General features: G+C 37.0%; 85 protein-coding genes (2 of these 85 cut by a window edge). 50 read left to right on the top strand and 35 right to left on the bottom strand.

All coding sequences use genetic code 11. From position 1 onward, the window contains the following. The 9 genes from P164_RS11840 to P164_RS11800 all read left to right on the top strand — a co-directional run. Positions 1–1,187, top strand: partial view of an efflux RND transporter periplasmic adaptor subunit gene (locus P164_RS11840; protein ID WP_013073617.1) — the 3' portion only. The gene continues 598 nt to the left of window position 1, outside the view; only the last 1,187 of its 1,785 coding nucleotides appear in the window; the start codon falls outside the window, past its left edge; the stop codon is at positions 1,185–1,187. A 253-nt stretch (positions 1,188–1,440) separates the two neighbouring features. Then, positions 1,441–2,007, top strand: coding sequence for a helix-turn-helix domain-containing protein (locus P164_RS11835; protein WP_028376589.1), 567 nt, complete (start codon positions 1,441–1,443; stop codon positions 2,005–2,007). A 143-nt stretch (positions 2,008–2,150) separates the two neighbouring features. Beyond that, a complete protein-coding gene (locus P164_RS11830; RefSeq protein WP_028376588.1) occupies positions 2,151–2,471 on the top strand; it encodes a four-helix bundle copper-binding protein in 321 nt (106 codons plus the stop codon). 246 nt (positions 2,472–2,717) lie between these two features. Beyond that, a complete protein-coding gene (locus P164_RS11825) occupies positions 2,718–4,976 on the top strand; it encodes a heavy metal translocating P-type ATPase (RefSeq protein WP_028376587.1) in 2,259 nt (752 codons plus the stop codon). Between the two features lie 23 nt (positions 4,977–4,999). Beyond that, entirely contained in the window at positions 5,000–5,212 is a 213-nt protein-coding gene (locus tag P164_RS11820) for a heavy-metal-associated domain-containing protein (protein WP_028376586.1), read from the top strand. Positions 5,213–5,226: 14 nt separating this feature from the next. After that, positions 5,227–6,006 carry a zinc-dependent peptidase gene (locus P164_RS11815; RefSeq protein ID WP_028376585.1) on the top strand — a complete coding sequence of 260 codons (780 nt, stop codon included), beginning with the start codon at positions 5,227–5,229 and terminating at the stop codon, positions 6,004–6,006. 239 nt (positions 6,007–6,245) lie between these two features. Beyond that, positions 6,246–6,620, top strand: coding sequence for a hypothetical protein (locus tag P164_RS11810; RefSeq protein WP_028376584.1), 375 nt, complete (start codon positions 6,246–6,248; stop codon positions 6,618–6,620). Positions 6,621–6,715: 95 nt separating this feature from the next. Then, a complete protein-coding gene (locus tag P164_RS11805; protein WP_028376583.1) occupies positions 6,716–7,609 on the top strand; it encodes a DUF3347 domain-containing protein in 894 nt (297 codons plus the stop codon). 32 nt (positions 7,610–7,641) lie between these two features. Then, positions 7,642–9,942: a multicopper oxidase domain-containing protein gene (locus P164_RS11800; RefSeq protein ID WP_028376582.1), complete on the top strand. Its 2,301-nt coding sequence runs from the start codon at positions 7,642–7,644 to the stop codon at positions 9,940–9,942. Positions 9,943–10,079: 137 nt separating this feature from the next. Here P164_RS11800 and P164_RS11795 read toward each other — a convergent pair whose 3' ends face one another. From P164_RS11795 to P164_RS11760, 7 genes are all read right to left on the bottom strand, one after another. Beyond that, the gene (locus tag P164_RS11795) at positions 10,080–11,294 is read right to left on the bottom strand and encodes a site-specific integrase (protein ID WP_028376581.1); all 1,215 of its coding nucleotides are present in this window, start codon (positions 11,292–11,294) and stop codon (positions 10,080–10,082) included. Positions 11,295–11,644: 350 nt separating this feature from the next. Continuing rightward, positions 11,645–12,907: a hypothetical protein gene (locus P164_RS11785; protein WP_028376580.1), complete on the bottom strand. Its 1,263-nt coding sequence runs from the start codon at positions 12,905–12,907 to the stop codon at positions 11,645–11,647. A gap of 12 nt (positions 12,908–12,919) precedes the next feature. Then, entirely contained in the window at positions 12,920–14,854 is a 1,935-nt protein-coding gene (locus tag P164_RS11780) for a zinc dependent phospholipase C family protein (protein WP_028376579.1), read from the bottom strand. A gap of 214 nt (positions 14,855–15,068) precedes the next feature. After that, positions 15,069–17,450, bottom strand: a complete 2,382-nt coding sequence (locus P164_RS11775) for a DUF2309 domain-containing protein (protein ID WP_028376578.1) — start codon at positions 17,448–17,450, stop codon at positions 15,069–15,071. Beyond that, positions 17,447–18,934: a proton-conducting transporter membrane subunit gene (locus P164_RS11770; RefSeq protein WP_028376577.1), complete on the bottom strand. Its 1,488-nt coding sequence runs from the start codon at positions 18,932–18,934 to the stop codon at positions 17,447–17,449. Before P164_RS11770 ends, P164_RS11775 begins: the two co-directional genes overlap by 4 nt. Before the next feature lie 83 nt (positions 18,935–19,017). Then, a complete protein-coding gene (locus P164_RS11765) occupies positions 19,018–19,221 on the bottom strand; it encodes a hypothetical protein (protein ID WP_028376576.1) in 204 nt (67 codons plus the stop codon). A gap of 73 nt (positions 19,222–19,294) precedes the next feature. Then, complete coding sequence (locus tag P164_RS11760; RefSeq protein ID WP_028376575.1) at positions 19,295–19,603, bottom strand: hypothetical protein; 309 nt, start codon at positions 19,601–19,603, stop codon at positions 19,295–19,297. Positions 19,604–19,716: 113 nt separating this feature from the next. On the opposite strand from P164_RS11760, the gene P164_RS11755 reads away from it, so the two are divergent. Then, positions 19,717–20,649, top strand: coding sequence for a LysR family transcriptional regulator (locus P164_RS11755; RefSeq protein ID WP_028376574.1), 933 nt, complete (start codon positions 19,717–19,719; stop codon positions 20,647–20,649). 50 nt (positions 20,650–20,699) lie between these two features. Here the strand turns inward: P164_RS11755 and P164_RS11750 are convergent, their stop codons facing one another. After that, complete coding sequence (locus P164_RS11750) at positions 20,700–21,722, bottom strand: aldo/keto reductase (protein WP_028376573.1); 1,023 nt, start codon at positions 21,720–21,722, stop codon at positions 20,700–20,702. A gap of 210 nt (positions 21,723–21,932) precedes the next feature. Here P164_RS11750 and P164_RS11745 point away from each other — a divergent pair, with 210 nt between their 5' ends. Further along, a complete protein-coding gene (locus tag P164_RS11745; protein WP_028376572.1) occupies positions 21,933–22,658 on the top strand; it encodes a hypothetical protein in 726 nt (241 codons plus the stop codon). Here the strand turns inward: P164_RS11745 and P164_RS11740 are convergent. The 4 genes from P164_RS11740 to P164_RS11725 all read right to left on the bottom strand — a co-directional run bounded on the left by P164_RS11740 (position 22,655) and on the right by P164_RS11725 (position 26,666). Beyond that, on the bottom strand, positions 22,655–23,542 hold the full coding sequence (locus P164_RS11740) for a dienelactone hydrolase family protein (RefSeq protein ID WP_028376571.1): 888 nt from the start codon (positions 23,540–23,542) through the stop codon (positions 22,655–22,657). The two genes, P164_RS11745 and P164_RS11740, sit on opposite strands and share 4 nt — an antisense overlap. Before the next feature lie 41 nt (positions 23,543–23,583). After that, positions 23,584–24,765, bottom strand: coding sequence for a hypothetical protein (locus P164_RS11735; protein WP_028376570.1), 1,182 nt, complete (start codon positions 24,763–24,765; stop codon positions 23,584–23,586). A 111-nt stretch (positions 24,766–24,876) separates the two neighbouring features. Further along, complete coding sequence (locus tag P164_RS11730; protein WP_028376569.1) at positions 24,877–25,584, bottom strand: LytR/AlgR family response regulator transcription factor; 708 nt, start codon at positions 25,582–25,584, stop codon at positions 24,877–24,879. Beyond that, entirely contained in the window at positions 25,581–26,666 is a 1,086-nt protein-coding gene (locus P164_RS11725; protein ID WP_028376568.1) for a sensor histidine kinase, read from the bottom strand. Before P164_RS11725 ends, P164_RS11730 begins: the two co-directional genes overlap by 4 nt. Before the next feature lie 140 nt (positions 26,667–26,806). Between P164_RS11725 and P164_RS11720 the strand changes: the two genes are divergently transcribed. The 17 genes from P164_RS11720 to P164_RS11640 all read left to right on the top strand — a co-directional run bounded on the left by P164_RS11720 (position 26,807) and on the right by P164_RS11640 (position 53,315). Beyond that, complete coding sequence (locus tag P164_RS11720) at positions 26,807–29,062, top strand: GH92 family glycosyl hydrolase (RefSeq protein ID WP_028376567.1); 2,256 nt, start codon at positions 26,807–26,809, stop codon at positions 29,060–29,062. Positions 29,063–29,064: 2 nt separating this feature from the next. Beyond that, complete coding sequence (locus P164_RS11715; protein WP_028376566.1) at positions 29,065–30,936, top strand: sodium:solute symporter family protein; 1,872 nt, start codon at positions 29,065–29,067, stop codon at positions 30,934–30,936. A gap of 55 nt (positions 30,937–30,991) precedes the next feature. Continuing rightward, the gene (locus P164_RS11710) at positions 30,992–31,963 is read left to right on the top strand and encodes a glycoside hydrolase family 130 protein (RefSeq protein ID WP_028376565.1); all 972 of its coding nucleotides are present in this window, start codon (positions 30,992–30,994) and stop codon (positions 31,961–31,963) included. A 3-nt stretch (positions 31,964–31,966) separates the two neighbouring features. After that, complete coding sequence (locus P164_RS11705; protein WP_035899793.1) at positions 31,967–33,025, top strand: carbohydrate-binding family 9-like protein; 1,059 nt, start codon at positions 31,967–31,969, stop codon at positions 33,023–33,025. A 7-nt stretch (positions 33,026–33,032) separates the two neighbouring features. Beyond that, positions 33,033–34,142 carry a putative glycoside hydrolase gene (locus P164_RS11700; RefSeq protein WP_028376563.1) on the top strand — a complete coding sequence of 370 codons (1,110 nt, stop codon included), beginning with the start codon at positions 33,033–33,035 and terminating at the stop codon, positions 34,140–34,142. Between the two features lie 123 nt (positions 34,143–34,265). After that, positions 34,266–36,584 (top strand): family 20 glycosylhydrolase, encoded by a 2,319-nt coding sequence (locus tag P164_RS11695; protein ID WP_028376562.1) that lies wholly within the window; start codon positions 34,266–34,268, stop codon positions 36,582–36,584. Between the two features lie 16 nt (positions 36,585–36,600). Beyond that, on the top strand, positions 36,601–38,835 hold the full coding sequence (locus tag P164_RS11690) for a GH92 family glycosyl hydrolase (protein WP_035899791.1): 2,235 nt from the start codon (positions 36,601–36,603) through the stop codon (positions 38,833–38,835). 211 nt (positions 38,836–39,046) lie between these two features. Continuing rightward, the gene (gene nagB / locus P164_RS11685) at positions 39,047–40,978 is read left to right on the top strand and encodes a glucosamine-6-phosphate deaminase (protein ID WP_028376560.1); all 1,932 of its coding nucleotides are present in this window, start codon (positions 39,047–39,049) and stop codon (positions 40,976–40,978) included. A 71-nt stretch (positions 40,979–41,049) separates the two neighbouring features. After that, positions 41,050–42,870, top strand: coding sequence for a sodium:solute symporter family protein (locus tag P164_RS11680; RefSeq protein WP_028376173.1), 1,821 nt, complete (start codon positions 41,050–41,052; stop codon positions 42,868–42,870). Positions 42,871–43,029: 159 nt separating this feature from the next. After that, on the top strand, positions 43,030–43,560 hold the full coding sequence (locus tag P164_RS11675) for a hypothetical protein (protein ID WP_028376559.1): 531 nt from the start codon (positions 43,030–43,032) through the stop codon (positions 43,558–43,560). A 154-nt stretch (positions 43,561–43,714) separates the two neighbouring features. Further along, positions 43,715–44,116, top strand: a complete 402-nt coding sequence (locus P164_RS11670; RefSeq protein WP_028376558.1) for a hypothetical protein — start codon at positions 43,715–43,717, stop codon at positions 44,114–44,116. Positions 44,117–44,344: 228 nt separating this feature from the next. Continuing rightward, positions 44,345–46,756 carry a glycoside hydrolase family 3 N-terminal domain-containing protein gene (locus P164_RS11665; RefSeq protein WP_028376557.1) on the top strand — a complete coding sequence of 804 codons (2,412 nt, stop codon included), beginning with the start codon at positions 44,345–44,347 and terminating at the stop codon, positions 46,754–46,756. A 6-nt stretch (positions 46,757–46,762) separates the two neighbouring features. Continuing rightward, positions 46,763–48,211 (top strand): alpha-L-fucosidase, encoded by a 1,449-nt coding sequence (locus P164_RS11660; protein ID WP_035899789.1) that lies wholly within the window; start codon positions 46,763–46,765, stop codon positions 48,209–48,211. A gap of 5 nt (positions 48,212–48,216) precedes the next feature. After that, positions 48,217–49,671 (top strand): alpha-L-fucosidase, encoded by a 1,455-nt coding sequence (locus P164_RS11655; RefSeq protein ID WP_028376556.1) that lies wholly within the window; start codon positions 48,217–48,219, stop codon positions 49,669–49,671. A 44-nt stretch (positions 49,672–49,715) separates the two neighbouring features. Then, entirely contained in the window at positions 49,716–51,593 is a 1,878-nt protein-coding gene (locus P164_RS11650; RefSeq protein ID WP_051621341.1) for a beta-N-acetylhexosaminidase, read from the top strand. Between the two features lie 19 nt (positions 51,594–51,612). Then, positions 51,613–52,248: a copper homeostasis protein CutC gene (locus tag P164_RS11645; RefSeq protein WP_028376555.1), complete on the top strand. Its 636-nt coding sequence runs from the start codon at positions 51,613–51,615 to the stop codon at positions 52,246–52,248. A gap of 17 nt (positions 52,249–52,265) precedes the next feature. Next, complete coding sequence (locus P164_RS11640) at positions 52,266–53,315, top strand: sialidase family protein (protein WP_035899787.1); 1,050 nt, start codon at positions 52,266–52,268, stop codon at positions 53,313–53,315. Here the strand turns inward: P164_RS11640 and P164_RS11635 are convergent. Continuing rightward, on the bottom strand, positions 53,312–54,091 hold the full coding sequence (locus P164_RS11635; RefSeq protein WP_234405859.1) for a DeoR/GlpR family DNA-binding transcription regulator: 780 nt from the start codon (positions 54,089–54,091) through the stop codon (positions 53,312–53,314). The two genes, P164_RS11640 and P164_RS11635, sit on opposite strands and share 4 nt — an antisense overlap. A gap of 172 nt (positions 54,092–54,263) precedes the next feature. Here P164_RS11635 and P164_RS11630 point away from each other — a divergent pair, with 172 nt between their 5' ends. The 3 genes from P164_RS11630 to P164_RS11620 all read left to right on the top strand — a co-directional run bounded on the left by P164_RS11630 (position 54,264) and on the right by P164_RS11620 (position 58,167). After that, positions 54,264–55,859, top strand: coding sequence for a glycerol-3-phosphate dehydrogenase/oxidase (locus tag P164_RS11630; RefSeq protein WP_028376552.1), 1,596 nt, complete (start codon positions 54,264–54,266; stop codon positions 55,857–55,859). 67 nt (positions 55,860–55,926) lie between these two features. Continuing rightward, complete coding sequence (gene glpK / locus P164_RS11625) at positions 55,927–57,420, top strand: glycerol kinase GlpK (RefSeq protein WP_028376551.1); 1,494 nt, start codon at positions 55,927–55,929, stop codon at positions 57,418–57,420. A gap of 12 nt (positions 57,421–57,432) precedes the next feature. Beyond that, positions 57,433–58,167 (top strand): MIP/aquaporin family protein, encoded by a 735-nt coding sequence (locus tag P164_RS11620; RefSeq protein ID WP_028376550.1) that lies wholly within the window; start codon positions 57,433–57,435, stop codon positions 58,165–58,167. Between the two features lie 81 nt (positions 58,168–58,248). Here the strand turns inward: P164_RS11620 and P164_RS11615 are convergent, their stop codons facing one another. Further along, positions 58,249–58,935, bottom strand: coding sequence for a potassium channel family protein (locus P164_RS11615; RefSeq protein WP_028376549.1), 687 nt, complete (start codon positions 58,933–58,935; stop codon positions 58,249–58,251). A 13-nt stretch (positions 58,936–58,948) separates the two neighbouring features. Next, the gene (locus P164_RS11610; protein ID WP_051621340.1) at positions 58,949–60,718 is read right to left on the bottom strand and encodes a TrkH family potassium uptake protein; all 1,770 of its coding nucleotides are present in this window, start codon (positions 60,716–60,718) and stop codon (positions 58,949–58,951) included. Positions 60,719–60,915: 197 nt separating this feature from the next. On the opposite strand from P164_RS11610, the gene P164_RS11605 reads away from it, so the two are divergent. After that, positions 60,916–62,340 carry a pyridoxal phosphate-dependent decarboxylase family protein gene (locus P164_RS11605; RefSeq protein ID WP_028376547.1) on the top strand — a complete coding sequence of 475 codons (1,425 nt, stop codon included), beginning with the start codon at positions 60,916–60,918 and terminating at the stop codon, positions 62,338–62,340. Here the strand turns inward: P164_RS11605 and P164_RS11600 are convergent, their stop codons facing one another. From P164_RS11600 to P164_RS11590, 3 genes are read right to left on the bottom strand one after another with little or no spacing between them, the layout of a single operon-like run. After that, positions 62,341–63,234, bottom strand: coding sequence for a carbohydrate kinase family protein (locus tag P164_RS11600; RefSeq protein WP_028376546.1), 894 nt, complete (start codon positions 63,232–63,234; stop codon positions 62,341–62,343). Position 63,235: 1 nt separating this feature from the next. After that, complete coding sequence (locus tag P164_RS11595) at positions 63,236–64,573, bottom strand: sugar porter family MFS transporter (protein ID WP_028376545.1); 1,338 nt, start codon at positions 64,571–64,573, stop codon at positions 63,236–63,238. 29 nt (positions 64,574–64,602) lie between these two features. Next, positions 64,603–66,144: a glycoside hydrolase family 32 protein gene (locus P164_RS11590; RefSeq protein ID WP_234405858.1), complete on the bottom strand. Its 1,542-nt coding sequence runs from the start codon at positions 66,142–66,144 to the stop codon at positions 64,603–64,605. A gap of 157 nt (positions 66,145–66,301) precedes the next feature. Here P164_RS11590 and P164_RS11585 point away from each other — a divergent pair, with 157 nt between their 5' ends. The 5 genes from P164_RS11585 to P164_RS11565 all read left to right on the top strand — a co-directional run bounded on the left by P164_RS11585 (position 66,302) and on the right by P164_RS11565 (position 71,508). Beyond that, positions 66,302–67,345 (top strand): LacI family DNA-binding transcriptional regulator, encoded by a 1,044-nt coding sequence (locus P164_RS11585; protein ID WP_028376543.1) that lies wholly within the window; start codon positions 66,302–66,304, stop codon positions 67,343–67,345. Positions 67,346–67,350: 5 nt separating this feature from the next. Beyond that, complete coding sequence (gene pgmB / locus P164_RS11580) at positions 67,351–68,007, top strand: beta-phosphoglucomutase (RefSeq protein WP_028376542.1); 657 nt, start codon at positions 67,351–67,353, stop codon at positions 68,005–68,007. A 4-nt stretch (positions 68,008–68,011) separates the two neighbouring features. Next, on the top strand, positions 68,012–70,318 hold the full coding sequence (locus tag P164_RS11575; RefSeq protein ID WP_028376541.1) for a glycoside hydrolase family 65 protein: 2,307 nt from the start codon (positions 68,012–68,014) through the stop codon (positions 70,316–70,318). 82 nt (positions 70,319–70,400) lie between these two features. Further along, entirely contained in the window at positions 70,401–70,859 is a 459-nt protein-coding gene (locus P164_RS11570) for a hypothetical protein (protein ID WP_028376540.1), read from the top strand. A gap of 28 nt (positions 70,860–70,887) precedes the next feature. Next, positions 70,888–71,508, top strand: a complete 621-nt coding sequence (locus P164_RS11565; RefSeq protein WP_028376539.1) for a MarC family protein — start codon at positions 70,888–70,890, stop codon at positions 71,506–71,508. Positions 71,509–71,536: 28 nt separating this feature from the next. Here P164_RS11565 and P164_RS11560 read toward each other — a convergent pair whose 3' ends face one another. From P164_RS11560 to P164_RS11530, 7 genes are all read right to left on the bottom strand, one after another. Beyond that, positions 71,537–72,439 carry a GyrI-like domain-containing protein gene (locus P164_RS11560; RefSeq protein WP_028376538.1) on the bottom strand — a complete coding sequence of 301 codons (903 nt, stop codon included), beginning with the start codon at positions 72,437–72,439 and terminating at the stop codon, positions 71,537–71,539. A gap of 3 nt (positions 72,440–72,442) precedes the next feature. Continuing rightward, complete coding sequence (locus P164_RS11555) at positions 72,443–73,792, bottom strand: vanadium-dependent haloperoxidase (protein WP_028376537.1); 1,350 nt, start codon at positions 73,790–73,792, stop codon at positions 72,443–72,445. 9 nt (positions 73,793–73,801) lie between these two features. Next, a complete protein-coding gene (locus tag P164_RS11550; protein WP_028376536.1) occupies positions 73,802–77,053 on the bottom strand; it encodes a VCBS repeat-containing protein in 3,252 nt (1,083 codons plus the stop codon). Beyond that, positions 77,046–80,396 (bottom strand): VCBS repeat-containing protein, encoded by a 3,351-nt coding sequence (locus tag P164_RS11545; RefSeq protein ID WP_028376535.1) that lies wholly within the window; start codon positions 80,394–80,396, stop codon positions 77,046–77,048. The genes P164_RS11550 and P164_RS11545 overlap by 8 nt, the downstream gene beginning before the upstream one ends. Then, on the bottom strand, positions 80,397–83,696 hold the full coding sequence (locus tag P164_RS11540; protein ID WP_028376534.1) for a VCBS repeat-containing protein: 3,300 nt from the start codon (positions 83,694–83,696) through the stop codon (positions 80,397–80,399). Between the two features lie 96 nt (positions 83,697–83,792). Next, positions 83,793–85,439 (bottom strand): RagB/SusD family nutrient uptake outer membrane protein, encoded by a 1,647-nt coding sequence (locus P164_RS11535; protein WP_028376533.1) that lies wholly within the window; start codon positions 85,437–85,439, stop codon positions 83,793–83,795. A 12-nt stretch (positions 85,440–85,451) separates the two neighbouring features. Further along, complete coding sequence (locus P164_RS11530) at positions 85,452–88,583, bottom strand: SusC/RagA family TonB-linked outer membrane protein (RefSeq protein ID WP_028376532.1); 3,132 nt, start codon at positions 88,581–88,583, stop codon at positions 85,452–85,454. A 474-nt stretch (positions 88,584–89,057) separates the two neighbouring features. On the opposite strand from P164_RS11530, the gene P164_RS11525 reads away from it, so the two are divergent. Continuing rightward, complete coding sequence (locus P164_RS11525) at positions 89,058–90,314, top strand: NAD(P)/FAD-dependent oxidoreductase (protein WP_028376531.1); 1,257 nt, start codon at positions 89,058–89,060, stop codon at positions 90,312–90,314. On the opposite strand, the gene P164_RS11520 is transcribed toward P164_RS11525, so the two are convergent. Then, positions 90,311–90,787: a TspO/MBR family protein gene (locus tag P164_RS11520; protein ID WP_028376530.1), complete on the bottom strand. Its 477-nt coding sequence runs from the start codon at positions 90,785–90,787 to the stop codon at positions 90,311–90,313. The genes P164_RS11525 and P164_RS11520 overlap by 4 nt on opposite strands. Positions 90,788–90,892: 105 nt before the next feature. Here P164_RS11520 and P164_RS11515 point away from each other — a divergent pair, with 105 nt between their 5' ends. From P164_RS11515 to P164_RS11505, 3 genes are read left to right on the top strand one after another with little or no spacing between them, the layout of a single operon-like run. Beyond that, positions 90,893–91,975: a diphosphomevalonate/mevalonate 3,5-bisphosphate decarboxylase family protein gene (locus P164_RS11515; RefSeq protein ID WP_028376529.1), complete on the top strand. Its 1,083-nt coding sequence runs from the start codon at positions 90,893–90,895 to the stop codon at positions 91,973–91,975. Positions 91,976–92,004: 29 nt separating this feature from the next. Then, entirely contained in the window at positions 92,005–92,943 is a 939-nt protein-coding gene (locus P164_RS11510) for a mevalonate kinase (RefSeq protein ID WP_028376528.1), read from the top strand. Positions 92,944–92,967: 24 nt separating this feature from the next. Then, complete coding sequence (locus P164_RS11505) at positions 92,968–93,879, top strand: geranylgeranylglycerol-phosphate geranylgeranyltransferase (protein WP_028376527.1); 912 nt, start codon at positions 92,968–92,970, stop codon at positions 93,877–93,879. A 59-nt stretch (positions 93,880–93,938) separates the two neighbouring features. Here P164_RS11505 and P164_RS11500 read toward each other — a convergent pair whose 3' ends face one another. Beyond that, complete coding sequence (locus P164_RS11500; RefSeq protein ID WP_028376526.1) at positions 93,939–94,274, bottom strand: hypothetical protein; 336 nt, start codon at positions 94,272–94,274, stop codon at positions 93,939–93,941. Positions 94,275–94,647: 373 nt separating this feature from the next. Between P164_RS11500 and P164_RS11495 the strand changes: the two genes are divergently transcribed. The 7 genes from P164_RS11495 to P164_RS11465 all read left to right on the top strand — a co-directional run bounded on the left by P164_RS11495 (position 94,648) and on the right by P164_RS11465 (position 102,131). Next, on the top strand, positions 94,648–95,544 hold the full coding sequence (locus P164_RS11495; RefSeq protein ID WP_028376525.1) for a pseudouridine synthase: 897 nt from the start codon (positions 94,648–94,650) through the stop codon (positions 95,542–95,544). Positions 95,545–95,712: 168 nt separating this feature from the next. After that, positions 95,713–97,113, top strand: coding sequence for an arginine decarboxylase (locus P164_RS11490; RefSeq protein ID WP_028376524.1), 1,401 nt, complete (start codon positions 95,713–95,715; stop codon positions 97,111–97,113). After that, positions 97,100–98,044, top strand: coding sequence for an agmatinase (speB, locus tag P164_RS11485; RefSeq protein WP_028376523.1), 945 nt, complete (start codon positions 97,100–97,102; stop codon positions 98,042–98,044). Before P164_RS11490 ends, speB begins: the two co-directional genes overlap by 14 nt. Continuing rightward, positions 98,034–99,008: a deoxyhypusine synthase family protein gene (locus P164_RS11480; RefSeq protein ID WP_028376522.1), complete on the top strand. Its 975-nt coding sequence runs from the start codon at positions 98,034–98,036 to the stop codon at positions 99,006–99,008. Before speB ends, P164_RS11480 begins: the two co-directional genes overlap by 11 nt. Positions 99,009–99,155: 147 nt before the next feature. Continuing rightward, on the top strand, positions 99,156–99,875 hold the full coding sequence (locus P164_RS11475; RefSeq protein WP_028376521.1) for a glycosyltransferase: 720 nt from the start codon (positions 99,156–99,158) through the stop codon (positions 99,873–99,875). After that, positions 99,868–100,497 (top strand): lipid-A-disaccharide synthase N-terminal domain-containing protein, encoded by a 630-nt coding sequence (locus P164_RS11470; RefSeq protein WP_028376520.1) that lies wholly within the window; start codon positions 99,868–99,870, stop codon positions 100,495–100,497. The genes P164_RS11475 and P164_RS11470 overlap by 8 nt, the downstream gene beginning before the upstream one ends. Further along, positions 100,494–102,131, top strand: a complete 1,638-nt coding sequence (locus P164_RS11465) for an ArnT family glycosyltransferase (protein ID WP_028376519.1) — start codon at positions 100,494–100,496, stop codon at positions 102,129–102,131. Before P164_RS11470 ends, P164_RS11465 begins: the two co-directional genes overlap by 4 nt. Before the next feature lies 1 nt (position 102,132). Here P164_RS11465 and P164_RS11460 read toward each other — a convergent pair whose 3' ends face one another. From P164_RS11460 to P164_RS11435, 6 genes are all read right to left on the bottom strand, one after another. Continuing rightward, the gene (locus P164_RS11460; protein ID WP_028376518.1) at positions 102,133–103,050 is read right to left on the bottom strand and encodes a PorP/SprF family type IX secretion system membrane protein; all 918 of its coding nucleotides are present in this window, start codon (positions 103,048–103,050) and stop codon (positions 102,133–102,135) included. 3 nt (positions 103,051–103,053) lie between these two features. After that, positions 103,054–107,628, bottom strand: a complete 4,575-nt coding sequence (locus P164_RS11455; protein WP_028376517.1) for a gliding motility-associated C-terminal domain-containing protein — start codon at positions 107,626–107,628, stop codon at positions 103,054–103,056. A gap of 59 nt (positions 107,629–107,687) precedes the next feature. Then, on the bottom strand, positions 107,688–109,091 hold the full coding sequence (locus P164_RS11450; RefSeq protein WP_028376516.1) for a mannosyltransferase: 1,404 nt from the start codon (positions 109,089–109,091) through the stop codon (positions 107,688–107,690). Between the two features lie 167 nt (positions 109,092–109,258). Next, complete coding sequence (locus P164_RS11445) at positions 109,259–110,731, bottom strand: cellulose synthase family protein (RefSeq protein ID WP_028376515.1); 1,473 nt, start codon at positions 110,729–110,731, stop codon at positions 109,259–109,261. Then, a complete protein-coding gene (locus P164_RS11440) occupies positions 110,731–111,423 on the bottom strand; it encodes a glycosyltransferase family 2 protein (protein WP_028376514.1) in 693 nt (230 codons plus the stop codon). The genes P164_RS11445 and P164_RS11440 overlap by 1 nt, the downstream gene beginning before the upstream one ends. Further along, the gene (locus tag P164_RS11435) at positions 111,423–111,893 is read right to left on the bottom strand and encodes a toxin-antitoxin system YwqK family antitoxin (protein WP_035899780.1); all 471 of its coding nucleotides are present in this window, start codon (positions 111,891–111,893) and stop codon (positions 111,423–111,425) included. The genes P164_RS11440 and P164_RS11435 overlap by 1 nt, the downstream gene beginning before the upstream one ends. Positions 111,894–112,045: 152 nt before the next feature. Between P164_RS11435 and P164_RS11430 the strand changes: the two genes are divergently transcribed. Then, complete coding sequence (locus tag P164_RS11430; RefSeq protein WP_028376512.1) at positions 112,046–112,927, top strand: hypothetical protein; 882 nt, start codon at positions 112,046–112,048, stop codon at positions 112,925–112,927. A gap of 25 nt (positions 112,928–112,952) precedes the next feature. After that, the gene (locus P164_RS11425; protein ID WP_028376511.1) at positions 112,953–113,951 is read left to right on the top strand and encodes a fasciclin domain-containing protein; all 999 of its coding nucleotides are present in this window, start codon (positions 112,953–112,955) and stop codon (positions 113,949–113,951) included. Positions 113,952–114,307: 356 nt separating this feature from the next. Here the strand turns inward: P164_RS11425 and P164_RS11420 are convergent, their stop codons facing one another. Next, positions 114,308–114,520 carry a PLDc N-terminal domain-containing protein gene (locus P164_RS11420; RefSeq protein WP_028376510.1) on the bottom strand — a complete coding sequence of 71 codons (213 nt, stop codon included), beginning with the start codon at positions 114,518–114,520 and terminating at the stop codon, positions 114,308–114,310. Positions 114,521–114,566: 46 nt separating this feature from the next. Beyond that, positions 114,567–115,343 carry the final stretch of a 4Fe-4S binding protein gene (locus P164_RS11415; RefSeq protein ID WP_028376509.1) on the bottom strand. 813 nt of this gene lie beyond the right edge of the window, so only the last 777 of its 1,590 coding nucleotides appear in the window; its start codon lies off the right edge, out of view; the stop codon is at positions 114,567–114,569.

Raw genomic sequence — 115,343 nt, 5'->3', positions numbered from 1 at the left:
TTTCTGAAAGCCAAATAGACCAAATAGAAAGTTCTGGCAAGGTGCGGGAAAATTTTCCGATTTATGCAACTGTTTCAGGCACCGTTTCCCAAAAAATGGCAGAAGAAGGCGACTATGTAAAACAAGGCCAGCCCATTGTTAAAGTAAGTGATTTGGGTACTGTTTGGGCAATGTTTGACGCCTACGAAAGACAAATCTCGCAACTGAAGGAAGGTCAAAAGGTAACCATCACTAGTAACGCTTATCCCAATAAAGAATTTGAAGCATCAGTTTCATTTATCGACCCTACTTTGAATACAAAGTCCAGAACTGTTTCAGTGCGCGCCACATTGAACAATAAGGAAAATCTATTAAAACCAGGAATGTTCGTAACCGCAAAAGTGGCAATGACAAAAGGCAATACTATGGAAATTGCGATAAGCATACCTGCAACGGCAGTAATGTGGACAGGCGAGCGCTCATTGGTGTACGTAAAGACCAATCCCAATGAACCCGTTTTTGAAATGCAAGAAGTGACTTTGGGAACGAAAAATGGTGAGAACTATACCATTATCGAAGGGCTTTCTAACGGCGATGAAGTGGTAACCAACGGAACATTTACCGTAGATGCCGCTGCACAGTTACAAGGAAAAAAATCTATGATGAATGCATCAGGTGGTAAAACAATGACAGGTCACGAAGGGCATTTGGGAATGGAAAATTTAAACAACACAGTTGATGCCGCCAAGCGTATGGATGTAGCTTCCAAATTCCAAGAGCAGCTCAAAACAGTTTTTGATGATTATATTATGCTTAAAACAGCATTGACAAACGACCAAAGTGAAAAAGCAAAAACGGCCGCACAGACCTTACAGAAAAGTTTAACACAAGTTGACCTTGCTTTGCTAAAGGATAAAAATGCGAATAACCACTGGGCGCAACTTGAAAAAGAATTGAAGGCTTCCTCAAATGAAATTGCCCAGACATCCGATATTAAAACCCAGAGAAATCATTTTATCAGTCTTTCAGCACACCTCATAAATGCAATGAAAGCGTTTGGCATCAACCAAGAAATTTACATAGATTTTTGTCCAATGGCAAATAATAATGAAGGCGCATATTGGTTGAGCACGGAAAAAGAAATACAAAATCCCTACTACGGACAAGCAATGCTAAACTGTGGTGAAGTAACAGAAACCGTACAATAGTTTAAAACTATACTTAATTGGGTAGTTTAAATTAGTCATCTTGATTTTTTGAAGGAGAACGAGGATGAGTGAGAGTAGAAGAAATAGAAGAAAAAATGACAGAAAGAAACATCAGCCTAAAAGTGATATTCCAAAAAAAGATAAAATTATAGCTTTAGTTGTGATAGTATTGATTTTTGTAGTTGCTGCAACAGCTGCCGTTTATTATTCTCTATACAAATCTGGATTAACATTATTTTGAAACAAGTACTATATGAATGAGACTATCCATATTAAAAATATGGTCTGCCCAAGATGTATCTCAGCAGTTTCCAATATTTTGGAACAACTTAAAATACTGTATGTTTCTATAAAATTGGGGGAGGTTAAATTAGTTTCATCGTTAAGTCCCAACACAAAAAATAGTCTTTCCAAAGCGCTTCAAAATTCAGGTTTTAGTTTGATTGACGACCGTAAAAGTCAACTTATTGAACAAATGAAAACATTGGTTGTAGATAAAATCCATCATTCTTCCGAGGAGCTCGATTTCAAATGGGCAGATATTGTTACAGGCGAACTTCACTTGGACTACAAATATTTAAGTTCACTTTTTTCGTCGGTAGAAAGTATTACGTTCGAGCAGTACATCATAAACCAGAAAATTGAACGTGTTAAAGAACTTATAGTTTACGATGAATTAACCTTGAGTGAAATAGCATTTAAACTTCATTATAGTAGTGTTGCATACTTAAGCAATCAATTTAAAAAGGTTACAGGAATGACACCTACACAGTTTAAAAAAAGCACAAATCAGAATCGTAAATATTTGGATAAAATATGATGTTAAATTCTGTTAATCCGAAAATTTTACAAATCATTCGGCATATTTTATAACAAAAAACGATATTACATACATTAAATTGTCTTTAGTAATATCCGCTATAGTAGTGGACTATTTTTAACAATTTAAATTCTAATATATTTATGAAAAATTCAAAATTAATCGAAGCTTTAAACAATTGTGTAGCACATTGTAATTACTGTGCAGATGCTTGTCTTGGCGAAGAAAACGTCAAGATGATGGTAGATTGTATAAGAACTGATAGGGCTTGTGCTGCAATCTGTAGTGCAACAGCAAATTTGCTTGCGTCAAATTATAAAGATGTTAGAGGTATGGTAGAACAATGCCGTGATATCTGTAAAAAATGCGCTGATGTATGTGCCAAGCACGACCACAAACACTGTCAAGAATGTGCAGATGCCTGTAGAAAATGTGAGGAAGCTTGTAACGAATATTTAAAATAATACAACTTATCTCAATTCATTATAGTGAGGTGCAACAACCTCAAATTCCGAAAGGCTACAACTCACATTGTAGTCTTTTGTTTTATAAAAAATCGGGTATAAGTTATCTTGTTTGTATCGGAAACTTGGGAAAATTACATATTGGTGACCCTTAACAAGCAAATTCTACAATTCATTCAGCATATAACGTAATATATTAAAAACTTTAAATCCTAAAATTTGTGATGTATTAAGATGAATACGATTATGGAGACAATCAACATATTTGAAACCAAAGAAAAGAAGCAAAAACAGGGAATAAAAGAATCATTTCCTGTTACGGGAATGACCTGCGCATCGTGTGCAGCGAGCGTTGAATCTGTTTTAAAACACACAGAAGGAGTGTTTGATGCCAGCGTCAATTTCGCTAATAGTTCTGTTCTTGTGGAATACGACAAAGCGTTGAGTCCTAATCAACTTCAAAATGCACTTCGCGAGGTCGGTTATGATATTATTATAGATACAGAAAATCCTTCGGAAGTACAACAAGAACTTCAGCAAAAACATTATCAGGACATAAAAAGCCGTACTATCTGGTCGGCTATACTTACGCTACCCATTTTTGTATTAGGAATGTTCTATATGCAATGGGAACCAGGTAAGTGGATTTCTTTGGTGTTAACTTTTCCAATTCTTTTTTGGTTCGGTCGTAGCTTTTTCATCAATGCTTTCAAGCAAGCCAAACACGGTAAAGCAAATATGGATACCTTGGTAGCTTTGAGCACAGGAATCGCTTTTATCTTTAGTGTATTCAATACCTTTTTTCCAGAATCTTGGTTGAGTCGTGGTATTGAACCTCACGTTTATTATGAAGCGGCTACGGTAATTATAACCTTTATTTCCTTGGGGAAACTATTGGAAGAAAAGGCAAAATCCAATACGTCTTCAGCCATCAAAAAATTAATGGGTCTTCAGCCTAAAACCCTTAAAATCATTGAGAATGGAGAAGAAAAGGAAATTCCTATTTCATCCGTGCAAGTTGGCCAGACCATTTTGGTGCGTCCCGGAGAAAAGATTCCTGTGGATGGAGAAGTTTCCAAGGGAAGCTCGTATGTAGATGAAAGTATGATTACGGGAGAACCTGTTCCAGTAGAAAAATCAACTGATGAAAAAGTATTTGCAGGCACGGTAAATCAAAAAGGGAGCTTTCAATTTACTGCCGAAAAAGTAGGTGGAGAAACCTTACTATCACAAATCATTAAAATGGTTCAGGAAGCTCAAGGAAGCAAGGCGCCGGTTCAAAAGCTGGTTGATAAGATTGCCGGAATATTTGTTCCTGTCGTATTAGTCATTTCTATCATTACATTCATTGTCTGGATGTCAGTTGGTGGCGATAACGCATTTTCACAAGCCTTGTTGACCTCTGTAGCCGTGTTGGTTATCGCTTGTCCTTGCGCATTGGGCTTGGCAACACCTACCGCAATTATGGTGGGAATTGGTAAAGGCGCAGAAAATAATATTTTGATAAAGGATGCCGAAAGTTTAGAACTCGGTTATAAAGTGAATGCTATTATCCTTGATAAAACGGGTACAATTACCGAAGGAAAACCCTTAGTAACTGATATAATTTGGAAGAATAACCTTGAAAATCAAAATGAATACAAGCAAATTCTTTTGGCTATAGAAGCACAATCGGAACATCCTTTGGCGGAAGCAGTAGTCAACCATTTAAAAAATGAAAAGGTTGAACAAGCTGAAATTGCTTCTTTTGAAAGTATTACAGGAAAAGGTGTAAAGGCGCAATCAGAGAATGGTTCAAAATATTATGTGGGTAACCATAAACTAATGGTCGAAAAGAATATTGAAATTGAATCTTCTTTAATGCAAACAGCAGAAAGTCTCGAAGAGCAGGCTAAAACGGTCATATTCTTTGGTAATGAAAAACAAGTGCTGGCGATACTCGCCATTGCAGACAAGATTAAGGAAACTTCAGAAAAGGCCATAGTAACGCTTCAGGAAAGAGGTATTGAGGTTTGTATGCTTACAGGAGATAATAATAAAACCGCATCTGCTGTCGCAAAACAAGTCGGAATAACAAATTACCAAGGCGAAGTAATGCCTTCGGACAAGGCAGCTTTTGTTGAAAAATTGCAGGCGGACGGAAAGATAGTCGCAATGGTTGGCGATGGTATTAATGATTCCCAGGCTTTGGCGCAAGCCAATGTGAGTATTGCAATGGGAAAAGGTTCAGATATAGCGATGGACGTAGCAAAAATGACCTTGATAACATCAGATTTACGATCCATCCCAAAAGCGCTGGAATTATCAAAAAGAACGGTGTTGGGCATACGTCAGAATCTATTTTGGGCATTCATTTATAATCTCATTGGTATTCCAATTGCAGCAGGCGTTTTGTATCCCGTAAATGGGTTCTTATTAGACCCAATGATAGCAGGAATGGCAATGGCTTTCAGTAGCGTGTCTGTAGTTCTAAATAGTTTAAGGCTTAAAGGAGTAAAACTTTAATATTAATTATAAATTCAAATGCAATGAAAACTTTAAAATTTAAAACAAATATCAATTGTGGTGGTTGTGTATCAAAAGTGACCCCTTTTTTAAACAAGCAAGAAGGTGTCGAAAGTTGGGAAGTGGATACCGCTAATCCTGATAAAATTTTAACCATAGAAAGCGATGGTGCTTCAGAAGAAGATGTAAAGGCTACCTTGCAAAAGGTAGGCTTTAAAGCGGAACCTGTAGATTAATACCTCGCTATAATATGGTTTATATTTTAATTTTGGTTGTGATTCTTCTGTTTGCTATTCATTTTTATCGAAAAGAGAAACGGCATAGCGTAAAGCCATTTCCAGAGCATTGGCACAAATTATTAATGGAGAATGTTCTTTATTATAAAAATCTTTCAAAAGGCAGGCAACTTGTTTTTCAACAAAAAATGATGCAGTTTTTAAGTGAGGTTTATATAGATGGCGTGCAGTTTGAATTGGAAGAATTAGACAAAATTTTAATTGCAGCAAGTGCGGTAATTCCTGTTTTCGGCTTTAAAGAATGGCATTACACTAATTTAAGTGGAATCCTCTTATACCCAGATAATTTTAATGAAGATATGCAATTTAGCAGTAAGGATAACTCGCGCAATATTGGTGGGATAGTCGGGAACGGACGTTTTGAGAAACAAATGATTTTATCTAAAAAAGCATTGTATCACGGTTTTAGAAACACAACAGATAAAAGCAATACAGGCATACACGAATTTGTACACCTTATTGATAAGCTGGATGATAGAACAGATGGCGTTCCAGAGCGATTATTAGAACATCAATATGCAATACCTTGGCTGAATTTAATTCATAAGGAAATAGAAGCCATAAACGACAACCATTCTGATATCAGAAAATATGGTGGTACAAACCAAGCAGAATTCTTTGCAGTAGCTTCAGAATATTTCTTCGAGCGCCCAGATTTGCTCAAAAAGAAACATCCAGAACTTTATAAAATGTTAGTTAAATGCTTCCATCAAAAATTAGCGGATGTGAAATAGATGGATTTCAACGACTGGAATTATGAAATGGAAAGAACTGATTTTTGGTTTTTGAAAGCTTTTTCCCTAACTGTATTCAAATTTTTAAATCATTAATTTATAGCTGTAAATAGCTGTATTTAAATGATATAAGAATCAATCAAAATAGAACTCATAAATAAAACTTAAATTTGAGCCATCAAAAAAGCAATCTGTATTATTGATTGCATTTTTCATTACATTTGCTCGATTATTCAAGAATGGGAAAGAAGATTCAAATAGCGATTATGATAATTACCCTGGGCATATTTTTAGTGCCCACGAGTGTATTTGCGCATATTGACCTTACCCATCAATCTGCAAAAAGCTGTTGTTCAGATAACGCGGAACATTCCAATAGCGATTGTTGTAAAAATCATAAAAATAAGGACAAAGAAGAAAAAGATTGCGATGGCACTTGCGGTAATCTTGCCTGTCACTGTCCATCTACTACACCATTACCAATAAATTTCTCTGCAACAGCGGACGAGATAAACCCTATTAGTGTTGACACCTTCAAAAACCTTTGGAACTACGCAAAACAACAATCTAAACCTGGCTATTTCCAGATTTGGTCACCCCCTCAATTAAGCTAGTACGAATAACTCGATAGCCATAGCTATGTCAAATTGAAAACAAATCTCTTGTTTTCAATATTCAACTTTATCAAACAAATTAAATCTTTTTACAAATGAAATCAATGTTTAACATATTGATAGTGCTTTCGGTAGTACTATCAGCCACTTCGGGCTTCGCCCAAATAAAAAATCCTAAAACAGAAACCGTAAAAATTCTCGGTAACTGCGATACGTGCAAAACGTCCATAGAAAAAGCAGGAAACCTTAAAAACGTCGCCATAGTGAACTGGAACAAAGACAGCAAAATGGCAGAAATAACCTTCGATTCCAAAAAAACAAATCGAGATGAAATATTAAAACGCATCGCGTTGGCAGGTTATGACAACGACGAATATTTAGCGCCAGATGCTGCGTATGCACAACTTGCGAAATGTTGTAAATACGAAAGGCAAAAAAAAGAGCCAGTAATGGCTATGGACCACACTGAAATGAACCCGCCTGCCGGACGGGAGGGAATGGATATGAATTTGCCATCTAATGAAAAACATACAGATATGGCTATGTCTGAAATGAAGGAAACAAATACGTTGGACGCATTGTTCACCAGTTATTTTGCCGTAAAAGATGCCTTGGTTAAAACCAATGCCACAACTGCAGCAGCGAATGCATCGGAATTGTTAATCGCATTGAAGGCCTTAAAAATAGAATCGTTAAAAGTAGAAGAGCAAACCGCTGTAACCAAGGTAATGCCATCTTTAGTGAATGCCGCAAAAAGCATTTCAACCAACAAGGATATTGGCAAGCAACGGGAAACGTTCAAAGTACTTTCAAAAAGTATGCACGATATCATTTCGTTTTACGAAACTAAAGAGACCCTCTATTACCAATACTGCCCAATGCAGGATGCCAACTGGTTGAGTAAGGACAGCACTATTAAGAATCCCTATTACGGGTCCCAGATGTTAAGCTGTGGCTCTGTTGTGGAAACCATCAAAAACAAAAATTGAAGTTCATTAAAAATCTAATTTTTGACATCAAAATGAAAAAAATAATCATCTTGCTTATGTTTCTTGGAACGCTTTCCATAGAGGCACAAAATATAGTTCGCTACGACCTGTTCGTTCGCGATACCATTGTCAATTTTACAGGTAAAGAAAAGCGTGCCATTGCCGTAAATGGACAGATACCAATGCCAACGCTCACGTTTACGGAAGGCGACATTGCCGAAATTTATGTACACAATGAGTTGGATGAAGAAACGGCCCTTCACTGGCACGGTCTGTTTTTGCCCAATAAGGAAGATGGTGTTCCCTATCTGACCCAAATGCCGATTCCGCCGCACACAGTCCATAAATACACCTTCCCCATCATACAGCACGGAACCCATTGGTACCATAGCCATTTTGGGCTACAGGAACAGATAGGGATGTACGGCTCTATGATTTTGAATAAAAGACCAGATGACAAGACCTTCAGAAAAGGCATTGACGATTTGCCCACCATTCCCATAGTATTGAGCGAATGGACAGATTTGAAACCCGAAAACGTACACAGAATGCTCCACAATGCATCCGATTGGTTTGCTATAAAAAAGGGCACTACCCAAAGTTATACAGAAGCCATAAAAACAGGACATTTTAAAACCAAGCTTCACAACGAGTGGAAGCGTATGAATGCTATGGATGTAAGCGACGTTTATTATGAGAAATTTTTCATCAATGGCAAGAGCGAAAATGATGACACTTCCATAAAAGGCTTGAAAGCTGGAGATAAGGTGCGCTTGCGAATTTCAAACGGAGGTGCTTCCAGCTATTTTTGGCTTACGTATGCCGGTGGAAAAATAACCGTGACCGCCAATGACGGCAACGATGTGGAGCCTGTGGAGGTAGATAGAATGCTCATTGCGGTTTCTGAAACGTATGATGTGGTAGTTACGATTCCTGCAGATAATACGGCCTTTGAATTTTTGGCAACCCCAGAAGACCGCACAAAATCAGCTTCTATCTATTTGGGCGAAGGCATCAAACAGCTCACATCGCCACTGCCCAAATTGAAATACTTTGAAGGTATGGAAATGATGAACGGAATGATGAAAATGAATGGCGACCTCGACCAAATGGGGATGAGTATGAGTATGCAGCAAATGGATATGAACGTGGTAATGTATCCAGAAATAACTGGTCCTACTGATAACGGAAAGGGCAAGAAAATGGAAATTGGAGGCGAAGAGCCTGCTGGTCGTAAAATGGACGAAATGGATGGAATGAAAGAAATGGATGGTATGAAGATGAACGAAGATATGTACAAAAGCAATGAACTTTCAGACATTACGACACTCAACTACGCTATGCTAAAGTCCCCTACTGCAACTACACTTCCAGATGATGCACCAGTAAAAGAACTTCATTTTACCCTAACGGGAAATATGAACCGTTACGTTTGGAGCTTGGATAATAAAGTGATTTCAGAAAGCGATAAAATCCTGATTAGAAAGGGCGAAAAAGTAAGGATTACACTGTACAACAATTCGATGATGCGCCACCCAATGCACTTACACGGTCACGATTTCAGATTGCTTAATGGTCAAGACGAGTATGCACCTCTAAAAAATGTGGTGGATATTATGCCTATGGAAACCGATGTCATCGAGTTTGAGGCAAATGTAGAAGGAGATTGGTTTTTTCACTGCCACATCCTGTACCATATGATGAGCGGTATGGGCAGGGTTTTTAGTTATGAAAACCAAGAACCCAATCCATTGATTCCCAATCCAGACCTTGCATTGAGAAAACTAAAAGGCGACGATAGGAATTTTCATTTTATGGCAGAAAACGATTTTGCCACCAATGGAAATGATGGACAACTGATGGCCCAAAGTACACGATGGAGTTTTGGCACCGAATGGCGTTTGGGATATACTGATATGGAAGGTTATGAAACAGAAACCCATATAGGACGGTATATTGGAAAAATGCAATGGTTGATGCCATTTGTAGGTTTTGACTGGCGCTATAGAAAATTGGGACATAATGAGGTTGAGGAAAACCTCTTTGGTCAAAAAAACACAAAAGATAAGCGTGCATTAGTTAGTGTAGGGGTCAACTATACCCTGCCAATGTTGGTGATGGCACAGGCGGAAATATTTACAGATGGAAATGTAAGACTACAGTTTGAGCGAAACGATATTCCTGTCACAGCAAGGTTGCGTATGAATCTTATGTGGAATACAGACAAGGAGTATATGGGAGGATTGCGATATATTGCAACCCGAAATTTAGGAATTACAGCGCATTATGATAGCGATATGGGTTTTGGAGCAGGACTTAATTTAAATTATTAATCGAAAATGAACGAGGATTAAATTTATAGAAAATACAGACGTCAATTATAAAATATTTGATGTGCCTGTTTTGCCGTAGATTCATTCTCTGACACATCCTTGTAAATATGATATTTGAAAATCACCGAAGACTCTAATTAGAAGTTTACAACACTATCTAATGCATCATCAGCTTCTCTATGTATAAAGTTAGATTGATAGTTTAAGGTGGTTTTCAAATCACTATGGCGATACAATTTTTGAAGCATTAAAGGATGTATTGCATCCCCAGCAATATTCCCAAAGCTATGACGTGCTATGTGCATTGTTATATGCTTATTGATTTTAGCCTTTTTAGAAATTGATTTTAGATTGTCATTAAACCTCTTTGTAGCAGTTTTTCTCTTGTTATATAAATCTTTCGCATTTTCAGGGTCTGCCTTTTTCAATTCAGGGAAAACAAAATCATCATCACTTCTTTTATCGTCTCTATATTGGTCCAAAATCTTCAATACTTTTTCAGGGATTTTTAATGATAGAAGCTTTGCGTTTTTATGCATTCTATAATGCAATCTGTTATCATAAATATCCGACCATCTTGTTCGCAAAACATCAGAAACCCGCATACCAGCAAAATTGAAACTAAAAAGCCAGACATTTCTAGTATGCATTTCAGAAGGTTTGAGATTTATCAAATTTTCAATTTGTTTAATCTCTAAAATATTTAGTCCTACTTTGGTAGTCTCAGGAAATTTGATTTTTATTTTATCGCCACCGAAGGGATATAATTCTCTGCTTACAATTTTGTATTTAATTGCTCTGTTAAATAATAGCCTTACAAATACCAAAATGTTCATTATTGAGGTTTCAGACAGGGAGTACTTAACTTTTAAAGTTAACATCAGTTTTTTAAGAAAACGTTCATCAATTTCTTGAAAAGACAATTGTTTCGAATTGTGATATTTTATAATAAAACTCAACCACGCTTTATCAGTAGATAAACGATTTAGCTTTTCTGTACTTTCTAAATCGTCAAGATGTTCTTGTGCTAATTCAAAGAATGTAGCATTGATACCGGAGGAATATATTTCCTTCTTAATTTGATTGGCAGAAGCATCTTTTTGTTCGGATTGAAGCGTAATAAGAGCATTGTTTAATTCAGAAAGTTTCAAGGATAACAAATTGTTCAAGGTTTTGAAATTTATGTGTGATTTCTTAACCCGAATATTCTTTTCATCCCAATCTTCCAATTCAATGTAGTGACCTATATATTGGTATGTTGAGCGACGATTTTTTGTAATACGTATGGCAAGAGGATACAAGCCTTCTTTATTAGGCTTTTTGCGAAGAACTATTTTAGCGTTTGATGACATAATTGACCTAGTTTTGCGTACGAAAGCCAAATCAGGTACAACATAGGTACAACATTCAATTTTGAATGTTTAGTTTACCAAGAAGTTTCCCTAAAGATACAAATTTATTAGTTTCTCTGGGTACAACATAGGTACAACAAATGTTGAAATCAATTGATATTAGATGATATCAAAGAAAATGACATATTATATAATCAATTGAAAATGAGTGGCTTTGGTGCTGTTTGGGCAAATGTACGCTAGACTTAGGATCTAGTGCCGCAAGGTGTGGGAGTTCGAGTCTCCCCGCCTGTACAAAGCAAAAACCTCTTGTGAAAACAAGAGGTTTTTTTATGGATTTATTTTTTAAGCTAAACAGTCCATTCTACTTTTTTTGATGCTACATGTCGGTCAAGTTCTGGACTTAGTGCATCAAAATCTTGAGGCATATCTGTAGGAAATGCAGCATAAGCCCGTGCTGTAAAAATATATTCGCTTCTATCTTTATGAGGTGGCGCCGTCCATTTTAAAGAAGTTATGGTAGTGTCAAACCCATGACAATAGGTAGTTCTGCTTCCTAAGAATTCATTATTTTGAACACTTTGCGGTGGTTCTGTTATTTTAATTGCTGCAGTAAAATCTTCTCGGGTTTGTTTAACCAAAATATCACCTTTTCTAAAAAGCGTTTTCTCAAGACCTCTAAACAATAAACCTACGCGATCACCGGTTTTTATACTCGTAACAGTTTGGCGCATGATGGTTAAACTTGTGGCTTCAAGACCAAGTTTATTTCGCGATCGCTCACCACTTTTTGTACCTGTAAATAAATTTAATTTTTGATTTAAAGTAAACGTTCCTTGTTCTACAATGCCCGATACTACAGTGCCTCTACCCGTAATAGAAAATACATCTTCAACTCTAAATCTAAACATGCGTTGCTCTGTATTGTAATCTGGTGCTTCTACTATGCGGTCTCCCGGTGAGACGAGACTTTTTAATTCATTTTTTAGTTGATCTGTATCTAAAAATAGACTTATGATTTGCGAATCGCTAGAAGCTGTATGATTAGTTCCGTTAGGAATTGAGATTCCTGTAAGTTGGGTGTAAATAGAATGAGATTCAGTAATTATTTTAAGATGATCTCCTATGCTAATGCTCCCCTTTTTTAGAACCCCTTTTACTATAGGAGTATTAAATAAAAAGCTAATTGAAGTTATCTCAAATAATACATCAGACTCTTTATACTTCGGACTACAGAAAAAATCAACATTAATAGATGAGAGGTATAAGTCGCCTTTATTTATAAGTTCAGTCTCAATTACATAAGTATGATTTGCCTTAATTGTATGTTGTGTTATTCCTGCAGGATCAGAAATTTTTATCCCCACGCTACTGCCTCTAACATAACTGCTTAAAGGACGATTTCCGGAATCGCCAATAAAGCTGGGGATCACTAAAAATGATTTAGCTTGAAACTCATCTATTGTATTGTCAAACTCCTGTCGTTTTGATAAATCCTGTTCCGTTTTAAATTCTGGGGAATCTTTATATCGCTTTAGTTCGTTGCTATCTTTTTCTATTTGATCATTAAGAATTTTAATGTCTCTATTTATTTCTTTAAGTAAATCATTCATGATTCAGAAGTTTTAAAAATTGAATTTTGGGTTAACCGGTTCTTTAATACTATCATTCTCACAGCCCTCGGGTTCCCAACACGGGTAACCTATGCCTCTGTCTGCATCTAGATTTATATTGGGTAGTTTTTTTCCTTTCTGAAAATGGTCATATAGAGTTCCTGTTAATTCGCTGGCGTTGCCTAACACTTCATTCTTAACACGCGTATTATGATTATTAAAATCTGGAATAGGTCCTATTTGATTAATAAAATTTAAATCTATACCTACATCGTCTTTAATGTAGTAGGTATGCACTTTTGATGTATAAGTGAGTGGTGCTGGTGTAACCAGATTTAATTCTGGTTTTGATGGGCTGGGATAGACTAAATGAGCTTCTTGTGGAGCTGTGCGCCAGATACCTGTTCCTACATCAACGTGTTTAATAGGATAGGGCCACGAATTAGATAATCTATTACCTCTAACATCTTTAATAATAGGATTTAACATGTGCCGTACTTTTGAGTCGTCAAGATGACGTACCCCGGGAAATGCAAGACCGTTTAGCGAAACAGAAAGTCTAAAATAGTCGTAGATTACATATAATGCCTGGTAAACCTTGTTAAGCATAAAATGTACAGCGTGTTTGCTAATATTCACAATAGTTTCTTCAATGGCTTCAATAAATGCTGCAGCAGCCGCAACAGCTGCATTAATAATACGCGCAATTTTTTTAAAGAAATTAGCCAAGCCTTTTAAACTGAAAGATCTTCCGCCGCCAGAAAATAAATCGTCTAATGCATTATCTAATTCATCTAACGCATTATTAAATTTGTCTTTAAAGCGATTCCAAACTTCCCGTATTTCTTCAGTTAGCGGTGGTAAATCTGGAAGTGAATCTGGTAAGATTGCTTCACTGGTAGTTGCTTTAAACCAGCTGTACCAAAGCCTGTAGGAAGCATCAACCTCTTCTTCGGTCATACCTCCTCCAAACGGATGCCCACCTGGAGTATCATAGACATGTTGCGTAGCTTCTGCAAAAAGTTTTGCAATCTCTTTAGGGAGCCCTACGTCAGTTAACCCCGGTGTTAGCCCGTCTATAATAGAATCGTAATCGGGTACAGGTGCTCCTGTAAATAAGTCATGTACGCGATCGTCAAACTTAAATTCTTCATGCAGTTCGCTTGTGCTAAATTCTTTAGACTCAAAATAGTTGAATGCTGAGACGTCCTGAAATTTCTCTACAACATTGTGTCTTTGGCTATGCGTACGATAAGGACCTCTTACAATATTGTTTACATAGGGGTGACCTACACTATCTGCAGCTACGTGAGATAAATAGCCTATTGCATAAGCGTGCAGTGCATCATTGTGTTTTGAATTTTTTAAAAGATATTCTGCAAATTCCCCGGTTTTACTATAATGCAAAACATCAAACCACCACCAGTTATTTTTGGGTTCACACACCTGAATAGGGCTTGAAAGGAAACTATAAATATCAATATTTGAGGTCACAAGATCTTTAAGTCCTTCTTTTACAATAGATCCTATAAGGCCTATTATTGCTTTTATGTCATCTATAAATAATTGGATTGTAGATAGAATTGCAGAGCTTGCGATCACATCACCTACAACTTCCTCAAGATCTTCTTTCAGCTCTTTAATTTTTATAAGAGCAGGAAAACTTTCTTCAATTTTAACTTCAAGAGATTTTAAAATTTCGGCAAACTTGATCATTTGTTTGACAGGAATAAATTCGCCTGCAGGCCAATCTTTTACATTAAAGAATAAAAAGTCTGGACCCAACGTCCCAAAATTTCGGTAAATAGGATACTCATTTAAAATCCCAATAGTGTGTGGGTCAAATAAGTAATCTTTTCTGGGAGCGTTCGGTTTGTAATCAATTTTAAAAGGAAATCCGCGCGTTAGATCTTTTCCTACGATGTAATGTACTGCTGGTCCGGGCATAATGAGTAGTTTTAGTTGATTTATGTGCATTAAAACTACACGAATGAAGTATTTTATTTGACGGGTAAATAACCTATAAATCAGGTTTTTAGCCCCTTTAACGTTTAGGTGTTTTACTGAAAATAATAAAAAAAGCTTCTTGTTTGCAAGAAGCTTTTGTAGTGTGCTTATTTTAAAACTGATCTATTCATTCAACAGATCTGGTAATTTTAGGCTAGAAGGCCATTTCTTCAAGAGCCTCTTCAGTCAAAGAAGATTCTTTTGTGGTTTCCTCTTTTGAGAGGTTTTTCCAGTTTAGCCCAGCTGTATAGCGCTCTATTTTATTATTTTTTAAAGGATTCATAACCAGTAGATAAATCCATTCATTATCAACTAGGGTTTGTAAATGTTGATTACGCGATATAATATCATTTACTCGTTCTAATGGAGCTTTTATAAGCACCGAAAGTCTTAGCGGTTGATGGTAAGTCTCGTTGTCAGAAAGGCTTACAGACTGTAGAGGAAGTCCCATTTTGAGATCTCCGCCGTTGCCTTGTACGACACCAAAGTGCCCGGTTATATTATGGGTAATTTTAGTTCCTCCCCCAAAATTTTTATTATCTACTGTAGAAAAGTAATAGTGATTGTTAATCCATTGGGTAACAACCATAGGTCCCTGCATAATACCTTCTAATGCTTTTCCTGTAGTATCTGTTTCCCAGTCATACGAGTGAAGAAAATATCTGCTGTCAAGATTTATATTTTTTGTAAGTTTTCTTGGCGCAACAATAAATCCTGCATTTTTAGCAAGACCCCATTCGGGTCTAGTTTCACCCCAATTATTAGCTTTGTCCTGTGCCAGAAAAATACTGTCTTCAGTTACATGTAAGCGTTCTCGAGTAGCTGTTAGTTGGGCTGCCTTTAAATTTGATTTGATTTCATCGAGCTTTATATGATGACTTTCAGGAATCAAAGAATCAAAAATTACAATCTCGTCTGTAGTTGTATTGTGCTCTGCACCTATAAAAACAGTTGAGTCCGGGATATTAAATTGATGATTTTCTTTTAGTACTTCCCGTACCTCTCTAAGATTTGCCAGTTTTGCGAGCATACGTGCATTATGTCTTCCCGGGCTTGCAGCACATGCCCCGCAATCAAGACTTGAGCTAAATGGATTATTAGCAGAATGGCTACCGTGACCTACAAAAAGAACAACTTGTGCAAAATGTTTCCAACCCATTAAGTCAAAGGCAGATTTTACAATGCTCACTTTTTCTGATAGGCTAAGTTCTGAATTTGCAGCTTCTTTTGAGTGAGAGTGGTGTATTTGAGGTTCGTAAATGTGCTCATAAGTAGTGTTTTTTTTCTGTTTAATGCGGTATAAGTAACCGGGTTTTAACGTACGAGCTATTAGCGACATACCATAAAAAAACCCGGATCCTTCAACAAATCCAAAAGCTGAGGGGAGCATATTTTTCATTCGCTTCAGAAAATAGTTAGCGAATTTTAAATTTTCATTTTTCTTTGAGTGCGCAAGATGTTGATTTCCTTTATTTGCCTGCGCAGCTTCTGTAACCACATAGGCAGAAGGTACTATTGGCGGACAGGATTTACGAGAATTAGTGTCGTTTGCTGTATTGTAATCCATAGCGATCCCAAAAAAACCGGCGTAACCAAAAGTCTCATAATTACCGGTAGACTCAACGTGCCTGCGTATAAGTTCAGACCGGGTATCTATACAGAAAACCAGTTGTGCTTCTGGAGAATTAAATTCTTTTTCTGTGGTGTTTAGTTTATTTTTAGCTAAAGCTGTTGCAAGTTTGTTTTGCCAGCTTTTCTCCCAGGCTTTTAGCCAGAGGTATTGAATCTGCCCGATGCTGTTCTCCCTCGGCATCACAGATTTAGGAGGGAGAAGGCTTAAATTTAATTTTTTACAAATAAATAATCGAACAGCCAGATATTCTTCTAGCGTAATAGGGTAGGCCTGTTGCCAGGTAGAGTTTGATGCTGTTCTATAATTAATAAATCCTGTCCAGCCCGGTAATGCTGCAAGGTGATACTTAAATAGTGAAGTGATTTCTGCTTCAGTAAAATCTTTTAAAACCAGGGTTAATGCTTCTGCTGCCGTATGAGGAATTTCTTGAGCATTCTTAATTTTTAATTCAGCGTCATATTTAGCTAGTTTGCGCCAAACGTTATAAAAACCTTCTTCTTTACCGGGCATTTCCCACTCTGCTAAACCTTCGTCTAGAAAAGTGGAAAGCCATTGAGCCATAATTCGGTCAATCTTGTGAGCTGTATTTTTTATTTCTACTTGTTTTTGAGCGCTTAGTAAATCAAGGTAAAACTCAGGAGATTTTAGTAAGCCGTTTTCAGCCAGTAGCTGTTTGAGTTCTTTGTGATCAATTTCTCCTGTTTTCCAGGCATGGCGAAAAATCGATGTTTCCGGAAAAACCTGGGCATTTAAAAAACCTTTAGCTTGTTGTACGGCTTCTTTAAAAGGTAATCTTTCATATCCCGAGAGTGGGTTTGAGGTTACAAAAGAATATAGTGGCCAGGTTTTTCCAATTACCTGAGAAGCTTCGCTAATGCTTTTTTGAATATTTTGTGTGATCATAAAGAGGTTGATTTATACATTAGTATAGATTTTTTGTTAGGCTGAGAGCGCTTTAGCAGATACATATAAAGCCAGGGTAGTTTTCTATAGAAGCCCAGCTTCATTATGAAAAAGCCTATTAAAAATACAGCGCCAAAAAGAATCTGAATGGCTGAAAGTGGTACGGCAACATCAATCATAAGCATATCTCCCATTATTACGGTGATGGCATTGTATAAAAAGGCGTAAACCCCTATACCCATTAGAAAAAGTACAGGCGGAAGCAGTAGCTTCTGCAGCACAGACAAACTTTGTTGCTTTACAATGTTGTAGGTTATCTGTCCTACTGTAATAGCTACGATACCCGTTAGAAAAATACCACTGTTAAGTGCTGTTCCTTTTCCGGTTAAAAAGGCAAATAAAAATGCACCAAGAATCCCGAAGAAAAGAACCAGAACTGCCTGAGCCGGTTTTATTTTAATTTGTAGAGGTTTTTGTGGTTGAGAGCGCGCAACCTCTTCTCCTGATGATAAGAACAGGTAAGCTTTATAAAACCCGTGAAGAATTAAATGTACTACGGCTGCGTTGAAAAAACCTAACCCACATTGCATAATCATAAACCCCATCTGTGCGATAGTTGAGCAGGCTAATTTCTGTTTAACGTTAACCTGTAAAAGCTTAGTAAATTGTGCGATTATAGCTGTTAGTCCGCCTATAATTAAAAGAATGTTTAAGGTATTAGAAGCAAATAACACGGTAGAAAATAAGGCGAGTAATATTCCTGAGCCATTAACAAAACCAGCGTGCATAAGAGCAGATGCCGGTGTGGGTGAGGTCATTGCAGATAAGAGCCACCGGTGAAAGGGATAAATCGCAGATTGAACCAGAGCAGCGATAATTATGCACAAAGCTGCAATTAAGAGAATTGTGTTAGGTAAAGCAGCAACAGAAAGTGTTATGCCGCTTACGGTAAAGTTTTCACTTTCAAAAGCTAGTAACAATACTCCTATACTCAAAAACAAGCTACCGGTTAGAAAATAGCGTAGTGCAAATTTTGATGCTTCGCGCGCTTCGCCCCATTTAGAATCTATACCTATTAATCGCGCCATAAATAGACCCATCGCTAGCCAGCTGATAAGTAAAATTGCGACGTGATTTGCCATTATAAACAACATTACAGAGAGAATAAAGCCCAGACAGAGCATCATAAAGCGGTTGTAGTACTGAAAACCAATTAAATAGGTTTTGGCGTAACTGCTTATTAGTGCTCCAAAGAAGGAAACTGTAGTCCAGATTAATACTGTAAAGCCATTGATTTTAAAGAGTGTGCCTAAATGCCATTGAGGTAAGTAAGGATAAAAATAAAGCAGGTAAGCCAGGTTACTCATAAAGAGAAACCATAAAAAGAAAGAGATGGTTTTAGATATTTTTAAGGAAGGGGCAGACTGTGTTGTTCCATTAAAATTTTGAGAAGTATTTAAGTGTAAATTCTTTTCAGAAATCATGAGTTCAGTTTTTAACGAGTTGTACTTTTAAAGCTGCTTTGAGATTTTCAAGACAGTGATCACGTGGTTAAACCAGATTAGGCTTATTGATGTTTGTTATTGCCAATTTTACCTATACAGACAAGGCTTAAAATAAAGCTGCATACCATTATACGTTCTAAAAAGAGTGATTCATTAATGTAGGAGAATAGCATAAGAAGCGCTAAAACAAACATTCCTAAAAGCGGTAACATGTTATTTTTTGAGAGAAGCATAGCGTGGTTTGTAAATACTGTTTTTAGTAACATATTTTTTAATTTAGAAAAACCCAGGGATTAATGCGTGCTAGATTTGCTAACATAGACTAACCCACTAAACCACTTATTCTACAATACTTAGGGTGAGGATACCGTCTATTTTTAAATTTTGACCAAGCCTTGAAGCATTGTTTATAAAAGCAGTCGCAATTCTTTTTTCTTCAATAAGTTCTTGTATACGCGTGTCTATTTGATTTGAATCGCGGTTATGATTTTTTTCCCAAAGTTGCATACGCTGTATTTTGTGAAAATTGATTTTTTGATCAATTAAGGAAAGGACAACATTAGATGCTTCAGATGTAGAGAACGTTCCTTTAACCAATTGAATTTTTTGTTGTGTCTCTTTGCTTTTTACCAGTTCTTTTGTTTCCATTTTACTTGTTTTTAAAGTTTTGATTAATTCGATTTGAAATCTGATTGCAAAGATTAGGTATTCAAATCATTAATTTTTATTTATATTAGTTATGTAATACATAAACAAATTTTATGAACTATACGTTACATCAACTTCAGATATTTCTAAAAGTATCTCAAATACAGAGTATTACTAAGGCTTCACAAGAACTTCATTTAACACAACCTGCAGTATCAATTCAACTTAAAAATTTTCAGGATCAATTTCCTATTCCACTTACAGAGGTTGTAGGAAGAAAGCTTTATATCACAGACTTTGGAAAAGAAATAGCCCTTGCGGCAGAAAAAATACTCAATGAGGTTTATGCTATTAATTATAAAACACTGGCCTTTCAGGGCGAACTTTATGGGCGTTTAAAAATCTCGGTGGTTTCTACAGGTAAATATGTGATGCCTTATTTTTTGTCTGATTTTATGAATGCAAATGCAGGGGTAGATCTTATTATGGATGTTACTAATAAATCGCGGGTTGTTGAAAGCCTCGAATTGAATGAAGTAGATTTTGCATTGGTTTCAGTATTGCCTGAAAAATTAAAAGTCAACAGCATTGATTTAATGCCTAATAAGCTCTTCTTTGTGGGAAGTACAGATTTAAACTACACAAACATCAAAACTAAAAAGCAAGTTTTTGAGGCACTTCCTATTATTTATAGGGAAGAAGGTTCTGCTACCCGAAACGCTATGGAAAGATTTATAGCAAATCATAACTATTTAGTACGTAAAAAAATGGAATTGACCTCAAATGAAGCTGTTAAGCAAGCGGTAGTTTCCGGGTTGGGCTGCTCTATCATGCCTTTAATAGGAATTAAGAACGAACTGAAAAATAAGGATCTAAAAATTATAAAAGTTAAAGGCTTACCCATTACTACAAACTGGAATCTAATCTGGTTGAAGACTAAGAAATTGTCTCCTGCAGCTTTGGCATATTTAGAATTTTTAAATGCTAATAAGCAAGATATAATAGATCAAAAATTTTCCTGGTTTACAGAATTTAAAAGCAGTTAGATTATAAAAAAAGCTCCTCAATTGAGGAGCTTTTTAGCTTAGATTGCTTTTTACTTTCTATACTCAGACTGTCGTTCTACCATCCACCCGGGATATAAATCAGGTTTAGCACTAACTGCATCAATTTTATCTAAATCATTTTTAGAAAGATTAATTTCAGTCGATTTTATATTGGAGTGTAATTGCTTGATTGTTTTGGCACCTATTATAGTGCTGGTTACTCCTTTTTGATGGCGTACCCAGGCTAAGGCAATTTCAGCAACAGTTACGTTATGAGCAATGGCGATTTCCTGCATAACATCTACAAGATTAAAAGCTTTGTCTTTGTTAATAGGTGGGAAGTCAAAGTCTGCACGTCGCGAGCCTTTTTCACTACTACCTTCACGAGCATATTTACCGGTTAGGAAACCACCTGCAAGTGGACTCCAGGGAAAGATTGCCAGATTGTGATCTGCTGCCATAGGTACAAGTTCGGTCTCGATATCACGCGTCACAGCAGAATAATAATACTGCAGCCCTATAAATTTTTGCCAGCCGTTGTATTTAGCAATCGCCTGTGCTTTTGCAACCATCCAAGCCGGCCAGTTACAAATAGCGATATAGCGTACTTTACCGGTTGCTATAATATCATTAAGCGTTTTTAGAATCTCTTCTACTGAAACTCTGGGGTCTACACCGTGCACATATAAAATATCTATGTGATTAAGCTGTAATCGTTTTAAACTGGCATCAACCGAGTTGAAAATATGATATCTAGAAAGCCCAACGTCATTGGGTTTTTGACTCATAGGGCCTAAAACTTTTGTTGCGATTACCACATCATCCCGTTTAGTGCCTAAATCTTTTAAGCCCTGTCCTAAGAGTTGTTCAGATTGCCCGAAAGAATATACATTAGCAGTGTCAATAAAGTTAATACCAGCATCAAAAACAGCTTTGAGCATCTCATTTACTTCTTTTTGATCAACTGCTGCGATTTTACTCCACATTCCTGCATTATCGCCACCAAAGGTCATTGTGCCAAAACACAGTTCTGATACCATTAGCCCGGTATCTCCCACATAATTAAATTTCATAAGGTTTGTTTTTCTTTAAAGTTAGGCAGGACAGCAGACTTCAGTTTTAAATTGAGGTTAAAGTTTGGGTTGAATTACCACGCTATTTTATCCTAGAGGTTTTTAAAAAAGCTAAACCATTTAAAAGTAGAACAATTCCTATTTTAGTCGAAAAATGGAACTTTATTTTTTGAAAAATTACTGTAGCTTTAGGAAGTTAATTAATATTAAATGAGGAATATAGTTGTAATTTTTACTTTTATCGGAGCTTTAATTAGCCAAAATCTTTGTGCACAGTTTGCAACACGCAACTTGTATAAAGAACAAGCCGCTGCGTCTTTTGTGCCTTTAAAATATACTGATGCTGATGGTGTAATTGTCACGGGTTATGGTTTTCCGGACCCTACGGCAGATAATTCTATTGTATTTTCTGAACACAAACCCGAAGGAAAAACAAAAAACTGGAAATCTGTAAAAGTGCGATATGTCGAATTATATCGAAAAAAAAATTTGATAGATGCCCTTAGAGAAGTAATGGGGAAACGCTATGTCGATTCACTTGTACCAAAGGAAAAGCAGGAAAAAGCAGCCGCTTCTACGGAGATTGATACCATTAGATTGTATTTTCTGCGAAAGATGAAAGGAGGTATTGGTAACGGCCTTAACGAACTCGTTTACGATTATGGAAACATACGTGTTTTTAGAGCGGTTAATTGGCAAGGCTATTACATGCCCCATAACCTGATCTTTATTCAGACCGGTGATGCTTCGGTTTATGATAGCGATACATACTTTCTCAATTACAATAATGAAAAAGCTTTTAAACGGTCTGCAGAAAGAATTTTCAGAGAATGTCCAGAGCTTTTAGAACAGGTTGAAACTGGTAATTACTATTCTAAACTTCCACAGAATTATAAAAAACTGGCTCAGGATTATCTCGAACTTTGCAAAGATTAAGAAGTCAAATGCTCTTTAAAAAATGCAATAGTACGTTCCCAGGCTAGTTCTGCAGCCTCTTTGTCATAGCGCGGGGTAGTGGTATTGTGAAAACCGTGATTTACATCAGGATAAACAAACACACCATATTCTTTATTGTATTCCTTCAGTTTAGCTTCGTATTCTGGCCAGCCTGCATTTATGCGTTCGTCTAAACCGGCATACTGCAAGAGTAAAGGCGCAGTAATTTTATCAATATCTTCGGTAGGTTGCCCGCCATAAAAGGGTACAGCTGCAGCAAGTGTAGGTACGTGTACCGCCATCATATTAGAGATAGAACCACCAAAACAAAAACCTACAACGCCCACTTTCCCGTTACAATCGGGATGATTTTTGAGTAACTCGTAGGCTGCGATAAAATCTTGAAGCATCTCACCGCTGTCGCGTTTGCGTTGCATCTCGCGTCCCTCATCATCATTGCCGGGATAACCTCCTAATGGGCTCAAGGCATCTGGCGCAATTGTTATAAAACCGGCAAGAGCTGCTCTGCGAGCGGTATCTTCGATATACGGATTAAGACCACGGTTCTCATGCACAACCACAATACCACCAAGTTTTACTGTTGCATCTTTAGGTTTTGATAGCAAAGCCTTTATCTCACCTCCACCTTTAGGTGAATTGTACGTAATAAATTGAGAATCGAGATTAGGGTCTTGAGGATCTACCAGCATGGTAGTTTTATAATCGGGCATTAAAAAGCTCATTAAAGCGGGTACTGTAATGCTTCCCACGGCAAATACAGATAATCGTTCTACAAATTGTCTGCGTTCTAATCTGTTATGAGCGTATGCGTCATACAGATCAAAAACTTCTTGTTTGATGTCTTCTTTTTTAAGCTTTTTCATAACCTTATTTTTAAATTTTACCGGGTTTCAAAACCTAGTTATTACTGCGTGATATACATTACTGCAGAGTCTTCAATGTATTTTGAAGGATTAAATACCGCATTAAAATTTGCGTTTACCTGATCTATACTGCCTTGTAATTCGCGTATTTTAGATCTAAACTCTTCCGCAAGTAATTCATTTTTAGAAAACTGAATTATCAATTCTTTATACTTCGCAATATTACTTTTCATACGTAATGTAAGCATTCCAAAGCGTTGACGTAGTGACTGGGTTTTGACCATAAATCGCTCAACTTCAGTAAGCCATTCTTTATTGTGGTCTTTTTCCATAGCGCCGATTTTTGTATTTATGGCTTTTCTGAAATTATTCTTTAAGGTCTCACGCTCACTGTCTAAGGTCGCATTTTGATATTGCTTTACCATATTCATATTAAGACCGTAATACGTAGCTTGTTCTTCTAAAAGGCGGTTGTATTCATTTTCAAGCTTATTGAGCTCGTCATTAATACTTTTCCACTCATTGTCTATAATACTTTGCTGCTGGCTAAACTGGCTCGCCGTATTTAATACGTTGAGCATTGCCGGGGTTTTATCGCGTAAATCTTTACTGGCGCCGCCTACAATTTCTAACGCAGAAGTGATGCCTGTAGAAAATGTTTGATATAAAGAGCCATAAAGAGGCACGTTGCTGGCAGGTTTATTTAGTACGGTTAAGCTGTTATTAATTAAATCTAACCAATTGTCTTTTCCTTTTTTACGCTCATACCAGTCTTGATATTCTTTAAACCAGCTCTCATAAGCCGCATAATTTGTGGGATTATTTATTGCTGCTATTTTACTGAAAAACTCTTGTGAAGAAAGTAGCAGGTTGCTGGGTTTAATATCCCGGTGAATGCTCATTAATTCTGTAAAAGCAAGCTGGCCGTTTAATTTTAACTGAATTTTTCTGGAATTCTCAAGTAGCGTAATACGATTTTCTTGCTTAGAAATAATACTGTCAAGGCTACCCAGGCGTTGACTCGTGCGATTAGGGTTGAGGTCTGAAAACTCGCCCTGAAGCGATTTAAGTTTAATCGCATTATCTTCTAATTGTCTGTTAAGGTTGAGTAAAAGAGAATCTCGTTCTTTTATAATTTGTGCAGATACCTGGTCTTGTGCAGTAACAGAATAGTTGAAGAAAGAACAAATAGCAAAGAAAAGCAGTTGTTTTGTGTATTGCATACAGTTAAAATTTTAAATCAAAAATAGCAAAATAACTTATGCTATTATGTTAACTGTTTGCAATGTAGAATCGCGGTCTCTTAATTTATTAAACTATTAATTGTCAATCTGCTAATTTCCTGTTTGATTGTGTAAAATAGCATTTTTTGCATCTTCTAAATAATTACGACCTATAGTGTAGCGCTTGTTTGCAATCTCAACACTATTGCCCTCTACAGCATCTACTTTAGTGATATTAGCTGTATAAGATCTGTGTATGCGTATAAATTTTGGAGCAGGTAACTCATCTGTAAAACTTCCTAATGTCTGGTGTACAACGTAGTTTCCGCTGGTGGTAATAATCTTTATATAGTCTTTGAGGCTTTCAATAAGAAGAATATCATCTAGATATACTTTCTTCATTTTTTTCTTATCTACTTTAACAAAAATAGAATCTGTATCTGCTTTAGGTTTCTGTTGTTCCTGATGTTTTGAAAGCGCCTTGTTTGTAGCTTTTAAAAACCGCGGAAACGAAATAGGTTTTACTAAATAATCTAAAACTTCGAGTTCAAAACCTTCTACGGCGTACTCTTCGTGTGCCGTGGTTAAAATAATCATTGGTTTTTTATCAAGGCTTTTTAGAAAACTCAAGCCATCTAAAACCGGCATATTAATATCTAGAAAAATTAAATCACAGGTATTTGTTCTCAAAAAATCAATACACGAGATTGCGTTGTCAAAAGTCTGAATAACAGCGAGTGTACTAAGTTTTGTGATGTGGTTCTTAATAACATTAATAGCCAGAGGTTCATCATCTATTATTACACATTGTAAACTCATAATAACTTCAATTTTAAAAATACTTTATATTCCCCGTCTTCTTCAAAGATTTTGAGATCATAATCCTGTGCTCCGTAGCCCAATTTAAGGCGTTTTTCAACATTTTCGATACCTATTCCGCCTGCATTTGGGATATTGTTTTTTAAATCCTTTTGAGGCAGGGTGTTACTCATACTAAAATAAAGAAAGTCTTCATCTATTTTAAGGTCTATTTTAATAGATACCATCCCAATATTTTTATTTGCACCATGTTTAAAACCATTTTCAATAAAATGAATAAGAAGCATAGGAGCGATTTTCTTCCCTTTAGGGTTACCGGTTATCTTAAAACTTAAATTGAGTTTGTGGTTGTACCGTATACGCTCCAGATCTAAATAGTTATTTATAAACTTAATCTCTTTTGCAAGAGACTGCCGTTTTTCTTTAGTCTCATAAAGTAGATACCGCATTAAATCTGATAATTTTAGAATGGTATCGGGAGTATTTTCAGACTTTTCTAAACTCAGAGAATAGATGTTATTGAGTGTATTAAAGAAGAAATGTGGTGAGATTTGTGACCTTAAAAACCGCAATTCTGTTTCTAATTGAGAGGCAGCAAGAGTGGCTGCCAGTTGGCGTTCCCGCATCCAGTCTATGGTTATTTTAATAGCCGTAACAAAAGAGATTACATACAGTTCGCCCAGCATCATAACTACGATGTAATTTACATTGAGACTTGTGGTTTCTTCAGGACCTTCGGGCCAGACATTATTGCTTATTAAGAAATAAGTGAGCTCATATTTTACTATAACCATTACAAAAATAGCAGCTATTAAACTCAGTATGAAAAAGGTATATTTTCGCTTATAGATGAAGATAGGAATGAGTACATAAATTGTAAAATATGACAAGGTCATATGTATGGGAAAGCCTAGTAAATTAGACTTAAACGAGTAGAAATAATCCTCATAATAACTGCCCCACCGCAAAAAGTTGAATAAGAAATAAACCAACCAGAAAATAACATGGTGCGAGCTGTTTATTTTATAGCCGGTAGTTGCATTTAGCAACAAATTATTCTTTAGTGTAGCGCTTAGGGCCATTGTTCAAAAATGAATTTTAAGCTGTTTAGCTTTTGAGAACTGTTGTTTGTCTAATAAAAAACTTAAACGGTTATAATATATTACATATTTATTAAAAATCTTAACAGTTGGCGCTGTCAAGACATAAAATAAGCTTACAAATGTTAAAAAATTCTATTTATATTTTACTTATAACTGCTTTTATTTCTTGCAATACCGAAGAAAAAAAAGAAGATGTTACAATACCGGTACTTGATCTTACAGCTTACGTAGATCCATTTATAGGTACAGGTGGTCACGGCCACACCTATCCGGGAGCTACAATGCCGTTTGGTATGGTACAGGTAAGTCCAGACAATGGTACAAATGGTTGGGACTGGTGTTCGGGGTATCATTATTCAGATTCTATCGTGTCTGGTTTTAGTCAGTTGCACTTAAGCGGTACCGGTATAGGTGATTTAGCAGATCTATTATTTATGCCTACGGCTAAAGAACTTGACCTAACCAAAACCTATACCAGTAGATTAGACCGTCCTTATATTTCAAAATACTCACACAAACGTGAAAGCGCTTCACCGGGCTACTATTCGGTTTATCTTGAAGATCCGCAAATTAAAGTAGGACTTACAGCGACACAGCGCACGGCGTTTCAAAAATACAATTATGAGGGTGCAGGAGAACCTTCAGTAGTACTCGATCTTGGTTTTGCGATTAACTGGGATGCGACAGTAGAGACAGCGATACACGTAGAAGATAAAAATACAATTAGCGGTTACAGACATACTACAGGTTGGGCAAAAAATCAAAAAGTTTTTTATGTGGCGACTTTCTCAAAACCTATTTCAAGATACCAATTAATACAGGATAAAAACATTCAGAAAGCAGATAGCGTTGTGGGTAAAAATACGGCGGCTCAATTCTTTTTTGATATAGACGGAAGTCGTGATGTTGAGGTCAAAATTTCGGTTTCTTCGGTGAGTGTTGCTAATGCCAAAGAAAATATGAAAGCTTCGGCTAACATGAATTTTGAACAGGCTAAAACTACAGCGCAACAAGTCTGGAATAAGCAGTTACAGCATATTGTTGTAGAAACCCCTACAGATTCTTTGAAGACAATTTTTTATTCGGCATTGTATCATACACAAATTGCGCCGGTAACTTTTAGTGATGTAAATGGAGAATTCCGTCAGGAAAATGACAGCATTGTAAAAGTAGATTTTACAGCATATTCTACGCTCTCGCTTTGGGACACTTTTAGGGCTGAAAACCCCTTACTTGCATTAATTCAACCCGATAAAACCACAGCTATAGTCAACTCTATGTTGGCCTATTATCAAGTACATAAGAGCTTGCCTGTATGGACACTTTATGGCAATGAAACCAATACCATGACAGGAAATCACGCGATACCTGTAATTACTGAAGCCTATTTTAAAGGTATTAAAGGTTTTGACGCAGAGAAGGCTTTTGAAGCGATGAAAAACACCCAAATGCGTGATGAGCGCGGTCTGGAGTATCTCAAAGAATTTGGGTACATACCTTATGATAAAATAGACGAGTCTGTAACCTATACGTTAGAATATGCTTATAATGACTGGTGTGTTGCTGAGATGGCTAAAGCATTAGGACATACTGAAGATTACGAGTATTTCTCAAAACGTTCTAAATCGTATGAGCGGTTGTATGATTCAGAAACTGGTTTTATGCGTGGTAAGTCTGCAGCTGGTGCGTGGCACATACCCTTTGATCCTAAGTTTTCTCAACATATGAAAAACACAGATTATACCGAAGGGAACGCATGGCAGCACAGTTGGTTTGTACTTCACGATACAGATAATTTTATAAAGCTGCATGGTGGTGCCGAACCATTTACTAAAATGCTGGAGCAGCTGTTTACAGAGAGTTCAGAAATTAAGGGGGATCATATATCTAATGATATCTCGGGCTTAATAGGGCAATATGCACACGGTAATGAGCCCAGTCATCACATCGCGTATTTATTTAATAAAGCCGGCAAACCCTGGAAAACGCAATACTGGATTAATCAAATTTTAAAAACACAATACAATACAACGCCTAATGGGTTGAGTGGTAATGAAGATGCCGGCCAGATGTCTGCCTGGTACGTATGGAGTTCTATGGGGCTTTATCCGTTAAATCCGGCAAGTGCGGCTTACGAAATAGGAAGCCCGATTTTTGAAAAATCAACTATTAATTTACCTAACGGAAAGACTTTCAGTATAATCGCACAAGGGGTTTCTGAAGCTAATTTTTACATTCAATCTGCAACACTTAATGGGGAGGTTTTCAATCAAACTCAAATTACACACGACCAACTTTTAAAAGGAGGCGAACTCAAGTTTGTGATGGGGTCTGCACCTAATAAAAAGTGGGGAGTAACTAAGCCGGTAAACTAAAGATGAACAGTATAGATGTACTAATTATTGTGGTTTATTTGCTGGCTACCATCGGTATAGGTGTGTGGGTGGCTAAGAAAGCTTCAAAAGGGTTAGACTCCTATTTCTTAGGGGGTAAAAGTATAAAATGGTACTATCTCGGGCTTAGTAATGGTTCTGGGATGTTTGATGTTTCGGGAACTGCCTGGATGGTGGGAATCTTGTTTTTATATGGCGTAAAAAGCTTCATGTTTATGTGGATGTGGCCCATATTTAATCAGATTTTTGTGATGATGTTTCTGGCCGTATGGATTAGAAGATCGGGCGTGATGACCGGTTCTGAATGGATTCTTTCTCGTTTTGGTGATGATAAAGCAGGCCGTGCCTCGCATCTTATTGTAGCCATATTTGCAGTAGTGGCTTCGGTAGGTTTTATCGCTTATTTCTTTGAAGGAGTAGGTAAATTTATGACCGTGATTCTCCCCTGGGATGTGAGTCTGGTGATCGCAGAAATGCAGCTTTTAAATTCCGAACAGGTATATGCGCTCGTGCTTATTTTCTTAACTACCATTTATACGATTAAAGGCGGAATGTTCTCTGTGGTTTCTACTGAAGTATTGCAGTTTGGTATTATGGTATTGGCAGGTGTTCTGGTAGCAGGATATACTTTTTATGCATTTACAGATGCGCAGGTAACTGCGCTTATTCCTGCAGAATGGTCTAATGTGGCATTTGGTAGTGAGCTCACCGGTTTTTGGGCGGGTGACTTTGAAAGTTTTAATGCACTAATAGATTCACAAGGCTATAAGATGTTTGGAGCCTTTGTGGGAATGAGTTTGTTTAAAGGAATTTTTGCAAGTATTGCAGGGCCTACACCCAGTTATGACATGCAGCGTATTTTATCAACCCGTACGGTAAAAGATGCTGCCTATATGAGCGGATTTACAAATCTAGTACTGTTTATTCCCAGGTATTTAATGATTGCGGCAATTGTATTATTAGGTCTTGTATTTATTGCTCCAGAACTTGCTGCGCGAGGTGGTATTAGTGGTAATGATCTTGAAGTAATCTTACCGCAGGTTATTAATAATCACGTTCCCGTAGGAATTAAAGGATTAATGCTCGCAGGGCTACTTGCTGCATTTATGTCAACGTTTTCAGCATTTGTAAATGCAGGACCCGCCTACATCGTAAATGATATTTATAAAAAATACTTTAAACCAGAAGCTTCAGATAATCATTATGTAAAAGCGAGTCATATCGCCTCTTTCGCAGTGGTGATTCTTGGTGTTATAATGGGCTTTTTTGCAGATTCTATAAACTCAATCACCTTATGGATTACGAGTGCACTTTATGGAGGTTATGTAGCCGCCAATTTCTTAAAGTGGATCTGGTGGCGTTTTAACGGTTGGGGATATTTCTGGGGAATGCTTACAGGACTAATTGTAGCTACTTTACAATATATTATAGATCAGGGAGCGTCGGGATATGAAGAAGGTTCACTATTGTATCAATATGCACAAATTCCTGCTATATACTTATTCCCGGTAATATTTGGATTTTCACTTTTAGGTTCATTTTTAGGAACTTATTTTACACCACCTACGGCTATTGCAACTCTTAAAAGTTTTTATACATCGGTGCATCCCTGGGGCTGGTGGAAACCGGTACGGGAACAACTTACCGAAACCGAACAGGTAGGTAAGAATAAGGATTTTGGTATAGATATGCTCAACTGTGCAGTAGGTATAATATGGCAGTCGAGTATGATTTTACTGCCTATTTTTCTTGTAGTAAGAGATTATAATAAAACAGCGATAAGCCTTTTAATATTTGGAATCACGACACTAATATTAAAATTTACCTGGCTCGATAAGGTCAAAAAATTAGATTAATATAAAACAATTAAAATGCCTTTTAATAAGGATTAATGATAAGATAAATACGATTATGAGTACAACCCAAATCCCCTGGCAAGATAGACCCGCAAACAATACAGATGTAATGTGGCGTTATGATGCAAACCCAATTATAGATCGTTATGCCATCCCAAGTTCTAACAGTATTTTTAACTCTGCTGTAGTTCCTTTTGGCGACGGCTATGCGGGTGTTTTTAGATGTGATAATAAAGCAGTGCAAATGAATATTTTTGCAGGTTTTAGTAAAGACGGAATCAACTGGGATATCAATCACGATCCTATTCAATTTGGCGCTGGTAATACCGAAATGATTGAGTCTGATTACAAATACGATCCGCGCGTGTGTTTTATTGAAGACCGCTACTGGATTACCTGGTGTAATGGCTATCACGGCCCAACTATAGGTATAGGTTATACTTTTGATTTCAAAGAATTTTTTCAGTGCGAAAATGCCTTTCTCCCTTTTAACCGTAATGGTGTTTTATTTCCACAGAAAATAAATGGTAAATATGCTATGTTGAGCCGTCCTAGCGATAATGGGCATACGCCTTTTGGTGATATTTACATCAGCTACAGCCCCGATATGAAATACTGGGGAGAACACCGTTGTGTGATGAAAGTAACTCCGTTTGTAGACAGTGCCTGGCAGTGTACAAAAATTGGAGCAGGGCCAGTGCCTATTTTGACCGATGAAGGCTGGTTGTTGTTTTACCATGGAGTAATTAATACCTGTAATGGGTTTAGGTATTCGGTAGGAGCGGCATTACTAGATATAGACAATCCAGATAAAGTATTATACCGCAGTCAGCCGTATTTGTTGGCTCCGGCAGCACCTTATGAATTGGTAGGCGATGTGGCAAATGTATTGTTTCCGTGTGCCACCTTGCATTCTATAGAAGAAGATAAAGTGGCATTATATTATGGAGCAGCAGATACGGTAACTTCGGTGGCTTTTGGTAAATTGAGCGAAATCATCGACTTTGTAAAAACTAATAGTCTTTAAATTATGCTGAAATACAGCTTTACACTTTTAACTCTTCTTGCTGGTTTTTCGGGCGTAGCCCAAAAAAATATACCCCGTTCTTATGTTGCGCATCATATTGAAGCGCCGGTAATTATAGATGGTAAAGGGGATGAAGCGGTGTGGCAGCAAGCAGAATTTTCTGAAGAGTTTATTGATATTGAAGGTGTGAAAACCCCAAAATATCAAACCCGGGTCAAAATGTTGTGGGATGATGAGAATCTGTATTTCTATGCAGAATTAAAAGAACCGCACATTTGGGCAACCCTTAAACAACGCGATACCGTAATATTCTACAATAACGATTTTGAAATATTTATAGACCCCGATGGGGATACGCATAACTACTACGAGTTTGAAATGAACGCACTCAATACGGTATGGGATTTATTGCTGGTCAAACCGTATCGCGAGTCTGCTCCGGTTTTAGATAGTTGGGATATACAGGGATTACAATCTGCGGTATCTATTAATGGTACTTTAAATGACCCTCGTGATATAGATACAAGCTGGAGTGTAGAAATAGCTATCCCTTGGACAGTTTTGACCGAAGCAAGCGGATCAAATGATTTACCAATAGATAAATTTTGGCGAATCAATTTTTCTCGAGTAAACTGGGATCACACTTTAGAAAATGGAAAATACAGCCGGAAAAAAGATGCTTCTGGCAATTTTCTGCCTGAATATAATTGGGTTTGGTCACCGCAAGGAGTGATCAATATGCATGAACCCGAGCATTGGGGCTATGTATATTTTTCCGCTAAACCACCTACTGAAAAAGTTGTGTTTACAATTCCTCAGGACGAGAAAATACGTTGGAAATTATATGAGTTGTACCGAAAGCAAAAAGCTTATTTTTCAAAAAATAAAGTTTGGGCAACCCATTTAAAAGAGCTGCAGGCGCAGACATTTAAGCTAGAAACTAAAACAATTACACCAGTATTAGAAAACCATACGTACGGCTGGTCAATAACAGTAGAAAGTCCGTTCTCTAATGCGGTGTACAGCATACGAGAAGACGGGAACTATTCAAAAATTAAATAATACAACTATGAGATTAAAACATCTATTTATGATGCTTGTAGCTATCGTTGCTACGACCTCTTGCATAGACAATATGCATCCTAAAGAGAACAAGAAAAAAGCAGAAGAAGTAACAGAGACGGCTAAAGATTTTAAATTCTGGACTTGGATGACTGCAGATGCCAGCCGTACTGATGAGTCGTACACGACAGAATTTAAAAAATACAGTGATAATGGTATTGATGCTGTTTTAATTAATACCAATGCAGATGCAGATTTGCTGGGGCGATTAACTCCTTTAGCAGTTAACGAAGGTCTTGAAGTTCACGCGTGGATGTTTACAATGAACCGCCCCGGAGATTCTATTGCAATGCAGCATCCAGAGTGGTATGTCGTAAATCGTAATGGTGAGTCTAGTTTTGAAACCCGCCCTTATGTAGATTACTATCAGTTTTTATGTCCTACCCGTAAAGAATCTAGAGAGCATGTTTTAGGTTTAATTGACAAGATGAGTAAAGTAGAAGGTGTGACGAGTTTTCACCTGGACTACATACGTTTCCCAGATGTGTTTTTGCCTATAGGTTTGTTGCCTAAATATGACCTTGTACAGGATGAGGAGCTTGCAGAATATGATTTCTGCTATTGTGATTCTTGTATAGCAAAGTTTGAAGAGGAGCATCATAAAAACCCGCTAGAATCTCACAATACTGCAATTGATATGGAGTGGAAACAATTCCGTTTAAATCAAATAAAAGCAGTGGTTGATGATGCCTATAAAATTGTTCATGAAAATGGAAAGTTACTTACCGGGGCGGTTTTTCCATACCCCGAAATGGCAGACCATATGGTACGCCAGCGTTGGGATAAATGGAACATAGATGTGGTATTGCCTATGATTTATAATAACTTTTATAATGAAGAGATAGATTGGATAGGTTTTGCAACCCGCCAGGGAGTTAAAGATCTTGAAGGATCCAAAACGGAATTGCATACCGGTATATATGTTCCGGAAATGAGTCCGGAGCAATTAGCAGAAGCTATACAACAAGCTAAAGATAACGGCGCAAAAGGAGCCGCTTTTTTTGACGGAAACGCGTTAACAGATGAGCAATTAGCTGTAATTAAAGCTGCAAACTAAAACTCATTTTTAAGGCAAAAAATTGGTTTTAAAACTAAATCTGAATTTACAAAGGTTCTCTGGCAGTCTTGTAATTTCAGATTTGGCTTTTTAAGAGGTTTTAAAAATGCTTAAACGTATGCTATGAAAGAAAATTATTTTTTAATCGGTTTGCTTGTTTTGTTTTTTTTGAGTTGTGACCAGCAGAAAGAACCGGTTTTTAAATCTGAAGATCTGGCATTAATCCCGCAACCGCAAAAGCTTACATTAAACCCGGGAAGCTTTCAATTTACTGAAGCAACCGTTTTTGTGATTTCAGACAGTTTACAGTCGGTTACAACTGCATTTCGTAATAAATTTAAATCAAGTGCCGGTTGGAATTTAGAAATACAACAGCAAGCTCCTGCTGCTAATTATGTGCAATTTACCGTTGATAAAAATCTAAAAACCGAAGCCTATTCCTTAACTGTAACTTCTGAGTTTATAGATATCAAAGCTGCTTCTTCCGCAGGTTTTAGATATGCTTTAGAAACTTTACGCCAACTGCTTCCGGTTCATATTGAACAAAAACAAGTAGGAGAAAAAGATAGTTTTTATATTCCGAATCTTGCAATAGAAGATGCGCCATGCTTTAAGTGGCGCGGTTTAATGCTTGATGTTTCCAGACATTTTTTTGAGAAGGATTACATTTTAAAAACTATAGATCGCCTTGCGATGCTAAAAATGAATACGCTGCATCTGCATCTGGTAGACGATCAGGGATGGCGCATTGAAATTAAGAAATATCCCAAACTTACCGAGGTAGGAGCCTTTAGAGTAAATCAGGAAGACAAGCATTGGAACGCCAGATCAGAAAATAATTCTGATGAGAACGGTACGTATGGCGGGTTTTATACGCAGGAAGATATAAAAGAGATCGTAGCATATGCTACACAACGCGGAATAACAGTAGTTCCCGAAATTGAGATGCCGGCTCACGTGATGAGTGCTATCGCATCATATCCATTTTTATCCTGTACACAGCAATCTATAGGTGTGCCCAGTGGTGGGGTATGGCCTATTACCGAGATTTACTGTCCCGGAAAAGAAACTACTTTCAAATTTTTAGAAGAGGTACTTAGCGAAGTAATGCCGCTTTTTCCATCAAAATACATACACGTGGGTGGTGATGAAGCCACAAAGACAAACTGGGAAACCTGTCCCGATTGCCAGCGTCGTATGAAAGAAGAACATCTGGTAGATACCGACGAACTCCAAAGTTATTTTATGAAACGTATGGAGCAATTTCTGGAAGCTAATGATAAGGTGTTAATAGGTTGGGATGAGATTCTTGAAGGTGGTTTGCCACCATCTGCAACGGTTATGAGTTGGCGTGGTACAAAAGGAGGCTGGGAAGCTTCAAAGGCAGGTCACGATGTGATAATGACTCCCGAAAATCCGATGTATTTTAATTTTTATCAGGGCAATCCTGATGTAGAGCCCTTAGCCTTTGATGCGATGAACACCCTTGAGCAGGTGTATGATTTTTCACCTGTAATAGACTCAATGAGCGTAAGTCAAAAAAATCACGTGCTGGGTGCACAGGCTAATTTATGGTCGGAGTATATCACCACGCAAGATGACTCTGAGTATATGATTTTTCCGAGGATAACAGCGCTTGCAGAAGTGCTTTGGTCTGCTAATTCTAAACCGGGATGGGAAGACTATACTTCGCGGCTACAACGCTTTTTGCCACGTTTAGATGCTTTAGGAGTTAATTATTCGCGTAGCGTTTATAATGTGGAAGCAACTGCAGAACGCGACACAGTCTTTGGCGGAATTCGTTTAGCGCTTGCTTCAGAAATGCCTCAGGCATCAGTATTGTATGCGCTAGATAACGAAGAGCTAAATGCTAATGCTAAAGTTTATAATGAGCCATTTACGATAGATTCTACAACCACACTTACTGCAGCAGTTTTTGAAAATGGAGCCCCCGCAGGTCGCGTTTTATCTAAAACATTTAATTTTCATAAAGCAGCAGGTGCTACAGTTACATTGGTAGAACAACCGCACAGAAACTACCGGGGAGCAGGTGGTGCGACATTAGTTAATGTGCTACGCGGTTCTAAGAATTTTCACGACGGGCAATGGCTGGGCTGGTTAGCCACACCTGTAACGCTGCTTATAGACCTCAATGAGGTTAAAGAATTTTCTAAAGTACGTATAGGAGTTTTAGAAAATCAAGGTGCGGGCATTTATTTCCCATCAGATTTTAAAGTTTCAGTGTCAAAAGATTCGATTAATTATGCAACAGTTGGTCAGTTAGAACACCTATTTAAAGCCAATGGGGCATCAACATTAAAAACATTTACAGTAGACACTAAAGTGCAAAAGGCACAATTTATAAAAGTAGAAATCACTACGTATATTCCAGAAAATAAAAGAGGAGTTTTTACCTTTTTAGACGAAATATTAGTGGAATAATCCCAAAAATAAGGATATGATATTGAACAAGAAAACACTGCTGCTCGTTAGTTTAATCTCTGTGTTTTTCGCGAATGCGCAAGAAGTAGATTATACCCAATATGTAAATCCATTTATAGGGACTTCTAATTTTGGAGCTACAAATCCAGGAGCAATTGCACCACGCGGTATGGCAAGTGTTTCCCCTTTTAACGTAGCAGGAAAACAAAATACATTAGAAAAAGACAGCCGCTGGTTGTCTAACCCATATGTGAGTGAGAACACGTTTTTAACGGGGTTTAGCCACGTAAATATGAGCGGTGTAGGCTGCCCAGATTTAGGTGTTATTTTAAGTATGCCTACCACAGGTGCGCTCGAAACAGATTATTTAAAATACGGAACAACCTATAAAAATGAAGTTGCAAAACCCGGTTATTATGGGGTAGAACTTGATAAATATGCTATTAAAACAGAGTTGACTGCTAGTACGCGTGTAGGTGTGAGTCGCTATAGTTTTCCCGCAGGGAAATCTAATATTCTGCTCAATTTAGGATTGGGGCTTACTAACGAACACGGGGCAATGCTAAAAATTAATTCGGCTAATGATGTAGAAGGCTATCGTATGGTAGGTTCATTTTGCTACAACAATGCAGAGGGCGCCTATCCTGTTTATTTTGTCGCGCGCCTTTCCACCGAAGCAAAAGATTATGGTATTTGGGATAAACCCGAAAAATACAAAGGCGTAGAAGCCGAGTGGATGACGTATAATGGCAAGACCCGTATTAAAGAAAAGTTTATGCGAGAGATCGTGGGAGATAGCATAGGTGCTTATTTTAGTTATGATTTTGAAGCGCCAACACAAGTGGTTATGAAAGTAGGTATCTCATATGTGAGTATTGATAATGCGCGTGAAAATCTGGATGCCGAAGTAGGTGATGCTACTTTTGATGAGGTGTATAAAAAAACGCAAAAAGCCTGGAATGATAAATTAAATGTGGTTGAAGTTACCGGCGACAACACCGATGATAAAACTATTTTCTATACGGCTTTGTATCATACGCAGGTAGCTCCCAGTATCTTAAATGATAGTAATGGGGAATATCCGGCGATGAAAACCCGTGCTGTAAAGCATACAGATGGCACGCGGTATACCGTGTTTTCGCTTTGGGATACGTATCGCAACTATCATCAATTAATGAGTTTGTTATATCCACAAGAGCAATTAGATATGGTGAATTCAATGCTCGATATTTATGATCAGAATGAATGGTTGCCTAAATGGGAGCTTAATGCTACCGAAACTTTTACGATGGTGGGCGATCCTGCTGCTGTAGTTCTTGCAGATACCTATTTACGAGGCATTAAAGATTTTGATATCAATAAGGCTTACGAGGCTATGCTAAAAAGTGCCGATACTCGTGAGAATAATCCGTTGCGTCCCGGTCTAGGCGAGTATATAGATAACGGGTATGTAAGTGTAGATTCGCATATAAAAGGCCCTGTTTCTACCACTCAAGAATACAATATAGCCGATTTTGCGATTGCGCAATTAGCAGAATCTTTGGGTAAAAAAGAGGATGCTAAGCGCTTTAAAAAACGATCACTTTCTTATAAGAAATTATACAATAAAGAGAGCCGTTTTTTACAACCTAAAATGCTTGATGGCAGCTGGTATACACCATTTGACCCGTTAGCGGGCGCAAATTTTACAGAAAATCCGGGTTTTATAGAAGGCAACGCGTGGCAGTATTTATTTATGCAACCGCATGATATTAACGGAATGATTAAGTTAATGGGTGGTGCAAAAGCTTTTGAAGAAAAACTGGATGCGGTTTTTAGTGAGCAACAATTTGATATGGCAAATGAACCCGATATTGCTTATCCGTTTTTATACAATTACCTGCCTGGTAAGTCGCACAAGACACGAGAGAAAGTTGCTTCGTTAATTGATACCTATTTCACCAATAAGCCGGCAGGATTACCGGGTAATGAAGATACCGGTACAATGAGTGCCTGGTTAATTTATGCAATGATGGGATTTTATCCTATGACGCCTGCAGATCCTATGTACACCCTGTCTGAACCCCAATTTGAGACTATTACAATTCACCTAAACTCAGATTTTTATTCTGAAAAATCATTGTTGATCGAAAGGAAAAGTGATGCAACAACAGATATGGATGCAAATTTTAAAATTGATGGTAAGCCTTTAAAAGACAATTTTATCTCTCATAAAAATTGGGTGAAGGCAGGCCACGTAATTTTTGAATAAATACTACTGTCGTAAATACACGAAATAAATTTTAAATAACCCAAATGTTATTTAGACCTTTAGAATCGTTGTCTATCGAATCTTTTTTGAAAATATTAAGATAAATTAGAATTTCATATCAGAAAATTAAAAGTCTTCTTTTAGTATGAAAGAGGTTTTTAAAACAGTTATTGAATATTAGTTTTTAGCAGAACTATTTAGCAGAATCATTATGGAAACAAGCGTTAAGAATTCGACACTTATAAATTATGAACCGGCGGGTAAATTTGAAGAGACCCGTTTTGAAAAAATCCACAACATCAGCTTTTCGCGGTCTGGTGAAGCTTCGGTTATCGTAGCACACGAGATTGCAGATTTAATTCGTAGTAAAGCAGCTGCGGGAGCACAGTGTGTGTTAGGTTTAGCAACCGGTTCATCGCCTATTAATGTGTATGCTGAGTTGGTGCGTATGCATAAGGAAGAAGGTTTAAGTTTTAAAAACGTTGTAACCTTCAATCTTGATGAATACTGGCCTATGGATAAGTCTGATGTACAGAGTTACCATTATTTTATGCACGAGCATTTATTCAATCATATAGACATTCCTGCAGAAAATGTAAATATTCCTGATGGTACAATTGCTCAGGAAGCGATTAAACCCTATTGCATTGGTTATGAAGCTAAAATAAAAGCCGCTGGTGGATTAGACTTTCAACTCTTAGGCATAGGTAGGACGGGTCACGTAGGTTTTAATGAGCCGGGCTCGCATTTTAATTCGGGTACCCGAATGATTACTTTAGATTATTTAACCCGTGCAGATGCTGCAGGTTCATTTAGAGGTATTTCTAATGTTCCTAAAAAAGCCATCACGATGGGAATCAATACAGTGCTTAATGCAAACCGTATTGTGCTCTTAGGTTGGGGACAAAATAAAGCCGAGATTTTAAAAGAAACTATAGAAGGAGAAATCTCTTCTACGGTTCCTGCAACGTACTTACAGGAACACGATAACACCACGTTTGTACTGGACGACGCCGCAGCTTCAGAACTTACCCGAGTAAAAACGCCGTGGCTGGTAGGTACCTGTGACTGGACTAAAGAACTTACTGCAAAGGCTGTTTTTTGGCTTTGCCAAAAAACAAACAAAACAATATTAAGTCTTACCGATAAAGATTACAACGACCATGGTATGTCAGACTTACTGGCGTTACAGGGCTCTGCATACAACCTGAACATAGAGATGTTCAACAAGTTGCAACATACGATTACCGGCTGGCCGGGAGGTAAACCGGGAGCAGACGATACTAACCGTCCTGAGCGTGCTACCCCAGCCAAAAAACGAATAATAATTTTTAGTCCGCATCCTGATGATGATGTAATCTCTATGGGAGGCACTTTTGACCGTCTGGTAGAACAGGGACACGAAGTGCATATCGCTTATCAAACCAGTGGAAATATTGCAGTAAGCGATACCGAAGCCTTGAAATTTGCTGAAGTAGCCGCACAATTGGGTAATAACGATTGTGAGCGTTTCAGTAAAATTGCAGAGCAAATTAAAAACAAGCAGCGTAATGAAGTAGATCCTCTAGAAGTACGCCAGTTAAAAGGCTTAATCAGGCGTTGTGAATCTCTGGGAGCTACACGATTTGAAGGCGTTGCAGACGAGCAGGTGCACTTTTTAAACCTTCCGTTTTACGAGACAGGAAGCATTAAGAAAAACCCAATGTCGCAGCAGGATGTTGCTGTGGTAAACGAGCTTATTTCTACAGTAAAACCGCATCAGATTTATGCTGCGGGCGATCTCGCCGATCCCCACGGAACCCACAAAGTCTGTCTTGATATTATTTTTGAATCCCTCGAGCAGCTCAAAAAAGAAGCGTATATGAGCGATTGCTGGGTGTGGTTGTACCGCGGTGCGTGGCACGAGTTTGAAATGCACGAGATTGAAATGGCCGTACCTATGAGCCCGGATCAGGTGCTTAAAAAACGACAGGCGATATTTTACCACCAGTCTCAAAAAGACGGAGTAATGTTTCAGGGAGAAGATTTACGCGAATTTTGGGTACGTGCAGAAGACCGAAACAAAGAAACGGCTCAGAAATACAGAGATTTAGGACTGGCACAATATGCCGCAATGGAAGCTTTTATGCGCTATCATTTCTAAAAAGAATACTGAAAATAGCATCAGTTAAAGAATCTAAAATAGTAATAACAATACCAATAATAATAGATAGTATGGTAGCTCTAGAAACGCTTGATTATGCCATTATCATCAGCTTTTTTGCAATCACTTTAATCATAGGATTACTGGTCGCAAAAAAATCAGGTAAGAGCTCTTCAGAATATTTTTTATCGGGTAGAAATATGCCGTGGTGGTTACTGGGAATCTCGATGGTTGCCACTACATTTTCTACAGATACACCTAACTTGGTTACTGATATTGTACGTAATCAGGGAGTAAGTGGTAACTGGGTGTGGTGGGCTTTTCTAATCACCGGTTTGCTTACCGTATTTGTATATGCTAAGCTTTGGCGTAAATCTGGGGTAAATACAGATATTGAATTTTACGAATTGCGTTATGGTGGCAAACCTGCAAAGTTTTTACGCGGATTTAGAGCTATTTATTTAGGCGTTATTTTTAATGTTTTGGCGATGAGTGCTGTGACTTTGGCGGCGATAAAAATCGGTCAAATTATGTTAGGGTTGAGTCCGTTAGAAACTATAGGCTATGCAGGATTGGTAACGGTTATTTTTAGTACCATTGGCGGTTTCAAAGGAGTGGTTTACACCGATTTTATTCTCTTTTTTGCCGCTATGGCAGGAGGAATAGGAGCTGCGTATTACTGTGTGAATCTACCAGAAGTTGGCGGTATGAGCGGACTGATGACACATCCTGAAGTTATAGATAAACTAGCTATTCTGCCAGACTTTAGTGATACAAGTTTAGTGGTTACCTTACTTATTATTCCGCTTGCGGTACAGTGGTGGAGCGCGTGGTATCCCGGGGCAGAACCCGGTGGCGGTGGATATATCGCTCAGCGTATGCTGGCTGCAAAAGATGAAAATCACGCAATAGGCGCTACCTTTTTCTTCAACGCTTTGCATTATGCATTACGCCCGTGGCCGTGGATTTTAGTAGCCTTAGCTTCTCTAGTTGTATATCCTGATATTGCTAGTATTCACGAGGCATTTCCCAACATTGTAGAAAGTAAACTGGGAGATGATTTAGCCTATTCGGCGATGCTAACTAAGTTACCAACAGGCTTATTAGGACTGGTTATGGCTTCGTTAATTGCAGCTTATATGTCGACCATATCAACGCATTTAAACTGGGGATCGTCGTATGTGGTAAACGATTTTTATGCCCGCTATGTTAAGAAAGAAGCCTCTCAAAAAGAACTGGTAAATGTAGGTCGAATTTCTACCGTAATGTTAATGGTAGTGAGTTCGGCACTGGCACTGGTGCTTACTAACGCGTATCAGTTATTCAATATAATTTTGATGTTTGGAGCGGGTACCGGACTTATATTTATCCTGCGTTGGTTCTGGTGGAGAATCAATGCGTGGAGCGAAATCTCGGCAATGTTTTCTTCCGGAGTAATTTCAATACTATTTAATTTTAGTCCGTTAGGCTTGTTGTTATTTGGTACTACCCAAGAAGATGGGATGCTTCCAAACTGGTCAACCTATCCGCTGATCGTATTGTTAACGACCGTAGTGTGGGTTGCGGTTACCTTTTTAACCAAACCTGAAAAAGACAAAACCTTATTTGATTTCTACAAGCAAACGCAACCCGGTGGACCGGGCTGGCAACGCATTATTCAGCGAGCCAGTAAAGAAGGAAATAATTTAATTACCAATACCCAAAAGTGGTCTGTGCCAGCAGGAATACTAGCCACTTTGGTAGGTTGCGTTACTATATATGGTGCACTGTTTAGCACCGGCTACTGGATATACGGGTACTTTACTCAAGCCACGATCTTAACAGCACTCACGCTTATTTCAACCTTAGTTCTGGTAAAACTATGGAAGCGCATAAAAACGCGAGTTTTTTGAGTTTTTTTTAAATTTGTTTCTGGTTAAAAAGCGTTCGAAAGAGCGCTTTTTTTTTTCTAGCTCTTAACTGTGCTGCTTTTCTTTTGAGACATTAATTAATTTAACGCAACTAAAAGCAGTTTGCTGCATCTACAAGATGCAATCAAAAATCAAACAGTTATGAAACCCTATTATTATTTAATCGTTTTTCTGGTATTCAATACGACGTTAATTTCGTGTGCTTCTGACGATGATTTAAATTTTAATAGTGAATATAAGACCAGCTTTAAGAGCTGGTTGACTTTTAAAAATGAGTCTGCTAACACCTATAAATATGTAGTAGGTGGAGGCTCGGTTTTTACAGATTACTCCTGGGAAACTACAATTACAGTTACAAATGGGATGGTCACTCAGCGTGATTTTTCTTATGTGGGTGGCAGTCCCAATACTCTTCCCGAAGATCAGAAACAGTGGTCTGAAACTGAAACTACGTTAAATACACACGAAGATACACCGGCAGCTGCTACGTTAACTTTAGATGAAATTTATACTAAAGCGGTTCAGAAATGGCTCGTGAAGCAAAAAGGCTTTACCTCATATTTTGAAGCCAAGAATAACGGCTTAATTTCATTAGCCGGTTATGTTGAAGATAACTGTGCAGATGATTGTTTTATTGGAGTTCGAATTTTAAGCATTACTGCTCTGGATTAAATTTAAAGTTTCAGCAGAAGGTTTAAGTTTTAGATGTCGTAATTATTTCTGAGTTAAACATTCCCTTGTATTTAAGTTCTACCAATTCTGGTTTTAAATAGCGTAATTTACTAAACCTATATTTCAAGGTTTCTGAATTTTTTACAACGCAACGATGACTATTAAACAAGCTGTTATTTCTAAGGGTTTTATCGCAGGCGGACTTATGAATATGTCTGTATTGGTATTTTCAAAATTCTTTACAAACCCCGTTATTACTGAATACGATCCTGTAGTCATGTCAAATTTTGGGTTGTTGATGATTGTTATTTGGGGACTGGCATATATTTCGGTGACCAAAAGCTATCAACATGTAAAATGGCTTGTGGGTGTCTTTGTTATTGAAAAATTGATTTATGGTATCATCTGGATTAACTGGTTGCTCAATCACAATCTTTCCGAAGTTTATAAGAAAGACACTTTAGCGGGGCTATTTTTCTCGATGTATGGTGTAAATGACTGGCTGTTTTTTGGTTTCTTTCTGGTGGTTTTTATACGTTTAATGTGGAAAAATTAAAAATTGAATTAGTTATCCGTAAACACATCTTAAGTTAGCTGTCTATTAGACAATTCTTTTCAAAAGTCATTTTAATTCTTCAAGTCACTAAGCTACGCTCTGTAGTTATTCAGCGATTATTTTTCAATAAACTGAAGTAATCTGTTAGCTTTAAAGGATGTATTGTAATAACTCAGATATAAAGTGTGAGTTATTAGCAGTTTTTTTCAGAAAACATTACAAAATTCTATGCATTCTATTTATTTGAAGAGGTTGATTGCCGCTGTTACTGTGCTTGTTGCAGTGGCACAACTTTCTGCTCAGGATAAAATCCCGGCAAACGCCGACTATAAAATCCCTAAACTAGCTGTAGAACAACGAGTCTCAGATTTAGTTAATCGTATGACGATTGAAGAAAAAGTGGGGCAATTAACCACGCTTTTAGGCTGGAAAATGTACACAAAAACGGGTGATAAGGTAAAAGCTAGTCAGGAACTTAAAAATGCCATTCAAAATCAAAAAATAGGAGCTTTATGGGGTGTTTTGCGTGCAGATCCCTGGACGCAAAAAACACTGGTAAATGGATTAAACCCAGAGCTTGCCGCAAAAGCAACGAATGCAATTCAAAAAGTAGCTGTAGAAGAAAGCCGTTTAGGTATCCCCTTATTTTTAGCTGAGGAAGCCATGCACGGTCATATGGCAATAGGCACAACCGAGTTTCCAAGTGCGATTGCTCAGGCGAGTACCTTTAACCCAAGATTGAATGAAAAAATGGGAGTTGCTGTTGCTCAAGAGCTACGCGCTCAAGGTGCACACATTGGTTATGGTCCTATACTAGATTTAGCACGTGAACCTAGATGGTCGCGGGTAGAAGAGACTTTTGGAGAAGACCCTTATTTGATTGCTCAAATGGGATTGGGGGTGATAAAAGGTTTTCAGGGTGGTGATGGTATACATGATTCAGAAAAAGTAATATCGACCTTAAAGCATTTTGCTGCATATGGAGTTTCAGAGGGAGGTCATAATGGTGGAGCTGTACATATTGGGCAGCGGGAATTGATGCAAGATTATATGTATCCGTTTAAAAAGGCAATAGATGCCGGAGTGCTTTCTGTAATGACCGCTTACAGTTCGGTAGACGGGATTCCCAGTACTTCTCATAAAAGCTTATTAGCGGGTTTGCTTCGTGATCAATGGGGCTTTAAAGGTTTTGTGGTTTCTGACCTGGGAAGTATTGAAGGTATAAAAAATGACCATCACGCAGCAGCGACTTTAGAAGATGCAGCAGCCTTAGCAATGAATGCCGGAGTAGATGTAGATCTGGGCGGGAACGGATTTGATGATGCTTTGCTTACAGCTTATATGGACGGAAAAGTAACTGAAACCCGACTGGATGAGGCCGTAAAAAATGTGCTTCGGTTGAAGTTTAAAATGGGACTTTTTGAGAATCCTTATGTGGATTTAAAGAAGCCTAAGAAGGTTGTTCGCAATGCAGCTCATATAGCTATCGCAAAACAGATGGCACTAGAAGGGGTTACGCTTTTGAAGAATGAAGGCGATTTACTTCCGCTTTCCAAAGAAATTAAACGTATTGCTGTGATTGGTCCCAACGCAGATACGATGTATAACCAGCTGGGTGACTACACGGCTCCACAAGATCCCGAGTTTATCGTAACACCTCTTGAGGGAATACGTGCAAAAATGTCTAATGCTACAATCACTTACGTAAAAGGGACAGCGATACGCGATACCACTCAAACCGACATTCCTGCAGCTGTTGCGGCGGCAAAAAATGCAGAAGTAGCTATTGTGGTTTTAGGTGGCTCTAGTGCACGTGATTTTAAAACCGAATATCTGGAAACAGGGGCAGCTACTGTAGCTTCAAAAAAAGATGAACTGCTTAGTGATATGGAAAGTGGCGAAGGCTACGATCGTTCTACCTTAGATTTAATGGGAAAACAACTCGAGTTACTCAAGGCTGTAGAAGCCACAGGGACTCCTACAATATTAGTGTTGATTACCGGCAGACCTCTTTTAATAAATTGGCCTGCCAAAAATATTCCGGCGATTATAGATACTTGGTATCCGGGTTCTCAGGGAGGACACGCGTTGGCAGATGTTTTATTTGGTGATTATAACCCGGCGGGTCGCCTGCCAGTTTCGATTCCTCGTTCTGTAGGTCAAACGCCGGTTTATTACAACCACTGGTGGCCCAGGCGCCGTGACTATGTAGAAGAATCTTCAAAACCTTTATATGCTTTTGGGCACGGGTTGAGCTATACTACTTTTGAATATTCCACTTTAAAAATTTCGCAAAGCGGAACTGATGAATCTACACAAATAGAAGTGCAGGTAACTGTAAAAAATACAGGTGAAGTTGCCGGTGATGAAGTCGTTCAATTGTATCTGATAGACGAGGTGAGCAGTGTGGTGACACCCGTAAAACAATTGCGGGGTTTTGAGCGTATACATTTAGCGCCAGGCGAAAGCAAAACAGTAAAATTTGTACTTACGCCCGAAGAGTTGGCGTTGTATAATGCTGAAATGAAACACGTGGCAGAAGCCGGAAGTTTTGAAGTGCAAATAGGCGCTTCCTCTCAAGATATTAGACTTAAAGACAGTTTTAAGCTTACGGAAACTATACTATTAAAATCTAAATAAAATTTTATGCGCATCCTTTCATATCCTAAATACTTTTATTGTTTAGCCGCACTAGCAGGTTCCCTAGCCTGCAGTGGAGGCTTATTCGCTCAGGGAGGTAATTTACATGAACGCTCTGAAGTTTATGAGGCGCCAGTAGATCCACAAGTGAAAGCCAAGCTTGAAAACTGGGGGAATCAAAAGTTCGGAATGCTGATACACTGGGGAGTTTATGCGGTTCCCGGAATTATAGAATCCTGGCAAATTTGCTCTGAGCCGTGGCTTGAGCGACCGGAAGGCATGGCGTATAACGACTACAAAAAGTGGTATTGGAATTTGAGTTCGGTGTTTAATCCGGTGAATTTTGATCCCGATAGTTGGGCAGATGCTGCTGCAGGAGCCGGGATGAAATATGTGGTTTTTACAACTAAGCATCATGACGGTTTCAATATGTTTGATACCCAGCAAACCGATTATAAAATAACAAACGGGCCCTTTAAAAACCACCCTAAAGCCAATGTGGCTAAGTATGTTTTTGAATCATTTAGAAAGAAAGATTTTATGATAGGTGCTTACTTTTCTAAACCAGACTGGCACAATCAGGATTTCTGGTGGGATAAATATGCTACGCCAGACCGTAATGTGAATTATGACATTCGTAAATATCCTGAAAAATGGAAAGCCTATCAAGACTTTACCTTCAACCAGATTAGCGAATTGATGCACGATTACGGGCAGATCGATATTTTATGGTTAGATGGTGGCTGGGTGCGTCCTAAAGAAACCGTAAATGACGAAGTGCGAGCATGGGGAGCGCCTATCCCAGAGTGGGACCAGGAAGTAAATATGCCGCGTATTGCGGAGATGGCCCGTGAGGCCCAACCGGGAATTATTTTTGCAGACCGCACCGTTCACGGTCCGTATGAGAATTATCAAACCCCCGAACGTAAAATTCCGGATACGAAACTGGATAACCCGTGGGAGACCTGTATGACCTTAGGAAACAACTGGGGTTATGTACCCAATGATGATTTTAAAACTTCAACCAAAGTGATTCACAGTCTGGTAGAAGTGGTTGCTAAAGGCGGAAATATGTTGCTGGGTGTTGGACCACAACCAGATGGCTTATTACCTCCAGATGCATTACCTATTCTTGCTGAAATAGGAGACTGGCTTGATGCAAACAGTACTGCGATCTATAATACTCATGCTATAGATACTTTTCAGGATGGAGATACGTATTTTACGGCTAATGATAAAGAGACTTTTGCAATTACCTTAATTCCTGAAGGCAGAGATGCTCCTAAAAGTGTATCCTGGAAAGGAAATCTACCCAAGAAAGGAAGTGTTCTAAAATTAGTGAGCAGCGGTAAATCTTTAAAATATACTGTTAAAGACGATAAAGTTACAGTAGCGATTCCATCAGAGATACGTAGAGCTGGAACAGCGGCATTGGCATTTTCATTTAAAAAATAATACCGATGAATCGTATAATAACCACGTTACTTGTATTGTTATTATTAGGATTAACTTCCTGTAAAAACTCTAATGAAGAAACTCCTCCGGAAGCTTTTGGAGCAGTGCCTTCTCAAGAACAGCTTGCGTGGTATGCGATGGAAATGAATGCGTTTATTCATTTTACGATCAATACGTTTACCGATAAAGAATGGGGTTACGGGGATGAGTCTCCAGAACTTTTTAATCCTACAGAATTAGATACAGACCAGTGGTTTTCTACCTTAAAAGATGCGGGTTTTAAAGGCGCGATTTTAACAGCAAAACACCATGATGGTTTTGCTTTATGGCCCTCTAACTATACCGAGCACGATATTGCTGCGAGTCCGTACAAAGAAGGGAATGGGAATTTAGTAAAAGAGGTATCTGAATCTGCTCAAAAATACGGATTGCAATTTGGGGTGTATTTATCACCATGGGATCGTAATCGAGCGGATTATGGCGAATCTTCATACGTAGACTATTACCGCAAACAGGTCGAAGAATTATTTACCGGTTATGGTTCTGTTTTTGAGATGTGGTTTGACGGTGCAAATGGGGGTGACGGTTATTATGGCGGAGCTAATGAAGAACGCAAAATAGATCGTGAGAATTATTACAACTGGCCACAGACCATTGCAATGGCTAAAGAAATTCAGCCTAAGGTTTTGTTTTTTAGTGATGCAGGACCAGATTTACGTTGGGTAGGAAATGAGCGCGGGATAGGAGGAGAAACACATTGGAATACAATTAATGTAGATACGCTTTATGCAGGTAAATCGGGTATTGAAGATCTGTTACAATCAGGAGCTAAAGGCGGGAAAAGCTGGGTACCGGCAGAAGTAAATACCTCAATTCGTCCAGGTTGGTTTTACCATGCTTCAGAAGACTCGCTAGTGCGCACCCCAGAAAATTTATTTGAACTGTATCTCACATCGGTAGGTCGCGGTTCTACCTTGTTATTAAATATTCCTCCAGATCGTCGTGGGTTATTTCATGAGAATGATGTTGCAGCCTTAAAAGGCTTCCGTAGTATTTTAGACTCTGTTTTTGCAGTAAATCTTGCCAAAAAAGCAACAGCTTTAGCAAGTACATCAAGAGGTAAGAGTGATACCTATGCAGCAAGTAATGTGCTTGATGCAGATAAAGATACCTACTGGGCGACAAACGATGGTGTTACCACTGGAAGCATAGAATTAACTTGGGATTCTTTACAAACACTAAATTACTTAGTACTTCAGGAATATATTACACTGGGTCAGCGTGTAGCTGCATTTACGGTTTCAGTCTGGGAAAACGATAGCTGGAAGCCTGTAGCAAATCAAACAACCATAGGATACAAACGCATTTTAAAATTAAATGGTGTAGCAACTACAAAACTCAAAATAGAAATTACTGAAGCCTTGGCGTGTCCGTTAATTTCTAATGTAGAAGTGTATTAAGTTTATAGGGTTACTTGTAATTTTTTACAATAAAATATAGCAACATGAGAATAACTTCAGGTTTAAAATATGCAGCAATACTGGTTTTTATTTTTTCGCTTTGCGGAAAAATTACAGCACAGGAAGAAGTATTATCTATAATTCCTATTCCTAGCCAATATGAAGTCAAGGAAGGTGAATTTCAATTTGATGAGAAAACTACATTTTATGTAGATACCTCTAATACCGAAGTTTATAAAATAGCTGAGGGTTTACAGGAAAAGCTACGAGAAGTAAGCGGGATGATGATTCCTATTCAGCCACTTTCAGATTTTAATGAGCGTACATTATATGCAGTTGCCTTTCAATTAGATTCGCTGAGTGATTTAGGGAATGAAGGGTACACACTTGAAGTTAATACAAAACAAATCACGCTCAATGCAAAACAGCCTGCAGGTTTGTTTTATGGGGTGCAGTCGCTCATACAACTCTTACCTCCCGAGATCGTAAAAAAAGAAATTATACGTGCTTTTGATTGGGTTGTCCCTGCTGTGAGTATCACCGATGTTCCAAAATATGCCTGGCGGGGTTTGCACTTAGATACCGGGCGCCACGTGAGTTCGATTGCATTTATTAAAGAATATCTTGACAATATGGCGATGCACAAGTTGAATACCTTTCATTGGCATTTAACCGAGGATCAGGGCTGGCGCTTAGAAATAAAAAAATATCCCTTATTAACAGAAGTAGGTGCTTTTCGTGATTCTACGCTTGTAGGTCATTACGGTACCGGTAAATATGATGGGAAGCGCTATGGCGGTTTTTATACTCAGGAAGAGGCAAAAGAAATCGTGGCTTACGCTAAAAATTTGTATATAACCGTTGTTCCTGAAATTGAGATGCCCGGGCACTCTACTGCTGCGGTGGCTGCATATCCTGAGTTGGGAGTAACCGGTAAGACTGTTAGGCCATCAACAACCTGGGGTGTTTTTCCTGATATTTTAAATGTCGAAAACAGCACTTTTAGTTTTATGGAAGATGTATTGACCGAAGTCATAGATATTTTTCCTTCAGAATTTATTCATATAGGCGGCGATGAGGCTCCAAAAGATCAATGGGAGCAATCACCACGTGTGCAGTCTCAGATAGACTCGTTAGGTCTAAAAGATGCGCACGAGCTACAGAGTTATTTTATCACGCGGGTAGAGCAATTTTTAAATTCAAAGGGAAGGCAAATTATTGGCTGGGATGAGATTCTTGAAGGAGGTCTTGCTCCTAATGCTGCGGTTATGTCGTGGCGTGGTGAAGAAGGAGGTATCGCTGCTGCAAAAAGCGGGCATCACGTAGTGATGAGCCCGGGATCACATTTGTATTTTGATCATGCGCAGGGCGACCTTCAGCAAGAACCCTTAAATATAGGAGGTTATCTTCCGCTAGATAAAGTGTATTCTTATAAGCCAACTCCAGAAGTTTTAACTGCTGAAGAAGGCAACTATATTATGGGAGCACAGGCTAATTTATGGACAGAGTATTTACCTACAGATGCCAGTCGCGAGTACATGGTTTTTCCTAGAATTAGCGCACTTTCTGAAGTGGTATGGAGTGGGGAGGAGCACAAAGATTGGGAGAGTTTTAAAAAGCGGTTACCTGAGCAATTAATACGTTATGAATATCAGGGAATTAATTATGCAAAAACTATTTATAACATTGAAATAAACGCTAAATGCGACAAAAAGCATAAGAACTTTAGTGTGAGTCTTCATAAACAGTGGGATGGCGTTATCTACTTTACAGTTGACGGAAGCAACCCTACTGCTAAAAGTAAACTGTATAGTATTCCCTTAAAATTAAAACCCGGAACAACTGTCAAAACTGGTCTTTTCAAGGAAGGAAAATTACAGGGTGTTATCACTTCAGAAACGCTGGAAACTCCTAAAAGCTAAGAATTAAAAGAAAATCCCTATGTCTGTAAATTATATAAAAGAAGCCTGTGTAGAAACTTTAGAACAAGCTGTAAAGGCTGAAGCAAAGGGAGCAGATCGGTTAGAGTTGTGCGCGTATCTCACTTTTGGAGGGTTGACGCCTTCAACAGATTTGATCAAAGCGGTTGTGGCAGCGGTAGGTATTCCGGTTCGGGTAATGATACGACCACGCAATGGAGATTTCTTTTACAATGAAGATGAACTGGAACATATGAAAACCTGTATTCAACTTTGTAAAGCCTTAAAAGTAGAAGGAGTGGTTTTTGGTGTGCTAAATGTTAATGCTACGCTCAATATAAAGGCGATTAAAGAACTCACCGAAGTTGCACAACCCTTAAAAATAGTTATACACAAAGCTATTGATGAGACAATAAATCCTATAGAATCATTAAAAGAGTTACTCCATATAGAAGGCATCGACACGGTTTTAACTTCTGGCGGGAAATCTAATGCTTTTGATGGAGCAGAAAATTTAAAAGTTATGGTAGCCCTAGCAGAATCTAAAATTACGGTAATGCCTGCTGGTAAAATTTCTCAATTTAATTTAACAGAATTAGACCAGCTTTTAGGTGCAAAAGCTTATCACGGAAAGTTAATTGTAGGTGAACTCAACTAATATACTATAGCTTTTATATGTTTTTAAAATTCAAATTTTTTCTGGTTGCAAGTGTTCTCTTTTCAAGCTGTGCTGAAAAAAAATTACCTGAGGTTGAGGTTTTAGAAAACGCGTTTATCTATAATAAATCAGATTTTCCGCAATGTCATGCGTCAACATTAGTTGAAACCGAAGAAGGGACTATAATCGCTGCCTGGTTTGGTGGCGAGTATGAGCGTCACCCTAATGTAAGTATTTATCAAAGCTTTAAATCAGATTCAGGATGGTCAACTCCATCAAAAATAGCAGACGGAAAAACACCAAATGATACGATAAGTAATCCTACCTGGAACCCTGTTTTATTTAAAAATCAACAACAAGAATTGCTGTTATTTTATAAAGAAGGACCATCACCATCAAGCTGGTGGGGAATGCTGAAACGTTCTAATGATGATGGCAAAACCTGGTCTGACGCAATACGTTTGCCCGAAGGGATTTTAGGACCTATAAAAAACAAACCCATTCAATTAGATTCGGGAGTTATTGTAAGTCCGTCGAGTATAGAAAGTGAAGATGGAAACACCTGGAAATCTCACGTAGAATTATCTAGCGATCAAGGTAAAACCTGGCAAAGGGTTGCAATTCCATCTGCAGATTCGGTTAAAGTAATTCAGCCTACACTAGTTCAGCTAAAAAAGGGGACTCTAAAAGCGTTGTTGCGAAGTGATCAAAATTATGTTTTAGAAAGTATCAGTACAGATGCAGGTAAGTCTTGGTCTGTCGCAAAACCCGGTACAGTTTTAAACCCAAATAGCGGTATTGATGCTGTGACTTTAGATGGTGGTGGGTTTTTATTAGTTTATAATCCTGCAGAAGCTGGCAAAGACTGGTCTGATGGGCGTAATAAACTAAACCTTGCCTATAGCGCAGATGGAACAATTTGGGAAGACATTTTAAAGTTGGAGGATGAAGAAAAAGGCGAATTTAGTTATCCTGCTATCATCCAGGATTCAAAAGGTTTTATACACCTTACTTATACCCATAACCGCAGTAAAATAAAGTATATGAAGCTAAGGTTGAATAATTAAACCAGGGTTAGTTTAATTCCCATTTCTTGTATACGGTCTGCAATAGCAGGAGAAAGATCTTTATCTGTAATAATTTCGCTAATATCATCGAGATTACAAATTTTTGCAAGACTGCGTTTCCCAAATTTTGAAGAGTCGGCTAGAATAATCGTTTTTTGAGCGGCATCCATCATTTTTTGATTGAGAATAGCTTCTTCAATATTTGTAGTAGTGCACCCATAATCCAGATCAATCCCATCAACACCCATAAAAAATTGATTTGATGATATGTGATTTAAAATATGCTCTGCATAATGCCCGGTTACGGATGCAGACCGGTGTCTGATGTTTCCGCCCAGTTGAATAATGTCAATATCTTTATGCTTCAATAACTCAATTGCTACAAGTAGAGACGATGTAATTACGTTGAGTTTTCCTTTAGGAACTATTGCTTTTCCTAGTTGTTGTACAGTGGTTCCGCTAGCAATTATGATAGAGTCATTTTCTTGTATACGCGCCGCAGCTGCTTCAGCAATCATAGATTTTTCGGTAGCAGAAATTGTAGCCTTTTCAGTAACATCGCGCTCGTTCATATACGGATTTTCTAAAGAAGCGCCGCCATGGGTTCTAAAAAGCAGACCTTTATCTTCAAGAAGTTTCAAATCTTTTCGAATGGTTACGGCAGAAACATCAAGGCGTTCGCAAAGCGTAGCTACCTTAAGATGTTTTTCTCTTTTTAATTGTTCTAAAATTAATTGATGCCTTTCCATATATAAAGTGCCTGTAGTGTTTTTCAAGAAAGAATAAGGTAAAGATACACGATTACAAATACAATAAAAGATTTCTTTTAGTTTCGTTTATATTCGTTTTTAGTATTAATGATGTTTAAATCGAAACTTTAACTTTCGTTAATATTCGTTTTATTTCAATATGTTTATCTTTGTTAAGATCAACACTAGTAAAACACAAATGGAGGAGAATATTTTTAGCCGCAATAGAATAATTGATGATTTATCACTAACTAATAAATGGGATGTAATCATCGTAGGTGGTGGCGCAACAGGTTTAGGAGTGGCTTTAGATAGTGTAACCCGCGGATACAAAACCCTATTGCTTGAGCAGGTAGATTATGCAAAAGGTACTTCAAGCCGAAGTACGAAATTAGTGCACGGTGGTGTGCGGTATCTCGCACAAGGTAATATAGATCTTGTTAAAGAAGCATTGCATGAGCGTGGATTGCTGGAGCAAAATGCACCGCATTTAGTAAAAAACCAAAGCTTTGTAATACCTAATTACCGCTGGTGGGAGGGTATTTATTATACAATAGGTTTAAAAGCTTATGATTTTCTAGCGGGTAAATTAAGTCTGGGAAAATCTACACATATTAATAAAACAAAAACGGTAGAACGTCTTTCAACCTTACGCCAGAAGGGATTGTACGGAGGTGTGGTTTATAAAGATGGTCAGTTTGATGATTCACGCTTAGCCATAAATCTGGCTCAAACGGCAATTGAGAAAGGGGCAACACTTTTAAATCATTTTAAAGTAACCGATTTAATACAGAATCCTTCAGGGAAAATTATTGGGGTTGAAGCGCAAGATGTTGAAACTAATAAGCCATATTCCTTTTCAAGTGACTTGGTTATTAACGCTACAGGCGTTTTTTCTGATGAGATTTTAAAAATGCAGAAAAGTGATGCCCGAAAATCTATAGTGCCAAGTCAAGGTGTGCATTTAGTTTTTGACAAATCATTTTTACCGGGAGACGACGCAATAATGATTCCTAAAACAGATGATGGAAGGGTTTTATTTGCAGTGCCGTGGCACGATAAAGTACTTGTAGGGACTACAGATACAAATCTTGATGATCACAGCTTAGAGCCTCAGGCGCAAGAGCAGGAGATAGAATTTATACTGAAAACATTTAATAATTACCTCGATAAGCCTGTTAAGCGTTCTGATGTGCGTAGTATTTTTGCAGGTCTACGTCCGCTTGCGGCTCCTAAAGACAATTCAGAAAAGACTAAAGAAATATCAAGAAGTCACAAGATTATTGTTTCAGAATCAGGTTTATTAACGATCACCGGAGGAAAGTGGACAACCTATAGACGTATGGCTCAGGACACCATTAATAAGGCCATTGCACTTAAAAAACTTCCGAAGAAAGCCTGCCAGACTTCAAATCTCTCGATTCATGGTGCAATGCCTACTCAAGATCGCGATAATCATTTATATATTTATGGTACAGATCAAAGAGGTATTGCAGCTCTAATTGCAGCAGATGCAAGCCTGGGTGAAAAGCTACATTCTAGATTGCCATTTTGTAAAGCTGAGGTAGTATGGGCGGTGCGTAATGAAATGGCACGTACTGTAGAAGATGTGCTTGCAAGACGCGTAAGAGCTTTGTTTCTCGACGCAGAGGCTGCAAAAGAAATGACTGTAGAGGTTGCGACTTTAATTGCTGAAGAATTACATAAAGATGAGGCTTGGAAACAAGATCAAATAGAAACGTTTACGAGACTGGCAAATCATTATTGTATAAGTAATAGTGCAGTTTCACAATAATAAAATCAACCCGGCACCTTAATTTATTAAATTGAGGTGCTTTTTATAACCAATAAATCAATTAAGTATGGACCAGTATATTTTAGCCCTGGATCAGGGAACTACGAGTTCTCGCGCAATCGTTTTCGATAAACAAGGGAAAATTGTTTCAGTTGCTCAAAAAGAGTTTACCCAATATTTTCCAAAGCCGGGATGGGTAGAACACGATCCTCAGGAAATCTGGTCTACTCAAGCAGGGGTTGCTGCAGAAGCTACTGTTTCTAAAGGGTTGAATGGAAAGAATATAGCAGGAATAGGTATTACTAATCAACGGGAAACCGTTGTCGTATGGGACCGTAAAACCGGGGAGCCCGTATATAATGCCATTGTTTGGCAAGATAAGCGTACTGCAGACTATTGCGATAGCTTAAAGAAAGACGGTAAGACTGAAATGATTCAGGAGAAAACCGGTCTCGTTATAGACTCCTATTTTTCTGGGACAAAAGTTAAATGGATACTTGATAACGTAGAAGGAGCACGCGAGAAAGCTGAAGCTGGAGATCTCGTATTAGGTACGATAGATACCTGGATTATCTGGAAATTTACAAAAGGCGAGCTTCACGTTACCGATGCTACTAATGCCTGTAGAACGCTACTTTTTAATATTAATACAATGCAATGGGATGATGAACTTCTAGAGCTTTTTGATATCCCTAAAAGTATGCTTCCGGAGGTTAAAGACAGTAGCGAGGTCTATGGTCATACTAAAACTACAGTTTTTGCTTCAAAAATTCCTATTGCAGGTATTGCAGGTGATCAAATGGCAGCGTTATTCGGTCAAATGTGTACTAAAAAGGGAATGGTAAAAAGTACTTATGGCACCGGTTGTTTTATGTTAATGAATATAGGTGATAAACCCATACTTTCTAAAAATAACCTATTGACCACTGTAGCGTGGCGCATAGGAGGTAAAACAGAATATGCTTTAGAAGGAAGTATTTTTATAGGAGGAGCTGTTGTGCAGTGGTTACGTGATGGTCTGGGAATAATTAAAAGATCTGAGGATGTTGAGCAATTAGCCGGTTCTGTAGAATCTACAGAGGGTGTATATTTTATTCCTGCTTTTGCAGGGATGGGTGCACCCTACTGGAATCAAAAAGGGAAAGGAACCATATTTGGGATCACAAGAGGTACAACAGATGCACACATAGCCAGAGCTTCAATTGAAGCAATTGCGTATCAAACAATGGATATTCTTAAAGCTATGCATGCAGATTCTGGGATCGAAATTAAAGAGTTACGTGTAGATGGTGGTGCCTCTATAAATAATACACTCATGCAATTTCAGGCAGATGTTTTAGACTCAATTACAATAAGGCCTAAAATAACTGAGACCACTGCCTTAGGAGCAGCTTATCTTGCCGGTCTTGCCGTGGGATTTTGGGATAGTAAAGAGCAAATACAAGAGATGTGGGAAGAGGATAAGCGTTTTGAACCTAAAAAAGACAAAGCAAAAATTGAAGAAGGTATCAAAGGTTGGTATCGTGCAATTAAGGCTTTAGAATATTGGACAACCCTATAACATCTTATATTTATGACTCCTTTTATAGCAGAAATTCTAGGTACAGGACTACTCATTCTTTTAGGAGGTGGGATAGTTGCTAATGATATTTTAAATAAAACCATAGGTCACGGCAGTGGCTGGATGGGAATCACTACAGCCTGGGGACTTGCAGTTTTTGTAGGTGTAGTAGTTGCCGGCCCATACAGTGGTGCTCATTTAAATCCCGCAGTGACTGTAGGTCTAGCGGTGGCAGGCTTGTTTCCATGGGCAGATGTGCCTACATACATCGCAGCAGAGTTTATAGGTGCAATGCTAGGGTCGTCTCTCGTTTATGTGATGTATAAAGATCATTTTGATGCGACTGAAGATGGTGGTTTAAAGCGTGCAGTTTTTTGTACTGCTCCTGCAATACCTAATAAATTTAGAAATATAATAAGTGAGATTATTGGAACTTTTGTTTTATTAATCTGTGTGTTTTATTTCTCTGAAGCCGAGATTAATGATGGCGCAGGAACTAAAGTAGGTTTAGGTTCTATAGGCGCTATCCCAGTTGCATTTGTTGTTTGGGGAATAGGCCTTTCTTTAGGAGGTACCACCGGCTATGCTATTAATCCTGCACGTGATTTAGGTCCGCGTATTGTTCATGCATTATTACCTATCAAAGGAAAAATAGATAGTAACTGGAGCTATTCGTGGATTCCGGTTGTTGGGCCCATTATAGGAGCAGTATTTGCGGCGTTGCTTTTTATGACATTGAATAAATAACTTAAAGCCTTATGCATAATGATGTTTCTGGAGGTGATTTTTTAATCTTCTTCGGAAACATTTTGTTTTATGTTTTAGGCATTATTTTGAGCTTATAAATTTTTTGATGTCTTTATTTGAACCGTATAGCACAAGTATATCATCTTTTTCAAGAAGTAAATGAGGTGTAGCAACACTCTGAACATCTATAATGGTTTTGCGTTTGCCTATATTAGTAGGAACGTGTGCATTTTTTATTGTTGTTAATACCAGTAGATTATAACGCTCTCTAAACTTTACATCTTCGATGGTTTTATTTTCATAGCGTTGCGGTAGTTTAATCTCTACAATACTAAAATATTCATTGAGTTCAAACGAATCAACAACACCCCGCATACACAGTTTTTTTGCCCAGCGTTCGGCGCTTTCCTGCTCAGGATGTACGATCTCATCAACCCCTATTGCATTTAAAACATTCTCGTGAAGGGAGTTCACTGCTCTGCTTATTAATCTTTTTACGCCCAGGTTTTTAAATAATGCGGTGATCATTACGTTTACACCTTGATTTTCACCTACGGCAACAATAACAATATCAGTATCTTTAAGAGGTAAGCCGGTTACAGTAGATTCATCTGTGGCATCAAGACAAATAGTATGTGTTATTTTTTCCTTTAAAGCGTCAACACGATTCATTTTAATGTCGATACCTATAACCTCGTTTCCTGAAGCTGTTAATTTTTCGGCTAAAGAAGCTCCAAAATTTCCCAACCCTAAAATGATATATTTCATAATCTAAACCTGTTTAATTCATCAAAATCTCTTCCGTAGGATAGCGATAGTCTTTGTATTTGATCTTTCTAAAAAGCGCAATCATAATCGTAAGCATACTTACTCTACCTATAAACATTACGATAATTAAAACTCCCTTACTTGCAGCGGTTAGGGTAGCGGTGATCCCTAAACTTAAGCCCACAGTACTGTAAGCAGAAAAACATTCAAAAGCGATGCTGAGTAAGGTTTTCTCGGGGTCAAATGCAGCAATTGAGATCACTGCAAAACCTATTACAACCAGTGAAAGCGAAATAATTGCAAAGGCCCTGCGCACCGAAATATCTGCTATTTCTCTACGGTACACTTCTATACGTGTTTTTCCTTTTGCCAGACTAAAAAAGTTTAGAGTTGCAATGGCAAACGTACTTGTTTTTATACCACCACCAGTAGATGCGGGAGAGGCTCCTACCCACATGAGAAAGAAAATCATCATGAGTGTAGAAAAGTGAAGCTGGTTCATGTCTAAGGTGTTGAAACCGGCCGTACGCGGGGTAGTCGCGCCAAAAAAAGCAGTAACAAATTTCCCTAATCCTCTATGCTCTACTAAGGTGTTGTTATACTCATTGAAGAAGAATATAACCGTACCTATTGCCATTAAACTTCCTGTGGTGATTAAGGTAATACGACTATTGAGACTTAAAACCCAGGGTTTATAGATTGTTGTTTTTGTGTGACCCAATAAAAGCGGACTTATAATTTTGTACTTTAAATATTTAATCACATTGATTACGATAGGAAAACCTAGTCCTCCAAAAACAAAGAGGCCAATTAAGGTAAGCTGCATTACATAATTATAGCGGTAATCTAGATCATAAATGCCATTAGAAAGTGTAGAAAAACCGGCATTACAAAAAGCAGAAACCGCGTGGAAAACTGCAAAAAATACCCGGTCAAAAAATTCGGGTATGTGTTTAACTTCTAAACTTGAAAAAATGATTAATGCACCAATAGCTTCTATAGAAAATGTAATAAGTAAGATGCGTTTTAAGGTAGAAAATACTTCGCCTATTTTCTGAGAATTAGTCATATCACTTAAAACAACCTGATTTTCAAAAGAGGTAACCCCTTTAAAAAAATAGCTAAAATAACTTGCAAATGTAAGTATCCCCAGACCCCCTAATTGAATGAGAAAAACAATGATATGTTGGCCAAAGGGAGTGAAATAACTGCCGGTGTCTACAACGATTAGGCCGGTAACGCATACTGCACTTGTTGAGGTGAACAGGGCGTCTAAAAATGAAATGCCTTCATAAGTTGCGTTGGGTAATTTGAGCAGTAGTGTTCCAAATAAAATAATACCAATAAAACTTACAATAAATAATTGTGCAGGGTTAAGGTAGTTACGCCTGTAATTGAGGCGCTGCTCTGCAAATTCTCTTATAAAAGTGAGTAAAATGGCAGCTTTAATCCAATTGTCGTTGTACAAAAAGCTGAGGTGTCTGTGTGCTTCTTGCGAAAAAAAATGAATTCCTATTACATAAATTGTAAATAGAATTGACAGGGCATCAAATACGATAACCTGAGTGCTTAGTTTTTTAGAAAAGGTAAAATAGCGCACTAAAGTCACGGCAATACCTACAAAGAGAATGATAAGGTAATAGGCATTTAAGAAATTTTGAATCTGAGAAGACTGCTCGTATCCAAAATCAATTATAAATGCAAAAACCCCGATGAGGCTTAGAACAAAAGCAGAACGAAATAATGTATTTAATGTCAGAACTTTGGATATGCTATCTTTCAAACCCAATTGATTTAATTATAGCGCAAAGTTAGGGTAATCTAAAGTACCGTTGTTTTTTTAGATCTTTAATTATTTGATAAAAGAAAGGATTCATTAACTATTACGATATCGGGGTAAAACCAATATTTTAAGACTTCTTGTGAAGGATATTTTTCTAGTAGTTTTTTAAACACCTAGTTTTGCAAAAAATATAAATGATGAAAGCAAAACCAGAAGCACGATTAGAATTGTCTGAAGCAGAAATGCGCCAGTATGGTTATAAAGTTATTGATTCTATAATTGCACATCATTTAGGGCAGGAAGATAAAAAACCGGTGTCGCTAGCTACACGTAAAGAGATGGATTCTTTATTGGGAGAATCAATTCCTGAGCTTGCCACCCCGGTAGATACTGTTTTAGATACGGTGATGGAGAAGGTAATGCCGTTTACTAATTTGTTAAGTCACCCTAAGTTCTTCTCTTTTGTTCCCGGGCCCAGTAACTATGTAAGTGCTATTGCAGATGCCCTGGCGACAGGATTTAATATTTTTTCTGGTGGGTGGATCGCTTCTCCCGCTGCTGCAGAACTAGAGATTTTAACTGTAAACTGGCTTCTTGATTTGTATGGTTTTCCGCAGAAAAGAGGTGGCGGTATATTTACCAGTGGGGGTTCTATGGCAAATTTAACTGCGCTGGTGACTGCCCGAAACATTAAGTGTGGTGACGATTTTTCTAAAGCAGTAATTTACCTTTCAGACCAGGCTCATTCTTCAAATATTAAAGCCATACGGGTTATAGGTTTTAGAAAAGATCAAATACGCCTTATTCCTACCGATGGAGAGTTTAAGTTTAGCTTAAATAAGCTGAAAAATGCAATTAATAAAGATCGTCTTGCGGGGTTACAACCTTTTTGTTTATTAGCATCTGCAGGTACAACAAATACCGGTACAGTAGATCAACTCCCCGAGTTAGGAGCGATTGCAAAAACCGAAGACCTATGGTTTCACGTTGACGGCGCCTATGGCGGAGCAGCAATTTTAGCAAAAAACGGTAAGCAACTTTTAAAAGGTATAGACAAGGCAGATTCGCTTACTGTTGATCCGCATAAGTGGTTTTACCAGCCGTACGAAATGGGGTGTTTACTGGTGCGCAATCATAAATGGCTGAGCGGTACTTTTACTGAAAAGCCCGAATATTTAAAGGATGTAGAAGGAAACAGTTCAGAAATAAATTTCTACGATCACGGGATACAACTTACCAGACGGTTTAGAGCACTTAAGTTTTATATGAGTATTAAAACCTTTGGCCTTAAAGCGTTTCGGGAGGCGGTGCAATACAATTTTGATTTGTGCGAAAAAGTTGAAAGTATTCTTCGGAAAAGTAAAAAGTGGGAAGTGGTATCTCCTGCCACACTAGCGATTATCAATTTTAGATACAATCCTATAGACCGCAATTTAACTGAAGCTGAACTTGATAATTTAAACTCTAAAATTTCAGAAAAAGTAGTTGATTCTCGGGAGGCTATGTTAGTTACTACGGTATTAAATGGTCAGACCGTTTTGAGAATGTGTTTAATAAACCCCAGAACAACGTTGGCGCATGTTGAAGAAACTATTGCGCTATGTGAACAAATGGCAGAATAATTATTCCGCCATTTTTTCAAGAATTTCAGCTTTAGAAATTTTAGAATTGGCTCCTTTTTTACCGGCAACCATGGCGCCCAGAGCGCAGGCAAATGCAAGTGCATCTTCCGGAGTATTTTCTTCTTTAAAAAGTTGGCTTATTAACCCGGCTAAGAAAGAATCTCCAGCACCTACGGTATCAACAACTGTTGTGCTATAGCCACTGTGTGAATACATATGGCCATTTTTATAAAGTACAGCTCCTGCTTCGCCACAGGTTACACAAATAAGTTGGGTATTAGTAAGTTTGCTTAAGTCAGCTAGTTGATCTTCCATAACCACACTTTTGATTTCAAGATGTGTTACTATTTCGGTTAGTTCTTCATCATTCATTTTAACCATTTGTGCCTGCTTCATAAACTGCACAATATGATCTAATTTATAATGCGGTTTCCTCAGGTTTACATCAAAAATGGCAAATTTACTTTGCGGTAATAACTCTTTAAGAGTATTTCTTGAAACTTCATTGCGTGCAGCCAGAGAGCCAAAAATAAATAAATCTGCATGTGCAACGGCTTCCTGATTAGCTTCGGTAAGTTTTATTGTATCCCAGGCAACAGGACTTTTAATTTTGTAAGAAGCACTTCCCGTATCATCTAAGGTTACCAGTACCTGCCCGGTTTCAAGATCATCATCTTCTTGTATTAAATCCTGATTGAGTTCAAATTGATCAATAGCAGAACGTGTTTCTTCTGCAAGACCATCTGTGCCTAACCTGCTAATCATTTGCATAGAGACGCCCAGACTTTGCAATCTAAGACATAGGTTTAGCGGTGCACCTCCTAACGCCTTTCCGTCAGGAAAAACATCCCATAAAATTTCTCCAAAACTTATTGCTGTAATTGACTCTTTCATCCTAACCTAATAATTTATCTTCTAATTCTTCTAACGAAATGCCTTTGGTTTCTGGCATCATAAACTTGGTAAATAACAATTGCAAAACCATCATAGCTGCAAAAAATGCAAATATAGGCCAGGGGTTGTCTTTAAAAATTCCATCTTCACTATCTAGAAAAACAGGAGTAAGCAAGGTTATCAAAGCGGCAAAAACCCAGTGCGTACCGGTACCCCAGGATTGACCATAAGCACGTACTTTGTTTGGGAAAATTTCAGATATAAACACCCAGATTACGGCTCCCTGTCCTATAGCATGGGAGGCGATAAACATTAGTATAAAGGCTAAAAGGATAGAGGAGCTTGCTCCTGTGTAAAAACACCAAGCAACAGTAGCTAAACTTATGATATAACCAATAGAGCCTATAAACATAAGGGTACGTCTGCCCAGGCGGTCTATTAAGCCTACGCCCACAAAGGTAAATATGAGGTTAATTACACCTATAGATATAGAATTAAATAAGGAGTCTTCTGTAGCTAAACCTGCTTTTACTAATATTTCTGGGGCATAATATAGTATGAAATTAATACCGGAAACCTGATTAAAAAATGCAATCAAAAAAGCGAGTATAAGTGGTTTTTTATATCGTTTAGTAAACAGGGTAACATCGTCTGAAGTCTTGGCAAGTTCTGTTTTTATAGTATCTATTTTTTGCTGCACTTCGGCGATAGGATATACGCGATTGAGAATTTCAAAAGCTTCTTTTTCATCTTTTCGTTTGTGTAACAGCCATCGCGGACTTTCAGGAACTCCTAACACCAGTAAGATGTAAAGTATTGCAGGTATCCCTTCTACACCCAGCATCCAGCGCCAGTCATTTGCACCCTGAAAACCTTCTAAAAGATAATTTGAAAAGAATGCGATAAGTATACCAAAAACAATATTAAATTGATACAAAGCAACCAGTTTACCGCGGTTTGACGCGGTTGAAATTTCAGAAATATAGGTAGGAGCGGCCACAGATGAGGCACCTACACCTACACCACCAATAAATCTAAAAAATGAAAATAAATAAGGGTCTGGAGATAGTGCCGAACCTACAGCAGATACTAGATATAAAACACCTATCCAGAATAAAGTCTTTTTTCTGCCAAAACGATCACAGGGAATACCACCGGTAAGTGAGCCTAATACTGTACCCCATAAGGCCATTGACATTATGAATAAACCGTGAAAAAGAGGAGAAAGATCCCATAACTGTCTAACCGGCAAATTAGCCCCAGAAATAACTACGGTATCAAAACCAAATAGAAATCCTGCTAAAGCTACCGTAATAGACCATTTTTGTACTGCTTTCATTTAAGTGTTCTTTGTTTAGTAACTAATTTTTACCAAATACTCGGTATAGGGGTAATGCTAAGATTTGAAACTGCTGCTTTAGTTTTTAATTTAAACTGCGTGTATGGGGCATTTGGAAAAAATTGAGCTGTAAGAGCATTCATACCACCATCTCCAAAAAACTCTATAGAAGAAGCATCCATATATATGGCAAATTCAGCGGTTGTATCATTATTAAAAACCGCAGGAGCTTTCATAAGGGGTAAAGCAAATTTTTCTGAAAATGAAATCTGGCCACTTTTACTTCGGTCTAAGGTGTACTCTTGAGAAATTGCATCAAAAGTAACCGTTAAATGTTCTCCTTTTGTATTGCTTAATTGCAGTTCAAAATCTACTACCGGTTTTGGCATTTCAAAATAGATTTTAGATTGATGAAGAGAACTGTCTGTAAAGGTGAGAACATCTGATTCTAATTTAGTTTTGGGAGTCAAAACTTCAAGACCTTCGGTAAAATCTGCAAGTGGATTGTTAGATAAATAGTACTCATTTGTTTTGTGTAATTCTAATTTCCGCGGAAGCGTCATTGCGCTTCTCCAGGCTTCTGTTGGCGTTTCCTGGCCATATTCCCAATTGCTCATCCAGCCTATAAAAATACGCTGATTCTCAGGTAGGTTGTTGTAAGTAATACCTGCATAATTATCCCGTCCCAAATCAATCCATTTTTCATCTTTTTGTTCTGAAGTAAATGTTCTACCATCAAACTCACCTACGAAGTATTGAGTTCCTGAACCTCCGTTAGGTGCGCCGGGATTAATACTAATAAACAAAACCCACTTAGTTTCTCCGGTTTCTGCAATCGTTAAAGGAAAAAGATCGGGGCATTCCCAAACTCCACCGTGCGCGCCTCTATCTCTACCAAATTCACTCAGATAGGTCCAGTCTATTAAATTGTCTGAATTATAGAACATGGCATAATCTCCGGCAACAAGAATTAAAATCCATTTTTGAGTTTGCTTATCCCAGAACACTTTTGGGTCTCTAAAGTCTATCAGATTTTCTGTGTTAGGTACCACCGGGTTTCCTTCATATTTTGTGAAAGTTTTCCCGTTATCGAGACTGTATGCGATGCCCTGATATTGAAAGTCTGTCGTTTTAGCTTCGGCGCCTTTAGGTTCATGATAAGTAAACATCGCTACAAGAGGTGGGTTTTCTGCAGTACCCAGACCAGATGTGTTTAAAGAATCTATAACCGCACTCCCCGAAAATATATAACCTAGTGAATCTGGTGCCAGTGCTACAGGTTCATTTTGCCAATCTTTTAAATTTTTACTGGTAGCGTGCCCCCAGTGCATAGGCCCCCAGACAGTAGACTCTGGGTGATACTGAAAATACAAATGATACGTACCATTGTGGTAAACAAGTCCGTTAGGATCATTCATCCAGTTTGCTTCAGGAGAATAATGATATTGTGGGCGAAAATTTTCGTAATATGTCATGTCTGTAGTATCTTTAGGCTCTGTAATTGAATTCTTTTCTTCTTTGCAGGAGACAAGGATTAAAATCAGTACTAATTTGAGGGCTATACCTTTCAATTTGAGTTGTTTTATTGGTTTCATTCAATATGAAAATGAAGGAAAATTAATAAAATTTAAGATAACTTAATCGATTTAGTTAGCTAATTTTACCAATTCTTAAATTTAGTACAATAAATAGATAAAATCGAATATAAATTATATTAGGATTTGAATTATGAAAAGAAAACTGACCCTCAAACTGATAGCTAAAGAACTTGGAGTATCTATTTCTACGGTTTCTAAAGCGTTGAGAGATAGCCCCGAAATAAGTGAAGAAACCCGTGAGAAAATTAAAGCTTACGCTAAGTTATATAATTATAAGCCTAACAATATAGCGTTAAGCCTAAAAAATAGAAGAACCAATACGATAGGCGTTATCATACCACAAATTGTACATCACTTCTTTACAACCGTAATTAGTGGTATAGAGCAAGAGGCGCGTGATCGTAATTATAATGTGATAATTTGTTTATCTAACAATGGTTTTGACAAGGAAGTTGAAAATATGGAGCTTCTGGCGAATGGAAGCACAGATGGTTTTATACTTTCTATATCTAAAGAAACCATGCTTAAAGAAGATTACCATCATTTAAATGAAGTAATTGAGCAGGGTATGCCTGTTGTCATGTTTGATCGCGTTGTAGAGGGTATTTCTTGCGACCGTGTACTTATTGATGATAAAGCAGGAGCAAAAAAGGGAGTCACCCATATGGTGCGTACCGGTTGTCGTAAAATAGGGATTATAACTTCTGAAGATTATATAAGTGTTGGACGTTTACGTACCGAAGGATATCTGGATGCTCTTGATGATTTTGGTATTGAAGCCAATGATGATTTAATACTGAAGTTAGATAATATAGATGACCTTACTGAAGAATCAAAGAGACGCATTGAAGATTTTGTTACTAATAATGAACTTGATGGTATTTTCACGGTTAATGAATTCTTTGCCGTTCACGCAACACGCGTGTTAACTAAACTAGGAAAGAAAATACCTGAAGATGTATCCATAGTTTGTTTTACAGATGGTCAACTTTCTGAAAACATGATTCCAAGTTTAACAGCTGTGAGTCAACACGGAGAAGAAATGGGGCGCAAAGCAGCAGCTATACTTATCGAAAAGCTAGAGCGTGAGGAAACCGGCGCCGAAGTTTATGATACCGCTTATATAGATACAAGTCTTGTTGAACGAGAATCTACACGCAAATTAAACCGATAATTAGAATGAGTAAAAAAGGATTTATATTCGATCTTGATGGTGTAATTGTAGATACAGCAGGCTTTCATTATTTAGCATGGAAGTCACTTGCAAATGATCTGGGTTTTGAATTTACTGAAGAACAAAATGAGCGTTTTAAAGGTGTAAGCCGTGTACGCTCTTTAGAAATATTACTTGAAATAGGAAAGAGAAAAGCTACTCAGGAAGAAAAAGACGTGTGGCTAACTTCTAAGAATGCAGAATACTTAGGTTATATAGAAAAAATGACCAAAGCAGATATTTTACCGGGTGTTCTTGATGTTCTCAACTATTTAAAAGAAAGAAATATACCAATGGCATTAGGATCTGCAAGCAAAAATGCACAACCTATATTAAAACGTGTAGGGCTTTATGATATGTTTGATTTTATTGTAGATGGCAATCACGTAGAAAAAGCCAAACCAGATCCTGAGGTTTTTACAATAGGAGCAGAAGAACTTGAGGTAGATTTTAAAGACACCATTGTTTTTGAAGATTCTATTGCCGGCATACAGGCTGCAAATAAAGTAAATATGGTGAGTGTAGGAATAGGTGATGCAGAAACACTATACGAAGCAGACTATATATTTAAAGATTTTACCGAAATCAATACCCAATTTTTAGACCAACTAATCAACGCTTAATACCATGAATCAAGATTATATCATACCCGCACCGTGGGCAATTTTAGAAGAAGGATTTGAAAAAGAGCATGTAAAATCATCAGAAAGCTTATTTAGTATAGGCAACGGTGCCATGGGGCAACGTGCTAATTTTGAAGAAGAATACAGTGGGAAAACCTTTCAGGGAAGTTATATAGGTGGTGTTTATTACCCCGATAAAACACGAGTAGGCTGGTGGAAAAATGGCTATCCTGAATATTTTGCTAAAGTACTTAACGCACCCAGTTGGATAGGAATAAAAGTTCTTGTTGATGGGGAATCTTTAGATCTAAATACCGTAAAAAGTGTAAAAGACTTTAGACGGGAGCTTAATATGAAAGAAGGTTGGTTAGGCAGAAGTTTTGAAGCAGAACTTCAAAATGGGACTCGTTTAAAAGTGAATTCTAAACGCTTTTTAAGTCTGGAGCATGATGAACTGGGAGCTATAAATTATGAAGTAACGCCGTTAAATAAAGATGTGAGCATTAGTTATGAACCGTATTTAGATAGCGGCATTACTAATGAAGACACCAACTGGGATGATAAATTTTGGAACACGCTAAGTGTAGAAGAACAAGGGAATAAGGCTTTTATTACCGCACACACTATGAAAACGCTTTTTCACGTGTGTACCGCAATGTCAAACACCTTTACCGTAGACGGCAAAGAGATTTCATTAACTCTTAAAACTAATAAGACCGAAACGTATATAGGTCACGTTTACGAGACTGATATTCGCGAAGGCGAGACTTTTGCAATTCAGAAATATGCGGGATATATTACATCTTTAAATCACGATAAAGATTCACTTAAGAGTGCTGCAACAGCTGTATTAGATATTGCTTTAGACAAAGGTTTTAAAAACTTACTTACTAAGCAAAAGGAAGACTGGGCAGAAATCTGGTCTATGGCAGATATTGTGATAGACGGTGATGTAAAAGCACAGCAGGGAATTCGATTTAATATATTTCAATTAAATCAAACCTATTTAGGTAAAGATGCACGTCTTAATATAGGGCCTAAAGGCTTTACCGGTGAGAAATATGGGGGTTCTACCTATTGGGATACAGAAGCATATTGCCTTCCTTTTTATATGGCAACGAAAGACCAGCAGGTAGCGCGTAACCTGTTAACCTACCGTTACCAGCATCTTGAAAAAGCGATAGAAAACGCCCAGAAATTAGGGTTTAAAGATGGTGCGGCGCTGTACCCTATGGTGACTATGAACGGGGAAGAGTGTCATAATGAGTGGGAAATCACTTTTGAAGAGATACACCGTAATGGTGCTATGATTTTTGCGATAAGCAATTATGTACGCTACACAGGAGATTATAGTTACATTCCAGAAAAAGGTTTAGAGGTGATTATCGCTGTAGCTCGTTTCTGGAAACAACGCGCAACCTGGTCTGCTAAAAAAGAGCAGTTTGTGATTTTGGGTGTTACCGGTCCTAACGAATATGAAAATAATGTAAACAATAACTTTTATACAAATTATCTAGCGAAGTGGTGTTTAAAATATGCCGCAGAGCAGGTTAAAAAAGTATCTAAAGAGTACAGTTCAGATTATAAAAGAATTGCTGAAAAGACAAACGTTTCTAATGACGAATTAAATACCTGGACAGACGTTTCAGAAAAAATGTATTTGCCCTTTTCAGAAGAAAACGGAATCTACTTACAACAAGATGGTTTCTTAGATAAAGAGTTAGTTACCGTAGCAGATCTTTCAAAATCTGAACGACCTATAAATCAAAAATGGAGCTGGGATCGTATTTTAAGATCACCATACATTAAACAGGCAGATACATTACAAGGTTTTTATGTTTTTGAAGATCACTTTACACAAGAGGAACTTAAAAAACACTTTGATTTTTATGAGCCTTTTACCGTTCATGAATCTTCTTTGAGCCCCTGTGTTCACGCAATACAAGCTGCAAAATTAGATCAGATGGATCAGGCTTATGAGTTTTATTTGAGAACCTCACGTCTTGATCTTGATGACTATAACAAAGAAGTGCACGAAGGTCTTCATATTACCAGTATGGCAGGAACGTGGATGAGTGTTGTAGAAGGTTTTGGAGGTATGCGAATTAAAAATGATATGCTATCCTTTGATCCTAAAATGCCAAATGCGTGGGATGGTTTTTCATTTAAATTGAATTTTAGAGGGCAGATTTTAAAAGTAGCTGTGTCTAAAGGAAAGCATGTTTTCAGTTTAGATAAAGGTTCAGACTTAACGATATTACTTAACGGTAAAGAGGTTAAAGTAAGCTCAGGACAGCCTACTGAAGTTTAAAAATCAAGATTAATAAATTAGAAAAACCCTGTAAATATTCAATTTACAGGGTTTTTTGTTAGATTTAAATTAAATTCTATTGATGAAAATAAACTCCCTAAATACAAGAGCCAACTCTGAAGAAGGCAAACACAAAAAGCAAATCATTCAATTTAAAGAGTTGTTAGATGTTTTAAATGAAAGGGAGTTGCCGGAGTTTGTTATTCAATCTATAAATAAAGAAGTAGATCATATTAATGGGAAAGATTATTCAGATAAGCAATTGTATAGTTTATTGAGAACCTCTCAAGGGCATATATTAAAAGTAGTAAAGAAAGAAACCGATATAGTTCCTATAAATCATTACAGAAACCTCTGGCTTGTTCTGGGAATGTCGGTTTTTGGGATTCCCTTAGGTGTCGCTTTAGGTGCGGCTTTAGGAAATATGGGACTCTTAGGAATAGGCTTGCCTATAGGTATGGCCATAGGTATTGCTGTAGGTGTGCAAAAAGATAAAAAAGCCCAGGCCGAAGGAAAACAGTTAAATTTAGAAATTAAATAATAGGTTTACCTATTTTAAAAATAGCTTTATGAGTGACCTATTAACATATTGCATTTCGGTATTTACAGGCTTTTTTGCTATTATGAATCCGCTATCTAATATTCCTATATTTTTATCGTTAACCGAGGGTGCCAGCAAAGCTGAAAAACAAAAGGTTAATAAAAAAGCAATTCTAGTTGCATTTATAATTATAGCAGTGTTTGTGGTGCTGGGTAAATTTATTTTTCAACTCTTTGGCATCACCATTCCTGCATTTAAGATTACCGGTGGGTTACTTATTTTTTACGTAGGATTTGATATGCTTCAGTCAAGAAAGTCTGGAGTTAAGCATTTAAAAGAAACTAATTTTGATGAGAATATTGCGGTGTCACCTTTGGCAATCCCTATTCTTGCCGGGCCCGGTACTATCGTAACAGCGATGAATTTCACATCAAATGCTACCTATGTAAATATAGGGTTGGTGATTTTAATTTTTGGACTTATGTGTGTTCTAACCTATATAACTTTTAGCTTAAGCGATTTTATTGCTGCAAAAATAGGGGATAATGTTATTTCAGTAATAGGTAAAATAATGGGGTTAATAATTGCCATTATAGGGACTACAATGGTTATTCAAGGTCTAAAACTAACGTTTGACTTTTTAAATTGAAGTTGTTAATAATTACCCACAAGATTATCTAGTTGAGCGTGTCTTTTTTTAAAGGCATATAGATGTCTGCTTTCCAATCTAATTCATTGCCGCCCATATTTGGGTTATTAAAGAAAACTTCTAAGGGTTTTTGCTCTATTGCTATATTATTTCGTTTAGCATAAGCCATAAGAGCGTACCAGGCTCTGTCTGAAGTTATGTAATTACCATTATACACAGCGTGAATAGCTTCGGTTTTTTGTAATTGTTTATAACGAATATCTTTCGCTTGCGGGAGGCTGTCAGATTTAATTATAGGAAAACAGAAATTATACGATATACTGTCTGTTTTAATATCCCAATTTGTAATTTCTACAAATGGCGGACCATTAAAAGTTACATTACCAGCAGCAAGTATATCTCCTATATACCCATAGTTTTGCATCATTCCTTTTGCTTTTTCTATTTGTAAACCTTTTAACGGAATGTATGCACAATAAGTAGATGGTGTATTTTCAATACCTGTAATTTTAATTTTTAGTTCACTAAGGTGCTGCTTTAAAATCGTATAAAATGCATTTATTTCTTTAGCACTTTTCTTTTCAAAATCTGTATTTGCAAAAGGGATTGTGAGTTTGTTATAGATGCTATTGTCAAGATCTTTTATACCCACACTAACCTTAGTTATAGAATCATTAACGGCATAAAACCGATAGGTGTAATTTACAGTTGAGCCGTCAATATTTCGCTGCTGCACCAGAGCATCAAAATTGTATTGAGCTATTATCTTACTGTTATCTAAACTTAGATCCCACGCTTTTACAGATTGTATCACAGTACCGGGAGTGGTTTCTACTTTAAAGCTAATCGTAAAATCGCTGGGTTTTAGAAATAAATACCAACCTAGAGCAACTAACAATAACGTAGTAATTACAAAAATTAATTTTTTCATACCCTAGTTTGCGGCTTGTGCGGTATCTGCTTTAAGATTTAATTTCTGAACGATAAAGCGACCTATTTCGCGGCCTTGTTTAAGACCTTCTTCAATAGCTGCTCTATAATGAATACCTCCATAAAGTCTGCTTAAGGCAGCTTCGCTAGATGCAGATCTAAATGATTTAAAACTGCGCACCGGTAAACCGTAAGGGGTTTCTGTATCATCGTCAAAGCTAAAATCGTCACCATAAATTTCGGTTAGAACTTCTGCGGCGGCACCAGATACAACAGAGTGACCACTACTGTACTCAGGAAAAGGGGGTGTTTGCAATACCGGAGCCCACCCATCATCAATGTATTGATTAATTAATGTTTCAGGACGTATAAGGTTACTTCTGTACTTCTCGTCCCAACAGCTTATAAAGCCATCAAAGAGTGCAATAGAAGTCTTTGTATAAGCGTAAACGGTTTCCATCAAATCGGCATCCATTTTTTTAGTTGCAATTTTTACAATCCCGATCCAGTGACCGCCGGGAGTGATTTTTTTAGTTGCAAACATCAGATGTCCTTTGTGGGTAGAAACGTATGGGTTACAATCCCAAAATTGAGCAATAGCCATTTTTTCTGACGCATCACCTTCTTCAGTCATTGCATTACGCACATCATAAACTTCAATGAGTTGTTTGTAGAACTCAGAATCTTTTTCCATAGAAAATTCTGGTGGGGGAATGGGTTTGAATTGAGATGCAGAATCAATAACAAAGGTTCTAATTTTCATCCAGTGAGGTTCTATACCATCCATATATGCAGGAGGAGTAGGTTGCCAGCGGGATGGGTTATCAGGATTTACCGAAAATTTAGGCATAGTACGGGTTTGCTTATAGTTATCTCCATCCATCCAGGCTTTAATATGATCTGTAACCTTAAGGGCATAAGCTTTAGAAGCAGCAAGCTCCGTAGGATTTTGATTCTCCCATTTGATATATAGGCTATCTCTTATATCTGTAATGCGTTCTTCAGAAAAAATAAGGGTTTTAGCGATTTCCATTTGAGCGATAAGTGCTGCCAGATCATAATTTACAACAGCTGTAGAATCTGGTTTAGGCGCCTCAGGTAAATTGTTAAGTTTACCTGCCAGTGAGGTATATTCTGCATTATTCTGAGCAAGAATCTCGTAGGCTGCAATATTAGAATAGGCATATATACGACTAGCAACGGGAGGTGAGAAAATATCGTGAATAATAACTTCAGTTACTTTATCAACAGCATTGTTGTAATCGTCTGGAGTGATAACGATATGTTTCTCTTCACTTGTACAGGATAATAATACTATCACCGAAAATAATAGAAGTATAGATTTTTTAAACATAGTCAAAAGCTAATTTTTGGTTGTTTGGCTTAATTGATACAGTTGTGTTTTGCCATTATTAGGAGTAGCGATAAGAAACTTTTTAGTATTAAACGAGATTACATTGAGCTGTCTAATTGATTTTTGAGCAAAATCTAACCCCAGTTTTTCACCAGAATAGATGGTGTTATTATCTTTAATTAATGCACCGGTAAAGCTGTCTAATCTACCGTGAAAGGGTTGTACTCCAAAATAATTACCGGCAGCAAGTAGCTCATCATTACCATCATTATCAAAATCGAATTTACAAAAAGTCATTACAGGAGCAACCTGAAAATCTCTATTAAAAGGAATAAATGTAAATGAGCCTGAATCGTTGCGTAAATACCCCGATTTTAAAGTACTTACTTTTAATTTTTTACTGGTATTGAGTTGTTCTTCACTAAGAATCTGCTCAATAGTCTGGCCGGCAAAACTTTTATACGAACTGTATTTTTTACGCAGACTAACCACCTGAGAAGCGAGTGCATCTAAACCTAATAAGGGATAATAGTTTTTGTTTTTTTCAGTAACTAGAATCGTTTCTGTTTGCCCATTTTTATCAAAATCATTGTAGTACATAATCATAGGGAATTCTGATGAGGCTTTAAATTTGCTGTTTTCTCCCCAGTTACCCAGTACATAATCCATATCACCATCGTGGTCTATATCAAAAGCGATAAGGCTTTGCCAAAGACCTTCTAAGTCTTCTTTAGTGTTATTAACAGGGCTAAATTTGTTGTTTTTGTTTTTCAGAAAAACAGGAGCCATCCATTCACCGGTTACAATAAGGTCTTGTTTATTATCACCGTCAAAATCATCCCAGATAGCTGCAGTTACCATCCCCAGTTCTTTAAATTCTTGCGCTACGCGGAAAACTCCCTTGTCATTTTCAAGTAAGTAAGAAGAAGGTAATTTGCCAAAACTACCGGTAATGCCTTGTGAACCCACAAAAACATCTAGATCACCATCTTGATCATAATCATGTACAGCAAGAATCGATGTGTTTTCAAAAAGCTGTGGTAAAGAAGCTTTTTCAAAACCCATAGCTTTATTTAAATATAAAGCATCGAGTAGTGGTATTGCTTTATTAGAGAAATCACCACCGCCCGTACCGGTGAACAAATCGTTTTTACCGTCTTTATTAAAGTCTGCAATAACGGCAACAACTTCTTCGAGAATAGAATCTTTTCGAATTGCAGGATTTCGTGTATTTACAAAGGTAGAATCTTGCTGAAGGTATACTTGTGAAGGGATAAATTTAGAACCGCCAAAGAAAATGTCATCTTTACCATCACCATTAAGATCCCCTACCGCCACTGCAGGGCCTCGATCTCCCAGTTGATAAGGTATTAATTTCTCACGATCAAAATCTGAATACGCGTCTTCTTGATGTATAAAATCGAGGCCTATACTGTCTGTAATTACTTTAAATAAAGGGGTTCTTTTTTTAATTAGTGAACTGTAATTAAACGCAAGTGCATTTTTCGGTTTTATAATTAAAGTTTGATTTGCATCAAGATTAGTGAGAACTTGAGTTGTGCGGTCTGGCCAGATTACCCGTACAGAATCAACCTTTTTAATATCATTTAAACCAAAATGAATTAACGGTTCTGAAGATGCCTGAAAACCTCTTACAGTGTACAATTCTTTGTATTGTTTTATGCCGCCAGCATACGCATAGACTTTTGCGCCTATTGCAAAGTTGTTTTGAGTAGGACTCTGAAGCTTAATTTTTAAATAGTTTGCTTTGGCATTAGTCTGATTTATATACAGCGTGGGAGACGCATTGATATTGTTTGTGATGAGGTCAAGGTCGCCATCATTATCTAAATCTCCATAGGCGGTTGCTCCTGATGCTAACGTATCATTTGCAATCCAGCTAGAAGAACGGTCTTTAAAATATAAATCTGCCGAACCTTCAAACACATAATTGTGTGTTTTACCGCTTGGCATTTTTTTAAGTGCTTTTTGATCTATGAGCCCGGTATTGCTAATTTTATTTTGAATCTGATCACTTGATACAAATTTTATATAATCGAGATCATTAGGGCGTTTAGGTATGCCGTTAGAGATGAATAAATCTTGCTGCATATCTTGATTGTAATCGCCAAAAAGGGCACTCCAGCTCCAGTCTGTAGCGGCAATACCACTTAATAATCCTGTTTCTTGATACGCACCGCCTTCTCGGTTTATGTAAAGCATATTGCGTGTAAACTGGTAGTGGTAACCGTATTTATCTGTACGTAGGCGCTGGGTTTGAATGTTATCATCACCTTCAGAAGATTTTAGAACGTTCTCATCTTCAGGCAGCATATCTAACGATATAAGATCTGGCCATCCATCGTGATTTAAATCAGCAACATCACTTCCCATAGAAAATCTACTGGTATGCCCAAAGTGATTTTTTAAATCTTCGGTAAATGTGCCGTCTCCATTGTTGAGGTAGTAATAATCATCCTCGTGAAAATCGTTTCCTATGTAAATATCAGGGTAACCATCAAGGTTAAAATCTGAAATTGCAATACCAAGTCCGTAGCTATTTATACCTCCATAAATTCCCGCTTCTTCACTCACATCTGTAAAGTGATCGCCGTCATTTCGCATTAATTTATCACCGGTTTGTGCATTGCGTTCATAACGTAATTCGGCTTTACCAAAAGAATTTTGTGTATGCACAGCGTGATTTAAAATATAGATATCTAAATCACCATCTAAGTCATAATCTAAAAATGCAGCCGATGAAGAAAATGTATCTACATCAAGTCCATATGCCTCAGCCATTTCTGTAAACGTATTATCGCCGTTATTAATGAAAAGTTCGTTATGCCCGTTTAGGCCATTAAGTCCTACAACTGCACAAACATAAATATCGAGAAAGCCGTCACCGTTTACATCTCCCATCACTGAAGCCGTATTCCAGTCGCTGTTGCCGGCTACACCTGCCGTTTCGGTAATATTTTCAAACTGTAAATTCCCTTTATTTAAGTACAGCTCATTTTTTACCTGATTCCCCGAAAAATAAATATCCTGTAAGCCGTCATTATTAATATCGCCCACTGCGATACCGCCACCATTATAGAAATATAGGTAGTCGAGAATATTCATATCCTCGGTTGCAGTTAATGTATTTTTGAAGGTAATTCCTGCTTTTTCAACATCGGGATTGGTGAATAATTCCGGGTCTTTTGAACACGAAATTAAAACAGGAATAAGTAAAAGTGCCTGAATATATTTATTCATCTAACTCAAAAATCTTTGGTTTATCATTATTAATAGCCGCAACAATATAGGTGCTTCCTGTTTTGTCTTTAAATTTTGCAAGGTGTTTCACTTCTCCTTTTATAAAGAAGCCACTGTCATTGTATTTTTGCCAGTTATAATTAGTGTTTCCAGCATTGAGTAAAACACTACCGTAATTAGCATCTAACTGAGAATATTGTGGTTTAAACTCAAAATTGTTACCCGCCATAATTAAGTCTGCCAAACCATCTTTATTAAGATCTGCAGTGATGATATCACAAACGCAGGATAATTGTACCTGATAGGGTAGTGGCTTTAGGGTAAAATTACCTTTGCCGTCATTTACAGCTATCATAGACTGTGAATGAGAAACCGTCTTTTTAATCGCATTCTTGAGACTTTCCGCAGAAAAGATGCCGTCTATTGACCGTTTTGCATAATCTGAAGCTTTAAGGTTTTGCTTCTTAAGCGAACTCATTTGTGCTGTAATTTCTTTTTTCTGATGTATGGGATAGTCTTTTCCATTTTTCCGAATCGTTGTGATTTGCTCTATGGTACCATTATTATCAAAGTCATTTATATACATCACTAACGGATTTTCTACGGAAGGCAGATAATGTAAATTTTGACCTTCATTACCTAATATAAGATCTATATCTCCATCATTATCAATATCTGCAGCTGCAATGGTATTCCACCAGCCCATTTGATTACTCAGTGCATTTTTAGCTTTTGAAAGGCGTTTTCCTGAATTTTTAAAAATAATAGGGCTTCCCCATTCTGAAACCGTTATCAGGTCTTTTTTAAAGTCACCATCTACATCAAGCCAGATTGCTGCAGTTATCATACCTGCGTCTTTAGTGTCGTATGCAAGGCGTTCTGTAGCATTTACAAACTTACCGTTACCGGTGTTTTCTAAAAACAAATGAGTAGGATCTATACCATAAACACCTACAACACTGCGAGAGCCTATAAATACATCTATGTCGCCGTCGCCGTCAAAATCCTCTGGAGCTACAACACTCATATTTTGAAATGCTGAAGGTAATTCTTCTGGAGATTTAGTAAAATTCCCCTTGCCATCATTGAGGTAAAGTCTGGGTTTAAAGACTTCTTTTCTGCCCACTTCATTGCCTCCTGAAGCTATTAGTAAATCCTGATCGCCATCGCCATCTGCATCAAAAAAGCTTGCAGCAGTATCCTCATAAAAAGCATCTAAATCAAAAACCGGCTGATTTTTTGCAACTAGTTTCCCTTTACCCTGATGCAGATATAGTGTTCCTGCCTCCCCTTTAGGGCCGCCAATGTAAACATCATCGTTACCGTCACCATTGACGTCACCTACGGCAAGCGCAGGACCTTCTTCAGACAGTTTTTTAGAGATCATACCCTCATAATCAAAATCATTATAAGCGTTTTCTGGCGAACTGTTTAAACTACTCGTGGTAAGTTCTGTAAGTAGAGTTTTCGTTTTTTTTATTTTCTGTGGAATAAATGTCTCTAAAGCTTCAGCCTGATCAAGTTCTAAGGTTTGATCTGCTTTTAATGCTGTGAAAAATTGGGTTTTATCGTTAGGCCATAATACGCGCATAGAATCTACGACTGTCGCACCACCAAGACCTATAGTCATAGGGTATTCCATCGAAGATTGAAAACCGCGTACAGGATATAATTCCTGAAGAATGATTTGATCTTTAATATACAGTTTTACTGAAGCCCCTACCGCAAACGGATTTTTAGCGCCACCCTTAAATTTGACTTTTAGGAAGTGATTTTTTGTCTCCTTTTCTGCATTATTGCGAAAAACAAAAGACTTCATATTTACATTATTTACCACTAGATCCAGATCGCCGTCATTATCTAAATCTGCGTAAGCGCTACCATTAGACATGCTTAAGGTGTCTAATCCCCATTCTTTAGCGGCATTTTCGAAGGTTAAATCTTTCTTGTTTCGGTAAGCATAATTAGAAAGGGGTTTTTTAGGCATTTTATTAATTATAGAATCTATTGCCTGTCGTTTACCGGTTAGCGCCATATCCTGAATAATTTCGTCAGCAAAAAAGTCAACAAAATCAAGGTCTGTTAAGTCGTGGTTAATCCCATTAGTCACATAAATATCTCTGTAGCCATCATTATCTAAATCAACTAATAATCCTGCCCAGCTCCAGTCTGTGGCATCTACACCACTGTAATAGGCGATTTCTGAGAATGATCCGTTTCCGTTATTAACCTGAAGTGTATTTTGTATAAATTGCTGATAAAAGTCTTTGCCCTGCTTTAGTTTGTAAACATTGTAACTGTCAAATTCCATAACAGATTTGACGCGTTCTTCTGGTTCGGGAAGCATATCTGTAATAAAAATATCCTGAAGGCCATCATTATTTATATCTGCCATATCAACACCCATTGCAGAAAGTGACAGGTGAGACGTCCAGTTTTTTATTTCTTCTTTAAAAGTGCCATCTTTTTGGTTTATGTATAAATAATCACGCTCGTAAAAATCATTAGAAATATAAATATCTGGCCATAAATCATTATTGATGTCGGTTATCATAACTCCCAGACCAAAACCTATAAGACTCCCGTAAATACCGGCCTCTTCACTAACATTTGTAAAGGTGTCACCATCATTACGCATTAATAAATCACCTACCCCTCTAAAGACATCGGGCACGTTCTCCCAGTCTTCAGCACGAGTATTTCTTTGTTCTGCAAAGCCTAAACCAATTACCGGAACATTACTGTTGTTTAAAATATAAACATCCAGATCGCCATCTTTATCGTAATCAAAAAAACTTGCCTGTGTAGAAAAGCCAGATTTTGCAAGATTGTATTGGGTTGCTTTTTCTGTAAATGTTAAATCACCATTATTTATATACAGTTCATTATCGTGATTATCACCCTTCATATTACCCGCATTGCTTACATAAATATCGAGTAAGCCATCGCCGTTAACATCTGCCATTACCACACCGGTAGACCACGGTTTGTTACCAGCCACACCGGCTTTTTCGGTTATGTCTTCAAATTTAAATTCACCTTTGTTTAAGAATAATTTGTTCTCGCCCATATTTGCACTCATATAGATATCTGCAAGTCCATCATTATTGATGTCACCTATGGCAACACCACCACCATTATAGAAATTGCGGTATTTAAAGATGTTGAAGTCTTTGCTGTTTGTTATGGTGTTAGTAAAATCTAAACCCGTTTCAGAAGGATCTAAAAGACTAAATAATTTAGGCGTATCAGGAAGTGAATCTTCGTTCTCAGATTTATTTTTTTTGCAAGAGGTTATCAGCAAACTAAAACTTAGTATATAGAGGGTTTTATAAAATCTCATTTAGTTTTCTTTTCTTAAAAATAGTGGACTTTCATTATTTCTGCCTATAATATAAAATAAACTGTCCTTTATTTTAATAGGCGTGATACTGCGGGAGGCACCTTTAATATCAACATTATGTTGCGTGGTATAATTAAAAGAACCCTGACCGTTATTGAGTAAAAAAATTCCGTGGGAAGCATCTTGTCTTCCTAGTTGTGTACTTATCTCGCTGTCGTTTCCCAGCAATAAAATATCTTTATAACCATCGCCATTAAAGTCATCTGTAAATATCGCTTTCGTGCTTGAGATTTGAGTCATAAAAGGCAGTTTATGAGCTTTAAACGTGCTATTTCCTGTATTCTCAAAATAGGTAGTTTCTAGCGTAAACACCTTCTTTTTATCAGCTTTTTTTAATTTTTCTTTTGAAAATAGATCTTCAATATGCGCTTGTGCAAAGGCATGATAGCTAAGAAATTTCTTGTTGAGTGGTGGTATTTGTTTTACGATCTCATCTTTAGTCGCCAATATCGTTTCAGTATCTTTATAAAAATAGGTTGTTACCGGGTCTACCTTACCATTTGCATCAAAATCATATCGGTATAAACTGAGCGGTTTTTCTAAAGAAGCGGTAAGTCTGGTGTTAAGTCCCCAATTACCCGCAATAAAATCAAGGTCACCGTCATTATCAAAATCTTCAGCAATTAGCGCATTCCACAAACCATTAGTTTTATCAAGACTTAAATTTTTCTGAAGGGTTAATTTTTTTCCATCATTTAAAAAAATCTGTATGGGCATCCAATGGCCACAAACTAAAGCATCGTTATAGCCATTACCGTCAATATCTGCCCAAATAAGGTCTTTTACGTTCCCGATATTTGAAAACTCAGGCGCTAAGCTATCAGTGGCATTTTTAAAATGACCTTTACCGTCATTCATAAAAAGGTAACTGCTGGGTGTTGCGCCAAACTCGTGCGGAACTAAATCGCTGGTAATCGCAAAATCGAGATCACTGTCATTGTCAAAATCTACAGGACTTATTTTAGAAGCATTAATATAAAGACCATCAAATTCATTTTCACTTAAAATATATCCATTAGCAGAATTTAAGTAGAGTCTGGGAGTTAGTGGTTTTCCTGTGGTAAATTCGTTTCCGCCACTGGCGATAAGTATATCTGTTAAGCCATCATTATTCACATCAAATAGGGCCACTGCCGTATCTTCATTAATTGCATCTTTTGCAGCTTCGGGTAGCTTGTTTTTGACAAAGTCACCCTTTTTATTCTGAAAGTACAATTGTGTTTCCTGTCCTTTAGCGCCTAAAATAATGAGATCTTCAAAACCATCATTATTTAAATCTGCGGCTTTTAGCTGTGGGCCGGTATTCGTATTGGCATACGGTACTAATGCGTCTCGGCTAAACTCTATAGAACTACCGTCTTTATGAACAAAATCTATTTTTGATGCTACATTTATTAGTTGAATTTCAGATTGAAAAGGAGCTGTTGAAGTAGATGTATGAATTGCATCTTCTTCTTTTAGTAGTATGGTTTCCTTAATCTGAATATTCTTTAGTTTTTGAACTTTTCCTGAAGGCCAAATTATCTGAAGCGAGTCTATACTTTTTGAATTCCCCATACCTACAAAAACTGATGGAGGTACTGCAGACATAAAACCACGTGTTGTATAATTCTCAAAGATCTGCATCGTGCCATTTACGAAGGTGGTTATTTTAGCACCTATCCCAAATGTGTTCTCTTTACTGCCTTTAAATCTAATGCTGATTCCTTTTTGGTTTTCTTTAGACTGAGCGGTGTTGTTTTCTAAAATATACGCTGCCTCATTGATATTATTGACTACGATATCGAGATCGCCATCATTGTCTAAATCTGCATACGAGGCACCGTTGCTAAAAGATGGTTTTGATGAAGTCCATTGTTTAGTCACATCTTTAAAAGAAGAACCTCCCGTATTTTTATAAGCATAGTTTGTAACATGAGTTTTAGGGATTTTTTTGATGAATTCCATTTCTCTTTCGGTCATATTTTTCCCCAGACGTTTTTGAATGGCTTCATTTGAAATAAAATTTACAAAATCCATATCATTAGTAGCACCTAAAATTCCGTTAGCGATGTAAATGTCTTTATATCCGTCATTATCAAAGTCTGCAATTAACGGACTCCAGGACCACTCTGTAGCAGCGATACCGCTTTGAAAAGCAATTTCTGAGAAGCGATTATTACCCAGGTTTAGTTGTAATGCATTTTGCATAAACTCATAATCGTACCCGTTTCTAAGCTGATTCTGATAAATAGGGTAGGCGTATTCAGTACCAGAAGCTTTTAAAACTTCAAGTTTTTCGGGAAGCATATCTAAACTTAGAATATCTGATAGACCGTCGTTGTTGATGTCTGCCATGTCAGAACCCATTGAGAAATGAGAAGTATGTCCAAGAATTTTTGTAGTGGTATTTAACTCTTTAAAAGTTCCATCTTTTTGATTCAAATAGAGATAATCATTCTCAAAAAAATCATTTGCGATGTACAAATCAGGATACCCGTCGTTATTTAAATCGCTTACAGATACGCCTAATCCATATCCTATTTTGCTGGATAAAATACCGGCCTGTTCTGTGTAGTTTAGGTAGTTGCCTTTGTTATTTATATAAAAACGATCGCCATTAATGCTATCTTGAGTATTGCGTATAGCTGCGCGACCGTAACTCGAGTTTGGGTGAACCGAATGATTGAGTAGGTATAGATCGAGATCTCCGTCTAAATCATAATCAAAGAACGAGGCTTGCGTAGAGAGCCCTGTATAATCTATACCATATTCAGCAGATTTTTCTAAAAATGAGGGAATGCCCTCTTGTGAACCCTGGTTTATAAAAAGTTTGTTGTGCCCTTTTAAATTGAGGTGGCCACTAACAGTAGAAACGTAAATATCTAAAAGGCCATCGTGATTAATGTCTACAGTGGTTACGCCTGTATTCCAGGTGTTCTCCAGATTTATTCCGGCTTCTGTAGAAATGTCTTTAAAAGTTAGATTTCCTGTATTAAGATACAGCTTATCTGCAACTTGATTTCCTGTAAAGTAAATATCTAATAAACCGTCATTATTAAAATCTGCTATTGCAGTTCCGGCTCCATTATAAAAGTATAGGTAATTTAAAATATTTAGTTCTGGAGTGCTTTTAATTTCGTTTTTAAATAAAACACCAGAATTTGTTACTTGTGATAGTTTGTAGATCTCATTATTTTGTTTGCATGAGCAAACTAAAGTGAAGAGTACGATTATAAAATAGATACGTAATCGTGGCATAGTAAAAGAGTCCTACAGTTTTGGGTAAATTACTAATTTAAAAGAGAGGATCATTTTGTGATCCTCTCTTTTATTTAGGCTAAAAATAAATAAGATTTAGTAACCCGGGTTTTGAACTAAATTAGGGTTAAGTATTAATTGATTAGCAGGAATAGGAAATAAATTTCTATTATCATTACCAACTTCAGAAGGTGTTTTTAACTCCCAGTCTTTAGTATATTGACCAAAACGAATTAAATCATTACGTCTCCAGAATTCTGTGTATAACTCACGGCCTCTCTCATCAATAATGTCTTGTTCTGTTACAGCGTTACTAAATGGCGTAGCTTCACGTAAACCTCTCAAAACATTCATCATTGCTGTAGGGTCCTGTCCCGCTCTAAACATGGCTTCAGCTTTCATAAGGTATGCATCTGAAAAGCGGAAGAATATTTCGTGTTCAGTCTGACCTCCAAATCTTGGGTTATATTTAATTACTCGGATACCGGTAGTTTCATCATTATTTATAAGGCTAGGGTTACCATTTCCATCTACAAAATTTCTTTTAAATGTTAATGGTTTTCCAGATCTAGCATTTAAGGGTGCACCAGTGTCAGAAAACTGTTGACCAATTAGGAAACCAAAACCTACGCTAGAACCATCTGCAATATTATTATCATTTACATCGACTCCACCATCAACTTGAGATACCGGTAAACCACCGTTAGGGACTACACCTCTTCTTTCTTCCTGACCCGAACCTGGTGCATTTGAATTAGCATCCCCTTCAAATAAATCATAATATTCTGCTAAAGTAGCAAAACCATTCCAGCCTCCTCCAACAATCTCTGGAGATTGATTGTAATGTAAACCATTCCAGATTCTGTTACCTACCGCTGTTGGGATAAACCAGATTGTTTCTTTATCTAATGTATTTTTAAATATATCAAAATAGTCATCTTCAAGAGCATAACCGTCTGCTGCAATAGCATCAACTAATGTTATTACTTGATTCATGTCTGCTGTTGCAGGTTCAGTCTTTAAATAGATATGTTTATTTAATAGAACTTTGGCAAGCAGATATCTGGCAGAAGCTTTAGTTGCTTTAATTAAAGGAGAATTGGTATCTCCAACGCCACTACCCGGACCAACTGTAGGTAAACCAGCAATAGCATCATTAAGATCAGAAACAATTTGATCTACAGCTTCCTGACCACTTATTACTTCAGGATCTACAAAAGGAGTAGCAGTCACATCTCTCACTGGTATTTGACCATAGTTATCTAAAATAACAAACATTCCCAATGCTCTTAAAAAAGATGCATTAGCTTTAAGAGTAGGATCAGCTTGTGTTAAGTCAGAAAGAACCTGAGCTGCTCTAAAATGTGTATTGTTCCATTGATTCCAAACATTTTCGATAAATTGATGACTTGGCCTCCAGTCGTGCTGGTGTAATTGGCGCCAGATCCCGTTATCACCCCAGTCAGATCCTCTTGTTGGAACTAGGGAAGCATCTGTTGTAACTTCACTAAGGGCATATAAATTAGCCTGGTCTCCAATTTGACCTCTTAATTGATTGTAAATATCATCAACAAAAGATTGCGGATCTGTAACACCTTGAAATGATGAGTCATTAGCGTCACGGAAATTTGAATCTGTTTGCTCTATCTCCAGGTCTGTACACGAAGATAGTATAGCAGCGAAAGCAAAAGCAGATAGCCATACTTTTGAAAATCGTTGAATTGTATTTTTATTTTTTTTCATAATACTTTTTTTTTAAAATGTTGCATTTACACCAAAAGTAACCGTCAGTGGTCTTGGATAAGCGGCATAATCAATTCCCGCAGTTGGTATTGCAGAAGCATTTAAGTTACCTGTACTCACTGAAATCTCAGGATCTAATCCACTATAGCCACTCAATAAAAGTAGATTTTGTCCAGTTAATGAAAAGCGTAAAGAATTAAATATACCATCTTCTCTTACAGGAATATTATATCCAAATGAAACGGTTTGTAGTCTTACAAAATCTCCTTTCTCTAAAAACCTTGAAGAAACTGCAACAGTAGACCCAGGATTTTCTGTGGTTCCTGGAACATCTTGAGTAACATTCTTTTGTATTAACAATGCACTTTTTGTAAAGAAAGCATTTGCTGTAGCATTGTAAACGTAAAAACCAAATTGCCCTGTCAAATAGGTAGATACATCAAAGTTTTTATAACGTGCATTTAGGGATAAACCTGCGTTAACATCGGGTACAGCATCTTTTCCTAAGAAAAATTTATCTGAATCAGGGTCTCCTACACCGTTTCCGTCAAAGTCAAAATAAGTAGGATTACCATCTGCATCAAAACCAGTAAATTCTGCCATATAGTAAGAAAATAGAGGTTGTCCCGCTTGAAGTCTTTGTGCAAAGGCGTTTGTTAATCCGTTACCATTAATTGGTCCTGCATTAATAGGTACTGGGACATCTTTTACCTCATTACTGTTGTATGAGATGTTGAAGTTACCCGAGAAATCCCAATCATCAGTTTCTATAAATCCATAGTCAATAGCAAATTCAACTCCTGAGTTAACGATAGATCCATCAGGTAAGTTTCTGAAAATTGTACCAGATCCTGGTGCAGCTAATTCAGTAGTTAACAATAAATCTTTTGTTTCCTTGCGGTATACGTTAATAGTACCATTTAAACGATCATTATTAAAACCGAAGTCAAGACCCACGTTTAAATCTGTTGTAGACTCCCATTTTAAATCTGGGTTTGGGAAACCACCTACGATTGAAGTCCCAGGTCTTGGTAAAACATTCAGATCGTTGCTTATTCCACTACCTCCTAGAATTTCTCTTTGAATAAATAGACCATAGCCTAAACCTTCTTGGCTACCTACTGTACCTGCAGCTAAACGTAGTTTTAAAGTAGAAAAAGTTTCTGGTATAAAATCTTCTTTATGTAACTGCCAAGCAAATGCTCCAGAAGGAAAATATCCATAACGTTCATTTTGACCAAAAGTTGAAGAACCATCTGCTCTAAATGTTCCTGTTAATAGGAATTTATCAAATAATGTAATATTAGCTCTTGCAAAATAAGACTGTAATTCGTCTGTATTATCATAATTATTATTAAGTACAAATGCAGGGATAATTTTATCAAAGGCAGGTAAAGTGCCTTCATTATCAAAACCGGGAAATGTGATTCTATTTAAATACGAACCATCATTACCGTAACCAAAAATTACATTTTTTTCACCTACGAGACCAGTAATAGTATTATAAGTAGATTTAACTTGATTTGCAATCTGTCCCATATTATTTGTAGAGAATCCTGCACCTTCAGAGCCAAATCCATCTCTTGCAAATTCTTGGTATGAATATCCACCAACAAGGTCTATAGCAACATTGCCGAATACTTTTTTATAGCTTAATGTTGCTTCAAATAATTGGTTGTCTTGGTTGTTAGCAGAATAATAACCACGTCCAATATTACTTGAGCCATTAAATCCTAAAATAGAAGGAGCAACTATAGAAGTCGTCTCAGCTTGTACTCTATCATAACCATAAGTTACTTTAGCATTTAGACCTTCCACTATTTCATAATCAGCAGAAATATTCGCTAAAAATCTGTCGGTTTCTGATAATCCTTCAAAATTAGCTAATAAGTTAGCTGGATTTAAAATGTTTGAGCCTGGGTCAAATGTAGGATTTACAGGAAAAGTAGGGTTAGCGGTAATTGACGCCCCAATTAAATCTCCTGTTGAACCTGCACTACCAGATATAAGTGTAAACTCATCATTTACGCGAGATAATGTTGCTTGACCACTTACTGTTAATTTATCATCAAAAAAGCGTTGTGTAATATTTAATCTTCCTGTAATACGCTCTTGAGAGGTGTTTTCTACAATACCTTTTGTATCTCCATAGCTAATAGAAGCTCTCACATTACCAGAACCATAGCTCTTAGCATAGCTTAAGTCGTTTTTAGTAGAGAATGTACTACGTGTATACACGTCTTGAAAATCAGAATTTGCTCCAAAATCAGCAAGGCTTCTATTTCCACCTACACTAGCGATAGCATCTAGAAAACCCTCTCGCTCTAATAAGTCATAACGTGTAGAAGGAGTAGAAAAACTTGTTGAAGTATTAAATTCAAATCTGCCTTCGCTTGCACCTCTACCTCCTTTAGTTTGAATGATAATAACCCCGTTTGCTCCACGAGAACCATAAATAGCTGTAGCAGATGCATCTTTTAATATAGAAATACTTTCAATATCATTAGGGTTTAAAAAGCTTAGTGGGTTTCTGGCAGCTGTAGCACCTATTGAACCAGCAGTTCCAGCAGGAGCACCTCCTGAAGTTAATGGCACGCCATCAATAACAAATAAAGGGTTGTTACCAGAACGAATTGAGTTAGTACCTCTAATACGTACAGATATTCCTGCACCAGGCTCACCAGAAGATTCTGAAATTTGAACACCCGCAGTTTTACCCTGGATTAATTGTTCTGGTGATTGAATTACCCCTTGCTGAAAGTCTTCAGAGGTTACCGAAGAAACAGAACCTGTTGCATCCTTAACAGTTGTTGTTCCATAACCAATTACAACTACTTCTTCCAATGCAGCGGCATCTTCTTCTAAAGTAACATTTATAGTTGATTTACCATTTACAGCAACTTCTTTAGCTGAAAAGCCCACGTAGCTAAATATTAAGGTGCTCCCTGCAGCTACATTATTAATGGTGTAATTACCGTCAAAGTCGGTAGTTGTACCATTTGTTGTTCCTTTAACGAGAACGTTTGCGCCGGGTAGCGGGCCATTTGGCTCAGATACTGTTCCCGATACCGTTTGTGCTTGTGCTATACCTGCCAGTAATAGCGAAGCGCAAAACAGCATACTTCTAAGTATAAATTGCTTCATAAAATTAATTTTAAATTGTTTTAGTTTTTAATAGATTCTGGTTGTTAAATTTATATAAAAAAATGAATAATAGTGGCTACTACAACGTTTAAGTTACGAAATCGATGTAGTAAAAAAACGCGTATTTTTTACGCTTATTCGCAATTTATTGCTGATTGATTAATAATTTGATGAAATTTTGATTTAAAATTATCAATTGTGCAACGCAGATAAATAAACACCTTATTACTTATATTGTGCACTTTAAATTTATTTGCTACATAAATTTTAAACTTCTATAGAATTAAATGATATTATTAGGGGTTAGGGTTGAATTATTAGGTTAAAATGCGTCACATTATTCATTTTTGACGCGTTTTCAATCTGAAAATAGTCAGATTGAGTGTCCTAAATCGATTAAGTAAATGAAAATGAATACTAAGATTTTTGCGATTATACAATCACCTTATTATTTACACATTTATCTTTGCAGTTATGACCTATGATTCTATAATAATTGGCGGAGGTGCTGCTGGTTTTTTTACAGCTATAAATCTTGCTAAATTAAATCCAAATCTATCTATCTTAATTGTAGAACGAGGTGCTCAGGTACTTGAAAAAGTTAAAATTTCGGGTGGGGGGAGATGTAATGTTACACACTCTATATTTGAACCCAGGCCTTTAACAGATAACTATCCCAGAGGAAAGCGAGAATTATTAGGGCCTTTTCATACTTTTTTAACGGGAGATACGATGGCCTGGTTTGAGGAGCGAGGCGTATCACTCAAGATTGAAGATGACGGAAGAATTTTCCCCACCAGTGATAGCTCGCAGACTATAATAGATTGTTTTTTAAAGGAGGCCGAAATATACGGTATAACTATTCAAACTAAATGTCCCATAGTAGATGTAGAGCAGGTAGATGGTCTATGGCTTGTACAAGGTAAAACCGAAAACTTTAAATCTAAATCTGTTGTTTTAGCTACCGGAAGCAATCCTAAAATGTTGAATATTATTGAAAATAAAGGAGTTAAGGTTGTGTCTGCTGTACCTTCGCTTTTTACATTCAATATTAAAGATTCACGTATTGAAACATTAGCGGGCTTATCTGCCTTAGCGCGGGTAAGTTTATTAGATAGAGCTAAGAAGCCTATAAAATTATCAAATGCTTCTGAGGCAGATTTGTCTTATAGCGAAGGTCCTATTCTGATAACGCATTGGGGTATGAGCGGCCCGGGAATCTTAAAACTTTCAGCCTGGGGAGCGCGTGTTTTAAATGAACTTGAATATAAATTCTTTATACGTGTTAATTGGCTTCCAAAATTAGAATCTGAAGAACTGAAAGAACAGTTGGCAGATTTTAAAATTAAGTTAGCAAAACAGACTATCGCAAAATGGTCTCCATTTGACCTTCCAAAGAGACTATGGCAAAGTCTAGTTGAAGCTTCAGCAATACAGCCCGATAAAAAATGGGCCGATGCTACTAAAAATGATTTTCAGAATTTAGAACATCAATTGCTTGAAGGTATTTTCCAAGTAAATGGGAAAAGTACTTTTAAAGAGGAGTTTGTTACTGCAGGAGGTGTCAATCTAAAAGAGATAGATTTTAAAACCTATCAAAGTAAGCAATTTGAGAAGTTGTATTTTGTAGGTGAGGTTCTGGATATAGATGCCATAACCGGAGGGTTTAATTTTCAAAGTGCCTGGACGGGTGGTTATATTGCTGCTCAGGCTTTATCAAAACAACTCTAATTTAATCTCCATATTTCAAAATTTAAAGCAGTGGCGTAACATACCCATATTATATAAGGTATGAGTAAAAAGGCTGCTTTAACATTTACAACCCTAAACCACTTATAGGTAAATAGAAGTAGTATGAGCAGGGCGGTAATAACAAGTAGAGCCGGCATTATAAGATGAAGCCCAAAAAAGATAATTGACCAAAACGCATTTAACAGAAGTTGAAACCCAAAATGATAAAGAGCTGTTTTTACCCATTTGTGATAAAAACCACCATCCCAGACTAGACCTGCTGCGATACCCATTAGAATATACAGTGTTGTCCAAACTGGGGCAAATAGCCAGTTAGGGGGAGTAAAGAATGGTTTTGTTAATGTAGGGTACCACGTTGTTACACTACTTTGTGTTGCTACAGCACCTATAAATCCTACTGCAAGGCAAATAAAAACTGCTATTAGAATACGTTTTATTTTCTTTGAATTCATAGGTATGTTTCTTGAGACTAATTTATAAAATTATTTCTTAGTGCGTTCTGTTTAAAAAAGCAGTTGAACCCTTTGAGAAGTTTTTATAGGTTTTATATTTGCGCTATGACTATTTCAAAATTCTTACCTTCAGAATACACACAGGCGCTTACGAGTAAATCTGTGAGTTACGCATCTCCCAGTAATATAGCTCTTGTAAAATACTGGGGAAAACAGAGTGTACAGATTCCAAAAAATCCTTCTGTAAGTTTTACACTAAATACGTGTAAAACAACGACCACATTGCATTTTGAGAAGCGGGAAAATTTTGAAGAAGATTTTGAAGTAAAGGTCCTGTTAGATGGCAAACACAAGCCTGGTTTCGAAGCTAAAATACATCAGTTCTTTAGTCGAGTTGTTGCTTATTTGCCATTTATTAGAGATTATGCGTTTGTAATAGATACATCAAATAGTTTTCCGCATAGTTCAGGTATTGCTTCATCTGCCAGCGGTTTAAGTGCAATTGCCTTATGTCTAATGGAAATGGAGCGTGAAATGCAACCTTCCATAAATGATACGTATTTTATTCAAAAAGCATCTTTTATCGCCAGATTAGGGTCGGGTAGTGGCTGTCGTTCTCTAGAAGGGCCGCTGGTCGTTTGGGGAGAACATCAAGAGGTAAAAGGAAGTAGTGATCTTTTTGGTATTTCATATCCGTATGAGGTACATGAGAATTTTGAAGATTATCAAGATGCTATTTTATTAGTTGATCAGGGAGAAAAGCAGGTAAGTAGCACCGTGGGGCATAACTTAATGCACAATCACCCGTTTGCTTCAAGTAGATTTGATCAAGCCAATGAGAATATTTCAAAACTCATAACTATATTAAAAAATGGTGATTTAGATGCGTTTATACATCTGGTAGAAAGTGAAGCGCTTACTTTACACGCAATGATGTTGACGAGTACACCCTATTTTATATTGATGAAACCTAATACTTTAAAAATCATTGAGAAAATTTGGGAGTATCGACGTGAAACGTTTATTCCGATATGTTTTACACTAGATGCTGGAGCAAATGTTCACGTTTTATTTCCGAAGATGTATAAAGAGGAAGTTCAAAAATTTATTAAATCTACACTTAGCGAGTATTGCCAGGATAAACGGTATATTTTTGATAGTGTGGGAATAGGAGCAATAAAGTTGTAACTTTGCTGTTGATTAGTTAGGATAATTCTATGAAAGGACCTTTATTTTATTCAAAAATTCTTCTGTTTGGTGAGTACGGAATTATCAAAAATTCTAAAGGCTTGTCTATACCTTATAACTTCTATAATGGAGCTCTTAAAGTAGATGAAAACCCAGGCGAAGGGGCTATTAAATCAAATGCAAGTTTAGGACGTTTTGCTGTTTATTTAGAAACACTACAGACAGAACAACCAGAATTGGTTCAATTTAATATAGATGAATTAAAAGCCGATGTGGCTGAAGGAATGTATTTTGACAGTACTATTCCACAAGGTTACGGAGTAGGAAGTAGTGGTGCTTTAGTAGCCTCTATTTACGATAAATATGCCTTAGATAAAATTACAATCCTAGAAAATCTTACCCGAGATAAATTGCTGAAATTAAAATCAATTTTCGGTCAAATGGAATCTTTTTTCCACGGAAAATCATCAGGTTTAGATCCTTTAAATAGTTATTTAAGTCTTCCTATTTTAATTAACAGCAAAGACGATATTGAGCCTGCAGGGATACCTTCACAGACTTTAGATGGTAAAGGCGCCGTTTTTCTTTTAGATAGTGGTATTGTAGGTGAGACAGCTCCTATGGTGCATATTTTTATGGAAAATATGAAGCAGGAAGGTTTTAGAAAAATGCTTAAAACGCAATTTGTAAAACATACAGATGCTTGTGTTGATGATTTTCTAAAAGGCGATGTAAAGTCTTTATTGAGTAACGTAAAGCAATTATCAAAAACTGTCTTAGGAAACTTTAAACCTATGATTCCTGCAAGTTTTCACGAGTTGTGGAAGCAAGGTATTGAGTCTAACGATTTTTACCTTAAGCTTTGCGGTTCTGGTGGTGGTGGTTATATTTTAGGTTTTACCGAAGATATAGATAAAGCCCGAAAGGCCTTAGATGGTCACAAGCTAGAGGTAGTTTACAACTTCTAGAATACTTCTACTTAAATATAGGTTATGTCTCGTATAAGCAGAAGAAACAAACTTTTACTTCTTAAGTTTTTTAGTTTGTTTTCGGTTGTACGGGGTTATAATATTCTCATTATTGTATTAGCACAATATTTAGCATCTATATTTATTTTATCACCAGATATTCCGCTTCGGGAAGTTCTGCTCGATCTCAATTTATTTGCAATTGTATCAGCTTCGGCATTAGTTATTGCAGGAGGCTATATAATTAATAGTTTTTACGATAGCGAAAAAGATTTAATTAATCGTCCGCAAAAGACGCGTTTAGATCATATGGTGAGTCAGAATAAAATACTCACGTTATATTTTATATTAAACTTTCTAGCGATAGTCGTTGCGAGTTCAGTTTCCTTTTTTGCGGTGCTGTTTTTTTCAGGGTATATTTTTGGAATTTGGTTTTATTCTCACAAGCTTAAAAAAATACTCTTTCTAGGCAACCTTACCTCTGCATCTCTTGCTTTAATTCCTTTTTTCGCGGTATTTATTTACTACAGTAATTTTGAAAAAGTCATTTTTGTGCACGCTACTTTTTTAGGTCTGATCATTATTATGCGTGAGCTTATTAAAGATCTCGAAAACATAAAGGGTGATATTGCATTGGGACATAGAAACATACCTATTGTTTACGGTGAGCCAACAACAAAGGCGGTCATAACTCTTCTTATCATTCTAACGATTCTGCCTACTTTCTTATTAGTAAATTATTTTGATGTGGGTCTTATGCGGTACTACTTTTATGCGAGTATAGCTCTATTGCTTATGTTCTCGTATTGGCTCTGGTGGTCTCGCGCTAAAATGCACTACGTTTTGCTTCATAATATTTTAAAATTTATTATCGTGTCTGGTGTATTTAGCATACTTCTCATAGATACTGATCTGGTTATAAACCGAATTATCTAAACTAAAAAACCACTGCATTGCAGTGGTTTTCTTAGCTAATAAAATAAATAATTAAAGGTTTACCCTTTTTTGATCTTAAAAGGCAGGTAGTACATACGGTTCCCTGTTACTTCTATTTCGGTTTTCTTGTAGTTAAGTCTGTTCTTAATGTAATTTTCTAACTGAGCACTTTCTGTAGTAACATTAAGTACAACAATTGTCTTTTGGGCAGTCACCATAAATTGAATAGTGCTTTCTAAAAGTTCATCATTAAGTGTAAGCTCAGGAGTTCCTAGTAAATTAATAATTTGATTTCTTAATGCCGTACTGGCTGTCTCTGGTTTTGGGTCTGTACCTGCTGACGCACTTCCCCAACTTAATATTGATAAAAGTAAAATAAGTGGTAATTTTTTCATGATTTCTTGTTTTAGATTGACAAGTCAAATGTAGTACGATCTGCCCAGAGGATCTTTATTAGTGACATTATCAAATACCAATTAAAACTTTCCGTTTGAGTTAAATAAAGCGTTGTTAACACAAGAGATACAATTGTCAAAAGTGAAATGGAATTTTACGATTTGTTAGAATAATTTCAGTTTGCAGCTTATTTATTACAGAATAGAATCAAGTTTTTGTTTGCTGTTATTATTTTAATAGTAAATGACTGAACGTGTATGATGTAAAGGTTAATTCACTTCGCAATACAATGTAATAAAAACAGAATTTGGAGCCTTTTTATATCCTCTGTTTTCGCTATTTAAATATGTATCTTTGCCAAAATTTAAAATTATGAGCAGACATCAGGAAAGCAGTAGAGACGGGAAAGCGTCTGGTCGCGGTTCTAATAATATACGCAGTAAAAGCAATGCCAGAGGCAATGCTCCTATTAAAAGAAAAACTACAGATTCTGCTAAGGGAACTGCAGCAAAAGGTAAAGCATCAGAAGCTAGTAAAACTACTTCTGCAAAAAATAAAGCTAAAGACGGTATACGTCTTAACAAATATATTTCAAACAGTGGTGTTTGCTCGAGACGTGAGGCAGATATGTATATCGCAACAGGTCAGGTTTCTGTAAACGGCGAGATCATTAATGAAATGGGGTACAAAGTGAAGCTTGATGATGATGTGCGTTTTGATGGTACGCGTATTAATCCTGAGCCTAAAGCATATGTTTTACTTAACAAGCCTAAAGGATTTTCGGTAACAACAAGTAATGAAAAAGGGATGACTGTTATGGATCTTGTTGCGCCTGCTACTAAATCTAGAATACAGCCGGTAGGCAGATTAGGTCGTAATGCAACCGGTCTTATTCTTTTTACTAATGATGAGAAATTAATGCAGAAGTTGACTAATTCTAAAGCAGGTCTGCCTCGATTATTTCATATAGAATTAGATAAAAATCTAAAAGCAGAAGATTTGGAGAAAATTGCCAAAGGTCTTGTGGTAGAAGGGAAAAAAATATTTGTTGAAGATATAAGTTATGTAACCGGCTCTCCTAAAAAAGAAGTTGGATTAAAACTACGTAATGTAGGCAACAGTGTAATACGTACAATTTTTGAGCAATTAGAGTATCAGGTGGTACGTGTAGATTGTGTGACGATAGCATCACTTACTAAAAAGGATCTTCCGCGCGGAAAATATAAACACTTGAGCCAACAGGAAATAAATAATCTAATGATGCTTTAAGTATCTTTAATATACTAGATTAGTGCTTGTTTATTTAATTTTAAATCTAAAATTGTTGAATAGATAAAATTAAAATTGAGGTAAATATTAAGTCTTTTGCAATACCTTAAGATTTCTAAGTGTCTTATCTCAAATTCTTTTTTTACATTTCACACTTTAAATTATTTGATGAATACGAAATATATAGATCTTATAGATCAATCCTTTTATTTTCCTCAGGAAGATTTTAAGCTTGAAGAAAATCACCTGCAATTTCACGATATAGATTTGATGGCTTTAGTAGAGCAATATGGAGCTCCATTAAAATTTAGTTATCTGCCAAAAATATCGGATAATATCAATAGAGCAAAAACCTGGTTTAAAGATGCTATACAAAAGCACAATTATAAGGGTAATTACAATTACTGCTATTGTACTAAAAGTTCCCACTTTAAACATATTTTAGATGAGGCTTTAAAAAACGATATTCATATTGAAACATCATCAGCTTTCGATATTGATATAGTAAATAAGCTTAAGGAAAACGGTAAGATTACAGACGATACGTATGTTATATGTAATGGTTTTAAAAGAGATCAATACATTGAGAACATTACAAATCTGATGAATAACGGTCATAAAAACTGTGTTCCTATTATTGATAACTATGAAGAAATAAACTTACTCTCTGAAGGTATTAAGGGAGATTTTAAAATAGGGATTCGTATTGCTTCAGAAGAAGAGCCTAAATTTGAGTTTTATACCTCTCGTTTAGGAATTGGCTATAAAAACATTGTTCCGTTTTACGAAGATCAGATCAAAAATAACGATCAGGTTGAGTTAAAGATGCTTCACTTTTTTATCAATACCGGAATACGCGATACTGCATATTACTGGAATGAGTTAAATAAGTGTTTAAAAGTATATACCCGCCTAAAAAAAATATGTCCAAGTTTAGACAGTTTAAATATAGGTGGAGGCTTTCCTATAAAAAACTCATTGGCATTTGATTACGACTATGCTTATATGGTAGATGAGATCATTAACCAGATAAAAATTACCTGTGAAGAAGCAGACGTAGTAGTGCCTAATATTTTTACAGAATTCGGAAGCTTTACAGTAGGCGAAAGCGGCGGTGCTATCTATGAAGTTTTGTACCAAAAACAACAGAACGACAGAGAAAAGTGGAATATGATAAATTCATCTTTTATCACCACATTGCCAGACACCTGGGCAATTAGCAAGCGTTTCATTCTACTGCCTATAAATAGATGGGAAGAAGAGTATGAGCGCGTGTTGTTAGGTGGACTTACATGCGATAGTGATGATTATTATAATAGTGAGCAGCATAGCAATGCTATTTACTTACCTAAGTACAAGAAAGATAAACCATTATATATAGGCTTTTTTAATACAGGAGCCTACCAGGAATCAATAGGAGGATACGGCGGTCTGCAGCATTGTTTAATTCCGCAGCCAAAACATATTCTTATTGATCGAGATGAAAGTGGTAACTTAACAACCCGTATATTTAACGAACAACAAAAAGCAGAACAATTGCTCAAGATTTTAGGTTATGAATACAACTAAAAATTATGCCGGCATCCCTGATGAATTTGCCAAACTTGAAACTTCAAAAATAGTACTCATTCCCGTACCTTATGATGGTACGAGTACCTGGGGTAAAGGAGCAGATAAAGGGCCTCAAGCCTTTTTAGAAGCCTCTGAAAATATGGAGACTTACGATATTGAAACCAATACAGAGGTGTATCAGCAAGGTATTTATTTAGCTCCGGCAATTACAGAGAACAGTTCTCCAGAAGCACTTGTGGCTCAAGTGCATAAAGTGACTAAAGATTTTATAAAGCGCAACAAATTTGTAACCCTTTTTGGTGGAGAACATTCTGTTTCAATAGGAGCAATTCGCGCTTTTAATGAGCTTTTTGATAACCTTACCGTTATTCAAATAGATGCGCACGCAGATTTGAGACAAGAGTATATGGGTAGTACCTGTAATCATGCTTGTGCTATGTATGAAGCAAGCCAGACTACAAACCTTATTCAAGTAGGAATACGTAGTATGGACGTTCTGGAGAAAACCGTAATGGATGAGGATAAAACCTTCTTTGCTCACGAGATGGTGCAGGATGAGTACTGGGTTGATAATGTTATAGACCTGTGTACAGAAAATGTTTTTATCACTTTTGATCTAGATGGTTTAGACCCTTCAATTATGCCTTCTACAGGCACACCAGAACCGGGAGGTTTATTTTGGTACGAAACAATGGATTTCTTAAAGCGTGTTTTTGCTGAGAAAAACGTGGTAGGGTTTGATCTTATGGAACTTTGCCCAAATCCTAATGATAATTCTTCAGACTTTTTAGCAGCAAAATTGTATTACAAAATGCTAAGCTACAAATTTGAAGGACAGGATGTAGAAGAGAATTACGATAATAGTTATGTTGCTAAACCTAGTAAGGGTAATGTAAATAAATTTGATTTAAATGACGATGAAGACTAAGGGAGCAATCTCTCAATTTATAGAAAAATATTATTTGCACTTTAACTCAGCTTCAGTAGTTGACGCTGCAAAAGCTTATGAAGAGCAATTAAACAATGGTGCAAAAATGCTTGTTTCTCTTGCGGGAGCAATGAGTACTGCAGAAATTGGTAAAATATTTGCCGAGATGATTCGCCAGGATAAAGTTCAGATTATATCGTGTACAGGTGCAAACCTTGAAGAAGATATTATGAACCTGGTTGCTCATTCTCATTATAAGCGTGTTCCTAATTACCGCGATTTGACCGCTCAGGACGAGTGGGATTTATTAGAAAAAGGCCTAAACCGTGTTACAGATACGTGTATTCCTGAAGAAGAAGCTTTTAGAAGATTACAAAAGCACATTCATAAAATTTGGAAAGATGCAGATGATGCAGGTGAGCGCTATTTGCCGCATGAGTATATGTATAAAATGCTCTTGAGTGGTGTGCTTGAAGAGTACTATGAGATAGATCTTAAAGATTCCTGGATGTACGCAGCTGCAGAAAAGAACCTTCCTATTATCTGCCCGGGTTGGGAAGATAGTACGATGGGTAACATATTTGCGTCTTACGTTCTTAAAGGAGAGCTTAAAGCTACAACTATGAAGTCTGGAATCGAGTATATGACTTTCCTTGCAGACTGGTACACTAACAACAGCGAGAAGGGTATAGGTTTCTTTCAAATAGGTGGTGGTATAGCAGGAGATTTCCCAATCTGCGTGGTACCTATGTTATATCAGGATATGGAGCGTGAGGATACCCCGTTCTGGAGTTACTTCTGTCAGATTTCAGATTCTACGACCAGTTACGGATCGTACTCAGGAGCTGTACCTAATGAGAAAATTACGTGGGGTAAACTTGATATTAATACACCAAAGTTTATAATTGAAAGCGATGCGACAATTGTGGCTCCGCTTATTTTTGCATACTTGCTAGATATGTAAGCTTAGCGTTTAAAAATATATGAAACCTCATAAATCTAGTATTTATGAGGTTTTTTTAGTTTTAAAAATTTTGGTATTTAACAAAAATCAGTATTCTTTAGATTTGCTTTAGAAGTATTGCTTATTTTCGCAAACTCATTTATTAGTATGTCTTATAGATTAACCGTAGTGGTTCCTGTTTATAATGAAGAAGATAACTTACTTCGTGTAGAACAGGTATTTAAGGATTATTTTAAAATTGCGACAGTACCTACTCAGGTACTTTTTGTTAATGATGGTTCTAAAGATAAAAGCCAGCAACTTATAGAGCAAATTTGTAATAGAAGTGAAGGTTTTAAATATATTTCATTTGCTCAAAATTGTGGTTTGAGTGCAGCTATTAAAGCTGGGTTTGATTATACTACCACACCACTTGTAGGATATATTGATAGTGATTTACAGACGACGCCAGAAGATTTTAATACGTTAATCCCTTTTATAGGTGAATACGATCTAGTGACCGGGCATCGTGCAGATCGCAAAGATTCTTTTGTTAAGAATATGTCGAGTACAATTGCAAATAACATACGTAGAGCATTTACACACGATGGGATGGACGATACCGGTTGCCCATTAAAAATAATTAAAACTGAATACGCACAGCGCATTCCTATGTTTAGAGGACTTCATCGATTTCTACCTGCTATGATAATGCTTCAAAACGGTAAAACGATACAAGTACCTATACGACATTTTCCACGAGTTGCCGGTACCGCAAATTTTGGAGTTTGGAATAGGCTCTTAGGACCATTAATGGATTGTTTTGCTTATTTATGGATGAAGAAAAAGTATATCAATTATACAGTAGCTAAAAAATCATATGAGTAGTCCCTACTGGATTTATAGCATTGGTTTTTTTGCACAACTTATGTTTTCGGGTAGATTGGTTATTCAATGGTTTTTATCTGAAAAACAAAAGCGTGTATTAACACCATCTACATTCTGGTGGTTGAGTCTGGGTGCTTCTTTTTTACTTTTTGTTTATGGTTATTTGCGTGATGATTTTGCAATAATGCTAGGCCAGACACTTACTTATTTTATTTATATACGGAATTTACAACTGCAAGGACAGTGGCTAAAGTCACCAAAAGCGATACGGTTGTTCTTACTCGTTTTTCCTCTTATAATAGTGATTTACGGGTATAATAACGGGCATTACGATTTAGATAAACTCTTTAAAAATGATGATATACCCTTGTGGTTATTACTTCTGGGGAGTGTCGCACAGCTCATTTTTACACTGCGATTTATCTACCAATGGATTTATTCTGAACGAAAGAAAAAATCAACCTTACCTTTAGGTTTCTGGCTACTTAGTCTCATAGGCGGAATACTTATTTTAATCTATGCCTGGTTTAGAAGAGATCCGGTTTTACTGGTGGGGCATGTGATGGGCGTTTTTATATATTTCAGAAATATGCGTCTCGCAATAGGAATTGATAAAGAATGAAAATTCATCAACGATATTACCCCTTTATATTAATAGCAGTCTGTCTGTTTTTGTTTTACCCGCATCTCGATGTGTTGTATGCTAATATTATGGAAGCCCGTAATTTTAATACGGCCCGAGAAATGTTGCATTACGATAATTGGGTATTTACAACGATGAATGGCGAAGCTCGCTATGAAAAACCACCTTTGCCTACGTGGTTAAGTGCATTCTCTGCGGCAATTTTTGGGATCACAAAATTATGGGCATTGCGACTGCCCTCTGCAATTATTACAACCTTAATGGTGCTTTTTAGTTACGCATTTTCTAAGAAGCGTTTAAAGCTAGTGCCTAAACAAGCATTCTACGCATCTTTAATTTTAGCAACTTCATTTTATGTGTTATTTGCTGGGCGCAACGGTACCTGGGATATTTTTGCACATTCCTTTATGCTGGCGGGTATTTATTTCCTTTTTCAGTTTTTTACAGTTACGCAGCGGCTATATAAAAACGCTGTTCTGGCAGGATTATTTATTGGCTTATCTTTTATGAGTAAAGGGCCTGTAAGTCACTTTGCATTATTATTACCCTTTTTAATTGCATATATCTGGGTTTATAAAATTAGGTCTTATAAAAATCGTATAGTGCCTTTTAGTTTGTTAGTAGGTGTTGCCCTGGCATTGAGTTCGTGGTGGGCACTTACTATTTATTTTGGAGATGCAGATACAGCAGCTACTATAGCAGATAAGGAAGCTGCTGCCTGGGCAAATCACAATACACGTTCGTTCTTTTACTATTGGAGTTTTTTTACGCAAAGCGGAATTTGGACAATCCCTGCATTTATCAGTTTACTTTATCCATATTTAAAAACGCGGGTGTCAGATTTAAAAACGTATCGCTTCACATTAATTTGGACGCTTGCAGCGGTGATTTTACTTTCGGTAATACCAGAAAAAAAATCGAGATATCTACTACCTGTTTTAATTCCACTTGCATTAAATACCAGTTATTATATAGAATATCTGGTTAGAAAATTTAGTGAGTTACGCGATAAACGAGAGACCTATCCCGTATATTTTAATTTTGGAGTTGTAGCATTTGTGGCCATACTTGCCGGTCCTATAGTCCTGTATTTTTTTGCAGATACTTTCACGGGGTCTATGTGGATCTGGTTTGCCTTCCTTCAAATTTCAATACTAATTACCGCGTTCTTCATCGTCCGCAGTTTACGATCTAAAAATATTGAAAATGCATTTTACGGAGTAGTAATCTTTTCCTGTGCACTTCTTACTTTTGGTTTTCCATTAGTAAAGGCTACGTATACTAATGAAGATTATGCAATGCTTGCGCCAAAAATAGAATCCCTTAAGGCTGATGGCAAACCGGTATTTTTATTTGAAAATGGGTCTCCAGAACTCATTTGGGATTTAGGACAGCGGCTACCTGTAATTAAGACCTCTGGAAGCCTTGTCTTGCCTGAGTCATCTACATTCTACGTAATTATAGAAAAAGGGCAGGAGCAGCTTGTAAAAGGGGAATTGAAGGGTTTTAATTTGACTTTAGACAAGTGTTTTGACGGAAATATTACTTCAAAAAAAGATCGTAATTACAAAACACGTAGAATAGGTTGTATATATAGCGTAACAGCTAGATAAATTATTTTGTATAACCTTCACCTAATCTATAGCTCAATACCAGACCATGAGTACTGGGCAGTGGCGAGCTCATCAAAGGCATTGTGTAGTTATATAAAATTCTAAAATGTTCAAAAAGATATACACCTGCGATTGCATTAACTGCAGAAGAAGTTCGATATCCTGCTCCTAATTCTATCTTATTTTTATAATTAACAATCGCATTAAGATCTACAGATAAGGGTGCGCCAGATTCATAACGAATTAAAAAATTTGGTTTAATCTCTAATTCATTAAAAACTCCGGTATAAATTCGATATCCTGCATATGCGTATGCGGCTGTATTTATAGTAATGGCATCATCTGGAGCAAGTGAATTGCCTAACAAATTAGGAGCAGATATACCAGCATATAAGTTATTCCGATTAAAAAGAATTCCTATTCCTAAAGTAGGTATAGTTCCTGAGATATTTTGCTGAAAATTGGGGTCTTCAGAAATCCCTAATTCTAGTAGATTTTCGTTATAGTTAAATACTCCCGCAGTAATCCCAAAAGAAATTACATTAGGGTTAAAATTGTGAAACCGTGGAGCAGCAGCTTGTAAACCAAAATAGAGTTTGTAAGCATAAGAGGCAAACGCACTAGTTACTGAACTTACACCTATTTCATCTCGTAAGAAACCTGCCCCTAAACCTACGCGTTCATTGTTTAAAGTCAAGTTTGCGGTTGCGTTAAAAGTAGATGGTGCACCATCAATACCGCTAAAACTACTTTGATTAGATAGTGTAAATTCTGAGTTTTCGTAATATCCTGCATGAGCAGGATTTAAAAGCAAGGTATTGTAATTGTATTCAGAAAATACCGGTTGCTGCTGACCCAGAAGTGTTTTACAAACTGTCAATAAAAAGACACTAAGAATTAATAATTTTTTAAATCCCATTAATTAACGTTTTAAGACTATAAAGCCCTCAATGAGTTGAGGTTCTGTACCTCCCTTTAAATCTATTCTAAAAAAATAAGTGCCTTCAGGTAGCATATTTGCTCCCATATTCGTTTTACGGTTGGCAATACCTCTAAAGACATTATTGATATTGTCATAATTAATGGTCTCAAAAACAAGATCTCCCCAGCGATTAAATACCTGTACTAAATTCTCAGGATAATCTGTGATTTGTTCTATTTCCCAAAACTCATTAATGCCATCTCCATCTGGCGAAATGCCATAGCGTAACTTATGAGGTACGATTGAAGTGATGGTAGTAAATGATTCTTCGATACAACCTGTTGCATTTCCTGCGGAATTTACAGGTGTAATACGTACGAAAACCGTTGTGTTTTCAGGAAGGTCGTTTATTAGATTATAGGTGGTACCTGTAACTGAAACAGCATCTAAAATTTGAGATCCACCTGCTGTGGTACCTACAGAAAGCAGATAACTGGTTGCAGTTGGTGCAGTATTCCAGTTTAAATCGGTTTCTACAGCAACATCAGTTTCCCCATCAAGCGGACTCGTCAACGAAGTGCAGGAAGGCGGCTGTAAAACAGTTTCAGTAGTAAATGATTCTTCGATACAATCTGTTGCATTTCCTGCGGAATTTACAGGTATAATACGCACAAAAACCATAGTGTTTTCAGGAAGATTGTTCGCTATATTGTAAGTGATACCTGTAACTGAAACAGCATCTAAAATATCAGTTCCGCCGGTTGTTGTTCCTACAGAAAGCAAGTAACTAGTGGCAGTAGGTACAGCATTCCAGCTTAAATCGGTCTCTAAAGCAACATTAGTTGCACCATTAAGCGGACTCGTCAACGAAGTGCAAGAAGGCGGCTGTAAAAGAGTTTCAGTCGTGAATGATTCTTCAATACAACCCGTTGCTCTACCTGCGGCATTCACAGGTACGATAGTCACAAAGATCTGCGTATTTTCGGGCAGATTATTTGGAAAATCATAAGTAGTTGTAGTTACTGAAAATTCATTTAGAATATCAGTTGCTCCAGCTGTGGTGCCTACATAAAGCAGATAACTGGTTGCAGTTGGCGCAGCATTCCAGCTTAAATCGGTCTCTACAGCAACACCAGTTGCACCATTAAGCGGACTCGTCAACGAAGTGCAAGAAGGCGGCTGTAAAACAGTTTCAGTAGTAAATGATTCTTCGATACAACCTGTCGCATTACCTGCAGCATTCACAGGTATAATACGCACAAAAACAATTGTGTTTTCAGGAAGATTGTTCGCTATATTGTAAGTGATACCTGTAACTGACACAGCATCTAAAATATCAGTTCCGCCGGTTGTTGTTCCTACAGAAAGCAAGTAACTAGTCGCAGTTGGTACAGCATTCCAGCTTAAATCGGTTTCTACAGCAACATCAGTTTCCCCATCAAGCGGACTTATCAGGGAAGTGCAGGAAGGCGGCTGTAAAACAGTTTGAGTCGTGAATGATTCTTCGCTACATCCTGTTGCACTACCTGCGGCATTCACAGGTACGATAGTCACAAAGATCTGTGTATTTTCGGGCAGATTATTTGGTAAGTCATATGTTGTTGTAGTTACTGAAAATTCGTTTAAAATATCAGTTGCTCCAGCTGTTGTACCTACAGAAAGCAAATAACTAGTGGCAGTAGGTACAGCATTCCAGCTTAAATCGGTCTCTACAGCAACATCAGTTGCACCATTAAGTGGACTCGTCAACGAAGTGCAGGAAGGCGGCTGTAAAACAGTTTCAGTAGTAAATGATTCTTCGATACAACCTGTTGCATTTCCTGCGGAATTTACAGGTACGATAGTCACAAAGATCTGTGTATTTTCGGGCAGATTATTTGGTAAATCATAAGTTGTTGTAGTTACTGAAAATTCGTTTAAAATATCAGTTGCTCCAGCTGTGGTGCCTACAGAAAGCAGATAACTGGTTGCAGTTGGTGCAGCATTCCAGCTTAAATCGGTCTCTACAGCGACGTCAGTCGCACCATTAAGTGGACTCGTCAAGGAAGTGCAGGAAGGCGGCTGTAAAGTTGCTGCACGTTCGGTTCTAAACTGTTCAGAATTACAACCTAGATTTTCACCATCTGCATTGTACGGATTTATAGTAATAAAAATCGAAGTGTCATTCGCAAAGTTTGTTGCAGGGTTAAAAGTTGTTGAGTTTCCTACATCAGTTTTTGGAAGTATATCCCCACCACCGGGAAACGTACCTATTGTGAGAAAATAACCGGTTGCGTTAGTAATGGGTGTCCAGCTAAGATTGGTGTCAACTGCCACATCAGCACTATTATCTGACGGAGCGATGAGGTTAGTACAAGTAGGAATATCAAGTTGGGTGGTGTTTGTAGTAAAGGAGCGTATAGTGCACGTATTAGTTATCGGGCCGCTGGCATAAACCGGAGTAACTTTTACAAAAAACTCTGTATTAGCAGGCAAATTGTTTACAAACTGATAAAAATTTGCGTCAACAACTTCAATATCATTTAGAATCTGACCGCCACCACTAGTTGTTCCCACATTTAAAATATAACTGCACGCAGCAAGTCTATCTTGCCAGGTTATTGTGGGGTTTCGGGTAACATTCACAGCACCATCAGCAGGATTTAATAATGCCGAACATTGCTCTGTGTAATTTAAAGTAAGTGTAATGTCATTACGCACTAGAAGCAAATTTTTACCGTTAGTACCCGGCGGATTCGAATTTTCAAAGGGAACCAGATCGCTTGTGATTTCAGAATAATAAACCCCGGCATCACAGGAGTTGATATTTTCTAAAACCAGATTAGGGCTGTCTGGTGCATCAGGAAGTTCAATCCCATCTTTAAACCACTTATAATGGTTTTGAGAACCTCTTACGGTTGTAGTGAGTGTAAGGTTATCACCCGGATTTGGGGTATAATTTTCAATGGGGTTCACTTTTGCCTGTGGGGCATACTCATAGTTTTGAATAACAACATCTGGCGAAGGTCCTATAGATTGAGTTGTTGTTAAATCAACGAGGCCAAAATGCTGATCTTCAAAATCGCCAAAATGGAATTCATTATCATTAATATACAGTTGAAACCGTCTTGTTTGAACGGCGGGATCATACAAGCCGTAAAAATCTGGAATTGGCCCGGAAAGTAAGTTGTTATTAGCTATTAGCGAACCATTTAATCTACCTGTATTTGCAACAATTGTAGCAAACTGATTTAGAATATCGTTACCTGGAAAAAGATTGTGTGAAATATTAAGACGAGAAAGTTTAATATTCTGGGTTATGTCTAAACGTTCGATTTGATTATAGGAAACATCTAAAGAAGATAGTTCAGTATTTTGAGTAAGGTCAATACCAGAACCTACAAAAAGATTTTTTGAAATATTAAGACTATTAAGTTCAGTGTTGAGTTTAACGTCTAAATTGGGAATCTTGTTTTGAGATATGTTTAAGTATTTGAGATATAAATTTTTTGTCAAATCTATATCTGTAAGTAAGTTGTCGTAACCATCAAAAGTGGTTATAACCGGATTATTTGTTATATCTATATCAGTAAATAAGTTATTGTACAATCGTAGGGTACGTAATTTAGAATTTTGAGAAATATCTAATTCAGACATTAAGTCTCCGGTAAAATTGAGATCTGTAAGTTCTAAATTATCTCTAAGATTAACCCTAAGTGGTACATTACCATTATTAGATCTAATATCAAGATCTGTAAGTTGGGGAACAATAGAAAAGTCTAATAAGGAGGTAAATTTGTGTCCCCAAATAGTTATGTAGTTTAGCGTATTTGTTTCGGGTAAAATAAGATCTTCAATATCGCAAGAAAATATTCCTAAACGTTCTAGACCTATTTGAGAAGAGGCATCTACTTGCGGAAAATTGATACTGCTTAACTCAAGTTTTTTAAGTGCTGTAGGATTTGTAGGGTAAATAATTTTAGTATCAACTCTACTCCCTATAATTCTAAAATCTACATCACCTTCTAATTTTGATAAATCAAATACAGGAACACTTAACTGAGCGACATCAATGTCAACCAGAGTAGGTGTTATGGGGAAAGTTAATGAAGTTATACTTGCAAAAACTGAAATATTTACTCGTTCTAAAAATAAATTATTAGATAAATCTAGTGTAGTAATCGTAGGAATTGGGGTTCTAATACTAGCTGTTATATTTAAAATTTTAAGATTAGGATTATTTGAAAAATCTAAGTTTGTTATAAGTTGATTATTTGAGAATCTAAACTCAGTTAGCCGGGTAAGTGTATTTAAGGGAATTGTGGAGTATAAGTTTGAATTTGTGTTTATATTTTCAATATTCACAAATGCTTCTAATCCTGTAAAGTCTGTAATGTCATTACGGCCGGTGGTATAAGCAATTACGGCAGCGGCATCTGCATCAAGAATGTTGCCATTGAGTCCGTTAGTATCGTATCCCTGGGCAATGAGATCCTGTTCAAAATTTGAATCAGGTATTGCAGTAACCTGACAGTAAATATTTGGGACGACAAAATATGCGAATATTATTAGAGAAAAACGCGCAACAAAGTTCAAGAGCAAATGTTTAATAATTATATCGCATCAAAAATAGGCTATAGAGTTTTTCTAAGTTGTTAATAATTAATGTCTTTAAGCTTTTTTAGAGAAAATTCGTATAACACAAAGCTTATTAACAAAACGTATTCTAATGCAATAAGCCATAGATTTTCTGACACAGAATCTATATGATATGCCGAATAGCTTAGCATTACAACACCACTCCAGACGATAGCGTATTTGTATTTTGTAAAAACAGAAATCAATAAAGGTGTTGCTATATACCACGGATGTATAGTGGTAGATAGTAAAAAGTAAATGCTAATCCCAAAAAGTAGGGCTGGCAATAGCCGTATCGTTGTGTTGTTTTTTCTAATAAAAGTAAGCAGCAGCAAACCAGCTATCACATACTTAGGGAGTTCTTGTCCCGCTGTTGCTATAATATTAAATCCTTTTGTCTGAAAGCCTATATATCGTATGATGTAATACACGCTTGCATTGAACTCAAATTTCTCAAACCAAAGTGCGATGGTACTTGTAAAGTGATTGATTAAATCTGGAGTGATAAAAGGAACAAAAGAACCTACAAAAACAAGAATAGCAAGTGCATAAAATGCTGAAAGTCTACTTATTGACGGAAACGGTTTTCTAATAAGATGATTCAGATTTGCGGGTATTTGAGCCAAGCCGGGTGTTTGACTTATGACTAGCTGGTAAAATAACGGAAGCAGTAGTAAAGGAACCAACTTTACGGAGATTGAAAGCCCCAAAACCACAGCAGACCACACCCATTTTTCACGATGTAATAGGTATAGAGCTGCTAAAAGAAAGAAAAGCATGACGCCTTCAAAATGAAGGTTTCCGGTGAGTTCAATAACAATAAACGGATTTAAGAAATACCAAAAAATCTGATGTTGTGGGAGGTTTAAACTTTCTAAAAGTTTACGACCTATAAGGAGAATTCCTAAATCTGCAGTTAAAATACATAGTCTTAAAACTACTACTCCTCCAAAAATAGAATTTCCGCTTAGTAATCCTGAAAGCCAAAAAAAGAATTGATTTACCGGTGGGTAGTTTGAATAGTGCCGGGCACTTAGACTTCCCATTCCTTTTAGGAGTTCGTTGGCCTGTTCAATAGGGAATGTTCCGGACTGCATCCATTGATCTGGTGTAAAGAGATAAGGGTTTAAGCCCTGAGCAGTTAATCTACCATCCCATAAAAATCTAAAATAATCCTGAGATAAATTAGGCAAGGCAACTATAAAAATAAGCCGTACCAGTATCCCGAGTAGAAGAAGTGTTTTAAAATTAAATTTTAAGAACTGAATAAGTTTAAAACTTAAAAAGAAGAGAGCTGCGTAAAGACTTATAAGTTTTGTAAAATTATGGCGCTCAAGATCGTAAGCAAATGTCCAGTACAGTGCTAATAGACTAAGCATTATCAAAACCGAAATCTTATAATCTTTGAGGATTTGAAGCATAATTAGTTTAAAATCAAAACTTAAACTTAAGATTATTACCTGAGGCGCGCTTTTATTTTTTTTTGCACTAGCGATTGAAGCGGCATCCTTTGTGACTCTTTAGGTCGCAAAGATATAGCGGAAAGCGCGATGATGCCGTAGTTTTTACAAGGCAGCAAGTGCCCTAACTAAATTCTAGAAAAAATAGATTTAAATGCTACAAAGCCAAAACCGCAAAACAACATAATGTGAAAGGTAATAAGCCCATAATCTCCCATGTAGAATGCGCTGGCGATTGCAAAGCCGAAGTATAGAAATAATAGACTCTCTAAAACAGTATTTACCGAAAAGCTTTTCTTTAGGTAGATGTTGGATTTCCAGCTGTCGCTAAGTGCGTTAATATTAAATTTTGGAGTGCGTATAAATTCTGATTTTTTACCAAAATGACCTTCTAAAACTGCCAGTGAATTGTGAACACTAAAACCCATGGCTATAGAAAAAAACGCAATAAACATCGCGATATACTTAATGAAATTCTTGAATCCGCCGCCGTGTATGCGTTTGTAAGTAACCCAATAGCAGATGAAAAAAATTATGGTGCTTACCGCAAAAAATGCAGTGATTCTAAAAATAGAACTAAATGCGGGATTACTATTTTTAATATATAAAACAGGAACACTTAAAATAGCAACAAGTAATACGAGTAAAAACATACTACTGTTTAATAAGTGAAAGAAGCTATGAAATTTGGTTTTGAAAGATACTGTAGGGTCTTTTAATAAGCGGCCATAGAGCTTTTGAAAGTTTTCTGCTGCTCCTTTATTCCAGCGGAATTGTTGCGACCTGGCTGCGCTAATCGCGATAGGAAGTTCTGCAGGAGTTTCTACTTCTTCTAGATATTTAAAATCCCATTTATTAAGCTGGGCACGGTAGCTTAGATCAAGATCTTCGGTTAGCGTATCGCCCTGCCAGTTGCCGGCATCAAGTATGCATTCTTTACGCCAAATACCTGCTGTACCGTTAAAATTTATAAAGTGATGCCCAAAATTTCTACCTACTTGCTCTAAAACAAAGTGAAAATCGAGTGCAAAGGCCTGTATTTTTGTAAGTATTGAATAGTCGCGATTTAGATGGGCCCAGCGGGTTTGTACTACACCTATTTTTGAATCTTTAAAATAAGGAACCGTTTTTTGTAACCAGTCTGGGTTAGGTACAAAATCTGAATCAAAAATTGCAATATATTCACCTTTAGCAATAGCTAAACCTTCTTTTAAAGCACCCGCTTTAAAACCTGTACGGTTAGTACGGGTAATGTGATGTATAGGTAAACCCCTTGCTTTTAAATCATCAATTAAAATTCGGGTTGCAGCAAGGCTTTCATCGGTAGAGTCATCGAGAACCTGTATTTCTAGCTTGTCTTTAGGATAATCAATTTTTGCGATATTCACCAGTAGCCGCTCTACAACATACAGTTCGTTATAAAGTGGTAATTGTATGGTGACAAATGGGGTTTCTTCGGGATTAGATAAGTCGTAAACTGGAGAATTATCTATTTTTTTCTTCGCTTTAAAGTAATTGAATAGCAGATTTAATTGAGCTAAACTGTAAAGAAAAATCACAGTTAGAGATAGTGTATAAAGTATGATTATAATTGTCTGCATTACTTGAAACTGTACTTAAAAATCCAACCGAGAATTTTAATTCCCGCAAATATAGCACCTTTGACGGTACCTGAAACTTTTGAAACGCCGATACGATTTCGGTACTTCATAGGTACTTCTGTGTACGTGAGTTGTTGTCTTAGCGCTTTTAACTGCATCTCTACAGTCCATCCGTACGTTTTATCCTGCATATTTAGGGCTAATAGTTTCTCATATTTAATCGCTCTAAAAGGGCCAAGATCTGTAAATCGTGATCCAAAAAACCACCGCATTAAGGTTGTAGCCAATTTATTTCCAAAACGCTGCGGAAACGTCATACTTCCCGGTTCGCGTAATGATTTAACCCGTGCACCTATCACAAAGTCTATATTGTCTTCTAGTATAGGTTTAACCAGCTGTGTTAGTTGTTGTGGATAATCGCTGTAATCGCCATCTAGAAATACCACTATGTCTGGTTTTTCTTCTTGTGAAGCGATGTAGCTCATCCCTTTTAAACAGGCATTGCCATACCCTGGTGAAGGTTCTGTAAGTGAGGTGGCTCCGGCTTCTACAGACCTTGCTGCTGTAGCGTCTGAAGAATTGTTGTTCACAACTATAATCTCGTCTACAAGTTGAGGAATATCCCTAACAACAAGGCCTATTGAATGCTCTTCGTTATACGCAGGGATGATCACCTTAATAATTTGATACATTAAAAACGGGCGTTAGGATTATCTTTTTTGAAGGTGGCGACACTCGTCCATGCACCGGTTAGTACATTATTCTCATAATGTTGCGCTTTAAAAAGGCGACCATTCTTATATAAAAGACTGTACCCTTCTTTAACGTCGTTTACAAATTTCACTTTTTCTACCACATCGTTTTCTTTTTGAACCACCCACCAGTCCACACGTTTTCCATTTTTATAATGACCTTGACTTTCTAGTTTATTATTTACGGTATAATAAAACCAGTACCCATCTTTTTTATTAGTCTCGTAAGATCCTTTTCCTTTCACATTTCCATTTTCAAAATAGTAATACCAGTAATCAGTTTTTTGTGAATTAAGCATCCATCCTTCAGATTTAAGATTACCATTTTCAAAATACTCTTTATAATATCTTTTTTCTGATTGATTACCAGTGATTAAAAATAAAATGAAAAAATATTTATAAAAAAACATGATTTTGATTTTAAGGGGCAGATGAATACAGTTGCTTAATTAAGTCCTGATGTATACGAGAAAACTGGTCTTTAGGTTTTTAACATAACATTAAGAAAACCATTCTCAAAACTTATGCGTATCTCTTCTTGTAAACTATAAAACAAAGAATCATGAATTTAAACTTACGCTTAATTACGGGAACGCTTTTGATGCTTCCTGTTCTAATGATAGCTCAAAGCCCGGTTAGCGGCTTTATGAAAGCTAAAGGTGAAGGTAGCTTAACACTATCTTTTTCTTCTGAAGAATACGACGAAGTATTTTTTATACCTCAAAAGGTTAAAGGTGTACCGGTATTTAATGAAGTACAAACAACAAGTTATTCAATTTACGGTGAATATGGGATTTCAGACGATCTTGATGTAATTATTAACTTACCATACATTAGATCTGAAGGAGAAACAACTGCTGAGACTTTAGCTAACAATGGCCTTTCGAACGAGGTTAAAGGGTTTCAGGATTTAAGTGTATATGGTAAATATAGATTTACTTCTCTAAAGACTCCTAAAGGATCTATTGATTTAATCGCAGCAGCTGGTGTAGAACTTCCTGTGGGTGACTATAGTGCAGATCCGGGTTTTCAATCTATTATAGCTATAGGTAACCGTTCTACAGATATCACCGGTCTTGCAATTGCATCTTACAAAAATGATTCCGGCTTTTTTGCAACCGGTCAAATGGGATACAGCTTGCGTAGTAACGACGTTCCTAATGCTTTATTAAGCGAATTCAAATTAGGGTATGCACAGGAGTTATTTTATTTAGATGCTTATGTAGCAAACCAATTATCTGATAAAGATGGGGTAGATATTTTTGGCGAAGGCTTTACAGGTTTTTTTCCTGCAACTCGCGTTAACTATACCCGTTTAGGTTTTACTGCTTATGTGCCACTTTACAGAGGAATAGGTGTGTCTGGTGGGTATAGCACTTACTTAAATGGTCGTAACCTGGGAGACTCAGACGGTTATAACTGGGGACTTACTTACTCATTTTAATCATTAACTATTTACAAAAAATATCATGAAAAACTTATATAAATATACAGGTATTGCAATCGCACTTTTAAGCGTTGTACTTACCACATCTTGCGAAAGCGAATCTGCTTACGAAGATCAATTAACTTCTATAGCTGGTATTGCAGTTGCGAACCCGGCGTTTAGTACTCTAGAATCTGCAGCCATAAACGCTAATTTAGTTGGTGTTTTAAGTAACGCTAATCCCGGAGATCCTTCTGGAGACTATACCGTTTTTGCTCCTACAAATGACGCGTTTGCGCGTTTAGGATTGAATGAAGCAACATTAGGGGCTTTAACTACTCCTTTCTTAACAAATACACTTTTATATCACGTATCTAACGGAAATCTTTTAGGTGGTGCTATTCAAGGAGGTGGTACTTCAACATCTGCATTAACACTTACAAGAAGATTTGTACAGCGTGATGGAGATTTGTACATCAACGGATCTAAAATTCTAGCTACAGATGTACGTGCTCAAAATGGAACTGTACATGTTATTGATAAAGTAATGATTGCAACTGGTGGTAATGTAGTAGAATCTGCTGTCGCTTTACAAAGCGCTCAAGTTTTTAAAACACCTGAGTTAAGTTATTTAGTTGAGGCTGTATTGTACGCAGAACTTGCTACAGCTTTGAGTAATCCTGATGCTAACTTCACTGTTTTTGCACCTAACGATCAAGCATTTATAAATTTAGGTGCTGCTTTAGGCTTAACTTTTACACAGCCTTCAGATGTTAGACAATTAGATAAAGATTTAGTAACTGCTGTTTTATTAAACCATGTGTTTGCTGATGTTTCTGCAGATAAGTTTACTTCAGAATTAAGTGCAGGTTCTTACGATGCTTTAGGTTCTGATACTATTACACTAGGAGCATTTAATAACGGAACTCTTACTGTAAGTGGTTCTGGTAATGCAACTCCTGCAAATATGGTTATTCCAGATGTGCAAACTACTAACGGTATTGTACACGTAATTGATCAGGTTTTATTACCAGTTTTATAAAAATAGATTGTTTGTTTGTTGATTTTTAATAAAGGCGGAAATATCAATTTCCGCCTTTATTTTTTACTAAAATTCTAAAACTAGTTCGCTTAAACTATTATTTATTTACTAAAACTGAAAACCGAAAACATTGATTTATCGTAGATAAATTGAAGAGACTTTAAAGCAACTATTCTTATAGAATATAGCCAAAGGGTAACATATATACATACGAGAATGTAGCTATAGTTATCTAAAAAAATAAGAATATAAGGCCATCTTAATTGATGGTTTTAAGAAGGTAGTTTGTTTGTTAGATGATTTGTTAGTAAGGCAAGGGTGGAGATCCTTGCCTTTTTTTTGGTTCAATACATATCTTATAGAATACGTTGTTTTTTACCTAGTGTAAAATAAAGAATCGACCCCAAGAGGTTAAAGAATATCACAATTAATACCCACACAATTTTATTATTGCCTTTAAAATCGTTCTTAACGATATCCACTAATGCTACAATAGGCAGAATGACGCCCAGACCCATAAAAATAAGTATAAGTAAAATTTGCCAGGGACCTACCATTCCTAATAACATAACATATTTATTTAGTGAATTTTAAAAATACAAAATTGATTCTAATTTAGTTTTGATTAAGGTAATCCATCAAGTTAACATCGTTTCCTAATAATACCTCACGGCTGTTGATTCGATTATCTGTAGCAGCATTCTCTAATTTTAAAACCCCACGAGGGCAAACAGCAGAACAGATGCCACATCCCACACAACTTGCGCGTACAATATTTTCTCCTTTCTGAGCATAAGCACGTACATCAATACCCATCTCGCAATAGGTAGAACAGTTGCCACAAGAAATACATTGACCACCATTTGTGGTAATTCTAAATTTAGAAAAAAGACGTTGTTGCAATCCTAAAATAGCAGCCATAGGGCAACCAAAGCGACACCAAACCCGGTTCCCAAAAATAGGGTAGAAGCCGGTTCCTATTACTCCGCTAAAAATTGAACCTATTAAAAAGCCGTAAGAAGTACGTAATGTTTCCGCAGGAATAAAAAATAAGGTGTTCCCGGTACCATAATGAATGCCTATTAATGAAAGTACAATTACTAAATATCCTATAGCACCATAACGTGCATCTTGTTTTAATTCTTCTTTCTTAAATAGCCAAATGAGACCAAATAATGCTGTGAGAAATACAGCCACACCTATTAGAAATACATCTTTAGTAAGCCAATATTTATCGGGGTCGTAACCTAAATAGGTGGCAATTACTGCAGTTGTCATCACCACTACAAAAACCAGCACACTGTGTACTACCCAACGCTCTATTTTCCAAGCAGATTCGCTTTTATCACTTAATTGTCTAAACGAATCACCGGCAGTTTCGGCAAGTCCTCC

This window comes from Leeuwenhoekiella sp. MAR_2009_132, assembly GCF_000687915.1.
Classification (GTDB): Bacteria; Bacteroidota; Bacteroidia; order Flavobacteriales; family Flavobacteriaceae; genus Leeuwenhoekiella.
The sequence above is the reverse complement of the archived record's forward strand: the minus strand, read 5'-3'. Positions and strand labels throughout refer to the sequence as shown.

What these genes read in the sequence shown, in the direction of transcription:
- P164_RS11835 (WP_028376589.1), top strand. Translation starts at nt 1,441, where the DNA reads ATGAATGAGACTATCCATATTAAAAATATGGTCTGCCCAAGATGTATC.
- P164_RS11830 (WP_028376588.1), top strand. Translation starts at nt 2,151, where the DNA reads ATGAAAAATTCAAAATTAATCGAAGCTTTAAACAATTGTGTAGCACAT.
- P164_RS11825 (WP_028376587.1), top strand. Translation starts at nt 2,718, where the DNA reads ATGGAGACAATCAACATATTTGAAACCAAAGAAAAGAAGCAAAAACAG.
- P164_RS11820 (WP_028376586.1), top strand. Translation starts at nt 5,000, where the DNA reads ATGAAAACTTTAAAATTTAAAACAAATATCAATTGTGGTGGTTGTGTA.
- P164_RS11815 (WP_028376585.1), top strand. Translation starts at nt 5,227, where the DNA reads ATGGTTTATATTTTAATTTTGGTTGTGATTCTTCTGTTTGCTATTCAT.
- P164_RS11810 (WP_028376584.1), top strand. Translation starts at nt 6,246, where the DNA reads ATGGGAAAGAAGATTCAAATAGCGATTATGATAATTACCCTGGGCATA.
- P164_RS11805 (WP_028376583.1), top strand. Translation starts at nt 6,716, where the DNA reads ATGAAATCAATGTTTAACATATTGATAGTGCTTTCGGTAGTACTATCA.
- P164_RS11800 (WP_028376582.1), top strand. Translation starts at nt 7,642, where the DNA reads ATGAAAAAAATAATCATCTTGCTTATGTTTCTTGGAACGCTTTCCATA.
- P164_RS11795 (WP_028376581.1), bottom strand. Translation starts at nt 11,294, where the DNA reads ATGTCATCAAACGCTAAAATAGTTCTTCGCAAAAAGCCTAATAAAGAA.
- P164_RS11785 (WP_028376580.1), bottom strand. Translation starts at nt 12,907, where the DNA reads ATGAATGATTTACTTAAAGAAATAAATAGAGACATTAAAATTCTTAAT.
- P164_RS11780 (WP_028376579.1), bottom strand. Translation starts at nt 14,854, where the DNA reads ATGCCCGGACCAGCAGTACATTACATCGTAGGAAAAGATCTAACGCGC.
- P164_RS11775 (WP_028376578.1), bottom strand. Translation starts at nt 17,450, where the DNA reads ATGATCACACAAAATATTCAAAAAAGCATTAGCGAAGCTTCTCAGGTA.
- P164_RS11770 (WP_028376577.1), bottom strand. Translation starts at nt 18,934, where the DNA reads ATGATTTCTGAAAAGAATTTACACTTAAATACTTCTCAAAATTTTAAT.
- P164_RS11765 (WP_028376576.1), bottom strand. Translation starts at nt 19,221, where the DNA reads ATGTTACTAAAAACAGTATTTACAAACCACGCTATGCTTCTCTCAAAA.
- P164_RS11760 (WP_028376575.1), bottom strand. Translation starts at nt 19,603, where the DNA reads ATGGAAACAAAAGAACTGGTAAAAAGCAAAGAGACACAACAAAAAATT.
- P164_RS11755 (WP_028376574.1), top strand. Translation starts at nt 19,717, where the DNA reads ATGAACTATACGTTACATCAACTTCAGATATTTCTAAAAGTATCTCAA.
- P164_RS11750 (WP_028376573.1), bottom strand. Translation starts at nt 21,722, where the DNA reads ATGAAATTTAATTATGTGGGAGATACCGGGCTAATGGTATCAGAACTG.
- P164_RS11745 (WP_028376572.1), top strand. Translation starts at nt 21,933, where the DNA reads ATGAGGAATATAGTTGTAATTTTTACTTTTATCGGAGCTTTAATTAGC.
- P164_RS11740 (WP_028376571.1), bottom strand. Translation starts at nt 23,542, where the DNA reads ATGAAAAAGCTTAAAAAAGAAGACATCAAACAAGAAGTTTTTGATCTG.
- P164_RS11735 (WP_028376570.1), bottom strand. Translation starts at nt 24,765, where the DNA reads ATGCAATACACAAAACAACTGCTTTTCTTTGCTATTTGTTCTTTCTTC.
- P164_RS11730 (WP_028376569.1), bottom strand. Translation starts at nt 25,584, where the DNA reads ATGAGTTTACAATGTGTAATAATAGATGATGAACCTCTGGCTATTAAT.
- P164_RS11725 (WP_028376568.1), bottom strand. Translation starts at nt 26,666, where the DNA reads ATGGCCCTAAGCGCTACACTAAAGAATAATTTGTTGCTAAATGCAACT.
- P164_RS11720 (WP_028376567.1), top strand. Translation starts at nt 26,807, where the DNA reads ATGTTAAAAAATTCTATTTATATTTTACTTATAACTGCTTTTATTTCT.
- P164_RS11715 (WP_028376566.1), top strand. Translation starts at nt 29,065, where the DNA reads ATGAACAGTATAGATGTACTAATTATTGTGGTTTATTTGCTGGCTACC.
- P164_RS11710 (WP_028376565.1), top strand. Translation starts at nt 30,992, where the DNA reads ATGAGTACAACCCAAATCCCCTGGCAAGATAGACCCGCAAACAATACA.
- P164_RS11705 (WP_035899793.1), top strand. Translation starts at nt 31,967, where the DNA reads ATGCTGAAATACAGCTTTACACTTTTAACTCTTCTTGCTGGTTTTTCG.
- P164_RS11700 (WP_028376563.1), top strand. Translation starts at nt 33,033, where the DNA reads ATGAGATTAAAACATCTATTTATGATGCTTGTAGCTATCGTTGCTACG.
- P164_RS11695 (WP_028376562.1), top strand. Translation starts at nt 34,266, where the DNA reads ATGAAAGAAAATTATTTTTTAATCGGTTTGCTTGTTTTGTTTTTTTTG.
- P164_RS11690 (WP_035899791.1), top strand. Translation starts at nt 36,601, where the DNA reads ATGATATTGAACAAGAAAACACTGCTGCTCGTTAGTTTAATCTCTGTG.
- nagB (WP_028376560.1), top strand. Translation starts at nt 39,047, where the DNA reads ATGGAAACAAGCGTTAAGAATTCGACACTTATAAATTATGAACCGGCG.
- P164_RS11680 (WP_028376173.1), top strand. Translation starts at nt 41,050, where the DNA reads ATGGTAGCTCTAGAAACGCTTGATTATGCCATTATCATCAGCTTTTTT.
- P164_RS11675 (WP_028376559.1), top strand. Translation starts at nt 43,030, where the DNA reads ATGAAACCCTATTATTATTTAATCGTTTTTCTGGTATTCAATACGACG.
- P164_RS11670 (WP_028376558.1), top strand. Translation starts at nt 43,715, where the DNA reads ATGACTATTAAACAAGCTGTTATTTCTAAGGGTTTTATCGCAGGCGGA.
- P164_RS11665 (WP_028376557.1), top strand. Translation starts at nt 44,345, where the DNA reads ATGCATTCTATTTATTTGAAGAGGTTGATTGCCGCTGTTACTGTGCTT.
- P164_RS11660 (WP_035899789.1), top strand. Translation starts at nt 46,763, where the DNA reads ATGCGCATCCTTTCATATCCTAAATACTTTTATTGTTTAGCCGCACTA.
- P164_RS11655 (WP_028376556.1), top strand. Translation starts at nt 48,217, where the DNA reads ATGAATCGTATAATAACCACGTTACTTGTATTGTTATTATTAGGATTA.
- P164_RS11650 (WP_051621341.1), top strand. Translation starts at nt 49,716, where the DNA reads ATGAGAATAACTTCAGGTTTAAAATATGCAGCAATACTGGTTTTTATT.
- P164_RS11645 (WP_028376555.1), top strand. Translation starts at nt 51,613, where the DNA reads ATGTCTGTAAATTATATAAAAGAAGCCTGTGTAGAAACTTTAGAACAA.
- P164_RS11640 (WP_035899787.1), top strand. Translation starts at nt 52,266, where the DNA reads ATGTTTTTAAAATTCAAATTTTTTCTGGTTGCAAGTGTTCTCTTTTCA.
- P164_RS11630 (WP_028376552.1), top strand. Translation starts at nt 54,264, where the DNA reads ATGGAGGAGAATATTTTTAGCCGCAATAGAATAATTGATGATTTATCA.
- glpK (WP_028376551.1), top strand. Translation starts at nt 55,927, where the DNA reads ATGGACCAGTATATTTTAGCCCTGGATCAGGGAACTACGAGTTCTCGC.
- P164_RS11620 (WP_028376550.1), top strand. Translation starts at nt 57,433, where the DNA reads ATGACTCCTTTTATAGCAGAAATTCTAGGTACAGGACTACTCATTCTT.
- P164_RS11615 (WP_028376549.1), bottom strand. Translation starts at nt 58,935, where the DNA reads ATGAAATATATCATTTTAGGGTTGGGAAATTTTGGAGCTTCTTTAGCC.
- P164_RS11605 (WP_028376547.1), top strand. Translation starts at nt 60,916, where the DNA reads ATGAAAGCAAAACCAGAAGCACGATTAGAATTGTCTGAAGCAGAAATG.
- P164_RS11600 (WP_028376546.1), bottom strand. Translation starts at nt 63,234, where the DNA reads ATGAAAGAGTCAATTACAGCAATAAGTTTTGGAGAAATTTTATGGGAT.
- P164_RS11595 (WP_028376545.1), bottom strand. Translation starts at nt 64,573, where the DNA reads ATGAAAGCAGTACAAAAATGGTCTATTACGGTAGCTTTAGCAGGATTT.
- P164_RS11585 (WP_028376543.1), top strand. Translation starts at nt 66,302, where the DNA reads ATGAAAAGAAAACTGACCCTCAAACTGATAGCTAAAGAACTTGGAGTA.
- pgmB (WP_028376542.1), top strand. Translation starts at nt 67,351, where the DNA reads ATGAGTAAAAAAGGATTTATATTCGATCTTGATGGTGTAATTGTAGAT.
- P164_RS11575 (WP_028376541.1), top strand. Translation starts at nt 68,012, where the DNA reads ATGAATCAAGATTATATCATACCCGCACCGTGGGCAATTTTAGAAGAA.
- P164_RS11570 (WP_028376540.1), top strand. Translation starts at nt 70,401, where the DNA reads ATGAAAATAAACTCCCTAAATACAAGAGCCAACTCTGAAGAAGGCAAA.
- P164_RS11565 (WP_028376539.1), top strand. Translation starts at nt 70,888, where the DNA reads ATGAGTGACCTATTAACATATTGCATTTCGGTATTTACAGGCTTTTTT.
- P164_RS11560 (WP_028376538.1), bottom strand. Translation starts at nt 72,439, where the DNA reads ATGAAAAAATTAATTTTTGTAATTACTACGTTATTGTTAGTTGCTCTA.
- P164_RS11555 (WP_028376537.1), bottom strand. Translation starts at nt 73,792, where the DNA reads ATGTTTAAAAAATCTATACTTCTATTATTTTCGGTGATAGTATTATTA.
- P164_RS11550 (WP_028376536.1), bottom strand. Translation starts at nt 77,053, where the DNA reads ATGAATAAATATATTCAGGCACTTTTACTTATTCCTGTTTTAATTTCG.
- P164_RS11545 (WP_028376535.1), bottom strand. Translation starts at nt 80,396, where the DNA reads ATGAGATTTTATAAAACCCTCTATATACTAAGTTTTAGTTTGCTGATA.
- P164_RS11540 (WP_028376534.1), bottom strand. Translation starts at nt 83,696, where the DNA reads ATGCCACGATTACGTATCTATTTTATAATCGTACTCTTCACTTTAGTT.
- P164_RS11535 (WP_028376533.1), bottom strand. Translation starts at nt 85,439, where the DNA reads ATGAAAAAAAATAAAAATACAATTCAACGATTTTCAAAAGTATGGCTA.
- P164_RS11530 (WP_028376532.1), bottom strand. Translation starts at nt 88,583, where the DNA reads ATGAAGCAATTTATACTTAGAAGTATGCTGTTTTGCGCTTCGCTATTA.
- P164_RS11525 (WP_028376531.1), top strand. Translation starts at nt 89,058, where the DNA reads ATGACCTATGATTCTATAATAATTGGCGGAGGTGCTGCTGGTTTTTTT.
- P164_RS11520 (WP_028376530.1), bottom strand. Translation starts at nt 90,787, where the DNA reads ATGAATTCAAAGAAAATAAAACGTATTCTAATAGCAGTTTTTATTTGC.
- P164_RS11515 (WP_028376529.1), top strand. Translation starts at nt 90,893, where the DNA reads ATGACTATTTCAAAATTCTTACCTTCAGAATACACACAGGCGCTTACG.
- P164_RS11510 (WP_028376528.1), top strand. Translation starts at nt 92,005, where the DNA reads ATGAAAGGACCTTTATTTTATTCAAAAATTCTTCTGTTTGGTGAGTAC.
- P164_RS11505 (WP_028376527.1), top strand. Translation starts at nt 92,968, where the DNA reads ATGTCTCGTATAAGCAGAAGAAACAAACTTTTACTTCTTAAGTTTTTT.
- P164_RS11500 (WP_028376526.1), bottom strand. Translation starts at nt 94,274, where the DNA reads ATGAAAAAATTACCACTTATTTTACTTTTATCAATATTAAGTTGGGGA.
- P164_RS11495 (WP_028376525.1), top strand. Translation starts at nt 94,648, where the DNA reads ATGAGCAGACATCAGGAAAGCAGTAGAGACGGGAAAGCGTCTGGTCGC.
- P164_RS11490 (WP_028376524.1), top strand. Translation starts at nt 95,713, where the DNA reads ATGAATACGAAATATATAGATCTTATAGATCAATCCTTTTATTTTCCT.
- speB (WP_028376523.1), top strand. Translation starts at nt 97,100, where the DNA reads ATGAATACAACTAAAAATTATGCCGGCATCCCTGATGAATTTGCCAAA.
- P164_RS11480 (WP_028376522.1), top strand. Translation starts at nt 98,034, where the DNA reads ATGAAGACTAAGGGAGCAATCTCTCAATTTATAGAAAAATATTATTTG.
- P164_RS11475 (WP_028376521.1), top strand. Translation starts at nt 99,156, where the DNA reads ATGTCTTATAGATTAACCGTAGTGGTTCCTGTTTATAATGAAGAAGAT.
- P164_RS11470 (WP_028376520.1), top strand. Translation starts at nt 99,868, where the DNA reads ATGAGTAGTCCCTACTGGATTTATAGCATTGGTTTTTTTGCACAACTT.
- P164_RS11465 (WP_028376519.1), top strand. Translation starts at nt 100,494, where the DNA reads ATGAAAATTCATCAACGATATTACCCCTTTATATTAATAGCAGTCTGT.
- P164_RS11460 (WP_028376518.1), bottom strand. Translation starts at nt 103,050, where the DNA reads ATGGGATTTAAAAAATTATTAATTCTTAGTGTCTTTTTATTGACAGTT.
- P164_RS11450 (WP_028376516.1), bottom strand. Translation starts at nt 109,091, where the DNA reads ATGCTTCAAATCCTCAAAGATTATAAGATTTCGGTTTTGATAATGCTT.
- P164_RS11445 (WP_028376515.1), bottom strand. Translation starts at nt 110,731, where the DNA reads ATGCAGACAATTATAATCATACTTTATACACTATCTCTAACTGTGATT.
- P164_RS11440 (WP_028376514.1), bottom strand. Translation starts at nt 111,423, where the DNA reads ATGTATCAAATTATTAAGGTGATCATCCCTGCGTATAACGAAGAGCAT.
- P164_RS11435 (WP_035899780.1), bottom strand. Translation starts at nt 111,893, where the DNA reads ATGTTTTTTTATAAATATTTTTTCATTTTATTTTTAATCACTGGTAAT.
- P164_RS11430 (WP_028376512.1), top strand. Translation starts at nt 112,046, where the DNA reads ATGAATTTAAACTTACGCTTAATTACGGGAACGCTTTTGATGCTTCCT.
- P164_RS11425 (WP_028376511.1), top strand. Translation starts at nt 112,953, where the DNA reads ATGAAAAACTTATATAAATATACAGGTATTGCAATCGCACTTTTAAGC.
- P164_RS11420 (WP_028376510.1), bottom strand. Translation starts at nt 114,520, where the DNA reads ATGTTATTAGGAATGGTAGGTCCCTGGCAAATTTTACTTATACTTATT.